The sequence below is a fragment of the Vibrio antiquarius genome, assembly GCF_000024825.1.
GTDB classification, from domain to species: domain Bacteria; phylum Pseudomonadota; class Gammaproteobacteria; order Enterobacterales; family Vibrionaceae; genus Vibrio; species Vibrio diabolicus.
In genome coordinates this window covers 1,324,783-1,440,125 of sequence record NC_013456.1, presented here as the reverse complement: position 1 = coordinate 1,440,125, position 115,343 = coordinate 1,324,783, and the positions used below count along the sequence as shown (strand labels likewise).

Annotated in this window: 109 protein-coding genes (2 of these 109 only partly in view); 27 read left to right on the top strand and 82 right to left on the bottom strand. The window is 45.4% G+C overall.

Annotated elements, in window-relative coordinates; all coding sequences use genetic code 11:
* The 6 genes from VEA_RS06830 to VEA_RS06805 form a co-directional block, all read left to right on the top strand.
* Positions 1-457 carry the 3' portion of a ChaN family lipoprotein gene (locus VEA_RS06830; RefSeq protein ID WP_006741741.1) on the top strand. Its footprint begins 491 nt before the window's first position, so only the last 457 of its 948 coding nucleotides appear in the window; the start codon falls outside the window, past its left edge; it ends in the stop codon at positions 455-457.
* 251 nt (positions 458-708) lie between these two features.
* Positions 709-1,068, top strand: coding sequence for a hypothetical protein (locus VEA_RS06825; protein WP_012841554.1), 360 nt, complete (start codon positions 709-711; stop codon positions 1,066-1,068).
* A gap of 397 nt (positions 1,069-1,465) precedes the next feature.
* Positions 1,466-3,043 carry an alkaline phosphatase gene (locus VEA_RS06820; protein WP_012841553.1) on the top strand — a complete coding sequence of 526 codons (1,578 nt, stop codon included), beginning with the start codon at positions 1,466-1,468 and terminating at the stop codon, positions 3,041-3,043.
* Positions 3,044-3,179: 136 nt separating this feature from the next.
* Complete coding sequence (locus VEA_RS06815; RefSeq protein ID WP_031780613.1) at positions 3,180-3,479, top strand: ribbon-helix-helix domain-containing protein; 300 nt, start codon at positions 3,180-3,182, stop codon at positions 3,477-3,479.
* A gap of 148 nt (positions 3,480-3,627) precedes the next feature.
* A complete protein-coding gene (locus VEA_RS06810; RefSeq protein WP_012841552.1) occupies positions 3,628-4,023 on the top strand; it encodes a VOC family protein in 396 nt (131 codons plus the stop codon).
* Positions 4,024-4,040: 17 nt separating this feature from the next.
* Positions 4,041-4,325, top strand: coding sequence for a putative quinol monooxygenase (locus VEA_RS06805; protein ID WP_012841551.1), 285 nt, complete (start codon positions 4,041-4,043; stop codon positions 4,323-4,325).
* Positions 4,326-4,393: 68 nt separating this feature from the next.
* On the opposite strand, the gene VEA_RS06800 is transcribed toward VEA_RS06805, so the two are convergent.
* Both VEA_RS06800 and VEA_RS06795 read right to left on the bottom strand, forming a co-directional pair.
* On the bottom strand, positions 4,394-5,992 hold the full coding sequence (locus tag VEA_RS06800; RefSeq protein WP_012841550.1) for a mechanosensitive ion channel family protein: 1,599 nt from the start codon (positions 5,990-5,992) through the stop codon (positions 4,394-4,396).
* Positions 5,993-6,263: 271 nt separating this feature from the next.
* Positions 6,264-6,704 carry a YcgN family cysteine cluster protein gene (locus VEA_RS06795; RefSeq protein WP_005384948.1) on the bottom strand — a complete coding sequence of 147 codons (441 nt, stop codon included), beginning with the start codon at positions 6,702-6,704 and terminating at the stop codon, positions 6,264-6,266.
* 187 nt (positions 6,705-6,891) lie between these two features.
* On the opposite strand from VEA_RS06795, the gene VEA_RS06790 reads away from it, so the two are divergent.
* On the top strand, positions 6,892-7,140 hold the full coding sequence (locus VEA_RS06790) for a GlsB/YeaQ/YmgE family stress response membrane protein (RefSeq protein WP_005397239.1): 249 nt from the start codon (positions 6,892-6,894) through the stop codon (positions 7,138-7,140).
* 127 nt (positions 7,141-7,267) lie between these two features.
* On the top strand, positions 7,268-7,516 hold the full coding sequence (locus VEA_RS06785; RefSeq protein ID WP_025574470.1) for a YkgJ family cysteine cluster protein: 249 nt from the start codon (positions 7,268-7,270) through the stop codon (positions 7,514-7,516).
* An 18-nt stretch (positions 7,517-7,534) separates the two neighbouring features.
* On the opposite strand, the gene VEA_RS06780 is transcribed toward VEA_RS06785, so the two are convergent.
* From VEA_RS06780 to VEA_RS06770, 3 genes are read right to left on the bottom strand one after another with little or no spacing between them, the layout of a single operon-like run.
* Entirely contained in the window at positions 7,535-8,194 is a 660-nt protein-coding gene (locus tag VEA_RS06780) for a helix-turn-helix transcriptional regulator (RefSeq protein ID WP_005397228.1), read from the bottom strand.
* A 28-nt stretch (positions 8,195-8,222) separates the two neighbouring features.
* A complete protein-coding gene (locus VEA_RS06775; RefSeq protein WP_006741736.1) occupies positions 8,223-9,500 on the bottom strand; it encodes an L-cysteine desulfidase family protein in 1,278 nt (425 codons plus the stop codon).
* Positions 9,501-9,515: 15 nt separating this feature from the next.
* Positions 9,516-9,896 (bottom strand): RidA family protein, encoded by a 381-nt coding sequence (locus VEA_RS06770; protein WP_005397224.1) that lies wholly within the window; start codon positions 9,894-9,896, stop codon positions 9,516-9,518.
* A 316-nt stretch (positions 9,897-10,212) separates the two neighbouring features.
* Here VEA_RS06770 and VEA_RS06765 point away from each other — a divergent pair, with 316 nt between their 5' ends.
* Both VEA_RS06765 and aqpZ read left to right on the top strand, forming a co-directional pair.
* Complete coding sequence (locus tag VEA_RS06765; protein ID WP_031780611.1) at positions 10,213-11,472, top strand: SLC5/6 family protein; 1,260 nt, start codon at positions 10,213-10,215, stop codon at positions 11,470-11,472.
* A 206-nt stretch (positions 11,473-11,678) separates the two neighbouring features.
* A complete protein-coding gene (aqpZ, locus tag VEA_RS06760; protein WP_006741734.1) occupies positions 11,679-12,377 on the top strand; it encodes an aquaporin Z in 699 nt (232 codons plus the stop codon).
* 58 nt (positions 12,378-12,435) lie between these two features.
* Here aqpZ and VEA_RS06755 read toward each other — a convergent pair whose 3' ends face one another.
* The gene (locus tag VEA_RS06755; RefSeq protein WP_006741733.1) at positions 12,436-19,686 is read right to left on the bottom strand and encodes an RHS repeat-associated core domain-containing protein; all 7,251 of its coding nucleotides are present in this window, start codon (positions 19,684-19,686) and stop codon (positions 12,436-12,438) included.
* A gap of 488 nt (positions 19,687-20,174) precedes the next feature.
* Here VEA_RS06755 and VEA_RS06745 point away from each other — a divergent pair, with 488 nt between their 5' ends.
* Positions 20,175-20,537, top strand: coding sequence for a hypothetical protein (locus tag VEA_RS06745; RefSeq protein ID WP_041852910.1), 363 nt, complete (start codon positions 20,175-20,177; stop codon positions 20,535-20,537).
* Between the two features lie 52 nt (positions 20,538-20,589).
* On the opposite strand, the gene recR is transcribed toward VEA_RS06745, so the two are convergent.
* The 7 genes from recR to VEA_RS06710 all read right to left on the bottom strand — a co-directional run bounded on the left by recR (position 20,590) and on the right by VEA_RS06710 (position 26,331).
* A complete protein-coding gene (recR, locus tag VEA_RS06740) occupies positions 20,590-21,189 on the bottom strand; it encodes a recombination mediator RecR (RefSeq protein ID WP_031780610.1) in 600 nt (199 codons plus the stop codon).
* Positions 21,190-21,219: 30 nt separating this feature from the next.
* Positions 21,220-21,549, bottom strand: a complete 330-nt coding sequence (locus VEA_RS06735) for a YbaB/EbfC family nucleoid-associated protein (RefSeq protein WP_005380618.1) — start codon at positions 21,547-21,549, stop codon at positions 21,220-21,222.
* Between the two features lie 77 nt (positions 21,550-21,626).
* The gene (dnaX, locus tag VEA_RS06730; RefSeq protein WP_006741732.1) at positions 21,627-23,732 is read right to left on the bottom strand and encodes a DNA polymerase III subunit gamma/tau; all 2,106 of its coding nucleotides are present in this window, start codon (positions 23,730-23,732) and stop codon (positions 21,627-21,629) included.
* 8 nt (positions 23,733-23,740) lie between these two features.
* Positions 23,741-24,286: an adenine phosphoribosyltransferase gene (gene apt / locus VEA_RS06725; protein ID WP_005380615.1), complete on the bottom strand. Its 546-nt coding sequence runs from the start codon at positions 24,284-24,286 to the stop codon at positions 23,741-23,743.
* 162 nt (positions 24,287-24,448) lie between these two features.
* Positions 24,449-24,796, bottom strand: a complete 348-nt coding sequence (locus VEA_RS06720; RefSeq protein ID WP_043884580.1) for a YbaN family protein — start codon at positions 24,794-24,796, stop codon at positions 24,449-24,451.
* Between the two features lie 72 nt (positions 24,797-24,868).
* Positions 24,869-25,000, bottom strand: a complete 132-nt coding sequence (locus tag VEA_RS24595) for a hypothetical protein (RefSeq protein ID WP_005380608.1) — start codon at positions 24,998-25,000, stop codon at positions 24,869-24,871.
* 224 nt (positions 25,001-25,224) lie between these two features.
* A complete protein-coding gene (locus tag VEA_RS06710; protein WP_005397213.1) occupies positions 25,225-26,331 on the bottom strand; it encodes a response regulator in 1,107 nt (368 codons plus the stop codon).
* Between the two features lie 288 nt (positions 26,332-26,619).
* Here VEA_RS06710 and VEA_RS06705 point away from each other — a divergent pair, with 288 nt between their 5' ends.
* Positions 26,620-27,495: a LysR family transcriptional regulator gene (locus VEA_RS06705; protein ID WP_005397211.1), complete on the top strand. Its 876-nt coding sequence runs from the start codon at positions 26,620-26,622 to the stop codon at positions 27,493-27,495.
* Between the two features lie 66 nt (positions 27,496-27,561).
* On the opposite strand, the gene purF is transcribed toward VEA_RS06705, so the two are convergent.
* The 10 genes from purF to fabB form a co-directional block, all read right to left on the bottom strand.
* Complete coding sequence (gene purF, locus VEA_RS06700) at positions 27,562-29,076, bottom strand: amidophosphoribosyltransferase (protein ID WP_005397209.1); 1,515 nt, start codon at positions 29,074-29,076, stop codon at positions 27,562-27,564.
* A gap of 36 nt (positions 29,077-29,112) precedes the next feature.
* Positions 29,113-29,604, bottom strand: a complete 492-nt coding sequence (locus VEA_RS06695) for a CvpA family protein (protein WP_005380590.1) — start codon at positions 29,602-29,604, stop codon at positions 29,113-29,115.
* 61 nt (positions 29,605-29,665) lie between these two features.
* A complete protein-coding gene (locus tag VEA_RS06690; RefSeq protein ID WP_012841546.1) occupies positions 29,666-30,259 on the bottom strand; it encodes an SPOR domain-containing protein in 594 nt (197 codons plus the stop codon).
* A gap of 14 nt (positions 30,260-30,273) precedes the next feature.
* Positions 30,274-31,536: a bifunctional tetrahydrofolate synthase/dihydrofolate synthase gene (gene folC, locus VEA_RS06685; protein WP_006741730.1), complete on the bottom strand. Its 1,263-nt coding sequence runs from the start codon at positions 31,534-31,536 to the stop codon at positions 30,274-30,276.
* A 46-nt stretch (positions 31,537-31,582) separates the two neighbouring features.
* The gene (gene accD / locus VEA_RS06680) at positions 31,583-32,509 is read right to left on the bottom strand and encodes an acetyl-CoA carboxylase, carboxyltransferase subunit beta (protein WP_005397203.1); all 927 of its coding nucleotides are present in this window, start codon (positions 32,507-32,509) and stop codon (positions 31,583-31,585) included.
* A gap of 197 nt (positions 32,510-32,706) precedes the next feature.
* Positions 32,707-33,501 (bottom strand): tRNA pseudouridine(38-40) synthase TruA, encoded by a 795-nt coding sequence (gene truA, locus VEA_RS06675; protein WP_005397196.1) that lies wholly within the window; start codon positions 33,499-33,501, stop codon positions 32,707-32,709.
* 138 nt (positions 33,502-33,639) lie between these two features.
* On the bottom strand, positions 33,640-38,004 hold the full coding sequence (locus tag VEA_RS06670; protein WP_006741729.1) for a FimV/HubP family polar landmark protein: 4,365 nt from the start codon (positions 38,002-38,004) through the stop codon (positions 33,640-33,642).
* A 198-nt stretch (positions 38,005-38,202) separates the two neighbouring features.
* Positions 38,203-39,216: an aspartate-semialdehyde dehydrogenase gene (locus tag VEA_RS06665; protein WP_006741728.1), complete on the bottom strand. Its 1,014-nt coding sequence runs from the start codon at positions 39,214-39,216 to the stop codon at positions 38,203-38,205.
* A complete protein-coding gene (locus tag VEA_RS06660; protein ID WP_006741727.1) occupies positions 39,213-40,346 on the bottom strand; it encodes a 4-phosphoerythronate dehydrogenase in 1,134 nt (377 codons plus the stop codon). The genes VEA_RS06665 and VEA_RS06660 overlap by 4 nt, the downstream gene beginning before the upstream one ends.
* 341 nt (positions 40,347-40,687) lie before the next feature.
* Positions 40,688-41,899 (bottom strand): beta-ketoacyl-ACP synthase I, encoded by a 1,212-nt coding sequence (fabB, locus tag VEA_RS06655; RefSeq protein ID WP_006741726.1) that lies wholly within the window; start codon positions 41,897-41,899, stop codon positions 40,688-40,690.
* A 128-nt stretch (positions 41,900-42,027) separates the two neighbouring features.
* Between fabB and mnmC the strand changes: the two genes are divergently transcribed.
* On the top strand, positions 42,028-44,046 hold the full coding sequence (mnmC, locus tag VEA_RS06650; RefSeq protein ID WP_012841545.1) for a bifunctional tRNA (5-methylaminomethyl-2-thiouridine)(34)-methyltransferase MnmC2/FAD-dependent 5-carboxymethylaminomethyl-2-thiouridine(34) oxidoreductase MnmC1: 2,019 nt from the start codon (positions 42,028-42,030) through the stop codon (positions 44,044-44,046).
* Positions 44,047-44,122: 76 nt separating this feature from the next.
* Here mnmC and VEA_RS06645 read toward each other — a convergent pair whose 3' ends face one another.
* The 3 genes from VEA_RS06645 to VEA_RS06635 form a co-directional block, all read right to left on the bottom strand.
* On the bottom strand, positions 44,123-44,647 hold the full coding sequence (locus VEA_RS06645; protein ID WP_012841544.1) for an NADPH-dependent FMN reductase: 525 nt from the start codon (positions 44,645-44,647) through the stop codon (positions 44,123-44,125).
* A gap of 145 nt (positions 44,648-44,792) precedes the next feature.
* Complete coding sequence (locus VEA_RS06640) at positions 44,793-45,056, bottom strand: YfcL family protein (protein WP_005397926.1); 264 nt, start codon at positions 45,054-45,056, stop codon at positions 44,793-44,795.
* A 25-nt stretch (positions 45,057-45,081) separates the two neighbouring features.
* The gene (locus tag VEA_RS06635; RefSeq protein ID WP_012841543.1) at positions 45,082-45,612 is read right to left on the bottom strand and encodes an elongation factor P hydroxylase; all 531 of its coding nucleotides are present in this window, start codon (positions 45,610-45,612) and stop codon (positions 45,082-45,084) included.
* 333 nt (positions 45,613-45,945) lie between these two features.
* On the opposite strand from VEA_RS06635, the gene VEA_RS06630 reads away from it, so the two are divergent.
* Positions 45,946-46,569: a trimeric intracellular cation channel family protein gene (locus VEA_RS06630; RefSeq protein ID WP_012841541.1), complete on the top strand. Its 624-nt coding sequence runs from the start codon at positions 45,946-45,948 to the stop codon at positions 46,567-46,569.
* Between the two features lie 86 nt (positions 46,570-46,655).
* On the opposite strand, the gene aroC is transcribed toward VEA_RS06630, so the two are convergent.
* Together aroC and prmB are read right to left on the bottom strand one after the other, a co-directional pair.
* Positions 46,656-47,741, bottom strand: coding sequence for a chorismate synthase (gene aroC / locus VEA_RS06625; RefSeq protein ID WP_006741722.1), 1,086 nt, complete (start codon positions 47,739-47,741; stop codon positions 46,656-46,658).
* Between the two features lie 178 nt (positions 47,742-47,919).
* Positions 47,920-48,852, bottom strand: coding sequence for a 50S ribosomal protein L3 N(5)-glutamine methyltransferase (prmB, locus tag VEA_RS06620; protein ID WP_005380541.1), 933 nt, complete (start codon positions 48,850-48,852; stop codon positions 47,920-47,922).
* Positions 48,853-48,915: 63 nt separating this feature from the next.
* Between prmB and smrB the strand changes: the two genes are divergently transcribed.
* The gene (gene smrB / locus VEA_RS06615) at positions 48,916-49,446 is read left to right on the top strand and encodes an endonuclease SmrB (RefSeq protein WP_012841540.1); all 531 of its coding nucleotides are present in this window, start codon (positions 48,916-48,918) and stop codon (positions 49,444-49,446) included.
* A 97-nt stretch (positions 49,447-49,543) separates the two neighbouring features.
* Here smrB and sixA read toward each other — a convergent pair whose 3' ends face one another.
* Entirely contained in the window at positions 49,544-50,008 is a 465-nt protein-coding gene (gene sixA, locus VEA_RS06610; RefSeq protein ID WP_005397904.1) for a phosphohistidine phosphatase SixA, read from the bottom strand.
* A gap of 375 nt (positions 50,009-50,383) precedes the next feature.
* On the opposite strand from sixA, the gene VEA_RS06605 reads away from it, so the two are divergent.
* Together VEA_RS06605 and VEA_RS06600 are read left to right on the top strand one after the other, a co-directional pair.
* Positions 50,384-53,161, top strand: coding sequence for an insulinase family protein (locus tag VEA_RS06605; protein ID WP_006741721.1), 2,778 nt, complete (start codon positions 50,384-50,386; stop codon positions 53,159-53,161).
* A 168-nt stretch (positions 53,162-53,329) separates the two neighbouring features.
* Positions 53,330-53,584, top strand: a complete 255-nt coding sequence (locus VEA_RS06600) for a hypothetical protein (protein ID WP_005397900.1) — start codon at positions 53,330-53,332, stop codon at positions 53,582-53,584.
* 62 nt (positions 53,585-53,646) lie between these two features.
* Here the strand turns inward: VEA_RS06600 and fadJ are convergent, their stop codons facing one another.
* Both fadJ and fadI read right to left on the bottom strand, forming a co-directional pair.
* Positions 53,647-55,758, bottom strand: coding sequence for a fatty acid oxidation complex subunit alpha FadJ (gene fadJ, locus VEA_RS06595; protein WP_006741720.1), 2,112 nt, complete (start codon positions 55,756-55,758; stop codon positions 53,647-53,649).
* Positions 55,758-57,065, bottom strand: coding sequence for an acetyl-CoA C-acyltransferase FadI (gene fadI, locus VEA_RS06590; RefSeq protein WP_005394284.1), 1,308 nt, complete (start codon positions 57,063-57,065; stop codon positions 55,758-55,760). Before fadI ends, fadJ begins: the two co-directional genes overlap by 1 nt.
* 718 nt (positions 57,066-57,783) lie before the next feature.
* Between fadI and VEA_RS06585 the strand changes: the two genes are divergently transcribed.
* From VEA_RS06585 to VEA_RS06570, 4 genes are all read left to right on the top strand, one after another.
* Complete coding sequence (locus VEA_RS06585) at positions 57,784-58,359, top strand: sigma-70 family RNA polymerase sigma factor (protein ID WP_029836529.1); 576 nt, start codon at positions 57,784-57,786, stop codon at positions 58,357-58,359.
* Positions 58,352-59,083, top strand: coding sequence for a DUF3379 domain-containing protein (locus tag VEA_RS06580; RefSeq protein ID WP_006741719.1), 732 nt, complete (start codon positions 58,352-58,354; stop codon positions 59,081-59,083). The genes VEA_RS06585 and VEA_RS06580 overlap by 8 nt, the downstream gene beginning before the upstream one ends.
* 297 nt (positions 59,084-59,380) lie before the next feature.
* The gene (locus tag VEA_RS06575) at positions 59,381-60,640 is read left to right on the top strand and encodes an outer membrane protein transport protein (RefSeq protein WP_006741718.1); all 1,260 of its coding nucleotides are present in this window, start codon (positions 59,381-59,383) and stop codon (positions 60,638-60,640) included.
* A gap of 309 nt (positions 60,641-60,949) precedes the next feature.
* Entirely contained in the window at positions 60,950-62,278 is a 1,329-nt protein-coding gene (locus VEA_RS06570) for an outer membrane protein transport protein (protein WP_006741717.1), read from the top strand.
* A gap of 75 nt (positions 62,279-62,353) precedes the next feature.
* Here VEA_RS06570 and VEA_RS06565 read toward each other — a convergent pair whose 3' ends face one another.
* The 49 genes from VEA_RS06565 to VEA_RS06325 form a co-directional block, all read right to left on the bottom strand.
* Positions 62,354-63,127 (bottom strand): MlaA family lipoprotein, encoded by a 774-nt coding sequence (locus tag VEA_RS06565; RefSeq protein ID WP_005394290.1) that lies wholly within the window; start codon positions 63,125-63,127, stop codon positions 62,354-62,356.
* 215 nt (positions 63,128-63,342) lie between these two features.
* Entirely contained in the window at positions 63,343-64,557 is a 1,215-nt protein-coding gene (gene ccmI / locus VEA_RS06560) for a c-type cytochrome biogenesis protein CcmI (protein WP_006741715.1), read from the bottom strand.
* Positions 64,557-65,042, bottom strand: coding sequence for a cytochrome c-type biogenesis protein (locus tag VEA_RS06555; RefSeq protein WP_005380519.1), 486 nt, complete (start codon positions 65,040-65,042; stop codon positions 64,557-64,559). Before VEA_RS06555 ends, ccmI begins: the two co-directional genes overlap by 1 nt.
* Entirely contained in the window at positions 65,039-65,593 is a 555-nt protein-coding gene (locus VEA_RS06550) for a DsbE family thiol:disulfide interchange protein (protein WP_012841537.1), read from the bottom strand. Before VEA_RS06550 ends, VEA_RS06555 begins: the two co-directional genes overlap by 4 nt.
* 1 nt (position 65,594) lies before the next feature.
* On the bottom strand, positions 65,595-67,571 hold the full coding sequence (locus VEA_RS06545; protein ID WP_005394299.1) for a heme lyase CcmF/NrfE family subunit: 1,977 nt from the start codon (positions 67,569-67,571) through the stop codon (positions 65,595-65,597).
* Positions 67,568-68,053, bottom strand: coding sequence for a cytochrome c maturation protein CcmE (gene ccmE / locus VEA_RS06540; RefSeq protein WP_005380516.1), 486 nt, complete (start codon positions 68,051-68,053; stop codon positions 67,568-67,570). The genes VEA_RS06545 and ccmE overlap by 4 nt, the downstream gene beginning before the upstream one ends.
* Positions 68,050-68,256, bottom strand: coding sequence for a heme exporter protein CcmD (gene ccmD / locus VEA_RS06535; RefSeq protein ID WP_005380515.1), 207 nt, complete (start codon positions 68,254-68,256; stop codon positions 68,050-68,052). The genes ccmE and ccmD overlap by 4 nt, the downstream gene beginning before the upstream one ends.
* 11 nt (positions 68,257-68,267) lie before the next feature.
* Positions 68,268-69,011: a heme ABC transporter permease gene (locus tag VEA_RS06530; protein ID WP_005394301.1), complete on the bottom strand. Its 744-nt coding sequence runs from the start codon at positions 69,009-69,011 to the stop codon at positions 68,268-68,270.
* A gap of 109 nt (positions 69,012-69,120) precedes the next feature.
* Positions 69,121-69,789 carry a heme exporter protein CcmB gene (gene ccmB / locus VEA_RS06525; protein ID WP_006741714.1) on the bottom strand — a complete coding sequence of 223 codons (669 nt, stop codon included), beginning with the start codon at positions 69,787-69,789 and terminating at the stop codon, positions 69,121-69,123.
* Position 69,790: 1 nt separating this feature from the next.
* Positions 69,791-70,408 carry a cytochrome c biogenesis heme-transporting ATPase CcmA gene (gene ccmA, locus VEA_RS06520; RefSeq protein WP_012841536.1) on the bottom strand — a complete coding sequence of 206 codons (618 nt, stop codon included), beginning with the start codon at positions 70,406-70,408 and terminating at the stop codon, positions 69,791-69,793.
* A gap of 286 nt (positions 70,409-70,694) precedes the next feature.
* Positions 70,695-71,189 carry a DUF2802 domain-containing protein gene (locus tag VEA_RS06515; RefSeq protein ID WP_041853027.1) on the bottom strand — a complete coding sequence of 165 codons (495 nt, stop codon included), beginning with the start codon at positions 71,187-71,189 and terminating at the stop codon, positions 70,695-70,697.
* A gap of 14 nt (positions 71,190-71,203) precedes the next feature.
* The gene (locus VEA_RS06510; protein WP_005380507.1) at positions 71,204-71,698 is read right to left on the bottom strand and encodes a chemotaxis protein CheW; all 495 of its coding nucleotides are present in this window, start codon (positions 71,696-71,698) and stop codon (positions 71,204-71,206) included.
* 35 nt (positions 71,699-71,733) lie between these two features.
* Complete coding sequence (locus tag VEA_RS06505; protein WP_006741713.1) at positions 71,734-72,813, bottom strand: chemotaxis protein CheW; 1,080 nt, start codon at positions 72,811-72,813, stop codon at positions 71,734-71,736.
* Positions 72,803-73,582: a ParA family protein gene (locus VEA_RS06500; protein ID WP_006741712.1), complete on the bottom strand. Its 780-nt coding sequence runs from the start codon at positions 73,580-73,582 to the stop codon at positions 72,803-72,805. Before VEA_RS06500 ends, VEA_RS06505 begins: the two co-directional genes overlap by 11 nt.
* Before the next feature lie 8 nt (positions 73,583-73,590).
* On the bottom strand, positions 73,591-74,703 hold the full coding sequence (locus tag VEA_RS06495; protein WP_006741711.1) for a protein-glutamate methylesterase/protein-glutamine glutaminase: 1,113 nt from the start codon (positions 74,701-74,703) through the stop codon (positions 73,591-73,593).
* Between the two features lie 29 nt (positions 74,704-74,732).
* A complete protein-coding gene (locus VEA_RS06490; protein WP_012841534.1) occupies positions 74,733-76,967 on the bottom strand; it encodes a chemotaxis protein CheA in 2,235 nt (744 codons plus the stop codon).
* A 9-nt stretch (positions 76,968-76,976) separates the two neighbouring features.
* Positions 76,977-77,717, bottom strand: coding sequence for a protein phosphatase CheZ (locus VEA_RS06485; protein ID WP_006741709.1), 741 nt, complete (start codon positions 77,715-77,717; stop codon positions 76,977-76,979).
* 120 nt (positions 77,718-77,837) lie between these two features.
* A complete protein-coding gene (gene cheY, locus VEA_RS06480) occupies positions 77,838-78,206 on the bottom strand; it encodes a chemotaxis response regulator CheY (RefSeq protein WP_017635949.1) in 369 nt (122 codons plus the stop codon).
* A gap of 45 nt (positions 78,207-78,251) precedes the next feature.
* The gene (locus tag VEA_RS06475) at positions 78,252-78,986 is read right to left on the bottom strand and encodes an RNA polymerase sigma factor FliA (protein WP_006741708.1); all 735 of its coding nucleotides are present in this window, start codon (positions 78,984-78,986) and stop codon (positions 78,252-78,254) included.
* Positions 78,979-79,866, bottom strand: a complete 888-nt coding sequence (locus VEA_RS06470; RefSeq protein ID WP_005380498.1) for a MinD/ParA family protein — start codon at positions 79,864-79,866, stop codon at positions 78,979-78,981. The genes VEA_RS06475 and VEA_RS06470 overlap by 8 nt, the downstream gene beginning before the upstream one ends.
* 14 nt (positions 79,867-79,880) lie before the next feature.
* Positions 79,881-81,398 carry a flagellar biosynthesis GTPase FlhF gene (gene flhF / locus VEA_RS06465; protein ID WP_012841533.1) on the bottom strand — a complete coding sequence of 506 codons (1,518 nt, stop codon included), beginning with the start codon at positions 81,396-81,398 and terminating at the stop codon, positions 79,881-79,883.
* A 28-nt stretch (positions 81,399-81,426) separates the two neighbouring features.
* A complete protein-coding gene (flhA, locus tag VEA_RS06460; protein WP_041853026.1) occupies positions 81,427-83,526 on the bottom strand; it encodes a flagellar biosynthesis protein FlhA in 2,100 nt (699 codons plus the stop codon).
* A gap of 210 nt (positions 83,527-83,736) precedes the next feature.
* The gene (gene flhB / locus VEA_RS06455) at positions 83,737-84,867 is read right to left on the bottom strand and encodes a flagellar biosynthesis protein FlhB (protein ID WP_006741705.1); all 1,131 of its coding nucleotides are present in this window, start codon (positions 84,865-84,867) and stop codon (positions 83,737-83,739) included.
* Between the two features lie 3 nt (positions 84,868-84,870).
* Positions 84,871-85,653 carry a flagellar biosynthetic protein FliR gene (gene fliR, locus VEA_RS06450; protein WP_005384463.1) on the bottom strand — a complete coding sequence of 261 codons (783 nt, stop codon included), beginning with the start codon at positions 85,651-85,653 and terminating at the stop codon, positions 84,871-84,873.
* A gap of 8 nt (positions 85,654-85,661) precedes the next feature.
* Positions 85,662-85,931 carry a flagellar biosynthesis protein FliQ gene (gene fliQ, locus VEA_RS06445; protein ID WP_012841532.1) on the bottom strand — a complete coding sequence of 90 codons (270 nt, stop codon included), beginning with the start codon at positions 85,929-85,931 and terminating at the stop codon, positions 85,662-85,664.
* A 24-nt stretch (positions 85,932-85,955) separates the two neighbouring features.
* Positions 85,956-86,825 carry a flagellar type III secretion system pore protein FliP gene (gene fliP, locus VEA_RS06440; protein WP_006741704.1) on the bottom strand — a complete coding sequence of 290 codons (870 nt, stop codon included), beginning with the start codon at positions 86,823-86,825 and terminating at the stop codon, positions 85,956-85,958.
* Positions 86,812-87,225, bottom strand: a complete 414-nt coding sequence (gene fliO, locus VEA_RS06435) for a flagellar biosynthetic protein FliO (protein ID WP_012841531.1) — start codon at positions 87,223-87,225, stop codon at positions 86,812-86,814. The genes fliP and fliO overlap by 14 nt, the downstream gene beginning before the upstream one ends.
* Before the next feature lies 1 nt (position 87,226).
* Positions 87,227-87,637 (bottom strand): flagellar motor switch protein FliN, encoded by a 411-nt coding sequence (gene fliN / locus VEA_RS06430; RefSeq protein WP_012841530.1) that lies wholly within the window; start codon positions 87,635-87,637, stop codon positions 87,227-87,229.
* Between the two features lie 59 nt (positions 87,638-87,696).
* On the bottom strand, positions 87,697-88,743 hold the full coding sequence (gene fliM / locus VEA_RS06425) for a flagellar motor switch protein FliM (protein WP_006741703.1): 1,047 nt from the start codon (positions 88,741-88,743) through the stop codon (positions 87,697-87,699).
* Between the two features lie 7 nt (positions 88,744-88,750).
* Positions 88,751-89,254, bottom strand: a complete 504-nt coding sequence (fliL, locus tag VEA_RS06420; RefSeq protein WP_012841529.1) for a flagellar basal body-associated protein FliL — start codon at positions 89,252-89,254, stop codon at positions 88,751-88,753.
* 85 nt (positions 89,255-89,339) lie between these two features.
* Positions 89,340-91,211, bottom strand: a complete 1,872-nt coding sequence (locus VEA_RS06415) for a flagellar hook-length control protein FliK (protein ID WP_012841528.1) — start codon at positions 91,209-91,211, stop codon at positions 89,340-89,342.
* A gap of 183 nt (positions 91,212-91,394) precedes the next feature.
* The gene (gene fliJ / locus VEA_RS06410) at positions 91,395-91,838 is read right to left on the bottom strand and encodes a flagellar export protein FliJ (RefSeq protein ID WP_012841527.1); all 444 of its coding nucleotides are present in this window, start codon (positions 91,836-91,838) and stop codon (positions 91,395-91,397) included.
* 6 nt (positions 91,839-91,844) lie between these two features.
* Positions 91,845-93,164, bottom strand: a complete 1,320-nt coding sequence (fliI, locus tag VEA_RS06405) for a flagellar protein export ATPase FliI (RefSeq protein WP_006741701.1) — start codon at positions 93,162-93,164, stop codon at positions 91,845-91,847.
* Positions 93,165-93,167: 3 nt separating this feature from the next.
* Positions 93,168-93,968: a flagellar assembly protein FliH gene (gene fliH / locus VEA_RS06400; RefSeq protein ID WP_006741700.1), complete on the bottom strand. Its 801-nt coding sequence runs from the start codon at positions 93,966-93,968 to the stop codon at positions 93,168-93,170.
* A gap of 71 nt (positions 93,969-94,039) precedes the next feature.
* Complete coding sequence (gene fliG, locus VEA_RS06395) at positions 94,040-95,095, bottom strand: flagellar motor switch protein FliG (RefSeq protein WP_012841526.1); 1,056 nt, start codon at positions 95,093-95,095, stop codon at positions 94,040-94,042.
* Positions 95,088-96,830 (bottom strand): flagellar basal-body MS-ring/collar protein FliF, encoded by a 1,743-nt coding sequence (gene fliF, locus VEA_RS06390; protein ID WP_006741698.1) that lies wholly within the window; start codon positions 96,828-96,830, stop codon positions 95,088-95,090. The genes fliG and fliF overlap by 8 nt, the downstream gene beginning before the upstream one ends.
* Positions 96,831-96,844: 14 nt before the next feature.
* Positions 96,845-97,156 (bottom strand): flagellar hook-basal body complex protein FliE, encoded by a 312-nt coding sequence (fliE, locus tag VEA_RS06385; protein WP_012841525.1) that lies wholly within the window; start codon positions 97,154-97,156, stop codon positions 96,845-96,847.
* Positions 97,157-97,278: 122 nt separating this feature from the next.
* Entirely contained in the window at positions 97,279-98,688 is a 1,410-nt protein-coding gene (locus VEA_RS06380) for a sigma-54-dependent transcriptional regulator (RefSeq protein ID WP_006741697.1), read from the bottom strand.
* A 36-nt stretch (positions 98,689-98,724) separates the two neighbouring features.
* Positions 98,725-99,756 carry a sensor histidine kinase gene (locus tag VEA_RS06375; protein ID WP_006741696.1) on the bottom strand — a complete coding sequence of 344 codons (1,032 nt, stop codon included), beginning with the start codon at positions 99,754-99,756 and terminating at the stop codon, positions 98,725-98,727.
* A 196-nt stretch (positions 99,757-99,952) separates the two neighbouring features.
* Entirely contained in the window at positions 99,953-101,419 is a 1,467-nt protein-coding gene (locus VEA_RS06370) for a sigma-54 dependent transcriptional regulator (protein WP_006741695.1), read from the bottom strand.
* Positions 101,420-101,708: 289 nt separating this feature from the next.
* Positions 101,709-102,119 (bottom strand): flagellar export chaperone FliS, encoded by a 411-nt coding sequence (fliS, locus tag VEA_RS06365; protein WP_012841524.1) that lies wholly within the window; start codon positions 102,117-102,119, stop codon positions 101,709-101,711.
* 12 nt (positions 102,120-102,131) lie between these two features.
* Positions 102,132-102,437, bottom strand: a complete 306-nt coding sequence (locus VEA_RS06360; protein WP_012841523.1) for a flagellar protein FliT — start codon at positions 102,435-102,437, stop codon at positions 102,132-102,134.
* A gap of 3 nt (positions 102,438-102,440) precedes the next feature.
* Entirely contained in the window at positions 102,441-104,432 is a 1,992-nt protein-coding gene (gene fliD / locus VEA_RS06355; RefSeq protein WP_006741694.1) for a flagellar filament capping protein FliD, read from the bottom strand.
* A 21-nt stretch (positions 104,433-104,453) separates the two neighbouring features.
* Positions 104,454-104,888, bottom strand: a complete 435-nt coding sequence (gene flaG / locus VEA_RS06350) for a flagellar protein FlaG (RefSeq protein WP_012841522.1) — start codon at positions 104,886-104,888, stop codon at positions 104,454-104,456.
* Between the two features lie 92 nt (positions 104,889-104,980).
* Entirely contained in the window at positions 104,981-106,111 is a 1,131-nt protein-coding gene (locus VEA_RS06345; protein WP_006741693.1) for a flagellin, read from the bottom strand.
* Between the two features lie 288 nt (positions 106,112-106,399).
* The gene (locus VEA_RS06340; protein ID WP_005393103.1) at positions 106,400-107,533 is read right to left on the bottom strand and encodes a flagellin; all 1,134 of its coding nucleotides are present in this window, start codon (positions 107,531-107,533) and stop codon (positions 106,400-106,402) included.
* A gap of 263 nt (positions 107,534-107,796) precedes the next feature.
* Positions 107,797-108,930: a flagellin gene (locus tag VEA_RS06335; RefSeq protein ID WP_006741692.1), complete on the bottom strand. Its 1,134-nt coding sequence runs from the start codon at positions 108,928-108,930 to the stop codon at positions 107,797-107,799.
* Positions 108,931-109,073: 143 nt separating this feature from the next.
* Positions 109,074-109,976, bottom strand: coding sequence for a Dyp-type peroxidase (locus VEA_RS06330; protein WP_006741691.1), 903 nt, complete (start codon positions 109,974-109,976; stop codon positions 109,074-109,076).
* A gap of 45 nt (positions 109,977-110,021) precedes the next feature.
* Complete coding sequence (locus tag VEA_RS06325; protein WP_012841521.1) at positions 110,022-110,507, bottom strand: DUF2919 domain-containing protein; 486 nt, start codon at positions 110,505-110,507, stop codon at positions 110,022-110,024.
* Between the two features lie 143 nt (positions 110,508-110,650).
* Here VEA_RS06325 and VEA_RS06320 point away from each other — a divergent pair, with 143 nt between their 5' ends.
* Together VEA_RS06320 and VEA_RS06315 are read left to right on the top strand one after the other, a co-directional pair.
* Positions 110,651-111,004: a DUF2956 domain-containing protein gene (locus VEA_RS06320; protein ID WP_041853025.1), complete on the top strand. Its 354-nt coding sequence runs from the start codon at positions 110,651-110,653 to the stop codon at positions 111,002-111,004.
* A gap of 3 nt (positions 111,005-111,007) precedes the next feature.
* Positions 111,008-111,340, top strand: coding sequence for a DUF4156 domain-containing protein (locus VEA_RS06315; RefSeq protein ID WP_081441201.1), 333 nt, complete (start codon positions 111,008-111,010; stop codon positions 111,338-111,340).
* 34 nt (positions 111,341-111,374) lie between these two features.
* Here VEA_RS06315 and VEA_RS06310 read toward each other — a convergent pair whose 3' ends face one another.
* A complete protein-coding gene (locus VEA_RS06310; protein ID WP_005380433.1) occupies positions 111,375-111,662 on the bottom strand; it encodes a winged helix-turn-helix domain-containing protein in 288 nt (95 codons plus the stop codon).
* A 292-nt stretch (positions 111,663-111,954) separates the two neighbouring features.
* Between VEA_RS06310 and VEA_RS23815 the strand changes: the two genes are divergently transcribed.
* The 4 genes from VEA_RS23815 to VEA_RS06290 are packed head-to-tail and all read left to right on the top strand — an operon-like array spanning position 111,955 to position 114,376.
* Positions 111,955-112,308, top strand: coding sequence for an ArsC family reductase (locus VEA_RS23815; RefSeq protein WP_012841518.1), 354 nt, complete (start codon positions 111,955-111,957; stop codon positions 112,306-112,308).
* 18 nt (positions 112,309-112,326) lie between these two features.
* Positions 112,327-113,463 (top strand): succinyl-diaminopimelate desuccinylase, encoded by a 1,137-nt coding sequence (gene dapE, locus VEA_RS06300; protein WP_006741689.1) that lies wholly within the window; start codon positions 112,327-112,329, stop codon positions 113,461-113,463.
* 14 nt (positions 113,464-113,477) lie between these two features.
* Positions 113,478-114,176, top strand: coding sequence for a M15 family metallopeptidase (locus tag VEA_RS06295; RefSeq protein WP_006741688.1), 699 nt, complete (start codon positions 113,478-113,480; stop codon positions 114,174-114,176).
* On the top strand, positions 114,173-114,376 hold the full coding sequence (locus VEA_RS06290; protein ID WP_012841517.1) for a DUF2897 family protein: 204 nt from the start codon (positions 114,173-114,175) through the stop codon (positions 114,374-114,376). The genes VEA_RS06295 and VEA_RS06290 overlap by 4 nt, the downstream gene beginning before the upstream one ends.
* Before the next feature lie 106 nt (positions 114,377-114,482).
* Here the strand turns inward: VEA_RS06290 and bamC are convergent, their stop codons facing one another.
* Positions 114,483-115,343, bottom strand: partial view of an outer membrane protein assembly factor BamC gene (gene bamC / locus VEA_RS06285; RefSeq protein ID WP_006741687.1) — the 3' portion only. 159 nt of this gene lie beyond the right edge of the window; 861 of the gene's 1,020 nt are visible here — the last part of the coding sequence; its start codon lies beyond the right edge, outside the window; its stop codon occupies positions 114,483-114,485.

Below are 115,343 nucleotides of genomic sequence, written 5' to 3'. Positions count from 1 at the left end.
GGGGATAGACTACGTTAACAAGCTCGATGATGAGCAGCGAACGTTTATTGCAGAATCCATCAACACGGCCAGTAGTCCATACAAAGAGAAGTTTATGGCATCCATGCATCATGGGAAGCCAGAACAAACCGAGAAACAGTTTGCAGCTCAAGTAACTTGGGATGAAACCATGGCAGAGTCTATTGTTAACTACCTAAACGCCAAACCAGGTGCTCAGGTTGTTCATGTCGCGGGTAAGTTTCATACCGAGCAAGGATTAGGTACGGCTGCATCCATCTTAAGCCGCAACCCGAGCTTAAAAGTGGTTGTAATTAGCCCAACAGATAATGTGCTTGCTGATCATACTGATTATCAGTTAGAGGTTCTTGCACCACCAGTACGGTATGTACAAGATGCTCACCGCATGGCGGCATATCAACACCTCACTAAGCGCAATAGCGATCTTCAATGTAAGTAGCTGGTCTTCAATTTAAGTTACTGCCTTTTAGTTGCGCTATAGCATCACACTGCTCCGAGTTCATAGAGTGACAACGGTCTGCTTCCTGCTGGTCTATTTTTTGCTAATGATCACGAATAGAAACCAGAATCGGCAAAAGCAGACCTGTTTTTATCCAAATAGCTTCAGAAATAGACTTTGCCGCCGATAGTAATATAACTGCTTTTTACCCGCACTCAGTGACCGAGTGTCGATGTTCCAAGGAGTATTCGATGAATCCAGTAGGAAGCACTTCTGTTAATAGCTATGCCAAACAATCTGTCGCCTCTAAGCAAACAAGTATTGCACAAGAGGAAGGCAACGCTTCGCCGCTAAAAGTCGAACACAATAAGGTGACACTGTCTACGGAGGGCAAAGCGCTCCTTGCCGCTCTGCAGCAAATCGAGCACGACAGTAAGAAAGTAGAAGCAGAAGATAAATCTGTTGGTGAAAAAGTGGAGTCCTTTACACATGGCGCACTTGGCATGGATCACCCTGACAAAATCGAGGAAGAAGAAGACGGCTCATACTCTGCGGGTCAATACCTTTCTGCGGCCCTCACTGTCGGTGGCATCATATTAGCGTTGGTCTAATAATCGTTACGACAATAAATCCTATTTGAATAAATCACTAACTGCAGCCCATAATTTGATACGTCAAAGAACGATATGTCGTAAACGTAGGTTATATACTCCTCAATTCGACCGCTCTTATGACCTTAGAACGCATACTCGTTTATTGCTCCCTAAACTAGGTTTCTTGTGAAGGCACTGAATGGATAACTTTAGTCCATGCTTTCAACTCCTAAGCGTAATCCAAGCCCACGTTTGTGGGCTTTCTTCTTTCTAAATTCACAAACGTTAGAGGTTGATTCACTTTTTCTACAAACCCAAGCAAAGACGACAATTTAGTTAAACTTTTATTACCGACACAAAATCGTCATAAATCATTGTTTTAATGCCAGCGCTTTCAATGAACAAGGAAAATATAATGAAGCGCTTAGTATCTCCAATCGTTACCGCAGTGGCAGCATCAACCCTCTCTTTTAATGCACTCTCGGCCGAAATCAAAAACGTTATTTTGATGATCGGCGATGGCATGGGGCCTCAACAAGTTGGTCTACTAGAGACTTACGCCAAACACGCACCTAACTCGATTTACAAAGGCGAAACTACCGCTTTGTATAAACTCGCTCAAGAAGGTGTGATTGGATCATCACTGACCAATCCAGAAGACGCGATTGTCGTCGACTCTGCGTGCTCCGCAACGATGCTAGCAACAGGAATACCTACCGCTTCTGAAGTCATTGGCATTGATAGCCAAGGCAACCACGTTGAAACCATTTTGGAAAAAGCCAAAAGCAAAGGTAAGGCTACGGGTCTCGTCTCTGATACACGTATGACTCATGCAACGCCAGCCGCATTTGCCGCTCATCAACCACACCGTTCTCTAGAAAACAGTATTGCGGCGGACATGCTAGAAACTGGCGTAGACGTGATGATGTCTGGCGGACTTCGTCATTGGATTCCAAAGTCGACAAACGACAAGGGAGAGACATACGAGCAACTTGAAAAGCTCACTGAAGGTAATGTCTACCTAAAGTCGAAACGTAAAGATGAGCGCAACTTACTTACTGAGGCGCAAGACCAAGGTTACAACCTGGCTTTCAGCCGCGATATGCTCACACAAGCTAAAGGTGACAAATTACTTGGACTTTTTGCTTACTCGGGCATGAACGATGGTATTGCCTACAGTCAAAGCAAAAACGATCCAAAACGTACGCAGCCATCGCTGGAAGAAATGACCACCAAAGCAATCGACATCCTTTCAAAAGACAAAGACGGCTTTTTCTTAATGGTTGAAGGCGGTCAAATTGACTGGGCTGGCCACAGTAACGATGCGGGTACGATGCTGCATGAAATGATCAAATTCGACGAAGCGGTAGACTCGGTTTATGAGTGGGCAAAAGGCCGTGATGACACACTGATCATTGTTACCGCTGACCACGAGACCGGTTCTTTCGGCTTTAGTTACTCATCAGCAAACTTGCCTAAACCGCAAAAACGCGACGGCGAAGCATTCAAAAATCAAGATTACGCGCCAAACTTCAACTTTGGTCAGTTCGAGATCCTTGATGGTTTATACAACCAAAAGAAAAGTTACTACGGCATGATCAGCGAATTCCAAGCGCTTGATAAGAAAGCTCAAACACCAGAGAAGTTTGCGGAAATCGTGAACGCAAATAGCGATTTTTCGATTACACCAGAGCAAGCAGAACGCGTATTAGCAAGTAAACCAAATCCATACCGACTCGCTGGACACAAATACTTAAGCGAAGAGAACGTTCCTACAATCAATGACTTTGATGCGTTCTTTCCTTACAACGACCGTGGCAACTTGCTAGCGCGTGAGCATGCAACAAAGCAAAACACAGTATGGGGAACGGGTACTCATACGCATACCCCAGTCAACGTATTTGCTTGGGGGCCGGCAGAAACTATCCTTCCGGTATCAAAAATCATGCACCACTCTCAGTTAGGCGAGTACTTAAAGCAACAAATCAAATAATCGGCTTGCACTTACTTCACGACTCGTGATGTTCAAACGCTCTCGTAAGGGAGCGTTTTTTTATGCATGAAAATAGTTGACGTTTTAAACAATAAACCTCAATAATTATAGGTCTTTGATTATATGAATGAAGAAAATGTGCGAAATATTTGCTAAGCAGCCCCAAGACAACTATCAGTTCATCACCCGCTCTATCCGTATTGATGGTCACGCCACAAGTGTAAAACTTGAAGCAAGCTTTTGGACAATTCTTGAGGAAATTGCTAACGCTCAAAACATGACTGTTCCTAAGTTTATTAGTACGGTCTATCAAGAAGCGCTCGAATACAATGGTGAAGTAAACAACTTTGCCTCCCTACTCCGCTGCGCCTGTCTCACTTACGCTCGCCAACCTAAAGAGACGATTCGTCAAGCACTGACACAACTAAACACTTAACAATCAACCGCTGACCAGCCTACCAATAACCTTCATAAGCTATGCAACAGAGTTGTAAGCCATTGAGCATGTTCTAATTTGTCGTACTAGAGTACTACCCAAGCTCCTTTTGAACTAGCTAACCTATGCGGACTATCAAGGAGTACCCATGACAAAAATGATTCACACCATGATCCGAGTCAGCGATCTGGACCGTTCTCTACAATTTTACCGCGACATACTAGAGCTAGAAATCAAAGACCAATACATCTTTGATGGTTTTTCTCTGACCTATCTAGCCAACGAAGAAACTGGCTTTGAATTAGAGTTGACACACAATCACGATCAAACTGAGCCTTACACTCACGGCTCAGGCTACGGTCACCTTGCTGTCAGCGTAGAGGACATCGAACAAACTCACAAACGCATTAAATCTCTCGGTATTGAAGCGGGTGACATCAAAGCTTTTGATCACCAACAAAAGCATTTGGCAACGTTCTTTTTTGTGACTGATCCTGATGGTTACAAAATTGAGTTCTTACAACGCCAAGGGCGTTACCTATAACAAAAAGAGTAAACATCATGATTCACTTGACTGCTACCTTTCACGCACAACCGGGAAAAGAACAGGAACTGAAAGCAGTGCTCACCCGGGCACTTGAACCCACTCGCAATGAAGAAGGTTGTGTTCGTTATCAATTATTCCAAGATAAAGACAATGCGTGCCACTTCGTTTTTCAAGAGCAATTTAAAGACCAACAAGCGTTCGATCTTCATGGTGAAACAGAACACTTTGCTCTTTTGATTAGCCAAATCGACAACTTGCTAGAATACGAACCGAAATTGGTGTTCTTTAACGAACTGTAAAAACACCGCTTAATGCAAATAAAAAGGCACTCTTTCTAGAGTGCCTTTTCGTACTGTTTTGGCTGTGATTACGCGTCTTGTTTCTCTACCATGTGCAAATGCACATCTTGTTGTGGGAAAGGAATCGAAATGCCTTCTCGGTCAAAGCGCAGTTTCACTTCTTTTGTCACATCCCAATACACGTCCCAATAATCATCAGTTTTTACCCAAGGACGAACAATAAAGTCTACAGATGATGTGTTTAACGTATGCACTTTGATCATCGGCTCGGGTGTACGAAGTACTGCAGGGTGAGAAGTAATGATATCAGACAGCACTGACTCGGCTTTCAGCAAGTCATCCGCATAGCCAATGCCAAACACCATATCCACACGGCGAATGCGCTCGTGTGTGACGTTCTTAATGACATCTCCCCAAATTTTACTGTTAGGTACAATAATAATTTGGTTATCAAACGTACGGATTGTGGTGTTCACCAAACTCATATGGCTTACCTTACCATCCACGCCACCAGCATACACAAAGTCACCAACATCAAATGGGCGGTAAATAAGCAACATCATACCCGCCGCGAAGTTGGACAAGGTGTCTTGCAAAGCGAAGCCGATAATCACACCAGCAATACCAAAACCGGTTAGGATCGGTGCTAGGTTCAATCCGAGCTGAGATAGGCCCACCATGATACCAATCACCCACACGAACTTGCCGGACATTGAGATAAAGAAATCCTGCATCAAGTGTGAGAGTTTTAAGTTTTTCGATGAAACCGCCTTGCTGACCACTTTGCGCGTTAACTTCGCGAGCCCACGAGCGATCAATAAAATCAACGCAAATACAAACAACTGGAAAATGTGCTGCGGCGCATTTTCGGCAAACCAGTCTAGTGCCGAGTTGGACCAATGGCTCAGTATTGACCACACTACTTTGGTATTCAGCAAGTCATGGGTGATATTCCCTGTCACTTCGAAAATTTGGCGTTTGTATTCGGACGTTTCTAAACCGACTTTATCGCCAATCGAAATTAAATTGCGTAGGCTTTCCGTCGCAATATTCAGTCTTTGTTTAGTAATAAGCTGACTTAGCTGCAGTGACGCTTTTTCCGATTCAGGGCTTGACGAAAGTTGAGAGCCGATGATTTCACTTTGCTGGCTCAAGTACTCAATTGAGGCAGACAGCAAACGCATACGTTTATCAACTTTATCCTTTAGTTCCGCTTCTGCGCGCTCATTTTGAGCCCCTAACTCTTTCAGCCAAGCAAGGTTTTGCCAACTTGAATCGAAGCTGACATCGAGGTAATGCTGTAACTCTCGGTAATCATTAACAAGAGCAAGTTTCTCTTCATCCTTGGCTTTATTTAAATCTTCAACGACTTTCTTTATTTTTTCCGACAGATAGTTCGTGGCGTCCTCAGAGTATTTTTCCTGCTTTTTAACCAAGGAGATCAATTTGTCGTGAGGGATAGTTTCACGTTCAATCGCTGATGCTAACTGACTTCTTAACTCTTCATTTTTTTGGAATAGCTGTAGTTGAAGCGCGTCGCGCTCATCACCACTCGCTTGCGAGAGACCTTGGGATAAATCCACAATTTCTCGATTCAAGTTATCAATAGAAGTTTCGGCAGCAGAGGGCTCTGGCGTATCCTGAATATCTTTCGCATTGATGACCATAGGGGCCATCATACCGAGGATGAGCGCGAATAATGCCACCCAAGATGTCAGGCGTATTTTCTGGGGGAAATGAAACGTCATGTTTACCTCTTAGGGAACAGTTCTGATCAAAACGACCAAGAATAGAAGTGTAAAGCCTTGAAATTATATACCTAAGTTTACAACACTAAATAATAAACTGAGCAGCATTTCGTTAGTTGGGCGTCAAAGTTGAGAAACCCAATAACAAACAAGCCTTTCATTATTAGGTGAAAGGCTTGTTTACATTTAACTACGGGCGATTGGGGTGATTCAGAATGTGGTCTTCCCAATCCACCACATCAATCTCGTATACCACTTTATTGCGGACACTTTCGCCCGCCGCGTGCATCGCAGATTTCGAGCCCGTAATCAACGGATGCCATTCTGGTAAAGGTTGCTTTTCAGCCAACAGGCGGTAAGCGCACGTATGCGGCAGCCAAGTAAAATCGTCGATGTCTTCGCGCGTCAGCTTGGTGCACTCTTCACCCGAAGTAAAACGATTTGGGTAATCCTTACAAGAACACGTTTTGCTATTTAGCCAGCTACAGGCCACATTGGTGTAATAGATTTCATCGGTATCTTCGTCCATTAGCTTATGCAGGCAACATTTACCACAACCATCACAGAGAGATTCCCATTCCTCTTCTGTCATCTGCTCTAACGATTTACTTTGCCAAAATGGAGTGCTCATACTTCAGGTCTCACCAAGGGAATTAGGGGCCGATTTATACTCTTCTCGCCGCAAAAGTTCAAGTTTTGAGAAGATCTCGAATCATTCACACATAACAGTAGAGATATTCAACTACTTTCGCTTTACTGTTCTATCCTTAAACGAGTTTCCATTACTCAATTGATCAAGAAGGCATTAAGGAGTTTTCATGGGTATTATTTCTTGGATTATTTTGGGCTTAATCGCCGGTGCACTCGCAAAATGGCTCATGCCAGGAAAAGATGGGGGTGGCTGGATTGCGACAATGCTACTCGGTATTGCTGGGGCGTTTGTCGGCGGCTTTCTTGGCGGTATTCTGGGTTTCGGCGGGGCAACTGGCGTAAATATCGGTAGCATAATCACCGCAACGCTAGGCGCATTTATTCTGCTGTTTGTTTACAACCGCTTCTTGAGATGATCACAACGGTTTAGAAGCCAAAAGGAGCACTCTATTGAGTGCTCCTTTTTATTTTTTTCTTAGGCGACTCTTCCAATCCACGTCAAAATGACCATAATTGCCCCTCAATTTTTAAGAGGTTTACATTATGGATTGTCGACTAGGATGCGGAGCTTGCTGTATTGCGCCAAGTATCTCTTCACCGATACCTGGAATGCCCAAGGGCAAACCAGCAGGTGTTCGTTGCGTACAACTCAACGATGATAATTTGTGTAAGCTGTTTGGTAAGCCTGAGCGCCCTAACGTTTGTCACGATTTTAAACCGTGTCCGGTTGTGTGTGGCAAAACCAACCAAGAAGCGCTCGACAACATCACTGAGCTAGAGCAACTTACTTAATCTATTCAGAGCCCCCGTTTAGTCGTTACCAAGCTCTCGTAAGTACAAGTAGATGGTATCGCGCGAAATGCCAAGATGGTTTGCAACCATTAAAACAGCATCTTTGTATTTAAAAATGCCTAAGCCGTGCAGTCGCGTCACCAGTTCACGGTTACGTTTAGAAGGCGCAATGGCTTCATTTTCCCACACTTCTGTTTGCACGGTTTCTATCGTACTGATGATGGTTTCATCGATATTACGCGCAAACGTTTCTGGTGATCGAGCGCCACCAACACAACACTCGGTGTGTTGCTGAGGCAGCATTGCCTTTAAAAATGCCTGCATCGGTGCATCCATATCCACGTTGATACACAGCAAACCAATCGGTTTGTTTTTTGGATTTCTGACAATGGTCGTAATGGAGTGCAAGGTCTTTCCGTTCGACGTTTTCGTCAAGTACGAATCAGAAACGTCCTTGCCCTCTCTTAACTTCATTCTCGCTAAGTTGGTAATTGGGGCACCTTCACTGCGTTCCGTCACGTGCCCATTTGCGATTTTGATGATTTCCGGCGCTTCGGCATCTAAGCTGTGGAGAACCACTTCAGTGTGTTCACCATACATACGTGCAATGCCATCCACGACGTTTTTCATAGAGTTCAAAATATCGAGATCACTCTTGGTGAGTTTCTTTAGTAGCAATGTTACTTCCCTTAGCAAAAACTGGAGGTTAGGCCGACATAATATCGATAATAGATTTGTCAGTATACGGCATACCGAAACGAACCATTGAGCCAACATTTCTTATCGTTTGCTCAACTTCTTCGCCTACTATACCTTGATTCTTAACACTGTGGTTACCCATCGCCATCAAATATGAGCGCACCGCCGTTGTCGATGAAGTACACACTTTCATCGCACAAGAGGACTTCGCACCATCGCACACCATACCTGAACTGTCGCTGATGACGTTTTGAATGGCGTAGCATGATTGCTCGAATGTACCACCAGCTAAATACACCAGCGCCATAGAAGCTGCCGCACTGGTAACAGTGTTGCCACAAAATGCGGATAACGGTGGGTAATAAGATTTGATGTAAATAGCCCCTAAATGACTCATGATCAACGCGCGAGCCAGCTGTTCTTCGTCGTTTTGAAATGCTTCTGCGGCAACTACAACTGGCATTGTAGCGGCAATACCTTGGTTCCCACTGCCGAAATTGCTCATGGCTGGCAACGTCGCCCCTCCCATGCGAGCATCAGACGCCGCTGATGTCATCATCTGTATACGACTCATTAAGTCATTGCCCAATAAGCCTTGCTCGATGTTGCCTTTTAGCGTGCGTCCAATTTCTAGGCCGTAACCTCGGTCGATACCCTCTTGAGCCAGCAAGGTATTAAGCTCTGCAGCTTGGAGAATAAATTTGATCTCTTCAAAAGGCGCTTGAGTGGCAAACTCATAGATTTGTTTGATCGAAATATCCACACCTTCACAAACGGAAGCGGTTGCAACGCGTTGCTGTGGTGGAGCATCAAAAATCACGTCGCCATTGCGCGTGATCTGGATAATGTTGGTGTGACCGCCACTGATCGTAACCGAAACAACATCGTCACCAGAAGTGAGCGTTACGCTGCAATAAATGAATTCTTGCGTATCCATGCGCGCTACAGTTACCCGCTCTTCATCTATCAATTGTTGCGCAGCAGCGACATCCTGCTCATTAATCCGAGCCAACACTTCCAGTTCTGCTGTTGGGTCACCGGCTAATGCACCAACTGAGGCGGCAATTTTGAGGCCTATCTTGCCCGTTCCGGGTACGAAAACACCCATCGAGTTTTTAAATAGGTTGTCTGAAACACGCACCTCTATCGCATCAATATCGGATGTGCCTAACTCTTTTCTAGCAACTGCTGCCGCGTACGCAGCAGCAATGGGTTCTGTACATCCTAATGCAGGTTTCACAACTTGCTTAATGATTTGGATATATTGTGTCCATTGCTGGTTCATGCTCTGTTCTCCGTATTACTTTTTATGAGCAATCGCTTCGACTTCAATTAACACGCCAAGAGGCAAATCTTTCACTGCGAAGCAACTGCGTGCCGGACAATCTTGTTGGAAAAACTCTGCGTAGACCTTGTTAAACTCGGCAAAGTCATTAATATTCGATAGGTAACACGTTGTTTTTAAAACAGTATCGATACTGCCACCACCAGCCTCTAAAACGTGCTTCAAGTTAGTAAGAGATTGATGACTTTGTGCACTGATGCCGCCTTCAACTACTTTTCCTGTTGCCTTATCAACGGGTAATTGGCCAGAAGTAAAAATCAAATCACCATAGCTAGTGCCATGTGAATAAGGTCCGATAGCAGCAGGCGCGTGTTCAGATGAAATCAATTTTTTCATTTTTAAATCCTCACATAAATTTTATTTTTTATTAAGAAGTTTCTAATTCAACTTCCGTATTAGCGTTATTTTTTCAATTAAATATGAATCAAACAACTAGATCAGATCACAAAACTCGTTAAAAACTCCAATTTATTTGAACTTCTTCGCCAAGATCTCAAATTTATCTGAATTTTCCACAAAAAAATTGGTGATATGCATTTTCTCAATTAAATTTGAGAAAATTCATACTAACAAGAGAAACAATAAAATGAGCGTGACAGCACCTACACAAACCTTACCTATCGGTAAAGAGCCACCGCACGTAAAAGCAGGCATGGCCCTAGACGAGTGGAAAGCCGCGATCAAGTTTGATAGCACAGACTGGGGATGGGTGATCATGAGTATCGGCATGGCAATCGGTGCCGGTATTGTCTTTTTACCAGTAAAAGTAGGCGTATTGGGCCTTTGGGTATTCTTGGCCTCTGCCGTGATCGGCTACCCAGCGATGTACTTGTTCCAACGCCTTTTCATCAACACTCTCTCAAGTTCACCAAAGTGCCAAGATTACGCTGGCGTCATTTCTGGTTACCTTGGTAACAAATGGGGGGCGTTATTAGGTGTGCTCTACTTCATCATGTTGGTGATTTGGGTCTTTGTTTACTCAACAGCTATCAACAATGACTCGGCATCTTTCCTACATAGTTTTGGCATCACGGAAGGTTTATTGTCTGAAAACCCGCTATATGGTCTGGCTTTAGTGTGCGCGCTGGTCGCTATTGCATCTCGTGGTGAAAAGATTTTATTTAAGGTCAGTACTGGTCTTGTACTGATTAAACTTTGTACCGTTGCATTACTTGGCGTCATGATGATCGAGAAATGGGATGTAGCGAATGTCGGTGCAATTCCAGAAACAGGCGCTGGTTTGAAAGATGCAATTGAGCTACTGCCGTTTACTCTAACGTCTATTCTCTTCATTCAAAGCTTGAGCCCAATGGTGATCTCATACCGCTCAAAAGAAAAATCGATTGAGGTTGCTCGCTTTAAAGCCATGCGCGCAATGAAAATTGCTTTCGGTATCTTGTTTGTGACCGTCTTCTTCTACGCGATTTCCTTTACGCTTGCGATGTCACATGAACAAGCGGTTAAAGCAGCAGAAGAGAACATCTCTGCTCTTGCGATGGTTGCGCAAGGTATGGACGGCACGACGCTAAAACTAATGAGTTTGATGCTGAATATTTTCTCAGTAATGACTGCGTTTTTTGGCGTGTACTTAGGTTTCCGCGATTCTTGCCAAGGTCTAGCGATGCTGGCTCTAAAAAAGGTCATGCCTGAAGATAAGATCAATAAAGACTTAGTCACCAAGGGAATCATTCTCTTTGCGATTCTCATGGCGTGGGGTGCAATTGTATTGAATCTACCAGTTCTGAGCTTCACATCAGTATGTAGCCCTATCTTTGGTTTGATTGGCTGTTTGATTCCAGCTTACCTTGTCTACCAAGTGCCTTCTTTACACAAGTACAAAGGCGCGTCGCTTTACTTGATTATTGCGACTGGTATTTTGTTGTGCGTATCACCTTTCGTCGCATTTAGCTAAAACCTACTTTGCCTTGGCTGTTACTCAGGTAGTGATGGCCAAGGCAAACTTAAAATTCAACCTCTCCTCTCCTTGCTTTTCTCTCATCCTTGAGAACTCTTGCCACATACCGTCCTATTTGCAGTCTTTACGAGACCTCCCTCACACTTTATTGACAATTCTCGACTATGTTCAGCGGGTCATTTAAGTAGAAATTAGGAAATAACATGAACAAGTATTTGGCAGAGGCTTTTGGTACGTTCTGGCTAGTATTAGGCGGCTGCGGTAGCGCAGTGTTGGCTGCAGGTTTCCCAGACGTGGGTATTGGTCTGCTAGGCGTTGCTCTGGCCTTTGGTTTAACCGTTTTAACCATGGCATTTGCAATCGGTCATATTTCAGGTTGCCACTTGAACCCGGCAGTGACGGTTGGTCTTTGGGCTGGCGGTCGTTTTGAGACAAAAGACGTTGCGCCTTACATCATCGCACAAGTGCTCGGTGGGCTTATCGCTGGTGGCATTCTTTATGTCATCGCGACAGGACAAGCTGGATTCGATGTTGTGGGTTCTGGCTTTGCCGCCAACGGTTATGGTGAACACTCGCCGGGTCAGTACTCCATGCTTGCTGCGCTAGTTTCTGAAGTCGTGATGACGATGATGTTCCTTATCGTGATCATGGGGGCGACAGACAAACGTGCACCTCAAGGTTTTGCACCTATAGCGATTGGTTTGTGTCTGACTCTTATTCACCTGATCAGCATTCCTGTGACAAACACCTCAGTAAACCCGGCTCGTAGTACAGCAGTCGCAATGTATGTGGGTGACTGGGCAGTTTCTCAATTATGGCTGTTCTGGATTGCGCCTATTTTGGGTGGTGTACTTGGTGCAGTCATCTACAAAAACCTTCTTGGTAAAGAATCGAACGATTAATCGTTCCCAACTCACAAGGTCAAAAAAGCCGCTGAATTCAGCGGCTTTTGTCTTTTACCTAATCCCCTAACTGCGAATAAGGATAAATAGGATATGGTGCGACTAGTGCACCACCTGTATATATTGCAGCAGGCAGCATCCCAGAGAAACTATAAGCTTGAAACAAGTGGTTATACATTGTCCCTCCTTCTAACCAAAATCCAGTTATCTGGTCATATCCATGGAAGCCAAACAATCTCGAAACATCAGAGTTAAAGTAATCATGAACTTTAGATACTTTGTTAACGAAACGTCCTATGAGCCCATTCTCATTGTAAAGATGTGCGCCAGAAGCCTCTCGCGCCATACCTCCTTCCGTGAACAAAGTTTGCGTCGGTTTCTCGTTCCACATAGGCTTGCTACCACGAGTACCGTCAGTCAATAGCTCACCATCAACATTGTTCTTACAGACTGAGCCTGAGTTAGCAACTTCACAAGACCTAATCTTATAGCGATCTGTAACATTTTTCATGTACTCAAAGCTAAGCACAACAACTTGTGATAATGCGGCAAATTTTGCACCTTTTTCACATGAACCACCCGCGATCTCACCTGTAGCACAACCACCAGCTGCTGCGACACTTACTTTCGTGGCTGCATGTGCAAATCCTCTCGTTGGCTTAAAGCTATTGTAACCTCCGATAGCGCCTGTAATTGCACCAATCGCAGCCCCTTTGCCAACTCCGTTCCAGCTTTCACTAATGATCCCACCGGTTACAGCCCCACCAGTGGCGCCACCAAGTGCACCGGCAGCAATGGCATTAGTAAGAGACCCTGCAGAGAAGAAACTTGCACCAGCATCGGCTAGCAACACACTGTACGTACCACCACTGGCGACAGTGACGACGATCCCCACAACGATACCGACGATTTCTCTCGAGTAACGAGAGGTGAACTCTCGTACGTCGTTCCATTGACGTTTAAGTTCTTTTTTAATTCTCTTAAAGAAATGGCCAGAAGGATCGTTGTATTTAAGAGGATTATTGAGAACGTAGCTGTATCGATTGAATGATTGACTATTATCAGGAGCTTGTATGTAAACGTCAGCGCTGATAAATCGTGCTAATGTTGCATCATATAAACGACCGTTCATATGGATTAAGTCAACTTCATTAAGCATCTCATGCCCTGTAAATGCACGATTCAACAATACAGGTTGAGGCAACAACACATTGTCAGCTTTCCAAGTAAACGCTCTCTCTTTGCCCCAAGGGTCATATAGCTTACGGTCAACAATATTCCCCCACATATCACTTACCATATCAACCGATTTAAGCGCATCTGTATGGCTATAACGAATTTGGCGATCTACAGATGCATAGCTTCCTTGTCCATCAGTCTTCAATGAGTTCACATTTATAGCGACCAGACCATTCCCAGCATAAATGTACTGAGTTTGTTGAATGTCCCCGGATGCTAGCTCTTTTAACTCGTAGGACTTACCGAGGTACCAAGTTCTGCTTCCATCGCTACTACGCTTGCTGACTCGCTGATTCGACTCATCATATTTAAAGTCAACCCAGCCTTGTTCTTGCTGAATACGTGAAGGCTTGTTGAAGCCTGTCCATTCAATTGTTCTCCCTCCGCCAGATAGCATATTTCCGTTTTCATCGTAGCGATATGTATTATCCCCAGCTTGAGTTACCGCATGCTTGTGTAACGGATCTGCGTAGATATAATGACCAACGTCAGACTTATATTTGATATTGCCATTCGCAGCATAAGACATGGAATACTTTTTGTTAAATAACGGATTCTCAGCATGTGCTGCACCAATACCAGACAAATGGTAGTCTGTTAGTCGGTCTTGATCGTCGTAGTAGAAATTTTCTTGTATATCATTAACAAGATCTCGGCGACTCTGCACATTATCCATTCTGTCGTAGGTGTAATGAACGCCACGCAGCAGCTTGGAACCTTGCCTAGTGTATATATTGAGTAGTTGACCATTACTCTCATGATAATCGAAACTATTAACTAAGCCATTTCCTAAAACCTCTGATGTAATTCGACCTTCGGCGTCCATATCGTTGAGCTTCCAGTACGAAATCCGTCCATCAGCTGGGTTATCATCTTTGAGGGAACGTAGTGCATCTGACTCATTTTCAGATTCCACAGCTAGGTTATTGTACTTCTGTGAAACAAGCTTGACTTGCTTAACTAATTTTACTAGTTGTTCTGCAGCTAAAAGATAGCTATTTACACGTAATTCCGTTGTATCTTGCACATATTCAAGCCTATCTACTTCTTTTGAGAGTGAATTGAGTTCATCAAACATTTGACGCATTCTTTGATCATATAGCGGATCGTCCCTTTCCAAATCAAATGTCGCTAAACTTATACTTCCGCCATCAGAATAGTTGCCGTAGTACGCAGTTTGGTTTTGATTGATCAAACCTGCTTCAAAAGCAGCCCATTCATCAAGGCTTACCTCTCTTAGTAAGTTACCTTCAATCTTAAGATGGAAGTTAGGTTGCTGAACTACAGGTATCAAACCATTTCCAGAGACCACCACTGTCCTTGGGGAAACTTTGAAATAACGCTCGCCATATTCATTTGTGTACATATGTAATGGTCTAGTATGTAGCTCCGCCCTCATTTGGCGCGCAAATGCCTCATTTTCAGCCACTCCGTCAAATGAGATAAGCTGATCTTTAAGCTTCTGATACTCTTCCTTGCGTCGCTTGTAGAAGAATTGCTGCTCTTGTAAATCTTTTACTTTAACTAAATAATCTTTCGCTTTATTTAGGGCTTCATTGATTAGAGGCTCAATCACGTTGCGATATTCAGCTGCAGTGTAATTAACTTGAGCTTGAGAAATATCTCCCCAGACTTCCGTATTAATACCCGTTAAAGCATCTCGGGTGTAGTTTAGAGTAAACTTGTTAGGTCTATGTTCTCGAATTAGTTGCCCGTTAGAGTCATACTCTAAATCTCGTGCGAATGTGTGCTCTGGAGTAATCGTCTCTTCGCGTCTCAGTAAACCCAGACCGTTGTAGAAGTAGTTCTTAACCAGTTCTCCATCTACAGTTGCTTTTAGTAGCCCTCCTAACCAGACGCGTCCATCCACTTTGTCGTAAAACCATGCCTTTGTGGTGATGTGTGTTACTTCTTTCTCACTTTGCTTAACTTTGGATTCTACTTTCTCAGCGACTTTGCGACCTAAGTTGTCGTAAGCGAAATGAGTACTTTGACCTTTAGCATCAGTTTGATTAACGAGTTGACCAAAACCGTCATATTCATAAGTCCACAAACCTAGATCTGGATCATCTACTAAAGATTTATTGCCTTGAATATTGTACTCGGTACGAACTGTTTCTCCTTCTGACGCAATAGCAGATTTCAACATTCCATTGGCATAGAAGTCGTAGATAACTTTGCCACCATTCGGCTCCTGTTTCTCAATCTCCCAACCTAATACGTTGGTAAAAGTTTTAGAAACTCGACCTTTGGCGTCCGTTTTGGTTACTGTGAAAGGACCGTAAGAATAAGAAATCCAGCTGTCTTCTTTACCTGCAGGACCAGGTTCTTTTATCGAAATGACTCTTCCTAATTTGTCGTACTGAGTGACAATATACTGAGGAATATCACCTTGGTAATAAGGTTTTGAAGCAGAGACTAAATTGCCAAATGCATCATAGCCAGAATCAACGAAAACCCACTTACCGTTTACCGATAAAGAGGCTCTTCTCACTTCTCTTTCTAAAAAGTCAAAAAAGCTGATCTTCTTGCCTGAGTTTTTCGATTGATTGATAACACAGTAACTCGCATTGTTAACATTGAATAAGCAACGACTGTCTCCCGCAGGAAAGCGACTGATCTCAGATTTTACAGAAGTGTTTACAACAGACACCTCGGCTTCTCTACCAAAACCATCGAGTTTTGTCGAAGTAGAAAGACCGTTTTCATCAACTTTTACAATTAGCCCTGACAATAGATCAACAGTTTGAGACGAGACGTGTCCAGCAGGGTTTGTCACCTCGGTTACAACACTATTCCCTACGTAGGAATGTTTAAAGGAAGTAGAGCGAGTTTCTAATCTCCCCCCGTTAGTCGCAGTAACGCTTTCTTTAGTAACAATACCGTTTCCATCTCGCTCTTTGATGGTAACCATGGAATATGGCGTATTTGGTAGCGTCGTGTGCTCACGCAACAAACCGGTTTCATTGTCATATTTAAAAGTAGCCTCTTGAGAGATCCTGCTACCATCGCTGTGAATGTAAGTTGTTTTAGTCGAATCGAGCAACCCGATTAACCAAGAATCTACCTTATTTACATACGCGTTTTGGGTAATTTCAACAAACGTGTCACTATAACCGGTGACCGGATTAAGTCCGGTTGTTGTCGTTGTAATTTTACCAACATTCAGAAATGTATCGACATCACTCTGCTCTACGGTAACTGTACTAAGAAGTTCACCACTTTCAGAGTATTGGTAGTCCTTTCGTTCTGAGGTATAAAATGCAAAGGTGTTACCGACTGTTGGAGTTTCAACCCATTCGACGATTTCATCGTATTCTGTAGCTGTGATCGCCTTCACGAATCGAGCTTGACCAGATAATGCAGATAGCTCGCGATTCAAATCATCCGATACTGGCGTCATGAGCCACACTGGTATTTGATCTTCTAGTACCGTTGTTCGCTCCTCAACCAAAGAAAACTCTGTGGCAGGAATCATGATTGGCATCAGTGTTGAACCGCCAACAGGAACAAATTTGTCAGCGCTTGCTGCGTATTTTTGATCTTTGTATTCGATAAGCTTATAACCCTTTAAATGCTTATCTGCTGCAGAAGACAGCTGTTGGAAACTTTTAACGATTTGCGTAGCACTGAACTCTTTTTTTAGCGTCTTAAATTCAAATTCAGATTCGGAACTTTTACTAAGCTCTCTAAAGTTCCAAAAGTCATCCGATCTACAATCACCGCAACCATTTAACCACTTTTGTCCATTCGCAAAATAGTCGGTTTGCTTTTTCAATGTGCCTGAGTAAGGAAATTCTGTATTAAATTGAAACTCTTGGTTGAGAGTGTTTTTTTCATTAACAAAGCTTCGCTGTCGAATCCATTCGAAACCATTGTGTTTTAGACCATCTTTAGAGCGCTTTGCAGGACCATATTGGAATAAGTAGTTATTTTTTCCATGTCCGTTGTCGGTCTCAAGACGATAAGCTACAGGGAAAGAGCCTGGTAAGTTAAAAAGACCAGAATCATCAGACTTAAAAGAGTCAGAAGGCGTGTGATTACCGTATGGGCCAAACCATACTGAAGAAATATGTCCTAGACCATTTGTCACTTTTTCAAGCAATAATGGAGAATGGTTGCTCTGAGCAGTGGTTTGACATTCTAGACGGTTAGATCTCTTCTTACAGAGCTCAAACTTACCATCTTGGTTCAAATCAATGAATGAGTTAAAACCAGTCCCCCAATTATCAACATCAAATTCATATTGGTACTTATAAGCGTTGACACATTGGACCTTGTTACCGACGCCACGGCAGAAATCTATAACACCATCCTGATCCAAATCGAGCCACCAACGTTTATCTACGCTCCCGAGCTCGCCTGTCCAATCATCACTTTTAACAAACTCTATATCGTCTTCGAATTTATGCAACGAACCAAGAGAGCCAAGAGAACAAGTTAGATTAACTGTTTTGCTAGCATCGTTATCCGTCATGCGACAAAAGTCGATGGCATTATCGCCATTCACATCCACCCACCAACGGGAATCTGGCTGACCTACAGAACTAATTGGAAAACTAATATTTTTTTGAACTAGATATTTACCCGAAAAAGACGTGCACTTAATCGTTTGCCCTTCGACAGAACAAAGTTCACTACCACCATCGCCATTTATATCGGTCCAATAAGTGTCTTTAATTTGCCCCCATTCTATGCCACGAACGTGTACTGAATCAGACCACTCGCCATCTTCTTTGGGTTCACTGCATAAAAGTTCATCACCTATACGACGACAGTACTCTGGTACGCCATTACCATCCATGTCCCTCCACCAACGGAAGTCCTTCATCCCGGAGTTCAACACAATCCAAGAAAGTTGTGTCGTTGTATTATTTGAATGAAAAGCATCACAAAGTAATTTGCCATCATCTATACGACAAAACTCTGTTTTACTATCACCATTTATATCTAACCACCAATGGCTATGAGCGTCTCCCCACTGACTTATATTGTAGGTGCGAGCGACACTAGATTGAGACACATCCATGTGGCAAGTAAATCCATGGGCATCAGTCTTACAGAAGTCACCTACGCTATTCCCATCAATATCAACCCACCAACTTCTATTAGCATTTCCCCAATCACTAGGGATAGTGTTTTTCCCCCAATGACCTAAGTCAATATTAGCGATTTTCTCATCAAAGAATATCTGGCCTTTCATTGGGCTTTTATGTTCCTTCCAATCAAATTGAGTGGCAGGTAAACAATCATCCTTCGCATCGCAATATGTAATACTATCAATAAAGGAGGCACCAAGACCTTCGATTACCTCCTTATAACCCAGTCGGTAATAATTTTTTATTTTATTGTTTATACTTATATCAATTCTTGTCAGCTTTGATTCATACCTATGAACATTTCCGTCTATCTTATAATGTTTTGTAGGAATACCACTATTGATAGGAAGATAATTAAAGACAACACTGAAAGAATCGTAATGTATCGATGATATCTGGCCTAAATTATCATAGTTATAAGAGATACTCTCTGAACTTGGGTTGCTTTTATAGGAGCTCAACAACCAACTCTTCGAAAGGTTATTATAATGATATTCTTCAACAGCACCGCTTTTATCATGCTTAATGAAGTAACTTGATGCTGCATTTGAATCACCATTCAGAATAATTTTTGACTGGTTATCTACGTGTAAACGGTATTCAGAGCCATCTTTGCCAGTTACACCTTTTTCACCAATTAAACGCGTGCCATTTAAGCAAAAATTATCAGTAAAACTATAAGTCACTGAGCTTACTTGCCCTTCAATCGCTTGATGGTCACCACACCTTTTTATGGCAGACAGGCCGCTAAGCGAGAAGCCGCCCCCTAGTTCAGACCTTACGGGCCCAGAGCTTGAGTAGCTTAGCGCTAGATTAGGAGCTATACCCCCTTTCCCAGCTGGTAGTGTTATCGGTATTTGATAATATGCGACACCCTTGTCGATCGATAGCTCTCCGGGCAAAGTACCGATCGTTTGTGCTATTGCAGGAATAGACAACCCCGCAAAGATTACACCTAGCCAATTTTTCATTTAACTGCCTTTCAATTAGATAGTTCTGATATTTGATTTTCTAAATTAGTAATTCTTTTATTTATATTTTCGGACTGTTCTTCTGAATCACCTTCCAAAATCCGACTCTTTAACAGTTCAGTTCTCAGCATTTTTATAGAGTTATCATACTTTGAAAAGCTAGTTACATTCAAAGTATCCATCTTCTTATTTTCCTTTAGATTTTCATCATTATTCTTATATGAGAAGTTGAGCCTAAAAACGTAGCCAACAGTCGCAATAATTATGACCAACAAAAATGCACACAAGGATAACTTGGTTTTAACAGGCATGTATATGACACTAAATTGACAAAACCAGGCAATATAATAAAAAAAACCAAACTTCATATATCAAAAACAAAAATGCGTGATAGACATCACAAACAAATTAATATCTTAATATTTAAGTTTATTAATAATATTCAGTGAATATTATAGCTAAAATCTAATATCAACATGGCTAGAAAGATGAAAAAAAAACTAATTGGCATACTCACTATTCTATTATCGTTTAGCTCACTTGCTGAAACTAATGCTGGCTCAGGGCAGAAGTGGTATGGACCATTCACGATTGATAAGGTAGCTCGTTACTGGGATGGTGGACACAAGATGTCAGTTCATGTTAATGAAACACCAGAGACTCCCTGTGAAGTGTCGAATAGCGAGAAGAAGTTTACTTATCTACCAGATAGCCAACCGACCTCTATGGACTTATTCTCAGCTGTAGCAACTGCTCAAGCTCAAAACAAAAAGGTTATGCTTCTTATTGATAAAAGTTGTCATAATGTTTTGGGACTGAACGTTCATGGTGTAGAAATACTAAGCAACTAACTTACCCCAAACTCCCAAAATCAAAAAAGCCGCTGAATTCAGCGGCTATTTATTAAATTCTGTGTCGACCTAACAGCGAGTGTGACAACGTCGTGCCATCGACAAGCTCAAGTTCTCCACCGACAGGCACACCATGCGCGATGCGGCTGGCATCAACTTGGTGTTCTTTACATAGCTCTGCGATGTAATGTGCAGTGGCTTCTCCTTCAACCGTCGGGTTTGTTGCTAAAATCACTTCGGCTATATCACCGCGACGTAAGCGGTAATCAAGCACATCCAGTCCAATATCACTTGGACCAATACCGTCTAGTGGTGACAAATGTCCCATAAGAACAAAGTATCGACCAGAATACTGGCCCGTTGCTTCGACTGCAGCAATGTCTGCCGGGCTTTCTACCACACAAATTTGACCATTTTCTTGGCGTTTTGGGTTAGTACAAATATGACAGACTTCTTCTTCGGTGAAGGTTCGACACTCAGTACAATGACCGATTTCTGTCATTGCCTGGCTAAGCGCATCTGCAAGTTGCAAACCGCCTTTTCTATCGCGCTGTAACAAATGAAAGGCCATACGCTGCGCCGACTTGGGGCCAACCCCAGGTAGACAACGTAAGGCCTCCATCAATTGCTCCAGCATATGACTGGTACGCATTAAAAGTCCGCTTAATTAAATATCAGCAGATTAGAATGGCATTTTCATACCTGGTGGTAGTTGCATACCGCCAGTTACAGAAGCCATTTTCTCTTTTTGAGTTTCTTCAACACGACGAGCCGCATCGTTGAACGCCGCAGCGATCAAATCTTCAAGCATTTCTTTGTCGTCTTCCATCAAACTTTCATCGATGTCAACACGACGTACGCTGTGACTACCAGTGATAGTAACTTTAACTAGGCCAGCACCAGACTCGCCAGTTACTTCCATATTCGCGATTTCTTCTTGAAGCTTTTGCATGCGATCTTGCATTTGCTGGGCTTGCTTCATTAGGTTGCCCATACCGCCTTTACCAAACATGTTTATCTCTCTGGTTTAATGAGGTGTTGCATCAATTAATGGGGTTATACCTTTGGGTTTTCAACCCCATTCCATTATTAGATAGGGCGCACACTATCTTTATCAAGCTCTGCAGCAAAACGACGTTCAATAAATTGAACATTTGGATCGTTTTCTAAACTATTCAGAGCTTGCTGTAATTTCTCTTGATAGAGCCTATCTCTAAGTTCAAGTGGTGTTTCTCCACTCTCCCCTATTTCGATGCTCATGTGGCACTCTTCACCTAACACGGTATTAAGTGCTTTAAGCAATTCGGCTTGAGCTCTATCAGTATTCAAATGAGCTTGGCTGCTTCTCAATAGTAACGAAACGGTTGTTCCTTCCTTACTATAATGAGAGTTTAGCGCAAGTTGCTCTACCAGCTTAGGGATCTCCATTAAGCTGATTAGCTTCGCCCATTCATTATGTTCTAACGATTCATCGATGAGCTTTTGTGCCATTTCAGGCGTTTTCTCATGCTCAAGTGCCTGCTTGAGCTGCGTAGGTGTCAGTTTTGTATTCACTTTTGTCTCAACAGGCTTGCTTGGACGCCAGCGATACGCTTCCTCAACTTGTGGCTCCGTCGACTTCGGAGCTGAGTTTGGCGACACCTGCGCGGAATTGCCATGCAATTGCGCTACTCGGTCGATGACCGATTCTGGTTGTGCAGATGCCGCTTTAGGCTTTTTTGAGCCACCATTTTGAGGAGTGTTCTGTTGTAGGCCTTGACGCTGAGAACGTAATTGGTGACGTAAACCGCTTAGACCACCGCGCGCCGGTGTTGAAACGCTCTCTTGCACTTGTTGAGGTGGCGTTTCATGCTGCGGCGCTGGGTTTTCGCTCATCGGCGGCGCCATATCATACTGTGGCGGAACCGTCTCATATCCACTCGCGTGATACTCAGGTTGTGAATTGGATGAAGGTTGAGGCGCCACTTGTGGTGTGCTTTGCGCTGGACTCGGCTGCTGAGTTCGAGGAGCAACTACTGTCTGAGCTGGTGCAGTCTTTGGCTGACTGGCACTTTGAGCTGGGGCTGAAGCTGGTTCGCAGTTACTAGAAACAACATTTGCCCCACTGTTATTTGATGGGCGGAACGCCATCATACGCAGCACAATCATTTCCAAACCGACTCGCCCATTTGGCGAGAGAGTCAAATCTTCACGACCTTTCAATGCAATTTGATAGTAAAGCTGCACATCTTGCGGGCTTAGTGCTTTACTCAATAATTCGATCTTTTCTGCATCTGGCTGCGCTCGGTCTAGCGACGCTGGCAACGCTTGATACATCGCAATTCGATGAAGCTGTGTTGCGACTTGCTGCAACAAGCCATCCCACTCAACACCATTTGCTGCTAATTGCTGGATTTTATCCATGGCTTGTTGAGGTTGCTTGCTGCTGATTGACTCTAGTAAGTGAATCGCTTGGTCGGTATCAATCGTCCCCAACATGTGGCTGACAATATCAGTTTGCACCGCACCGTTACCTAAAGCAATTGCTTGATCGGTCAAGCTGAGAGCATCACGCATACTGCCATCTGCAGCATGTGAAATCATACCCAGTGCTTTTGGTTCTGCCGATACTTGCTCTTGACCCAAAATGTAGTCAAGTTGCTGATGAATATCATCAACGCTGATCGGTTTGAGATGGAACTGTAGACAACGCGACAATATAGTAACTGGCAGCTTTTGTGGATCGGTTGTCGCGAGTAAGAACTTCACATACTCTGGCGGCTCTTCCAGGGTTTTCAACAACGCATTGAAAGAGTGACGCGATAGCATGTGTACCTCATCGATGAGGTACACTTTAAAACGTCCACGAGCAGGTTTGTATTGAACGTTGTCTAACAGTTCGCGAGTGTCTTCAACTTTAGTACGTGATGCCGCATCGATTTCAAGAAGATCGACAAAGCGACCTTCATCAATTTCACGACAAGTATCGCACTTACCACAAGGTGTCGCGGTAATACCGGTTTCGCAGTTCAAGCCTTTGGCAAACAACCTACCGATACTCGTTTTACCCACACCACGAGTCCCGCTGAACAGATAAGCATGGTGTAAACGGTTTTGCGCCAGTGCGTTTTCCAACGCCGTCAGGACATGTTTTTGTCCGACAACTTGGTCAAACTGATTAGGACGCCATTTTCGCGCTAAAGCTAAATAACTCATTGAATGTATTAATGTCCTTCAAAATCGCAAATGCTGTATACGTTTAGACCTAGTGCTTCTAAACGTTTATCACCACCGATTTCTGGTAGGTTGATAACGAACGCAGCGTGCTCAACTTCACCGCCCAGTTGGCGAATCAGCTTAGTCGTCGCTTCAATAGTACCGCCCGTTGCCAATAAATCGTCGACAACCAGTACTTTGTCGCCTTCAACGATGGCATCTGTATGGATTTCTAGTGTATCAACGCCGTATTCAAGCTCATAAGATTGAGCAACAGTAGGACGTGGTAGCTTGCCTGGTTTACGTACTGGTACAAAACCAACACCTAGCTCAAGCGCTAAAGGCGCACCAAATAAAAAGCCACGAGCTTCCGTACCCACAACCTTGGTAAAGCCCATATCTTTGTAACGTTCAACAAGTAAGTTGATCGTCGCTTGGTATGCTTTTGCGTCTTCAAGAAGGCTCGTCACATCACGAAATAGAATGCCTGGCTTTGGGTAGTCTTGGATGCTTTTGATGCTAGATTTGATCAGTGAAATTGTTTCTGTAGTCATAATACCGATTTACTTAGATTGGCTCATCGCCCTCTCTAATCGCAGTATCACGAGGGCAACGAACAATAGGTTTTCACCACTATGTGCTTATTTTCGTAAGAGTCACAGGCGCTGAAAATACAAACGCCCACTCGAAGAGCGGGCACACTATTCTCTACAATCTTAGTGATTTTCTTCTCTGTCAGCAACCAACTCAATCACAGGCAGACGCATAAACCAGCCGAGTAAAACGATTAGCATCACTAAAAGACCAATTTTCACCCAAACAAGGGGAACAACAACGATTGAAACCATGAAACTAAGTGCAATAAAAATGGCGCCACGCTGTTTTACTTTTGAAGTAACAGCCCGGTGCTTATGCCAATTATCGAGAATCGGTCCAAACGTTTTGTGGTTATGTAGCCAATGATGAAATGCGGGGCTACCACGCATAAAACATGCACTAGCAAGTAGAATGAAAGGAGTGGTGGGTAAAAGCGGAAGGGCTATGCCGGCAATGCCGAGCACAATACAGAGTCCACCAACGGTATTGAAAAAGTAACGCTTAATACGAATGGTGAACTCCGGTACAAAATAGCTAGATTAAAAGCCTGCGTAACCATTCATTACACGAAGCCAGGTTAGCGTTGCAGGTAGTGTTGGAATTAAAAGTACTGCAATGAAACCTAAAAAGTAAAAAATATTATAAGGCTCTTTAAAATCTTTGTCTGCCATGATGTATCTTCTCACTAGTTGACTTTGCTTCTCCCAAGGCACAGCGTTAAATTATCGTTGCACAAATGGGTCATTATTGTTTTAGGCGTTGACTATACCTTAAACAGCTAAATCTAAACACCAGCAAAAAGTAAGGTTATTGTTCGGGCATTTGTTGTTTTTTGTGGTTCTAAAAAGACAATAAGCAGCGCCGAGACGCTGCTTATTGTGTTATGAAGTCAGAATTATACCAGTCTTGATTTCCGGGCAATATTTAAGCTAAAACTTGAAGAGCCTAAACAACCGATGGATAACTGACCAGCAACACCTAGCGGTAAATCTCGGGTTATGAAGTTTTTCATACTTCCTGCCCCTAAACAGTTACCTGCCGCGATATGTTGATTAGTATTTCCGTCAGACCAATGGCTATCTAAACCCGCAGGCAGGATAGAAACGGAGGACGAAGCCAGATCAGCGACACCAAATACAGCATTAACCGCACCAGCGCACTCTGAACACTCGATTCCTTTTTCAATGATCCCTACCATATCCTTCAGATCAGCACTGAAACTCTTCAAATTACGCAGGTAATCGTCAAACAAAGCCCTAACAAGCAATGTCGTCGCGACACCATCATTACTCTGGGAAGCAGAGTCAACGAGATAGAACGCAAATTGCCCGTTCATTAACCAACGATAATCAAACACCAGTGGCATAACGTCCGTCGATTGCAATAAACGGTATGAGCAGCGCCAATCACCTTGAGAAGCATCTTTCTCTGGCAATAGAGCATGCAGTAAATCTCTTGCAGCACTCGGGTTCTGCTGCAAATACTCTAGATGCCAGTGAAGCTCTTGCTCATCTGGGATTTCGCCACCGTCATCGACTCGGAACCACTGACTTGAAAAGTCTCGCTGTTCTGAGAAATGGCTATCGGTATCTTCGAGCGTATTGTCTATCGCCTGAGATAGGTGCTCATAATTACCTATCGGTTTAGGAAGAAAATCTTTAATACCAAATCGCAACGCTTTCGCGACATCGGACATTTCATCCGTGCCGGATACCACGATAAGCGGCAAGTATGGATATTCAAGACTGACTTCTTCGACGAATTCAATGCCATCTAATACCGGCATCGATAAATCACACAAGATAAGATCGGGTTGGCATTCCCTGAGTTGTTGAAGCGCCTCTAGGCCGTTTTCAGCTTCTACTACTTTAAAACCCTGACTTTCTAAATAAGCATTGGTTACTTTACGAAATATTGGATCATCATCCACCAACATAATTAGTTTTTGATTAACCACTTCCTGTGCCGAGACCATTGCCGTTTGACTGTGAGTCTTAAACATACCTTTACACCTCACAAAGCTAAGTCAAAAAACAGATTTATTATTAAGTCATTATTTTTGTTGTGTTTACATCCGGCGAAACGTTGCGCAGCAAGACTTGAGGCCGTTCCGCCTTGTTATAAAACGTAGCTTGAAAACGGCGTTTATACAAATATTACGGGGTATAACAGTATTTACTCAAACAGGGTTGCTGTGTTCAAATGATGCAACATGTTGACTTAAAGCAAGCTTTGATCACAAAGTTAATTATAAATTAGCCGTAATCGGTAATTTAATGTGTCTGGAAATATGAAATTAGATGACTTAAACCTGTTTCGACTGGTTGTCGAAAATGGGAGCTACACCGCAACTTCGCGAAAAACCATGATCCCGGTTGCGACCATCACCCGACGCATTCAAGCGCTAGAAGACTCTGTCAATCTTCGACTGTTGAACCGTCACGCTCGCAAACTCTCGCTTACAGAAGCCGGGGAACGTTTTTACCATGAGTGCTCTCCTTTGCTACAAAGGCTAACCACGGCAGCAGAGGAAATCACTGACGACTGCCGAGGAGCATCAGGCAAGATTAAGATATCGGCGCCTTATAACTTAACTAAGCGCATGATGATGCCGATGTTCAACAGCTTTATGAAGCAGTATCCGGACATCAATATCGAACTAACGACAGAAAATAATGCAGACAAGCTTGACCCTACTGAATGGGATGTCATTTTTCGAGTGGGGCCCCAACGTGATTCTAGCCTGATCGCACGCAAGATTGGCGAAGTGAAGGATATTCTTGTCGCAAGTCCTGACTACCTTGCCTCGAATCCAGCACCAAACCACGCAGAAGAGCTCTCTAACCATTCATTACTAAAAGGCTACCCTCTGATCAAGTGGACCTTAATTAATAGCAAAGGCGAGTCTGTCGTAAACGTTGATCGTGGTCGCTTTCAGGCGAATGCACTAAATGTAGTACGCAGTGCTTGTTCCGAAGGTTTAGGCATCACGCTAATGCCAGATGTCATGATCAAAGAATACATCGAAAGCGGCGATTTGGTACGCATACTGCCAGATTGGAGTGCAAACCCGCGCGACATTTATATGCTTTACAACCACAAAGATCACCTGCCAGAGAAAGTTCGTCTCTTTATCGACTTTGTGATCGCTTACAACATTCACTAATTCGATAGCGAATACAAAAAACCAGAGCCGGAGCTCTGGTTTTTTTACGCCTCAAGAAAACGCCTATTATGCGCCTTCGTTATGCAGCTCTAGGTTTGCTAAATCCTGTTGGATTTCAAGTTGTGTTTTCGCATCATCGTTACGAAGACCATCTAAGAAGTCTAGGTATTGTTGGTCAATATCACCCGTTACGTATTCGCCGTTAAACACGGATGTATCGAACTGAGTAATATCTTGGTTTCCAAGGCCGACAGCCTCAACTAAGTCTTCTAGACGTTGATAAATCAATGCATCAGCACCAATCTGCTTACAAATTGTATCGTTGTCGCGGCCATGAGCAATAAGCTCGGTAGCACTTGGCATATCAATGCCGTACACGTTCGGGAATCGAACTTCTGGTGCTGCTGATACCATGTACACTTTCTTCGCACCAGAATCACGTGCCATTTCGATGATTTGTTCTGACGTAGTACCACGAACGATAGAGTCATCCACCAGCAACACATTCTTATCTTTGAACTCCGAACGAATTGCATTCAACTTGCGACGTACAGATTTCTTACGTTGTTGCTGACCAGGCATGATAAACGTACGTCCCACGTAACGGTTTTTCACGAAGCCTTGGCGGTAAGGGATATCGATCGCTTGAGCGATTTGAAGTGCTATGTCGCACGACGTTTCAGGGATAGGAATAACGACATCAATATCAAGATTTGCGTAGTCTTCACGAATACGTTCGCCTAACTTTTTACCCATTTCAACGCGAGCGCTGTATACCGAAATTTTATCGATGAACGAGTCTGGACGAGCAAAGTACACGAACTCGAAAATACAAGGGTTCAGCTTAGGATTATCTGCACACTGCTTCGTGTACAGTTCACCATCAAACGTTGCGTAGATTGCCTCACCAGGTGCAACATCACGGACAAAATCAAAACCGACGGCATCCAATGCTACCGATTCAGACGCAACCATGTACTCCGCTCTGCCATTAACTTCACGCTTACCTAAACACAGCGGGCGAATACCGTGTGGGTCACGAAACGCAATCATACCATGACCAATGATCATGGCAGTCACAGCGTAAGCACCACGAATTGTGCGATGCACATTGGTGACTGCGCGGAATACGTCTTCTGTCGTGACATTTCCTTTTACTGAGTCAATTTCGTGTGCCAGTACATTTAGTAATACTTCGGAGTCTGAAGTGGTATTGATATGACGGCGATCTTTTTCAAACAGCTTTTGACGAACTTCGTTAGCGTTGGTCAAGTTGCCATTGTGGGCAAGTGTAATACCGAAAGGAGAGTTTACGTAGAAAGGTTGAGCTTCTGAAGCGCTTGAGCTGCCTGCTGTTGGGTAACGAACATGACCAATTCCGACCTCGCCTTGCAGGCGCTGCATATGTCTTGCTTCAAATACATCCTTGACTAAACCGTTCGCCTTGCGCAGACGAAAACGATTGCTTTCTATGGTACAAATACCAGCGGCATCTTGGCCACGATGCTGTAACACCGTTAACGCGTCATAAATAGACTGGTTTACAGGCGTTGTGCCCACGATTCCAACAATACCACACATGTCCTAATCCTCGATTTGCGACAGTAGCTGGCACTACTAGATAGTGCCAGACAGAAAACTTGATGTTGCTTGTAAATGCTCGAAGAATGGGGCGATGATACGGCTGAACTCAGGGATCAACTGTGAATCTTTCCACCAATCCGAGCTTGGGAATGCAGTAAACGCATCCATAAAAAACAGCACCGCAGAAACAATTAAGACTCCGCGTAGACCACCAAATACAATCCCAAGAATTCGGTCCGTACCTGATAGCCCTGTTTTTTGTACCAGTTGACCAATGACGTAATTCACCACTGCACCAACTACCAAGGTCGCGACAAATAAAGCCGCAATCGCCGCTCCGTTACGAAACATGTCATCTTCGATGTTGGTGAAGTACACCGCCAATTTGGCGTAGTAGTTGCTGGAGATAAAAAACGCTCCAAACCAAATCACCAAAGACAAAGCTTCTTTAGCAAAACCGCGAACTAAACTGATCAGAGCTGAAAATCCGATCACACCTAAAATGATAAAATCTATCCAATTCATGTTTTCTTCATCTTAAGTTGGCGCGCATTTTAACAGAAAAAATGCTGACGCAAACGTTTTCTTATGGATTTAATGGCTTAAATTTAAGCAATTGACCTTTTGAGCCTGTAATTTTTTGTAATTCCTTGACTTGTCGTTCAAGTTTACTTTTTGACACATCAGGACCAACAATCACTCTCGTAAACTCGTTTTCTTTCTTTGTATGAGCTTGATAGCCACGCTTTTGCAAATCAGCGACAAGCGCGACCGCATTTTCGTGATTCTTAAGCGCCATCAACTGAATGATCCAAGCAGAATCTTCATATTGATTTTTTTCTTGCACAGGACGAGCGGCCACCTCAACTTGCTCTGGCTGTTTGATGACCTCTGGTTTAGGCGTCGGCGTTGGGTCAGGCTCAGAAGCAGCCACTTGGGCGCCCTCTTGCTCCTGCACCACCGCTTCAACTGGAGAGTCCGGTAACGCTATGTCGTCTTCCACTGGCTCTAATATTTCGAAGTTTTCCACATCACTATCAAGTTCAGGTTTGATAGGAATACTGGCAAATTCTTCTTTGTAGTGCAGTTTCTTACCATCTAGCACATCGGGAAGAACAATCACTCCGACTGCGACTAGAATGATGGTGCCGACTAAACGACTTTGGAATTTACTTGCCATCAAAATACCTTTACTTATTTATTATTTGATTGCCAATGTTCCAATACCTCTCCGACGGTATGGAATGAGCCAACCACCAGAATAACGTCTCCTGTCTTTGCGTGGCTTCTCGCACTCTCGAAGGCGTCAACAGGGTTTTCAAAATGAACTTGCCCATCAGGTAAGTATTGGCACAATTCATCAGCTGTCGCCGCTCTCGGTCCGGTTAGCGACGCTGGATACCATTGTGTTGCAATTGGAGTTAGCGCTTCAATGGTTGCTTTAATGTCTTTGTCATGCAGCATCGCGACCACAATATGGATATTCTTACCCAAATATTGGTGCTTCACTCTCTCTACCAAATACTCAGCAGAGTGCGGGTTATGAGCGACATCAAGGACTATTTCAGGTTCGTGATGCAGTACCTGCATACGCCCTGCCAGGCGAGCATTATTCAAGCCATTAACAATGTTTATGTCAGTGATTTGCAATTCCGATGCTCCTAACGCCATCAATGCTGTTGCCGCATTTTGTAGCGGTAACGATGGGACAGGTAAATCCTCTAACGCAAATGCACCACTGCTCCACTTCCAACCATTATTAGTTAGTTGATAATCATACTGAATACCCACTTGAAAGAACTCAGAGCCAATATCGTCAGCATGAGCTGCCACAGTCGCCGGTGGCGTTGGTTGACCACAAATTGCTGGCTTCCCTGGACGGTAAATGCCTGCCTTTTCAAAACCAATGACATTGATGTCATCACCAAGCCAATCCACATGATCGATCGCTAAGCTCGTAATAACAGAAACATCATGGTCAACAACGTTGGTGGCGTCTAGACGGCCGCCAAGTCCTACTTCAAGCAACACAACGTCGACTTTCTCTGCTTGGAAAATACGTAGCGCAGCAAGCGTACCGAATTCAAAGAGGCTAAGGCTGATATCACCACGCTGCTTTTCTACATAGTCGAATGCTTCACAGTGCTTTGCATCTACAACGTCGACGCCATTAATGCGTACACGCTCGTTGTAACGAATCAGGTGCGGAGAGCTGTAAACACCGACTGAATAGCCAGCATCGAGTAAAATGGCTTCCATTAACGCACACGTTGAGCCTTTGCCATTGGTGCCGGCAACAGTGATTACGGTTGGAGCTGGTTTGGTAAGATTGGCTTTGTTTGCTACCGCTTGGACACGGTCTAAGCCTAGATCAATTGCTGAGGAATGAATATTTGCTAAATAATCAAGCCACATCTCTAATGAAGATGTGGCTTGAGGAATTGGGTTTTGGGTCATCTAACTTTAACCATTAAATTCTTTGGTTTTTATGTTAGTTGATACTTTACCCTTTTTCGTCCGCTTCTGGTACAGAATATGGTTCTTCATTTGGAGATTCGTTAACCGAAACCACCAAAGGAGACTTGTGGTTAGTCATCTTAGCGATTAGACCACCCACACGCTGACGCATTTCACGACGGTCAACGATCATATCAATCGCACCGTGATCAAGCAGGAACTCACTACGCTGGAAACCTTCAGGAAGATCTTCACGTACTGTTTGCTCGATAACACGACGACCAGCAAAGCCAATCAGCGCCTTAGGTTCACCGATGTTGATATCACCCAACATAGCCAAACTTGCTGATACACCACCCATTGTAGGGTCAGTTAGAACCGAAATAAACGGCAGACCTTTTTCTGATAGACGCTCAAGCGCAGCACTGGTTTTTGCCATTTGCATAAGAGACATCAATGCCTCTTGCATACGAGCGCCACCACTTGCTGAGAAACAAACAAGTGCACAATTGTTTTCAATTGCTGCATCCACCGCTTTAACGAAGCGAGCACCAACAACTGAACCCATTGAACCGCCCATAAAGGAGAATTCAAACGCACACGCCACAAGGGGTAGACCAAGCAGTTCACCTTGCATCACAACTAGCGCATCTTTCTCTCCGCTGTTTTTTTGTGCTGCAGAGATACGCTCTTTGTATCGCTTAGAATCTTTAAATTTCAGTTTATCCTGTGGCTCAAGTTCGGTACCTAATTCAACTCGATTGCCTTCATCTAAAAACGTTTCCAAACGACGACGCGCTTTCATGCGCATGTGATGGTTACACTTTGGACAAACTTCTAGGTTACGCTCTAGTTCAGCATGGTATAAAACCTGTTCACAAGAGGTACATTTAGTCCACACACCTTCTGGGATAGAAGCTTTGCGTGAACTTACTAGGTTGCTTTTCTCTAAAATCTTTTCAAGCCAACTCATGGAAGACCTTTTCTCTCAACTCTTCCGCTTCATTGCGAAAGATATAAATTCGACATAATACCGACGGATTAAACCATATCTTGCAGCTACTGTAGATAAAAAACTGGTTGTACCTATTTTTGATATCATAAATAGCGTATGTTTTCCGCTCACATTCAATGTAAACACTACCGATATTTTGAAATAAGTTTGTAAAATTAGTTCAAATTATCTGGCAAAAACAGTGGACCTATCGGCACTTCAGGTAACCCAAATTCTTCTGGATAGTCTACATCTACCAGGTACAGACCTTCCGCTTTCGCTGTCGCACCCGCTAGTTTGCGATCTTTAGCCTCTAGCAACCATTTGATCCATTCAGGGCTCTCTTCACCACGTCCAACCTTTATCAAGCTACCCGTGATGTTACGAACCATATGATGCACGAACGCATTAGCTTTAATATCAATAACCACATAGTTCCCATGGCGCGTAACGTTCAGATGCATCAAGTTTCGAAATGGGCTACGAGACTGACAATGCGCCGCACGAAACGACGTAAAATCATTTTCACCAAGCAGATACTGCCCTGCCTCATGCATTTTTTTCTCGTCGAGCTCACCATGATAGTGGCTCACACCAGAGTTTAAGATGCCAGGCCGTAAAGCATGATTGAAAATAATGTAACGATAACGGCGCGCTGTCGCTGAGAATCGTGCATGGAAATCATCTGGGACTTCCTTAGCCCAACGAACCGCTATATCACTCGGCATGTTCGCGTTTGCGCCCATGGTCCAAGCTACCATTTTTCGAGTAACGTTGGTATCAAAGTGCACAACTTGTCCTGTGCCATGCACGCCAGCGTCTGTCCGACCAGCACACTGCACTTCAACTGGGTGATTAGCAATAACGGACAATGCTTTCTCTAGCTCTTCTTGGACACTTTTCACTTCTCTTTGGCGCTGCCAACCAAAGTAGTTTGTACCGTTGTACTCGATACCTAATGCGATTCTCATCTTAACCTTCGAACTCTAAAATGGGGCGGGAAGTATATACTCAAGTCACCTCAAGTTGCCAGTTTCAACAAGGATGACGTAGAGGTAGCATCATACTAGCGAGACACAAAAAGGGTAGCCAACGCTACCCTTTTCGATTTATCGGCCATTAATGGCATCAATCAAGCTCTTTGCTTCGCGGCGAATATCATCTTCACCGTAAACAATCGCCTCTTCTAGTAATTTTATCGCCCCTTGAGAATCGTTCATCTCGAGATAGATTTTAGCAAGGTCCAGTTTTCCAGCAGCTTCAGCGTTGCTATCTACGTCAACATCGCCGATCTCACCGATAACATCTGGAAACTCGTTCAATCCGACATCAAGCTTCAGATCTTCCTCTTCGAACTCACCACCTTCTTTATCGACCTGAGCCATCAATTCATCAATCGTCATAAATTGATTTTTCTTCGGGTCGAAGTCATCCAAGTTGCTTTGCTCTGCCCAGTTTTCTTGCGCGATCTCTGGCTGACTTAGTGCGTCACTCGAATTCCAAACATCACGCTGGTCCTCAGGCACATCTTCCGTAGAACTTACGCTATCGGCAGCTGGTTTAAAGCCATCCCAATCATCTCCAACATCAAGCATGGTTTCAAAATCCATACCTGCGCTTGCGATGGTGTCACTGTCTAACTGACCTTCAAATACCTCTGAACTTGCGTCTTCAGCAAGAAGGTTAGCCATTGAAGATTCATCATCTAAGTCACTTAGCGGCTCACCCTCTGTCGCCGTTGGCTGCACTTCTGGTTCAGTATCAAAACCGTTTTGCTGCGCAAAAACTTCAAACAAAGCATCATGATCGTTATCGGCTTGAAGAGTTGGTCTCGATGTCTCAGCTTCAACATTAGGAGTCTCTGGCGCACTCTCATTCATTGATGCGAGAACATCTTCCTCATTGAACTCAGGAAGGTCTTGGTCGTCAAAACTTAGCTCTTCATCCTCACCGGAGATTGGTTCTATATCTGCGGTTTCAGAACTCGGTAATTCTGGCTCTTCTTCCATAGATGCCAAGGCGTCTTCTTCACTGAATTCTGGCAGTTCGAGTTCATCGAAATCGAACTCTTCTTCTGCTTCAGTCGCCGACTCAGCTTCAGAGCGCTCAGGCTCGATAGATTCTGGTTCATCTAACGTAGGTTCGCCTGCCATGGACGCCAATGCGTCCTCTTCGCTGAACTCTGGCAGTTCGAGTTCGTCGAAATCGAACTCTTCTTCTGCTTCAGTCGCCGACTCAGCTTCAGAGCGCTCAGGTTCGATAGATTCTGGTTCATCTAACGTAGGTTCGCCTGCCATGGACGCCAATGCATCCTCTTCACTAAACTCTAGCAGTTCGAGTTCATCGAAATCGAACTCTTCTTCTGCTTCAGTCGCCGACTCAGCTTCAGAGCGATCTGGGTCATCTAACGCAGGTTCGCCCGCCATAGACGCCAATGCATCCTCTTCACTAAACTCTGGCAGTTCGAGTTCATCGAAATCGAACTCTTCTTCTGCTTCAGTCGCCGACTCAGCTTCAGAGCGCTCAGGCTCGATAGATTCTGGGTCATCTAACGCAGGTTCGCCCGCCATAGACGCCAATGCGTCCTCTTCGCTAAACTCTGGTAGATCGAGTTCATCAAAATTGAATTCATCTTCTGCTTCAGTGGCCGAATCAGCTTCAGAGCGCTCAGGCTCGACAGGCTCTGGTTCATCAAACGCAGGTTCGTCCGCCATGGACGCCAGTGCGTCTTCTTCACTGAACTCTGGTAGATCGAGTTCATCAAAATCGAACTCTTCTTCTGCATTGGTGGCCGAATCAGTTTCTGATGCTAGTTCTGAACTTTCTGGCTCACTTTTGTTACCCGAGTTTTGTTCTTGTTCTGGTTGAGTTTCACTTTCTAGTTCAGGCTCATCCAGTAGCCAATCTTCTTCTTGTGGAACACCAAATTCATTTTCTACTGTATTTGGTGTCGGAGTGAACGCTGGGGCGTCTTCTTCTGTATCAACTTGAGGCGGCACTTTAGCATCAGGCTCTACTGATGCATCTTGCGTTGACTTAGAATTGGCATCCTCTTCTTGTTGTGGCGAAGATTCCTCTATCTCAGCTTGCGGCTCTTCAACTTGTTGTTGCGTTAAATCATCTTCAGTATCAAATAGTGCATCCAGTTCAGCAGAAAAGTCCGCTTTTTCTTGCTCTGTAGGCTGAAGCTCTTCACTGTCTGACTCAAACAAGTCGTCTAGCTCGCTCATTAAAGGATCGTTCTCTGGTGAGAGGTCCTCTAAATCACCAAGAAACTCATCGCTGCTAAATGGCTCTGAAGCAGTTTCTGGCTCGGTTAATGGTTGCTCTGGCGCTGTTTGTTGCAGATCTGGTTGACTGTCACTTAATAAAGCATCGATGTCCAAACCAGACTCAATTTCCGGCTCTTCATGGGTTGGCTCTGACTCAGCTATTGAAGATGGCTTTTCTTCGCCGTCTGGTTCGCCAAAACCAAGTGAAGCGAGTAACTCTTCCTCTTCCGATTTATTCTGTGCAGGGCTTTCGTCCTCTCGAATCAGATCATCAAACGGGTCTAACTCTGTCTCAGTTCCTGTCTCTTCATCCAGTTCGGATGTGACGTCATCAATGAGTTCATCCAGTAAATCTGTGCTATCTGCATCTAACTCTTCAATCGAGTCATCACCTTCAAAACCAGAGAGTGCTTCTAGCTCATTCAGTGGGTCAAACTCGTCGTCTGTTTCATCTTCGTCAAAATCGATCAGTTCATCGAGTAAGTCCGTACTGTTTTCATCTAGAACGGCGTCTTCGCTGACGTCACCTTCAACTTCTGTCGACTCAGTAACAGGCTGCTCGTATTGAGCTAATAGCTTATCGATATCGTCATCAGATGCCTCTCCTGCGCTGAAATCATCATCCGATACGGGCTGTTTTAGTTCAGGTTCATCGGTATCTAGGTCGAAGTCGTCATTGCCAAGTTCCGCAAACAAGTCATCAAGCATATCCTGATCGACAGTGTCACTTGGTAACTCTTCTGACGGCTCATCTGCTGCAAGTAGTTCCGCAAATGCGTCGTCTGAAAGCGAGTCTGCTTTCTCGTTCGTATCATCTGAAAGATCGAAGCCAGCCTCATCGTCATCGAGCACTTCTAGTTCTGGAGCAACCTCATCTAAGGCTCGCTCCATCTCTTCTAAACCAAGCGCTTTTTCTTCGCCGTTAACTTGGATACCATTGTTCGATGACTCAAACTCATCCAGACCAACATCTAGGTCGCCGTCATCACCGATACCCGCAAATGGGTCATCGTCCCCTTCTAGGTTGAAATCCAGTTCTTCATCGTCAAGGTTGGCAAAGACGTCTTCTTCTAAATCTGGCTTCTCTTCTTGTGTAGCCTGAGTATTAATATCTTCATCTGCGAACAACTCATCATCAAGTGTGAGTTCTTCATCCAGCTCGTCCGTCGCCGCTAAACCAATTGGCGCAGCTAATGGATCGGTTTCCTGCGGCGATTGCTCAGCAGACTCTTCCTCTTTGTTTTTAGAACGGCGACCAAGCAACATCACAACCAACAGTGCCAGCAATGCACCTGGAATAAGCGCCGCTAAGCCGACAAGCCAACCATTAGACAAAATCTTGTCAATCGTACTTGGCTGCATGCGTTGTTGCTCAGCAAGGCGCTGGCGCTCTTCAGCAAGCAGTTTCTCGACTTCCGAGCGAATGCGTTCTTCGTCATTCAGCTCATTTTTCAAGGTTTCAACTTCGCTTTGCACTTCTGACAACATTAAGCGAAGACGATGGTTCTTCTCTTCCAATGACTCTAATTCACTTTGTGAGCCTTGAAGTTTGTCTTTTAACGCACTGACCTGCTTTTCACCCTGCGGAGAGGTGTTCACAGGTGGCGCAGGAATAACTGGTATTGTTTTTTGAACCGGTTTTGGTTCCGCAGCTACAGTGGTTTCTGGTTTAGGAGCAACAGGCTTGGGTTCTACTTTTATTTGTGGCTTTGGTTGCTCGGTGACGCGTTGCGCTGGCGTGGCTCTATTTGTCGGCTTCGGCTGTTTTAACTTAGCCTCGTGCGCCTTCATAATCGCAACAGCTTGCTCTGTAGTCGCGCTTTGCACTTGCTCTAGAGACGGTACTCGTAGTCGACTCCCTGGGATCAACTCATGAATGTTTTGGTTCTCAAACGCTTGAGGGTTAATTCGATAAATGGCAAGAAGCGTTTGTTGAACGGTAACACCGCGTGAAGGTCGTAATTCTGAAGCGATCGACCATAGTGTTTGATTTTCACCAGTCGGACCAAAGAAACGTGACGGCTGAGTGTTTGCAGGAGGAGCAGGTAATGCTCGCTCAATATCTTCAGCATAGCTCGGAGATGATTGCACTTCACCAGACGGTCCAACAAGACGAATTCCTTCGGCTTGAACCACTGATGATGTCTGAGTCGCGCTCATCAACACAAGGGCTGCTAACAAACGCTTATAATTTTGACGCATAGAAGGCTCAGTTTTGTGCTAAATACAATTTGAAATGGTGATCGGTTAAATATATCGGATATCACATGCAAAACTATAGCGTTGAGAATAAAAAATGTGTGGCTCTCGCCATATTCGTACTAATCTCACACTATTTTGTTCCGTTCGTACAAAAAAGCCTCGCACAGTGCGAGGCTTTGAAATGAACTGGTAAGTGACTTAGTAGTAATCGCGGATCAGAACTTCAGCGATTTGTACCGCGTTAGTTGCTGCGCCTTTACGCACGTTATCCGCCACAACCCACAAGTTTACACCACTATGGTGGCTGATATCGTTGCGGATTCGACCAACCATAACATGATCTTTACCGCCCGCATCACGCACTTGTGTCGGGAAGTCATCACCGTGGAAGACTTCAATGCCTTCTGTTTGCTCAAGCAAGTTAACAACTTCTTGTGCATCGATTGGAGAGCGAGTCTCAATGTGAAGCGCTTCAGCATGACCATAGAATACCGGCACACGCACACACGTTGGGTTTACTGTGATTGATGGATCGTTAAAGATCTTCTGTGTTTCCCACACCATTTTCATTTCTTCTTTGGTGTAGCCATTTTCCATCATCTGATCGATTTGCGGAATACAGTTAAACGCAATCTGTTGAGAGAATTGCTTCTTATCCGCTGGCAGACCGTTTAGAAGCTTAGCCGTTTGACCTGCTAGTTCGTCAATGCCCGCTTTACCCGCACCAGATACGGATTGGTATGTAGATACGTTAATACGCTCAATACCCACTGCATCGTGAATTGGTTTTAGTGCCACCAGCATTTGAATGGTCGAACAGTTTGGGTTCGCGATGATGTTACGGTTACGAAACTCTGCAATCGCTTCTGGGTTTACTTCTGGCACAACAAGAGGAATGTCGTACTCATAACGGAAGTGTGAAGTGTTGTCGATAACGATAACACCTTCATCTGCCGCGATTGGCGCCCATTTTTCAGATAGCTCACCACCAGCAGAGAACAACGCAATATGAGCTTGAGACCAATCAAACTCTTCAACGTTCTGTACACGAACCGTTTTGCCATTAAAGCGATAAGTCTTGCCTTCGCTACGCTCACTTGCCAATAAGTGAATGTCACCCACTGGGAATTTACGTTCTTGAAGCACTTCTAAAATTGTTTCACCGACCGCACCGGTCGCACCTAAAATGGCAACATTATATTGCTGGCTCATTGACTTACCTCAATCTGAAAACCTAGTTCTGCTAATGGAGCAAGGTTACATGTTTTGTTACCCACTAGCGTGACAGCGCTGTATTCACGGCGATCCCAGTAGTTTTTACGCATCAGGTCAAAAGCACCTGGCTTACTGATCTCACGACGGAAAAGAGCGTCATCTCTACGCACATCATAGATTAACTGCGTGATGTTATGCAGTGTTGCTTCATCCCAAGCTCTGTCCAATACCATAGTAGGAACAGGCGCGGTTGGCAGTAAATCGCTGGCATGCGCACGTAATTCGTTATTTAAGAACTCACAGTAGCTGTTGAAAATCATCGTCGTACCGCGAGCTTTCCCTTCCAAGCCGTAGCCTGCAACGTGAGGGGTTGCGAATGCTAGCAGAGGCAGAAGCTCCATATCAACCTCTGGTTCAAATTCAAATACGTCAAGCGCTGCGGTAAAACCGTCGTTTTTCAAAAGACGTTGCTTCAATGCCTCATTATCAACGATTGGACCTCGCGCGGCGTTAATCAAAATCTGATCACCACGAAGCGAGTTTAAAACCGTTTCATCAATTAAATGATGAGTTGGATATAGGCCATCTTTGGTGATTGGCGTATGTAGTGTAATGATGTCTGAGCTTTCAATCAGTTCTGTCAACGGAGTAAAGCTACGAGGATCACCAGCCTCTTGTTTGAATGGGTCATTGATGAGAACTTTAATCCCCATGCCTTTCAAACATTTCTCTAGGTAGCTACCTACTTGGCCTGCACCAATAATACCTACCGTCTTGTCAAATACCGAGAAGCCTTGTTGCTGAGCGAGCACCATCATCACGCTGAACGCGTATTCCGCCACACCCACTTTGTTACACCCTGGCGCCGCAGTGAAGAAAATGCCTTTCTCTTTTAAGAGTGCTTGGTCAACATGATCCATGCCTGCTGTTGCCGTACCAACAAACTTCAGCTTGTTTGCTTTGCTGATCAGGTCAGCATTCACTTTGGTGACTGAGCGAATCATTAGGGCATCAACATCCACTAAATCATCAGCCGTCAGTGTACGACCTGATTTTAGAATTACGTTACCGAGTTGGCTGAATAGCTCTTCAGCGTACGGCATATTTTCATCAACAATAATTTTCATAGCGCCAGCGTTTTAACATCCATTTGTATGAGTTCGTTTATTCGCAAGATGCGAAACTAAAGCGATTGTGCCCTTTTCCCGAAAAATCTCAAGAAATAACCCTAATAAACCTCAAGGAGATTAGTTCCAAAGAAATCGTTTAACGGGAAGCAATGTAAAAAGCAGAAATTGAGAAAAGAAAAAGCCCGGCTAAATAGCCGGGCAAAGTTCCAGAACAAAAGGATCCTATCCCGCTCTCCATGGGATAGAGTCTGCGTCTGTTCGATCAGTGTGACTGATCAAGCTCTGGAAACTGGATTGTTGACGCTGTTCTCACTCACGTGGCGCGCCAACAAATTCAGTTAACCTTGGTACTTTTTAATAACCAAAGTTGCGTTTGTGCCGCCAAAGCCAAAGCTGTTTGACATTACGGTCGTTAACTCTGCATCACGTGCTTCTGTCACGATGTCCAGACCTTGAGCTGCTTCGTCCAAGTTTTCAATATTGATGCTTGGAGCAATGAAGTTTTTGTCTAGCATAAGTGTTGAGTAAATCGCTTCGTGCACACCAGCGGCGCCTAGTGCGTGACCAGTCATTGCTTTTGTTGCAGAGATTGCTGGGCTGTTCTCACCAAACAATTGTTGGATCGCACCAAGCTCTTTCACGTCACCAACTGGTGTCGACGTGCCGTGCGTGTTGATGTAATCCACACCGTCAACGTCTTGCATCGCCATCTTCATACAACGGATCGCGCCTTCACCTGATGGTGCTACCATGTCGTAGCCATCTGATGTCGCACCGTAACCTACGATCTCACCGTAGATTTTCGCGCCACGTGCTAGAGCGTGCTCAAGTTCTTCGATAACCAGCATGCCGCCACCACCAGAGATAACGAAACCATCACGGTCCGCATCATACGTACGAGATGCTTTGTCTGGAGTGTCGTTGTATTTCGTTGACAGCGCACCCATAGCGTCAAACATCATGGTTTGAGACCAATCAAGCTCTTCACCGCCACCAGCAAAAACAATGTCTTGTTTACCAAGTTGAATAAGCTCCATAGCATGGCCGATACAGTGTGCAGATGTTGCACATGCAGAGCTCATTGAGTAGTTCACACCACGAATCTTAAATGGCGTAGCAAGACAAGCGGAAACCGTAGAAGACATAGTACGAGGAACCATGTAAGGGCCAACTCGTTTTACGCCTTTTGCGCGCATAGTGTCTGTCGCTACCGTTTGGTTATATGCAGAAGCACCGCCAGAACCCGCAACGATACCTGTACGATCGTTTGAAACCTGATCCTCTGTAAGACCAGCGTCTGCGATTGCCTGCTCCATTGATAGGTATGCATAAGCAGCCGCATCACCCATAAAGCGCATCTGCTTACGGTCGATGTGTTCCGCCGGGTTGATTTTTAGGTCACCCCATACTTGCGAACGAAGACCGTGTTCTTTGAACTGCTCAGATGCAGTGATGCCAGATTTGCCCGCTTTAAGAGACGCTAGAACTTCTTCGACGTTGTTACCGATACTTGAAACAATACCCATACCGGTGATTACGACTCGTTTCATTATGACATTCCTATAATTCAAAAATCCGCTAGATGATAACTAAGATAGTCAACAAAAGTGGTCAGCTTTCCCATAAATTCGTACAATCGCCCCATTCTTACCGCGCCAAATCACAAATTTGCACCATTATGACTTCAATAAAAAACGCAGAACTTGGTTGGAACGAAGCTGGTACTCCGGTTTCAGACCAATTTGATGATGTTTACTTCTCTAACGTAAACGGTCTTGAAGAGACACGCTACGTTTTCTTAAAACAAAATCATCTCCCAGAAAGATGGCAGGAATTTGACCAAAGACGTTTTGTCATTGGTGAAACAGGATTTGGCACGGGATTAAACTTCTTAGCAGTATGCCAGTGGTTTAGTGAGTTTCGTCGTCAGCATCCAGACGCAACATTGAAAGAACTGCATTTTATTAGTTTTGAAAAATACCCGCTAAGCCAAGCGGATTTAAAGAAGGCGCATGAAGCTTGGCCTGAGCTAGCTGAGTACGCGGAAAAGTTACAAAAACACTACCCTGCCGCCGTACCTGAGTGTCACCGCATTGTGCTTGAAGATGGCGCAATTACACTCGACCTTTGGTTTGGTGACATCAAAGACTGCATGCCGCAAGTGCCTTATGACGAACAAGGACTGATTGACGCTTGGTTCTTAGATGGATTCGCGCCAAGCAAAAACCCAGAGATGTGGAACCAAAATCTGTTCAACAACATGGCTAAGTTAGCCAAGCAAGACTGTACAGTTGCCACTTTTACCGCAGCGGGCTTTGTGCGTCGAGGATTGAACGAAGCAGGCTTTGCAATGAAAAAAGTCAAAGGCTTTGGCACCAAGCGTGAAATGATCGCCGGTTCGATGGAACAACGCGAAAAACACTCGAACCATCTTCCGTGGTTCAATCGCACGGCGTCCAGCAATCTTGATTCGATTGCCATAATCGGAGGCGGTATTGCCAGCGCGGCGTTAGCGAAAACGTTGGTTCGTCGTGGCCAAAACGTCACGCTTTACTGCAAAGACACTCAACCAGCTGAGGGAGCGTCGGGTAATCGTCAAGGGGCCGTGTATCCATTGTTGAACGGTCCTCATACTGGTGTTTCGCGTGTGTTTGCTCCTGCATTTTTGTTCGCACGTCAGTTTGTTGAACAAGCAGCACAAGAGATCGATTTTGATCATGACTGGTGTGGCGTAACTCAGTTGATGTGGGATGACAAATCCACAGACAAACTGGAGAAAATGCTTGCGGGTAACTTCACTCCAGAGCTCATTCAAAAGCTGTCCGCCGAGGAAACTGCGAACACTATCGGGTTACCTATTGATATGGCGTCTGTGCACTACCCTATGGGAGGATGGTTGTGCCCTGCCGAGCTAACGCGTGGGTTAATCAGACAATTAGAACAGACATCGTTACTCTCAACGAAGTTTGAACATCACGTTGAAGCATTAAATTGGGATGAAAAGCGTCAGCTCTGGCTACTAACGGCGAGTGGTCAAACATTTGAGCACTCAACCGTTGTGGTTGCGAATGGCCATGAGTTCCAAACATTGAGCCAAACCGCTTCCCTGCCGATGGGACAGGTGAAAGGGCAAGTCAGTCATGCTCCGGCAACCGAAACGCTGAGTCAATTGAAAACGGTATTGTGTTACGACGGCTACATGACGCCTGTTAACCCAAACAATCAGCACCTGTGCATAGGCGCAAGCTACGATCGCTGTCACCTAGACTACGAATTTGATGAAAACGCTCAGAAGGATAACGCAGAAAAATTAGTTAAGTGCGTACCGAACCAAGAATGGCCAAAAGAGGTAGATATCAGTGGCAATCGATCTCGCCAAGGTATTCGCAGCGTGAGCCGAGATCACTTACCATTTGTCGGAAATGTGGGTGACTTTGAGACGATAAAAACGCAATACGCCAACTTACAAAATCAAAAAGCAGAAGAGGTAGAAACCGTTCATCAGTTCACTAACCTATTCTGCTTCTTAGGTTTAGGATCTCGTGGGCTGAGCTCTGCACCGTTGTTAGCTGAAGTGTTGGCCTCGCAAATCTGTGGGGACCCGCTGCCATTACCTGTTGATGTATTGACCGAACTTCATCCAAGTCGAATGTGGGTTCGTAAACTAAGAAAAGGCAAAGCCATTACTGAGCTGTAAGAGTATTCTCTCGTTTACATTCCCGACGCAAATATGTGTCGGGAATCACTAACTCATTAAGTCACCCGTGTTGAAATTACTTCAGCTGTGCAATTGCCTGTTTCACTTGTTCTGCCACTTCCGGATTTACCGCCTCACCAGACTCCACGTCAAAGTTCTCGTAGAAGCTCGGCACAGATAGCGATGCTTTCACATCTGCTCCGAAAAATTGCGCGGAACCTGTTGCCGCCGCAAGAACGCTCTGTGCGCCACCCGGGCCAGGAGAAGTTGCTAAGTAAACGACCGGCTTGTTTTGGAATACGTTGCGCTCAATGCGCGTTGCCCAATCAAACAGGTTTTTATACGCTGCTGGGTATGAACCGTTATGCTCTGCAAAGGAAACAACAATAGCGTCAGCCTCAGCCAAATCACGTAAAAATGCGACAGCACCTTCAGCTTGACCAATTTCTTTTTCTTTGTCTTCGCTAAACATCGGTACTTGATAATTGTTTAAGTCTAAAACGTTCACGTGAGCGCCTTCGACTTGGTTTGCTGCGTAAGTAGCAAGTAATTTGTTGATTGAGGTAGAGCTGGTAGATGCACCAAATGCGACAATTTTCATGGTTGTAATCCTTTGTTCACGTTTTATGCTGATCAGAATAAAAGTTGAACAGTTTCGCTACAACCACAAAAATTTTATGGAGAGGTTCGAATTTTTCGAAGTAGTAAATGACTTGGACTAATAAATGGAGAACGACGTTCAGAGATTAAGCCTGAGCCTGCAGTTCTTGCCACAAGTCACTGACGATCGCGCGATCAGCTGGGCTTAATTCGGTACGAGCGTCTTCCAAACTGCTCTCAATGCGTGACTTCAGCTCAGTAATATCGCTAATGCCTTCTTCTTCACAAGATGCCGCAGACAAAGAGATGTGACCACGTAGATAACCACCAGCAAACAATTCATCGTCAGATGCTGTTTCAATTCGAGCATCAATCAGTTCCAGTAGTTTTTCTTCAAATTCAATAATCATGGTGTATCTCTGAGGTTATTTGAGGTTATTTAACGCAAAAGTCTGACGCTTCCAGCGGCTTGGTTTGGTAAAACGCACGCAGAGCATCCGAAAGCATTTTCACTCGCAAAGGCAAGCCAGCTTCCAAAATACCCAACACTTCTTTATGCACTTTCTGCATAAAGCCGAGCCTATCTGGTTCAAAATCGCCGTGTAGATTGTCACAACTCACCGTAAAAGGGAAGCCAGCACTTTGTGCCAGAATCCATTCATAAGCTTGCGGACGCACTTCAACTTTCTCAAACTCCGCTTGAACTTCTGCCGTGCGCCCATCAGGTTCATACCAATAGCCAAAATCTTCCAGCAAACGACGCTCAGGCCCTGCCACACACCAATGCGAGATTTCGTGTAATGCGGAGGCATAAAAACCCCGAGCAAAAATAATCCGATGATGAGGATGCTCATCATCAGCAGGAAGATAAATAGGCTCATCACCACCTAACTCCAATTTCGTATTAAATTGGTCTAAAAAGGTGTCATTGAAAATGGTGATAAGGTCTTGGTATTCGTGGGTCATCGTCGAGTTTGTACTTCAGTTTGACATGCGCTGCGTATTGTCGCTGTTTTTATCTATAAGGTAAAGGTGCTCCCACAGTTTTGGTTATTAGTTGAATTTATCTGAACATCGCTTTCTCCATATAATTTCTCATTCGTCAGCGTACTCATTTGCTACTACACTCTCGCCTTATTTTGATGCTGCTCAAACTGCTGTTTTTTAAGCGGTTTGATTACAGGCATGTTGCTGGTTTTAATCACTTTTTAAGAATGATAAAACCTTTTGTAAGTGTTGTTGCTGCGCCTACGATGATTCACGTAGAACGTAGTGACTTTTTACGTTGAGTGTCTCCCTATGTTGCTAAGTGTGTTGTATATCATTGGTATCACGGCTGAAGCCATGACAGGTGCGTTGAGTGCTGGTAGAAGAAAAATGGACTGGTTTGGTGTTATGTTGGTGGCCAGTGCAACGGCCATTGGTGGTGGCACCGTACGTGACATTTTACTGGGACACTACCCTCTTGGTTGGGTAAAAAACCCAGAGTTCCTAGCAATCACGTGTATTGCGGGTGTACTTACCACAGGCTTAGCGAAATGGGTGATTAAGCTAAAAGGTCTATTCATCCGCCTTGATGCGTTAGGTCTAATCGTATTCAGCATCATCGGAACTAAGATTGCGATGGGCATGGGCTTACACCCTGGGATCTGTATGGTTTCAGCGCTAGTAACGGGTGTATTCGGTGGGCTACTCCGCGACTTAATCTGTCGCCAAACACCGTTGGTACTGCATGAAGAACTTTACGCTTCTGTCGCTCTTATCGCATCAGGAATGTACTTAGCGCTATTAGAATTTAATGTTCCCGATGTAACAGCCACTATCATTACACTGATCACCGGTTATATGCTGCGTATGGCCGCGGTACGTTTTAAGTGGCGTCTCCCTTCTTTCAATTTGGAAACGGAAGGCTCACTCCATTAATTTAAATCTAAACGCGTAATGAAAACACATTAAAAAGGCTGCTCATTGAGCAGCCTTTTGTCTCTTTATCAAGCTTATTTTTAAGCTTAAATCTTCGGTGTTTCAGTTGTTACGCCATGGTTTTGACCACGATGACGCAGCAAATGATCCATCACCACAATCGCTAGCATCGCTTCAGCAATTGGTACGGCACGAATACCCACACAAGGATCATGACGGCCTTTGGTGATCAATTGAGTTGGCTCACCTTCTTTTGTGATGGTCTCACCCGGAACCGTAATGCTTGATGTTGGCTTAAGCGCAATGTTAGCCACAATGTCTTGACCAGTTGAGATACCGCCAAGAATACCGCCCGCGTGATTACTGCCAAAACCTTCAGGAGCAAGCGTATCACGGTGTTGACTGCCTTTTTGGTTTACCACATCAAAGCCATCACCGATCTCAACGCCTTTCACCGCATTAATGCTCATTAGCGCGTGTGCGATGTCTGCATCCAGACGGTCAAATACAGGTTCACCAAGACCAACAGGCACGTTAGTTGCCACAACCTGAATTTTCGCGCCAATTGAGTCGCCTTCTTTTTTCAGGTCACGGATAAGTTTGTCAAACGCTTCTACTTTGTCCACATCTGGGCAAAAAAACGCATTGTTTTCGATTTCGTTCCAATCTACCTTGTCGATAGAAACATCACCCATTTGTGACAAGTACGCGCGAATCTCAACACCAAACTCATCTTTCAAGTATTTCTTCGCGATTGCACCCGCCGCCACACGCATTGCGGTTTCACGAGCAGACGAACGGCCACCACCTCGATAGTCACGGATGCCATACTTTTGGTGGTAAGTATAATCAGCATGACCCGGACGGAATTTATCTTTGATGTCCGAGTAATCTTTTGAGCGCTGATCGGTGTTTTCAATTAGCAAACCGATCGATGTGCCTGTGGTTTGGCCTTCAAAAACACCAGAAAGAATTTTAACTTCATCCGGTTCACGACGTTGTGTGGTGTAACGTGATGTGCCTGGACGACGGCGGTCGAGATCGATTTGCAGATCTGCTTCTGTAATTTCTAACCCCGGAGGACATCCGTCTACGATACATCCCAGTGCGATACCGTGACTTTCCCCGAATGTCGTCACTCGGAAATGTTGTCCGATACTGTTTCCTGCCATTACTTCCTCAAGTTTTTATCGCTACGCCCTCTCAAACCAGAGCGCAACTGCTTTCCAATTCTTCGTGGATTCATAGTGGCTTTATTACGTTTTGATGTAAAGAGTTAATATCGGCGAGTTATGTATAAAAAACACCGAGCATAAAGCTCGGTGTTTTGACGTTTAGTGCAAGACCCTATTAGTCTTTGTACAGTTTAAACTCTTCTGCACACTCAACCAGCTGGTCACGCGTTAGCATGAATACGCCGTGACCGCCGTTCTCGAACTCAATCCAAGTGAAAGGAATCTCTGGGTACTGTTCCATCATATGAATCATTGAGTTGCCGACTTCACAGATAAGAATGCCGTTATCTGTTAGGTAGTCTGGTGCATTTGCAAGAATACGACGCACAAGTTTTAGGCCATCCGTACCTGCTGCTAAACCAAGCTCAGGTTCGTGTGTGAACTCGTCTGGCAGGCTGTTCATGTCTTCTTCATCCACATATGGTGGGTTAGACACGATCAGGTTGTACTTCTCTTTTGGTAGGTCGCGGAACAAGTCAGAGCGAATTGGGAACACTTGCTGCTCCATGCCGTGATCTTGTACGTTTTGCTCCGCGACTTGTAGAGCGTCTGTAGAGATATCAATCGCATCCACTTCAGCTTCAGGGAACGCGTGAGCACATGCAATTGCGATACAACCAGAACCCGTACATAGGTCCATGATGCGCGTAGGCTCTTCCACCAACCAAGGTTGGAATTCAGCTTGAATCAACTCACCAATTGGAGAACGTGGCACGAGTACACGCTCGTCAACGAAGAACTCAAGACCGCAGAACCAAGCTTTGTTGGTTAGGTATGCAGTTGGTGTACGTTCATTGATACGTTTTACTACACGCTCAACAATACGCAGACGCTCGCTGGTCGTTAGGCGAGAGTTTAATACGTGCGGAGGCACATCAATCGGCAAGTATAAGGTTGGCAGGATAAGCTGAACCGCTTCATCCCACGCATTATCAGTACCATGACCGTAAAACAGGTTCGCTGCGTTAAAGCGGCTTACCGTCCAACGAATCATATCTTGAAGGGTATGCAGCTCCGATACCGCCTCTTCTACAAAAATCTTATCCAAAATTGCCTCCGAAAAGCGCTACAATACTGCCAATAAAAGTTTATTAATGAAATTGTTTACCTAATGAGCAAAAAAGACACCGAACACGATGACGATTTCGCCTTGTTTCAGGAAGCAGTACAGGGCGTAAAAAAGTTGCGACAGGATACCATAATCCAGCAACCAAAAAAAAATACTAAGCAAAAAGAAATCAAGCGCTCCAACCGTGAAGCGAGTGATTCTGAGTTTTACTTCTCCGACGAGTTTGTCCCTCTCTTAAATGAAGAGGGCCCAACTCGTTATGCACGTGACGACGTCTCCACTTATGAAGTTAAACGTCTACGTCGCGGCGTGTATGTACCGGACGTATTCCTCGATATGCACGGCATGACACAACAAGAAGCTAAACGCGAACTTGGTGCGATGATCGCCTACTGCGTCAAAAATGAGATTCACTGTGCGTGTGTGCAACATGGCATTGGTAAACACATCCTGAAACAGAAAGCGCCACTTTGGTTAGCACAACACCCAGACGTAATGGCTTTCCACCAAGCGCCACTAGAATTCGGCGGTGATGGTGCGTTGTTAGTTTTGCTCTCGATTCCAGAAAAGTAACTAGCTCACTGTAGAAGCAATTAAACAAAAAGGCAGGAAATTTCCTGCCTTTCTTCATTCTATATCTAATGTTTAAATGCTTATTTGGTTTCGACGCTTATGGCGTAATATGCCACAGCACTTCACCGTTTTGCGTTTGTAGATCGTATTCAATACACACTAGACCTGATGTAGGAAACATCGGTGGTGCCATGTCTTTTACAAACTCTGAAGTGAGATAACCAACCAAAGGCAAGTGAGAGACAAGCAGAAGCGAGTCTAGTTTTTCCACTTCAATCAATGCACTTGCAAAATCAAATACATGCTCAGATTGACCGTAAGGTGTAATATCTTCACAAGTTTCGATGCTTTTTGCAGCAAAATACTCGCTGATCTCTTGCCAAGTTTGTTGAGCTCTAATGTACGGACTCACCAACACTTTATCGAATTGCGCAAAACCTTGTTCTTTACAGGCTCTCGCAACCGCTTCTGATTCGACTCTGCCTCTTGGGGTCAATTGTCGTGCTGCGTCTGAATCTGCAAAATGCTCGGCTTCGCCGTGACGCATGATGAATATTTTCATGTTATTTCCTAGGGATAGCTAACGCTACCAAAAGGTTGACTGCTATCTTTATTAGATAGACGGGGCTAACTTTAATAATGACGAAACAAAAATACTGATATAATTATCTGTTCATTATACCAATTCGCTTGCTAAAGATAGCGACTTTCTTAACAATCTATTAAAAAGAATGTACTCAGTTCATCACAGTATTTAACTGTGCTATGAGTTCAGAGCATTCATTCAAACAGTTCTTCCCCATACGCAAACGCGATGGGCCTGTGCAGAAGTCTACGAATAACAAAAATACGGCAAGCAGTATTTGTCGAAACGCAAACTTTGCGCCCCCTAGCTAGGGGTTCATAATTACTGTAATGCGAAATCTGGAGACGCATCGTGCATCTAAGTCCTAACGATTCAAATCAATACCGCTACATTACCTTGAGCAATGATCTGCGTGTACTGCTGATTCATTCCGAGACAGCTCAACAGTCAGCAGCTGCTCTAGCAGTGAACGTTGGACACTTCGACGACCCAAACGATCGCCAAGGTCTGGCACACTATTTAGAACATATGCTTTTTTTGGGTACGGAAAAATACCCTAAAGTGGGCGAGTTTCAAAGCTATATTAGCCAGCATGGAGGAACAAATAACGCTTGGACGGGTACTGAGCACACTTGTTTCTTTTTTGATGTTACTCCGAATGCCTTTGAAAATGCCTTAGATCGATTTAGCCAATTCTTTACCGCACCATTGTTTAACGAAGAAGCTTTAGACAAAGAACGCCAGGCTGTCGACTCCGAATACAAACTCAAACTTAATGACGATTCTCGCCGCCTGTATCAAGTCAATAAAGAAGTCATCAATCCAGAGCACCCTTTCTCTAAGTTCTCAGTCGGCAACCTAGATACATTAGGTGACCGAGAGGGTAAGTCCATCCGCGACGAAATTGTCGAGTTTCACCTCTCTCAATACTCTGCCGATCTCATGACGTTGACGCTCTTTGGGCCACAGTCGCTCGATGATCAGCAAGCGTGGGTAGAAGCCATGTTTGCCAATATCCCAAATCACCACCTTCGTGGAAAATCGATTGATGTCCCCATTAGCACCAAAGAAAGTACCGGGATTTTAGTTCAAGTTGAACCAATCAAAGAATTTCGAAAACTCATTCTCACCTTCCCAATGCCAGGGATGGATAAGCACTACGGCTTGAAACCACTCTCTTACTTCGCGCATTTACTCGGCTATGAAGGCGAAGGCAGCTTAATGCTCCAGCTAAAAAATGAAGGCTGGATTACGTCGCTTTCTGCGGGAGGCGGCGCAAGTGGTAGCAACTATCGAGATTTTACGGTTAGCTGCACACTCACCCCACAGGGTCTCAACCACGTTGACGACATCATCCAAGCGGTTTTTCAATACCTCTCGATGATCAAACAAGACGGCCTAGATGAATGGCGCTATCTCGAAAAACAAGCGGTGCTTGAGTCGGCGTTTCGTTTCCAGGAACCATCTCGACCAATGGATTTGGTTAGCCATCTTGTTATCAATATGCAGCATTATCAGCCAGACGATACCATTTATGGCGACTACAAAATGGCGGGCTATGATGAACAACTGCAGCGTTCGTTGCTGCAATATTTAACCATCGATAATGTCCGCGTAACCCTGATTGCAAAAGGACTGGAATACAACCGTACTGCCGAATGGTACTTTACTCCGTATTCCGTCACGCCTTTTAGTGATGAACAACGCCGCTTCTATCAACAAATCGATCCAAGCTGGCAGTTCGTCTTACCAGAAAAGAACCCTTATATTTGCTACGATCTCGATCCCATGCCGTTCGAAAATGGTGGTTCACTGCCAGAGTTAATTGAAGATCTCGAAGGCTTCCGACTTTGGCATTTACAAGACGATGAATTTCGCGTGCCAAAAGGCGTTGTATATGTCGCTATCGACAGCTCTCATGCTGTTGCATCACCGAAGAACATTGTCAAAACGCGCCTATGTGTCGAGATGTTCCTCGATTCGCTAGCAAAAGAAACCTATCAAGCGGAAATCGCAGGGATGGGTTACAACATGTATGCTCACCAAGGCGGGGTTACCTTAACCCTCTCAGGGTTCAGCCAAAAACTGCCTCAATTGTTGGAAATGATCCTGCACCGTTTTGCTTCTCGAGATTTCAGCCCTGCACGCTTTGAAACCATCAAGCAGCAACTGTTACGTAACTGGAGAAATGCTTCACAAGATCGTCCTATTTCGCAGCTGTTTAACGCACTTACAGGGCTACTTCAACCCAATAACCCGCCTTTCGCAACCTTAGTCGAAGCGCTAGAAGAAATCGAAGTCGATGAACTCTCAGTATTCGTAGAATCAATTCTTGCAGAGCTGCACGTTGAAATGTTTGTTTACGGAGATTGGCAGCGTCAACAAGCGCATGACATGGCGACAACCTTAAAGGATGCCCTAAGAGTAAAAGAGCAGCGTTATGAAGAGGCGCTCCGCCCACTCATCATGCTGGGAAAAAACGGCAGTTTTCAACGTGAAGTACATTGTAACCAGCAAGATTCGGCGGTCGTTATTTATCACCAGTGTGAGGATATTGAGCCTCGTAGCATTGCTCTATACTCATTGGCGAACCATCTCATGTCGGCAACATTTTTCCACGAGATCCGCACAAAACAGCAATTAGGTTACATGGTGGGCACTGGCAATATGCCACTTAATCGTCATCCGGGTATTGTGCTTTATGTGCAATCACCCAATGCAGCGCCTGCCGAGCTGGTTACCTCAATCGATGAGTTCTTAAATGCCTTTTATATGGTGCTGTTAGAACTGAACGATTACCAGTGGCATAGCAGTAAGCGCGGCTTATGGAATCAAATAGCGACGCCGGACACCACACTGCGAGGTCGTGCTCAGCGTCTTTGGGTTGCAATAGGAAACAAAGACACCGAGTTTAACCAACGTGACAAGGTACTTGCTGAACTGAAGAAATTGACCCGAGCAGACATGATTCGCTTTGTCGTTAATGAGTTGAAACCTCGCACGGCAAACCGATTGGTCATGCACTCTCAAGGACAATCGCATTCGGACGCTCCGCGCATCCACTTAGGGCAAGAAATTGGATCGATTGAAGAGTTCCAACTTAGGCCAAAAGATTGCGGCTTAGGATGATCTAATTGCGCAGTAATAAAATTATCGATTAGTAAGTATATACCTACAAACCAATGAGGTTGTGGGTCTCATAAATAGAATCGACACCATAATTGGCAGAAAATTGAAATTACGCCATTGCGGCTTATGCTCTAATTACCACACTAAAAATAAATTAATGAGGTAATCATGAAAAAAGCACTACTACTTGCGGCTATTTTACTGCCACTGGCATCTGCACACGCTGAAATCTCGGTGAAAGGTGATGGCTTTGAGCTAAGTAACGACTGTGTCCGCCTAAGCGGAGACAATGTTTCTATCAAATCAGATGATTGCTCTTCAAAACAGTGGAAAGATAAAGACAACAAAGGCAACAGCAGCGTTCACGGGGACGACAACCCAGGTAAAGGCCACAATAAAGATAAGAAAGACAAGAAGAAGTAACTATTTCTTATTTATGAAAAAGGCTTGCCACTGGCAAGCCTTTTTCTTTACCGAAGCAACGTTTAATAGAATGTGGTTCCTTCTCCAGCTCGAGTAAGCAAACCATCACACGGTGCGTAACGATCGCCATACTTCGATGCAAACTCATTCATTTTCTCAACCAGTTCTTTAATGCCAAACTGATCCATATAACGGAATGGACCGCCCAAGAAAGGAGGGAAACCAATGCCAAATATTGCACCAATATCACCATCACGTGGCGAGCGAATGATGCCGTCATCCAAACAACGTACCGCTTCATTCAGCATTGGTAGTACACAGCGCAACGCAATATCGTTATCGCTCAGCTTAGATTCAGGATCGAGCTTAAGCAGCTTGTAGATAGATTTATCGACTTCTTTCTTCTTACCTTTGTAAGTGTAGAAACCTTTCCCGCTCTTACGTCCTTTGCGACCGTCATTCAATAAGATATCGAACACGTCAGGGCCTTTGAATCGCTCACCTAACTCGTTGACTAGAATCGGCATGATCTTCGCGCCAATGTCGACACCGACTTCATCCAGTAAGGTAATCGGGCCGACAGGGAAACCAAAATCAAGCAACGCCGTATCAATCTTTTCGATCGGTTCGTTAGCCAGCAGAATATGCGCCGCTTCGTTCATGTATGGCGCAAGAATGCGGTTCACGTAAAAGCCCGCTTTGTCTTTCACTACGATCGGGGTTTTACCTTGCTTTTTAGCAAGTGCAACGACTGTTGAAATGGTTTCATCTGATGTCGTTTCATGCGGAATCACTTCCACCAACGGCATTTTTTCTACCGGGCTGAAGTAATGCAAACCCACTACGTTTTCTGGACGCTCCGCTTTTTCTGCAATTTTGTGGATTGGTAACGAAGAAGTATTGGTCGCAAAGATGGTTTCCGGCTTGGCATTCGCTTCAATATCCGCCACCATTTTTTGTTTAAGATCTAAGTCTTCAAAAACGGCTTCAATTACGACATCAATATGATTAAAGCTGGTAAAGTCGACACCGCCAGACAGTTGCAACATTTTCGCTTGCAGATCGGCTTTTGATAGAATGCGACGTTTACGCTGTTTCTCGAATAACTTGTAGTTATAGTTGAGTGCGTTTAGAACGCCATCGTTGCTGACGTCTTTGATGCGGACAGGCACCTTCGCTTTTGCAACAGACACATGGCTGATTCCTGCGCCCATCAAGCCACCGCCAAGCACGCCAACTTTATGAGCTGGCGCGGGTTTCGCATCCGTACCATTTTCTTTCTTCATTTCCGTTGTCGCAAAGAAGATAGAACGGAGCGCTTTTGATTCAGAGCTCATCACAAGCTCACCGAAGCGTTTCGCTTCAAGCTCTTGTCCTTGGGCGAAACCTTTCTCTAAACCATGCTGAATAACGTCTAAAATCGCGACCGTTGCAGGATAGTTACCACGGGTTTTCTGGTTGGTTTTCTTCGCTGCCTGTTCAAACACAAACTTGCGCCCTAACCCGCTACCCGACATCACTTTTTCTTTCGTGGATAGCTTTTTCGTACCCTTGTTTTTACCTTTGTCGATAAACTGTTTAGCTACATCGAGCAAAATTGTATCAGGTACGCATGCGTCGACCACACCCAGCTTTTTTGCTTTCTTTGCGCGAAGCTGTTTACCCGTTAAGATCAAGTCCAGTGAAGGTAACAGGCCAATCAAACGCGGCAGACGCTGCGTACCGCCGGAACCTGGCAGCAATCCAAGCTGTACTTCTGGCAGGCCTAAACGCGTTTTATCTGAATCCGTACAAACACGATAATCACATGCAAGAGCAAGCTCTAAGCCACCGCCTAAACATGGACCGTGAATAGCGGCAACCACAGGATATGGTAAGTCCGATAGCTGCTGGAATAGCTCTTGACCTTGCCTCGCTAATGCTTCTGCTTCACTTGCGGTCGTGCACGCTTCTAGCATGCGAACATCGGCCCCCGCGACGAAGTTGTCCGGTTTGAGGGAATGAATGATCATCCCTTTGATGCCACTGGCGTCTTTTAGCTGAGCAAAGATTTCTTTCATTTCATCAGCAAAAGCCGCCTGTAGCGTATTCATTTTTTCATTAGCTACGTCAATCGCTAACCAAGCAATATTCTGCTCATCAACTTTTAGACTAAATGCTTTTTGCTCGCTCATTACTCAACCTCCAGAATCATTGCTGCACCAAGACCGCCAGCTGCACATGCGGTATTCAATGCAATACCGCCACCACGGCGTTTCAGTTCACGTAGGGTTTGCGTCATCATACGTGCACCAGTCGCAGCAAATGGGTGACCATAAGCAATTGATCCGCCAAGCACGTTGAACTTATCCATGTCAATTTCACCGATCGCTTTCGAACGACCTAGATTTTCTTGAGCAAACTTATCTGAAGCAAACATCTTCACATTCGCCAATGCTTGCGCAGCAAACGCTTCGTGCATGTCGATCAACGTCAGATCAGACAGTTCCAAGCCTGTATTTTCTAACACTTTCGCTGTAGCATAAGTCGGTCCCATCAGCATGTCCTTTTCCACACCGATCGCTGAAAATGCGTAGCCGCGGATGTAGCCAAGAATCTCCATGCCAAGCTCTTTCGCTTTACCTTCGCGCATCAACATCACTGCCGCACCACCATCAGTCAGTGGCGTACTGTTCGCTGCCGTAACACTGCCATACTGGCGATCAAAGGCAGGTCGAAGTTTCGCGTACCCTTCTACGGTTGAGTCGTGACGGACATTGTTGTCTTCCGAAATCCATTTTTTGTATGGTTCGGGAAAAGCCGTCATCACTTCACCTTGGATCTTGCCTTCTTTCCAAGCTTGGGAAGCCAGCGTATGAGAGCGATGTGCTAGCGCATCCTGCTCTGCACGAGAAATACCATGCGTCTTTGCCATTTGCTCCGCAGTTTGTCCCATGGATAAACCCGTAGAGTACTCGGCTACTGCAGGAGGCACTGGCATAAGGTCTTTAAAGCTCAAGTTTTTGAGGATGCTAAGCTTCTGACCCATTGTTTTTGTCTTACTTAGAGCAAGCAGATTAGCGGCCAGTTTCTTAGATACGCCAATAGGCAGGACGGAAGAAGAGTCTGCACCACCAGCAATACCAATATCGATGGTTCCCGCCATGATGCTTTCTGCGACATTGACCGCCGCTTGAAAACTCGTTGCACACGCACGAGTCACACTGTAAGCATCAGTATGAATGTTCATACCGGTGCCTAACACGATTTCTCGTGCGATGTTTGGCGCTTCAGGCATTTGTACTACTTGTCCAAATACCACTTGTTCGATTAACTTCGGATCAATATCTGTTCGAGCAAGCATTTCGCTTACTACCATTTTCCCTAAATCGACCGCTGGCACTTGGCTAAATTCCGTGCTTTGACGAGCAAAGGGAGTTCGAAGCCCCGCGACAATAGCGACACGCTCACCATTGCGTGTTTTTACTTCCTGCTTGCCCATTGTTTCTCCTTAAATACAAGAGGTCTGACCTGATGCATTGTAATGAATTTGTTAAATTTATCAAACGTGCGTTTAAATAAACGTGAAGCAAGTAGATCAATTACTCTACTTCTTTGATTCTTATGCGATTAATAATGATTAACTATAGAGAGTTAAAACGGTAAGAGGTATATGGAAGGTAAAATCGAAGCAAAAAAAAACCACACATAACTGTGTGGTCGGAATATCTATAAAACAATTAACTTACGCCAATTGAAAATTAATCAGTTTCCTGATTAGGAGAAAGTAAAGTCAGCCTTCAAAAGGAAGTGTCATCTTGCTCAACATGTTAGTCGCAATGACTAACGAGATGACAAGATGTACTATAACCCCTTCACTGCTTGATATTTTGAAATAGATCAATTTTATAGTGATTTTACGAGCTTTAAGCACATCTAAAAGGCTCAGCGATGCAAACCTATTCAAAAATTCACCGCTAGCAGTCTCTTTTTATGTCCCATCGAATGAACTTATCCAAACCATTGATTACTAATGATGATATTGTTAACAATCTTTACCAATTCATGTTCGATGATATTTGGCATTTGCGTATACACTTTTAAGTAACCACATAGCTTATTGTGTCAGAAGTTATCTACGACACACGCTCAACCGAAACCGCGAGGCTATTGAAAAGTAAAGTCATGCTCAGAACAAATAAGAAACTCACAGAGCGAGGATGGAGGCTCCTGTGGCCATATTAAAAATGTTTGGAAAGAAAAATTCCAACAGTCCGGTCAACTCTGATATGGACAAGCAAAGAAAATACGAAGCGCTCGTCCGAGGGTACCATCGTGACTTATATCGCTACGCATACTGGTTGTGCAAAGATAAAGCGATAGCGGAAGATCTAGTTCAGGAAACCTGCCTTAGAGCTTGGAAGTCACTCGATAGTCTCCAGGATGAAAAAGCAGCCAAGTCTTGGCTCATCACCATATTGAGACGAGAAAATGCGCGCCGCTTCGAACGTAAACAATTTGATTTAGTTGATATCGATGATTACGGCAATGATGCTAAAGTCAGCGATGACCCACATCATCAGCAAGAATGGCTGCAAGCGCAGATCATGAAACTCGATGTTGAATACCGCGAGCCTTTATTTCTCCAAGTTGTCGGTGGTTTCAGCGGAGAAGAGATTGGCGACATTCTTGATTTAAATAAAAATACAGTGATGACTCGATTATTTCGCGCTCGTAATCAACTCAAAGAGATGTTGGATTCTCAAGATACTAAGAGAGGACAAAAGAATGGATGATTTAGAATTTCGTCGTCGTATTTTGTCGGATCCAAAACAAAAGGATGAAGAGATTCTGCAAGCTTTAGCTGGTAGCGACACCAACAATAAGTTTGTTGATGACGTTTTGGATCTCGACGTAAAAATTAAACAAGCCATGAATGTGGATGTACCTGAAGATCTCGCTGATAAGATTTTATTTAGTCAGACGTCGAGTGCACTTGATGAAGAGAAGGTCGTCAGACCAAACTTTGTGCGCAAAGCAATGGCACTTGCCGCTTCTATTGCGTTCACCGCAGGATTATTAGTTGGTCAAGTAAACTGGGGAAATGTTTTGGTTTCTCCAGCACAAGCCAGTTTAGCTGATACCGCGATGAAACACGTTATTCATGAAGAACCTTTTGTTCGTTATCTTGATGAGGATGTACCGAGCTCGCAAATTAATGCGAAAATGTCGCCATTTCATTACCAGTTTAGTGAAAGCTTTCCATATCACGTTTACTACCTAAACCACTGCGGTTTTGGCGAATCCAATGCGGTGCATATGGTATTCCAAGGTCCAAAAGGTAAAGTAACGTTATTTATTACTGGTATTCCTAGCGAACAAAGTACCGACTTTAATAAGGATGGCATGACCGGAATCGTTCAGCCCGTCGGGAGTTCAAGCCTGATTTTAGTCGGAGAAGAAGGTGAAAATATTGATGCTATCGCTACGACTCTTGCATCAATGATTAAACCGATGTAATAACTTCGACGATTTCCAGCCTTCAAAAGGTTAAATGCCGCTAAATGATCTCATTTAGCGGCATTTTTGTATAAATAGAACACAAAACATTCACCCTTGCTATAGCATTTAGAGCTTAAACTCTAAATTATGCATTTTAAGTGCAATTTCCCGTCTTTTAGACATCATTTCTGCAATTTTTATTCAATTTTATCCAATGGTCGGATTTGTCCAAGCAACTATTGATACTACTATCTGCGCCACTGAGCAAAAGCTCAATTTATCGTCCAAAGAGACGAATCTAATAAGGAAAAACAAATGACTCAGAACACGCGTCTGTTTAAAAAGACTCTCCTAGCAGTAACGGTAGCTTTTGCCTCAGGTCAATCGATGGCAGCGGGTTTCCAAATCAACGCTCAATCAGCAACTGGCATCGGCCGTGCATTTGCTGGTGATGCAGTAATCGCAGATAACGCCGCAGTAATGGCTCGTAACCCAGCAGCAATGGCTCTATTTGATAAAATGGAGCTTTCGCTAGGTTTCGAAAGCATTACTTCAATGATTGAAGTGAAAGATGCGAAATATAACGTTAATACTCCTTTGGGTTCTAGTACTGTAAATGTTGCTGACACTGATGATGTGGGTGATACGTCAATAGCTCCAAACATTCACCTAATCGTTCCAGTAAATGACAAGTTTGCATGGGGCGTAAACGCATACTCTAATTTCGGCACTAAAACTGAATTTTCAGATAACTATACCGCAACCGAGTACGGTGGTCTTACGGATGTAAAAAGCTTCAACTTTGGCTTTGCGGGTTCTTACCGTTTAAACGAACAATGGAGCTTTGGTGCTGGTTTAGATTTAATCTACGGCCAAGGCACAATGAAGCGTACAACTAGCTCTTCAGTCCCACGGGTTGGCGGTCAAAAAATTCTGGACGTAGATAAAGCTGATGGTTGGGCTGTTGGTTTCAACGTTGGTACTGTGTACGAACTAGATGAAAACAACCGTTTTGGTCTAGCGTATCGTTACAGCCCTGAATTTACAGCAAAAGACGACAAAGGTCAGGAAATCACGCTACCTCTACCAGATATGGCCGAGTTTTCTGGTTTCCACAAAATCCAAGACACTAAGTTTGCTGTACACTACAGCATCCAATACATCGGTTGGAAAGATTTCGACCAAATTGATTTTGAGAACCTAAATCAGGGTTTACTTAAAGGTGGTTACTCGAAAGACTATCAATGGCAAGATGGCTGGCACTACGCAATTGGTGGTACTTACTACCTAAACAACAACTGGACACTTCGTGCTGGTTACATGTACGACACAAGCGCTCAAGATAAAGTAACGTCTATCTCGGTACCAGATTCAGATCGCCAGTGGTTCTCAACAGGTTTCTCTTACCATATTGATAATAGCTCAAACATCGATTTTGGCTTCACATACTTGTTAGGTGAAGATGTAAAAGTTAATGAGAATACTCAATTAGCTCCTGGTCTTTCTACCGGTGTAACAGCAACAACTCATGCTGACGCAATTCTATTCGGCTTACAATACAGCCGTAGCTTCTAAGCGCTTCGCTGTTAGTTAGTAGAAAAATACTTTATATAAAAGGCTGGATTTCCAGCCTTTTTTCATATCTGCGATTTATTGCCCACTCAATTTGAGTGAACACGTGTATCTAAATCTCACAATTAGGACGCACAGCTGTTCGCTGAATTCCATTTACAAGCCCTTCACAGTTAGATTATTAAACCACCCAAGCAACACTTGAAAGCATAATATTCCAAATGACTGCTTGTGCTGGATTTTCATTTCTAAAGTAAAAACTCTACCTTTAAACTTTCGTCCCACGTTATAAACAAATCAGCGAACATTCGAATGAAAACCAACAAGACTCTTCTATCAACAGCAGTGGCATTAAGCCTACTTGGCACAACGGGCATGGCTAACGCAGCAGGTTTCCAACTTGCTGAATATTCTGCAACAGGCCTAGGTCGAGCATATGCTGGTGAAGCAGCAATGGCTGACAACGCAAGTGCACAATGGCGTAACCCAGCAATGCTAACTTATTTGGAAGGCACTCAAGTGTCCGTTGGTGCAATCTATGTGAACCCAAATATTGATATTGAAGGTGATGTAAACTTCCACGGTAGTACTTCTTCTGCATCTTCAGATGATTTCGCACATGATGCAATCATTCCAAACTTCTACCTATCACACCAATACAATGAGAAATTCGCGATTGGTTTGGCATTTGGCACCAACTACGGTATGGAAACCGATTTAGGGAAAGGCTTTGGTGCATCACACTTCGGTAACGAAGCAAGCGTAACGACAATGGAAGCGAACTTAAACGCAGCTTACAAAGTCAATGAATCAATCAGCGTTGGTGGTGGTATCCGTTACATCATCGGCGAAGGCAGCTTTGGCGCAGCAGCTCCTAAGAATAACGTTGTAGGAAAGCACCCTTTAACTGGCGATCCTATCAGTGTTCCTCAAGGTACCGCTCTAAAATACATGGAAGGTGACGATACCGCTTGGGGCTGGCAAGTTGGTACTGCATGGCAGATCAATGAAAATAACCGTATCGGCTTCGCGTACAAATCTGAAGTTGAACTGAAGCTTGAAGGCCATGCTGAAGGTCTAGGTTTTGGCTTCGGTACTTCTGAGCTTCCACAACTACGTGACAACGGCTACATGTACCTAAACCTGCCTGCAACGGCTGAGTTGGCAAGCTTCCACCAAGTAACAGACCAACTTGCGTTACACGCAAGCTTTAACTGGACGGATTGGAGCTCTTTCGATAAATTGGAAGCACGCCTAGATACCGCTGGCACGCATATGGTTAAAGTAGAAAACTGGGAAGATAACTACCGCTTTGCTGTTGGTGCCACTTACCAGCTTGATCCTAAGCTAGCGCTACGTACTGGTATTGCATACGATACTTCAGCGGTAAGCGACAAAAACCGTACGATCACTATTCCAGAAACTGACCGTACTTGGCTAAGTATTGGTGCAACGTACGATTGGACAAAAGACTTCAGCCTAGACGCTGGCTTCACCTATATTTTCGCGAAAGACGCACCAATCGTTGAGTCTCGTGGTTACAAGTCAGACGACGCTGCAGAACAAGTCGGCGGCCAATTCGTAGGCGAAACTACGGGTAATGTTTGGCTAATCGGTGTTCAAGCAAACTACCGTTTCTAACCAAACAGCAAAAATACAAAAAAGGCTTAGCATCAGCTAAGCCTTTTTTTATTTGTATATTGTAAAGAACAGCGCTTAAAAGTCTTCTAGGTATTCGTCTAAATACTCTTCTTCTTCGATGTTAACTTCTTCCACCGTTTCAACTTCTGCTTTAAAGTTTTGACGCTGAATATAAACATCGCGAGTAAGAATATATGGATCCGGCGACGAGTCTAACTGTGCTTCTTGCGGTACTAATAAAGCACGCTTCTCCATGCCTTCAAACGCCCACTTACCCAAACTCGCCCAGAAGTTGAGGTAAGAGAGGGGTAAATACGTACTATCTACGGTATCTGTCACTTCACGTAAGGTATACGGGCCATAACCTGGAATCATGAAGTAAGGGCCATTTCCAACACCATAGTGGCCTACTGCATCACTGAACGCTTTCTCGTCGTATTTCGTAATACCCGCGGCACTTGCAATATCGAATAAACCGAAAATACCAAACGTCGAGTTAATCCAAAAACGGTTAAAGTGGTCCACGGCTTTCGTGCCGTTACCCATGACTAAGTTATTAACCATGCTGGCTGGCTCATCTAAGTTCGACAAGAAGTTAGCGATACCGGAACGAATAGGAACTGGCGTGTATTCCACATACGCAAGCGATACAGGACGAACCAAATACGGATCTAAATATTCGTAGTTGATTTCCCACATGGTTCGGTTAAAGCCTTCCAACGGGTCATACACATCAGAAGTCGTTTGATTTGTTTCTTGTCCTGTTACTGCTTCATCAGGCGCACTTGAACAGCCAACCAGTCCAACTGCAAGCAGTAACAAGAAGGTAGATTTACCCTTGTTATACATTTTATTTTCCATAACGACTATTAATGTACCTAAGTCACCCAATGAACATTTGTACGTATGTTGAGCAGTATACGTAGTAAAGATGACTCAGATATGGGAATAAATAAAGGCCAGCAGTCGCTGGCCTTCGGTATTCTACTCGATCGTTTAGAGTCATACCACTAAAGGCAACAGACTCTACCCCGTTGTCATATTTCAGAGACAGACGCTAACGATTAATATTGCTGGTCAATGGTCACTTCAACCGGCGTGCCAAATTCAACGACGTCACTCTCCCCGTGCCAATCTTGGTCACGCGTTGCTACGTTACCGTCAGAGTCCACACGCACACGGACGATTAACTTTTCGAGTGAAGATAGTTTTTGCCCCTGCATCATGGCATTACCATCATCTAATACGACTGTACGAGGGAAAGTACCCAGCGGATAGCGAGCTGCCGCAACAGGCATTGGTGAGCCATCTGCACGATGTACCGACACAATCAGAACTGCGTTTGGATCCAACTGAGCATTTGGTGCCACATTAATTGTCACAGCGACACTCTTATCCGGTGAAACCGCTTCGCCCATTTGCTTACGAGCACTCTCAATACTGCGTGACAACATCTCGTAGCGGCTATCTTCTGGACCAATCATTTGCTGCATGATTCCCCAGTACTTGATGGCTGCCGGGAAGTCTTGACGCTCAAACGCATCGAACGCTAACAAAGAAAACACACGCAGATCGACATAGTCTTGCTGCATCAGCTTGCCGAGTAATGAGCGAGCCGTCGCTTGATCCATTTCCTCTTGAGACAGCATCAGAGCTTGTGCATAACCCAACATCACATCAGGATCTTTGGGCTCTAGGCGATATGACTTTTCCATCGCATCGATAGCAGTCGTGACATCACGATTTGCTAACGCAATACGACCTAGCAGTAACCAACCTGTCGAGTCTTCCGGCTGGTAATGTAAGCGAGTTCGAAGGGCAAGGGTCAAATCCGCCATTTCATCGTCACTCAACGGATCAGAAGAAGCCGACATCAGCTTTTTCGATAACTCAGGTAGATTTGCAGACACTTCTTGCCATTGAACAATATCGTCTGACGCGCCAAATTTGTAATACAAGCCATAGCTCAACGCCACCGTCAGAATTACCGATGGAACTAAAACCGCGATTGGTGAAACCTTGGTTTCCTTTTGCGCTTTATCACCCGGAATATCGTCAAGGAGAGACTGCTTTAGATCAGAAATCAGTTCGTCTTCGCTCTCCACCAGACCTTCGTCAGTTTCTTCTGCAAGTTCAGATAAACGGTCTTTATAGAAAGCCTTGTTGAGCTCATCGCGTAACACATCATCATTGTTCGCTTTTTGTTTAAGCAACGGCAAAGCCACCAGCGCACAAGCAATAAGCGTAAGAGCAACGGTGGAAATCCAAAATAGTGTCATTACTTCTTATCTCCGTTGTTCTCTTCTTCAAGCAATGCTTTTAAACGAGCCTCTTTTTGCTCATCCCATTGCTCGTCACTGCTCGCTTTTGCCTTAACTTTAGATTTACGGCTACGCAGTACAATCAAACCAAAACCACCCAATACCACAGCTAGAGGCCCTAGCCACAAAATTGCAGTCGCGACCGTAAATGGTGGGTTGTAAGTCACGAAGTTACCGTAACGGGCGATCATGTAATCAACAATCTCATCTTTGGACTTACCTTCTTTGGTCATTTCGTACACCTTATGGCGTAAGTCCTGAGCAAGTTCAGCGTTAGAATCCGAGATCGTGTTGTTCTGACATTTAGGGCAACGGAGCGTATGGCTTAACTCTTTGAACTGCTGTTCTTGTTCCAAGTTATCGAACTCGTATACTTCAATGGCAGCGTGAGCAGCAAGAGATAATGTCATGGCAGCAAAAACTGCAAGGATCAGCTTTCTCATTGCTTCGCCTCCTCAACCAATTTGTTGTAAAGCGGCTCCAGTGTTTCCGACCAATTACGTGGGTTTACATCCCCCACATGGCGATAACGAATCACACCATTTGCATCAATAATGAATGTTTCTGGTGCTCCATAAACGCCAAGGTCAAGACCAAGCATACCACTACCATCAAATAGGCTAATTAAGTACGGGTTGCCGAGATCATTCAACCAGCCTACCGCTTTGTTACGATCATCTTTGTAATTCATACCGATGATCTTAACGCCCTTACCCGCCAATTCGTTTAGGTATTTATGCTCTGCATAACATGTTGGACACCACGTTGCCCAAACGTTCAAGAGCAACGGCTCACCTTTAAAAATTGACTGGTCGTATTGTTTTCCAGGTTCAGCTAAGTCTTCTAAGTGAAACTCAGGAACTGGCTTACCAACCAAAACCGACTCCAATTTCGTTGGATCATCGCCCTCTTGGTTGCGCATTAACTGGGTTGCGAAAATGCCCGCCAAAATCATGAAAGCGACGAGCGGAATAAATAAGATTTTCTTATTCATGTTATGCCTCCTGCTCTTTTGACTTCGCGTTTTTCTTTGAAGATTTACGGAAGCGATAACGCTTATCTGAAATCGCTAGTGCACCGCCTAACGCCATAATCAAAGAGCCAGCCCAAATCCAACGAACGAACGGTTTATAGTAAATACGAACAGCCCAAGATCGGTTGTCGTCTAAACGTTCACCCATTGCAATGTATAAGTCACGACTAATTCCACGGTCAATGGCAGCTTCGGTCATCATAGACTTAGCCGTACGGTAGAAGCGCTTCTCAGCGTGAAGCGTATTCACGTATTTGCCATCATGTGTGATCTCAAAATCCGCGATGTAGCCATCGTAGTTTGGACCATCTTTATCACGCAGGCCTGAGAAGTAGAAATCATAACCTTGAATTTGGAAGTGTTCGCCAGGTGCTAAACGTACATCACGCTCGATGCTGTAGTTCTGTACCATCGCAATACCGATAACAGATACCGCCAGACCAACATGACCCAACATCATCGCCCAATGGCTACGCTGCAGCTTGCGAACGCCTTCACTAAAGCTATGACGGTGCGTTGCACGCTCATATAGTTCAAAGCCATGCATTGCAATAATCCAAATCGCCATTACCCAGCCAATGTAAGCCATAGTTGAGAAGAAGTCGGCAAACAGGTATACGCATACCGCGGCCAAAGCAAAAGCAAGCACACCTGAAACGAGCATTGGTTTCACAAGTTTAGATAAATTGTCTCGCTTCCAACGGATAAGTGGACCAATACCAAGTAGGAAAGCAAATGGCATCATCAACCACGCAAACAGCATGTCGAAGAATGGAGCACCGATAGAAACCGACCCCAAACCAAGCTGCTTATGTACGAGCGGCAATAATGTCCCCACTAACACCACAACAAGTGCTGCGATAAGTAATACGTTATTGGCTAGGAGCGCGTTTTCACGAGAGACTAAGTCGAAGTTACCTCGTACACGCACTGCCGCCCCTTTCACGGCAAACAGCAGTAAAGAACCACCGATAACGAAAACTAAGAAACCTAGAATAAACATACCGCGCGACGGGTCAGACGCGAACGCATGCACCGATACTAAAATACCGGAACGGACTAAGAATGTGCCCAACAAACTCAACGAAAATGCAGAGATTGCCAATAGTACCGTCCACGCTTTAAATGTGCCGCGTTTTTCTGTCACGGCAAGAGAGTGCATCAATGCGGTACCCGCTAACCAAGGCATGAATGATGCGTTTTCTACTGGGTCCCAGAACCACCAGCCACCCCAGCCAAGTTCGTAGTAAGCCCACCAAGAGCCTAGTGCGATACCGAGTGTTAAAAATACCCATGCAGCGGTTGTCCAAGGACGAGACCAACGGGCCCAAGCCGTATCAAGGCGTCCAGTCATTAGGGATGCGATCGCAAAAGAGAAGGCAACCGAGAAACCAACGTAGCCCATGTAAAGCATTGGCGGGTGAACAATCAAACCAGGGTCTTGAAGCAGAGGGTTCAAGTCACGCCCGTCAACCGGGAAGAAAGGCAACGTACGTAAGAATGGGTTTGACGTTAAGATGATAAACAGTAGGAAACCCACTGAGATCATGCCCATTACGGCAAGTACACGTGCAACCGACTCTTGCGGCATACCACGACTGAATGTCGCTACAGCGACAGTCCAAGCAGCTTGGATTAAAACCCATAGCAACAGTGAACCTTCGTGTGCACCCCATACTGCGGTTAAACGGTAGTACCAAGGAAGCTGACTATTCGAGTTGCTCGCTACATACTGTAACGTGAAGTCGTTGGTATAAAATCCCCAACATAAAATGGCGAAAGAGAACAACAGCATCAGGAACATAGACCAAGATAGCGGTCGCGCTGTGTTCATGAGCATGGTGTTATTATTCGATGCTCCCCACAATGGCAATACGCTCAGCAGCACAGCCATTGCAAGCGAAAGAATGAGAGCAAAGTGACCGATTTCAGCAATCATTGGCCGCTTCCTTGTTTCTGTTCGGTGCTGTATTGAAGCGGTTCATGCGTTTTCTTCATCGCTTCTGCAATTTCTGGTGGCATGTATTCTTCATCGTGCTTCGCTAGGACCTCAAATGCCTCAACTGTCGTGGCATCTTTCAGTACACCTTGAGCCACAATACCCTGCCCTTCACGGAACAAGTCAGGAAGAATACCGTCATAAGTAATCGTCACTTTAGGACCGACATCGTGCAGGTCAAAACTCACTTTCAAAGAATTAGGATCTCGACGAACCGAGCCCACAACCACCATACCACCAATACGCAGACGCTGGCCTACTTCTGGCTTGGTGCCATCTGGCTTACCATTAACCAATTCCGTTGGAGTGTAGAAAAGGTCCATATTTTGGTTAAGCGCATAAAGTATCAAACCAATGGTGGCACTAATACCGATAAAGATCGCTAGTACGATACCTAGCCTCTTTTTACGTCTCGGGTTCATAAGGTGTTCTCCATGTTCTTCGCTGCGTCGATACGAGCTTGACGGTCAATTTTTGCTTTCACTTCTTTCAATAATGCATCACCGCGGCGAAGGCTAGTGATCAGAAGAATCAGCATGGATAAGAAAGTAATACCAAACGCACTCCATACGTATGATGCGTAGCCACCCATGGCAAAAAAGTCGCTCAGAGATTCAAAATGCATAATCAATTACCTCACTGAGTTTGTTCTGTTGCGAGTTTGCGCACCCAAGGGCGGTGACTTTCTTTACTGATGATTTCGTTACGAAAACGTACCATCGTCACTGCACCAAAGAAGAACGCAAAGCCAAAGATGTTTAGCAATAACGGCCAAAGCATGTCGGATGAAATAGAAGGTTGTTCAAATTTCGTGATCGTCGCGCCTTGGTGAAGCGTGTTCCACCACTCTACGGAAAAGTGAATGATAGGTAGGTTCACGACGCCTACGATCGCTAAAATACCCGCCGCTTTTGCGGCTGTTTTCTGATCGTCAAACGCGTGATAAAGCGCAATAACACCAAGGTAGAGAAATAGAAGAATCAATTCTGAAGTAAGACGGGCGTCCCATACCCACCAAGTGCCCCACATTGGCTTACCCCAAACGGCACCAGTAAGTAGAGCAATGAAGGTAAATACCGCACCAATCGGCGCCATCGCAAGCGCCGCCATATCAGATAGACGTACTTGCCATACTAAGCCAATAAATGCCGCAATCGCCATCGACATATAAACGCCCATAGACCAAATAGCTGATGGGACATGAATGTAGATGATTCGGAAACTGTCACCTTGTTGGTAATCTGAAGGCGCAAATGCAAGCCCCCAAACCGTACCAACCGATAAGCATACGAGGGCCAATACAGAAAACCAAGGCAGAAACTTACCACTCAAACGGTAAGCGGTTTCTGGCTTGGCATAAGGATGTAGCCATTTCCACATGTTTTGTTCTCACTCTTACTTCAGGGACACTGTCTAAAGGGTTGAGACCGTAGCAGTGCTTTAATAATAATTCTTTGATCAAGCGCCGCTTCATTGGCACTTTATTGAGTTAGTTAACACTAACTCTCAATGCGGCACTAATGGCAAAAGGCGTTAACGTCATCGCTCCCATTAGCATCGCACCTAAAATTGCTAGTTGACCGTTATACGCCATACCAAGCGCGGCGGCATCAATTGCTGATGTTGCGAAAATCAAAATTGGGATGTAGAGCGGAAGAATAAGCAAACTCAAAAGAACGCCCCCCTTTTGCAACCCAACCGTCAAAGCCACACCAATAGCTCCAATAAAACTTAGTGTCGGTGTACCGATCATCAAGGTTAGTACAACAGATAACCAAGTATTGAAATCAAGCGAAAGTAAAACCGCCAATAATGGGCTAATTAGGATCAGAGGTAACCCTGTTAACAACCAATGTGCTATGACCTTTGAAACCACTACAAGTTGCAATGGAATCGGCATTAGCATCATTTGTTCCAATGCACCGTCTTGAAAATCATCACGAAATAGACGCTCTAATGATAATAAGGCGGATAGCAATGCGGCAACCCAAACAATGCCCGCTGCAATACGTGCTAACAAATTTGGTTCAGGCCCGATACTAAGAGGAAACAGAGTAATAACAATAATAAAGAACCAAAGCGGGTTCAGAATGTCTGCCTGACGGCGAAATGCTATCAATAGCTCGCGGCGAATGATGGTGGTCATAGATGGAATCATATCAATCACCCAACTTTATTTTTCTAAGTTTCGGGCTGTCCGAAAACATATCTTGATGCGTCGTCAACACGACAATACCGCCATTATCAGCGTGACTTGCGAACAAAGATTCAAGCACTTTGACGCCTTGCTTATCGATGGCGGTCAACGGTTCATCTAAAATCCATAAAATTTGCTTACTGAGCCATAACCTTGCTAGTGCCACTCGTCGTTGCTGACCTGCGGAAAGCTGTGCTACAGGCACATCTTCTCGACCGGCTAAACCAACTTGAGTTAAAGCAGTGAAGATTTCTTCGTCAGAAGAGCGGTTATTTTGAATAGATTGGTAAAAACGTAAGTTTTCTAGTGCGGTAAGCTCTCGTTTCACTCCAGTTTGATGCCCTAAGAACAGCAGATCTTGATGGAAAACATCACGAGATTTTTCAACCTCTTCTCCTTTCCACTTAATGATGCCTTCTTCTCTATCACCTAAACCTGTCACAATACGTAGTAACGTAGTTTTGCCAGTACCATTGCGCCCTTCTATCTGGACCAATTCACCAGGCTTAATTTCAAACTGCAGGTTTTCAAACAGGACCCTCTCATCACGGATCGCTGTCAGGTTAGATACTTCTAACATAGAGCTTCAACTAAAAAATGAACGAAGCGCTATATTAGCACAGCTTAGTTATGACAAAACAGGATAAGAGGGCTGGGATGTATGTAAGTTCATGTATTTTTGTTAATTAATCGTCACACTTTAATAAAATTAACTATAAGTAGTTATAAGCTCTCATTTTAACTTGGGGAGCGAGTGCTAAGAATGAAAAGAGCTTAAGGTAATCTAGGGCTGTATTGCAAAAAGATAATTAGTAACCGAACACAAAAAAAGAGGCTTATCGCCTCTTTTTATCGCTTTAAAACCTTTAGCGTCGACGACGTCCACGCGCCGGGTATTCTGCATCATCTGATGGCTGACCGCTTAGTGGTGGAATTTTCTCTTTTCCCGCCAGTTTTTTCTGTAGTGAAAGCATCAATTCCGCTTCAGCTTTTGGCAGTTCACACTCTTCAATGAGCTCATTGATATCTGCACCAAGCTGTACCATTTTAGAAGCTCGACTGTACAAGCGACCATCAGTATCAGCGTGTTCGAGTTCACGAATTCTCTCGTTTAGGTGCTGAATAATGTCTTGTTGTTCAGTTACTTTTTGTCCAAGACCAACGACAACCGAACGCACTTCGAGTAACTGCTTACTCAACTTTTGTACTTCTTTATCTACATGTCGAGACTGTGCTCGTTGCTGGTCTACTTGCTTTTGCAACCCCGAGCGAATGCGCAGTTGCAAAACAACCAACACCAACACGATAAAAGCGACGCCACCCGCAAGGAATGGAACAGATAAAAGAGTCTCTTCAGCCATCATCATTCAGCCCATTATAGGTGAGCCATCTCGTCCCATTCGTCATCCGTTAGGAGCTTGTTCAAATCCACAAGGATAAGAAGTTTGCCGTCACGGTTGCTCACACCTTGGATGAACTTCGCGCTTTCATCAGTACCAACAGAAGGCGTCGTGTCAATTTCAGAAGAACGTAGGTAAACCACTTCTGCCACACTATCTACCAAAATACCAATCACTTGACGCTCTGACTCGATCACAATAATACGAGTATTATCTGTAACTTCGCCTTCCATCAGGCCGAAACGCGAACGCGTGTCGATAACAGTAACCACGTTACCACGCAGGTTGATGATACCCAGAACATAATCTGGCGCACCTGGAACGGGTGCAATTTCAGTATAACGAAGTACTTCACGAACTTGCATTACGTTGATGCCGTACGTTTCTTCTTCTAGCTGGAACGTCACCCACTGAAGAACTTCGTCATTCGATGCATCTTTCTTCACTTCTACTTCAAAAGCTTGAGACATAGTTAATCCTCGTTAATGTCGTTCCCGACTTAAATCTAATTCAGTGATTTGACATCTAAACCGGCGTTTAGCATGTCAATGAGCGCCTGGACATGAATTAAGGCGCACATTTTTTCTTTTACCATGCCCGCTAGCCAAGGGCGTTTACCCGCCTGTTCACGCCAGCGAACCTTGTCGATATTGAGCGTTTCCGTCCCCATTAGTTGGTTACTGGCCAGCCCCCACATGCTCTCTCCAAGCATGACAACGTATTGGTAATTATCTTTGTAACTGTCATCGCGAAGCTTATCTGCCATCACCCATTTCGCGGTATCGACGACATCAAACTGTTGCTCACGATTTGTTTGTAGCCCCAAATACCAGGCGGGCTTTCCTATCAAATGGTTAAGCTCGCTGATGCGATGAATACCACCTAACTCATCAAGCGGTACGGCAAACGTGACATCATTCACATCAAAGTAAAGCACTTGAAAATCTTCACTTCGCTTCGTGCTTTCCCAGTCAGTTGGTATTTCGGAACCTGTTTGTGTCTCGAGCTCGGTATCAACGTTCGATTCTATATTGACATCATGCTCAATCACCGATTGAGGTTCAACCAGTTCTGGCTGAGTTTCCTCAAAAACTGGCGCATCAATCACCCAGTCTTGTATCTCTTCAACTGTTTGTAACTCGGGCGCCTCACTAACGGTTTGTACGTCTGGCTCAGCCGCTTTTATTTCTGCTGCAATATCAATCGTATTTTGTTCAAGAATACTATCAATATCTAACTCGGCTACAGGGTTGCTTGCTTCAAGCTGACTTAATAACCTTTGCACATCTTCCAGATTTGGGGCTTCCAATTCTGGCGGGTACGCTTCTTGAAACTGGTAAGTTTCCGGCTCCGAGTATTGAAACTGCAATTCTGGCTCTGGCTCTGGCTCTGGCTCTGGCTCTGGCTCTGGCTCTGGCTCTGGCTCTGGCTCTGGCTCTGGCTCTGGCTCTGGCTCTGCAGATGATATTTCTTGAGCCAGCAAGTCAAGCTCTTCCTCAAGAGTCGTTGCTTCAGCCTCACCCAATAGCGCATTAAAGTAGTCATCAAGCGCTTGTTCACTGGAAAGCACGTCGTTACTGCTCATCGAACGCTAACCTCTCCAGGTAAATCAATAACTGTTTATACGCAAACACACCGCGACTACCAGATGCAAAATGCGATGCTGGCAAATGCTTTAAACTAGCATCACGGAACTTGGTATCAATCGGCACCGCAGAGGTCCATACTTGATTTGGGTAATCTTTCTTCAGTTGCATCAATGTCTGCAAAGACGCTTTGGTGCGCTTGTCATACATCGTTGGAACGATAGTCACTTTGAAACCACCCGGACGAGACTTTTGCATAATGGTTAACGTGCGCATCATGCGTTCCAAGCCTTTCATCGCCAAAAACTCGGTTTGAACGGGAATCAAAATTCGGTCACTGGCGGCCAGTGCGTTGACCATCATCACACCAAGAATTGGCGGGCAGTCAATCAACACATAATCATAGTCTTGTGAGACCGCTTGTAGAGCTCGTTTTAAGATCAATCCCATCCCACTGCGATTCCCCATGACACGATCAAGCGTCGCAAGGGACATATGCGCGGGAATGATATCCATCCCTTCCAGTTTTGTCTCTAGGATTAACGGCCTCACCGTTTCACGAGAGAATGTCTTCAACTGGAATAAATCAAACAGGCTCGAAGTTACTGCGTCAGGATCATAACCAAGATAGGTAGTCAGTGATGCGTGAGGGTCAGTATCGACCATCAGTACGCGATGACCTTTTTGACTCAGCAAACCCGCTAATGTCACTGTTGAGGTGGTTTTACCCACGCCACCTTTCTGGTTAGCTACACTCCAAACAATCATGATGAATCCTACGCTAGGCCAACTTCCACCAACATGCGTTCTGCAATGCGGTCAAGCGGTAAATCTTCTGAAGAAATGCCTGCTTTAGCAACAGCTTGGGGCATACCATAAACAACACAACTTTCTTCATCTTGAGCCCAAATAGTTGAGCCTGCAGACTTCAACATACGAGCGCCTTCACGACCGTCTGCACCCATGCCAGTCAGCACTAAAGAGAGTACTTTGTCACCGTATACTTTGGCTGCAGAACCAAAAGTCACATCCACACATGGTTTGTAGTTCATGCGGTCGCCGCCATCAATGATACGAAGACGAGCAGCCCCCGCTCGACCATCCACCATCATTTGCTTACCACCTGGAGCAAGGTATGCCACACCAGGCTGTAAGACATCGCCGTCTTGGGCTTCTTTCACTTGAATCTTACACAAGGTATTCAAACGGCTGGCAAATGCAGCAGTAAAGGTTGCTGGCATATGTTGGATCAATACGATCGGATGCGGGTAGTTCATCGGTAAACGCGTCAGAATTTTTTGCAAAGCAACCGGACCACCAGTCGACGTGCCAATTGCGGTCAGTTGATACTTCTTACCGGAGGCTCGGAACTTTGCCGCAGCCGGTCGAGCTGGAGCTGGAGTCGCTGGCGAAGCCGTTCTTGAACCTAGTGGACGAGATGCCGCATTGGTACTCGCAGCAACGCGAGTGATTGGTCGACGCATAAAAGCGCGCTTCGAAGCAATCTGAATAACTCGTTGCTGAAGCAGTGACACCGCTTCTTCGCGGTTACGTGCGATGTCTTCAAACTTTTTCGGTAAGAAATCCAATGCGCCCGCATCAAGCGCATCAAGCGTGGCTTTCGCCCCGTCATGAGTCAGGGACGAAAACATTAGGATTGGCGTTGGAGCCGCTGCCATGATTTCACGTACAGCGGTAATGCCATCCATCACTGGCATTTCAATATCCATCGTGATGACGTCCGGTTTAAGAGATTTGGCTTTCTCAACCGCCTCTCTGCCATTTACCGCAACGTCAATCACTTCTAGGCGCGATTCTGAGTTGATGATTTCGCTCACGCGACGTCGAAAAAAACTCGAATCATCAACGACTAGTACTTTAATCGCCATCTTATTCCTTTTAATAACGTCAGCTTTGCTTAAAGGCGTGAAGCCGCAGCATATCGCTTAAGTAAATCAGGCACATCTAGAATTAATGCAATATGGCCATCGCTAGTGATTGTTGCACCAGCCATGCCCGGAGTGCCTTGCAATAGATTATCGAGTGGCTTAATAACCACTTCTTCTTGACCAATAAGCGTATCCACAACAAAACCAACGCGCTGGTTACCGATCTGTACAATAACCACATGACCGTGACCGGTACGCTCTTCGACGTTTTGTGATTTGGATGCTAACCAGTTCTGTAAGTAAAATAGCGGGATAGATTTTTCACGCACAATGATCGTCAACTGACCATCTACCACGTTTGTGCGACTCAGATCCAAGTGGAAAATTTCGCTCACAGATGCCAGTGGCAGCGCAAACGGATGACCGCCAACACCAACCATCAGTGTTGGTAGGATCGCAAGCGTCAGTGGTACTTTGATGGTGATCTTAGTGCCTTTCCCTAGCTCAGAATCGATATCGATTGAACCATTTAAGGTGTTGATCGCCGTCTTAACCACATCCATGCCAACGCCACGGCCAGAGATGTCAGAAATTTTATCTTTACTTGAGAAACCTGGCGCAAAGATAAGGTTGAAGCACTCTTTGTCTGTTAAACGGGCCGCCGCATCTTCGTCCATCATGCCGCGCTTAACCGCGATACCACGCAGTTTGTTCGGGTCCATACCGCCGCCATCATCTACGATGGATAGCTCAATGTGATCCCCTTCTTGTGATGCAGACAAAATCACTTTACCTGTGCGTGATTTACCTGCTTTCGCGCGATCGTCTGGCATTTCAATACCGTGGTCAACCGAGTTACGAACCAAGTGAATCAATGGATCGGCCAATGCTTCTACAAGGTTTTTATCGAGATCGGTTTCTTCACCGCGCATTTCCAGCACGATGTCTTTATTTAAGTTACGCGCCAAGTCACGGACAACGCGTGGGAAACGGCCAAATACTTTCTTGATTGGCTGCATACGCGTTTTCATTACCGCGCCTTGCAGATCCGCCGTTACGACATCAAGGTTGGCGACCGCTTTGGACATTTCTTCATTGTCGCTGTTCAAACCAAGGCTTAATAGACGGTTTCGGACCAATACAAGCTCACCAACCATGTTCATGATGGTATCAAGCGTCGAGGTATCGACACGAACGGTTGCCTCGGCCTGAGGCTTTTTAACCGCTGGCGCTTTCGCCTCTTCTTTCACCGCGACAGGTTTAGATTCTGGTTTTGGTGCTGGAGCCGGAGTTGGAGCTGCTGATGCTGGCTTAACCGCAGGCTCAGGTTTCGCAGGGCTTTCCTCTACGTTTGCTGATGCCGGCTTCGTTGCCATATCCAGCTCTTCCAACGTGGGACCTTTGCCCGCACCATGTAGCTCGTCGAGTAACTTTTCGAACTCTTCGTCCGTCATTAAGTCACTATCTTGATTTGCTGACGATGCAACTGGCGCAACTGGTTCTGCCGCTTTAGGAGGTTCTGCTGGTGCAGATGCTGCAGCCTCTGCCGCTGATGGACTTTTGCCAACGCCGTGAAGTTCGTCAAGTAGACGTTCAAATTCATCGTCAGTGATATCGCCACTTTCAACTGATGGCGCACTTGATTGAGGGGGCTCTGATGGCGCTGTTGGTGTCGCAGGTTCTGAAGCGCCTGGAGCTGAGCCTTTACCATGAAGTTCATCCAGCAGCTTTTCGAATTCGTCTTGGGTAATTTCATCGACAGAGCCGACACTTGACGCTGGTGCGGCAGGTTCTTCAATAACAGGTTCAGGAATGACAGGTTCAGGAGTAACCACTGGTTCTTCAACCACGGTTGCAGCGACTTCATCTTCTGATTCAGGTTTACATAGACGATGAAGTTCTTCAAGAAGGGCAGGATCCGCAGCTTCCAATGGCTCACGATCTTGAACAGCTTGGAACTGGGTATTGACCGTATCCAACGCTTTTAGCATCGTATCCATTAAGTTTTGCGTGACCGTGCGTTGGCCGTTTCGTAAAACGTCGAACACGTTCTCCGCACCATGACAAGTATCGACTAGCTCTGCCAAAGACAGGAAGCCAGCACCGCCTTTTACGGTGTGAAACCCGCGGAAAATTGCATTAAGTAAGTCTTTGTCTTCTGGGTTATTTTCCAATTCAACCAACTGCTCAGAAAGCAGTTCGAGAATTTCCCCAGCCTCAATGAGAAAGTCCTGAAGAATATCTTCGTCTAAATCGTAGCTCATACGTTACCTTTAAAATCCAAGACTGGACAACAAGTCATCGACTTCGTCCTGCGATGAAACCGCATCTTCTCTCAGTTCTGGATGAAGAATCGGGCCTTCGGCTTCGCTTGTTTGTGTATTCTTTTTATCTGCCGGTTCTGACAAAACTTGAATGTGTTCTTCAGGTTTATTTCCAGAGAATACGGTTAGGATTTCCACTAAGCGGCCTTCTACTTCATTTACCAACGTAATTACGCGGCGAATAATCTGGCCAGTTAGGTCTTGGAAGTCTTGCGCCATGAGAATTTCGGTCAATTGACCACGCAACTCAGTGCTGTCACCTTCGACTTGAACTAATAGCTCGTCGATTCGGTGACAAAGTGCTTTGAATTCGCTTAATTCGATGCGCCCGTGCATGAGTTCATTCCATTGAGGACGAACTTTCTGAAGGCAATCATGCAGGTTGTCAGCGATAGGAAGGCAGCAGTCGACTGCATCCATCGTTTTGTTGGCTGCTAGCTCTGTCTTCTCGATCACATAATTAAGACGATCCCTTGCGTTAGGGATTTCGTCTTTCGCAATTTCGGTCATGCGCTGATCGAGACTGAACTGCTTGAGTGATTCGTGAAGGTCTCGAGTTAAGGCTCCAATTTCTTGCAGCATTGGATTCTCGGCACCTTCGTAGATCGAGGCAACAAGCATATTGGCTTGGTCTTGTTCCCCGTTTTCTAGCATTTGAACGAGTGACTTCGCCTGCTCTAGTGAGATCATTCTGAATAGACCCTTTTACGTTTAGTTCTTCTTATCACTTTAAAAACGCTAAACGAGTCATTTAATAGGTATTTAATAATTGGTATGAATGACTCGAATAACAAAGAGAAAAAGAGAGAGTTATAAACGCTCGAAAATTTTATCTAATTTTTCTTTTAATGTTGCAGCAGTAAATGGCTTAACAATGTAGCCGTTTACGCCTGCTTGAGCAGCTTCAATGATCTGCTCACGCTTCGCTTCAGCCGTGATCATTAGAACTGGCAAATGCTTAAGTTCTGCATCCGCGCGGATGTGTTTAAGCAAATCGATGCCTTGCATACCTGGCATGTTCCAGTCAGTTACAACAAAATCGAAGTCACCTTTTTTCAGCATTGGTAATGCGGTTAAACCATCGTCCGCTTCTTGAGTGTTATTGAAACCCAAGTCACGAAGCAGGTTTTTAACAATACGGCGCATTGTTGAGAAATCATCAACAATAAGGATCTTCATGTTTTTATTCAAAATTGCCTCCACTGAATCGTAAAATCAGTGTTTTTAGTCATTTTGTGTCCACGCACTGAGCTTGGTGCGCAAACGTTGCATCGCTTGACTCAGTATTTGACTTACGCGAGATTCGCTTACGCCTAACACATCGCCAATTTCTTTCAAATTGAGTTCTTCATCATAATAAAGCGAAAGAACCAAAGCTTCACGCTCTGGAATCTGTTTTATTGATTCAACCAGTGCTTTTCGAAATGATTCATCGGCAACCCCTTTGAATGGGTTACTGTCATCAGTTTCATCTGCAGGTGAAATCACATCATCAGAAACGCCTAAATCTTCAATACCGACTAATTTTGAGCAGTTGATATCGGTCAGAGCACTATGATATTGATCCAGTGTCATACCGAGATGCGTGGCTACTTCAGAATCAGTAGGATCTCTATTTAATTCGCCTTCCAGTTCCGCAATCGCTTGGTTAATCTCTCGATTATTTTTATGAACAGAACGCGGTACCCAATCGCCTTTGCGCATGTCATCTAACATTGCGCCACGAATACGGATACCTGCATAAGTTTCAAAGCTCGCACCTTTAGAACCATCATAATTCTGCTGAGCTTCGATAAGACCGATCATGCCGGCCTGAATTAAATCCTCTACCTGAACACTCGGCGGTAAACGGCCTAATAGGTGGTGAGCAATGCGCTTAACCAACACTGAGTAGCGCTCTATAAACGCTTGCTGGCTATTAAACTTGCCATGTTGGTCATAGGTTATCGCTTTATTCACCAAAAGGGTCCTCTGCGAATTCGGTACGATTTAGCAACCTTTCCACAAAAAATTCCAAGTGTCCACTTGGTGTTTTAGGTAGTGGCCACGTTAACGCTTTGTTTGCTAGTGAGCTAATAGCTAAAGCGGCAGGTGAGCGAGGGAACGCATCAACGACAATTTTTTGTCTTTTTACAGCCTGTCGTACTTTATCATCTAATGGAATACATGCTACGAGTTCAAGGCTGACATTCAAGAATCGCTCTGTGACTAGCGTCAACTTTGCAAACAATTCTCGCCCTTCACGGTAGCTTCTGACCATATTTGCTACAACTTTAAAGCGTTGGACCTGGTGTTCTTTACTTAACAGCTTAATTAACGCATATGCATCGGTGATTGAAGTTGGTTCATCACACACAACCACAACGACATCTTGAGCTGCTCGCGAAAAACTGATTACCATGTCAGAAATGCCTGCGGCGGTATCTATCAGCAGGACGTCCATTTCGTCTTCAAGACTACCAAATGCTCGAATGAGTCCAGCATGTTGAGCGTGAGAAAGCTCAGTCATGCTCTGTGTGCCAGAAGTTGCAGGGATTATCTTTATACCATAAGGCCCTTCGACAATCGCATCTTTTAGCTCACATTCACCCGCTAAGACATGTCCTAGATTACGTTTTGCACGAATTCCGAGCATCACGTCCACATTGGCCAGACCTAAATCAGCGTCGAGAACCATCACCTTCTTGCCTTGGCGAGCCATACAAATCGCCAGACCCAGTGTTACGTTTGATTTCCCCACACCACCTTTGCCGCCAGTAACTGCAATCACTTTGGTCAACGATGGTTGTGTTAAGCGACGGAGGCCGCTTGCTTGATCGTGTATCATATTCTCAGTCATAGTAGTCCGCCGCCTTAGAGTCCTTCACTGTCACTGTTCCAAAAGTGAGGTTCGTTCTCTGTCGACTTCTCTAACAGTTCATTTGCTTTCGCAAGCATATATTTTGGTTGCGCTATCACAATGTCTTCTGGCACGCGCTGACCATTAGCGATGTAAGCCACTGGCATTGCGTTTTGAATCACTACACTGATGAATTCGCCTAGACTTAATGACTCATCAAGCTTCGTCATAATACAACCCGAAAGTGGTATGCGTCGGAAGTGATCCAGCGTTTCTTGTAGAACGCGACGTTGTGCGGTAGCTGGCAAAACAAGGTAGCTGTGAATCACTTCTCCGCTCTCTTGCATTAGAGTATCGAGCTGCTCAGAAAGCCTGACATCTCGTTGCCCCATCCCTGCCGTATCGACCAAAATCAGTCTTCTGTTTCTTAGCTGATATATAACATCGGCTAACTCGTTAGAATCTTTAGCAACTCTTACGGGACAACCCATGATTCTTCCGTAAATTGAGAGCTGCTCATGTGCACCTATGCGATATGTATCTGTTGTCACAAGGGCCACATTATCGGCACCGTATTCCATGGCGGCACGTGCTGCGAGCTTCGCAACGGTGGTTGTTTTTCCCACCCCCGTCGGACCTAACAGTGCAACCACACCACCACGTTTTAAAATGTCCTGTTTAGGAATATTGATTTGATCCGCCACAAGCGACAACAACGCTTTCCACGCTCGCGCTGGTTTTGTATCTTCCGGGATATAGCACGCCATTTGGTCTGCTAACTCCGGAGAAACGCCCATACGCTCTAAACGCTTAATCAGCATTGCTCTGAGCGGCTCTCGACGTTCCACTTCCTGCCACATCAGGCCAGATACTTGATGCTCTAAAAGACGACGAATTGACGTCATCTCTTCGCGCATACTCTCCAGCTCATCTGCAGACTCTTCTCGCTCATCACTTGGACGGCGGCGATCATAGCGTGTCGGATCCAACTTCGGCGTTGGACGCTCAAATCGATTATCTTGTGCGATTAACTTCGCCAAAGGTGAATCTGGTTGATATGGCGCTGGCTTTTCTTGGTTGTAGCCGTCGCGATGCTTATTCTGGCGTTGCAATAAAGCAGAGAGCGAATCTTCATTTTCCGCTACATGATCGTCAGCATCTGCTGCACCACCACTATATTGCTTAAGCATATTAGCGAATCGCTGCGTCATCGAGCCTGTTTTTTCGTTGTTACTGTTATTACTGTTCAGGCTAATTTTATCTTCATCTAAATGACGATCTTGATAACGATCTGCAGAAGACGATGACATTTGACGATGTTCGTTGTAGCGATTCGATTGAGAAGCACCGCGATTTTGTTGTGACGCTGCGCTTGCTTGAGACGGGTTAGATTCACTATCTATCGCCGCAACAATCGCCACCCCACCAGCCACTTTCTTGTTTGACATGATCACCGCTTCCGCGCCTAACTCCTCTTTCACTTGGAGCAGCGCCGTTCTCATGTCTTTGGCAAAAAATCGCTTTATTTTCAAACTATGAATCCATTAATGATGCGTGAGATCAGTTACCCACGGCTTGCACAATTCTGATCTGTTTTTCATCCGGGATTTCTTGGTAAGACAGTACCCGGAGATTAGGTATTGTGTTCTTCACAAATTTCGCCAACGTCGAGCGTAATACACCGGAAGTAAGCAGAACGGCTGGCTCGCCTTTCAATTCTTGTTCCTGTGTCGCTTGGCTTAGTGAAGACTGCAATCGTTCAGCGAGCCCCGGTTCAATCCCCGCGGATTCGCCTCCTGATGCTTGCATAGTTTGATGCAATATTTGTTCCAGTTCAGGTATCAAAGTAATCACTGGCAGCTCAGGCTCTATACCATTGATTTCTTGAACAATTAGGCGTTTAAGACTAATTCGAACTGCTGCCGTCAATATGTCAGCTTCTTGACTCTTACTTGAGTACTCAGCCAAAGTTTGAACAATCGTGCGAATATCGCGGATTGGAATGGCCTCGTTTAACAAGTTTTGTAGGACTTTCACCACCACACCTAATGGTAATTGGTCAGGAACAAAGTTCTCAACCAACTTAGGCGCGCTGCGTCCTAACATTTCTAATAAATTCTCTACTTCTTCATGACCAATCAACTGCGATGCGTTATTAGTCAATAACTGGCTCAGGTGCGTCGCTAATACTGTCGATGAGTCAACAACCGTATAACCTAACGCCTGAGCATGCTCACGCTGATCTTCGCGAATCCATACGGCTTCCAATCCAAATGCAGGGTCAATGGTTGGCTCGCCATCAATCATGCCATACACCTGACCTGGGTTAATCGCTAGCTCTTGATCCGGACGAATCTCAGCTTCGCCCACCGCAACCCCCATTAATGTGATTCGATAGCTGTTTGGCGTCAGTTCAAGGTTGTCACGTATGTGAACCGCAGGGATTAAAAACCCAAAATCTTGCGATAGCTTTTTACGCACACCTTTTACGCGCTCTAACAGTTCTCCACCTTGGTCTCGGTCCACTAACGGAATCAAGCGGTAACCCACTTCTAGGCCAATAATATCGACTGGCTGGACGTCGTCCCAAGACAGTTCGCGTTGTGATGAAGGCTCTGCACCTTCGTCGGCTTTCGCTGGTAAAGCCGGTTCTTTCGCTTTCTGCTTTTGGCGTTTATCGATGAAATACGCCGCCGCGCCAGCCGCGACCGCCAGACTCAAAAACGCAAAGTGTGGCATGCCCGGTACGATGCCCATCACACCGAGAATAGCTGCGGTAATCATCAGTGCTTTTGGGTTGTCGAACATCTGGAAGACCAGCTGTTCACCCATGTCTTCATCGGTGTTTTGACGCGTCACCATCATCGCCGCTGCAATCGACAGCAATAGCGATGGAATCTGTGCAACTAGGCCGTCACCAATCGTCAGCAAAGTATAGATTTCAATTGCCTCACCGAAACCCAATCCATACTGCGCCATACCGATCGACAGACCGCCGATGATGTTGATAAACAGAATCAAAATACCGGCAATCGCGTCACCTTTTACGAACTTCGAGGCACCATCCATCGAGCCGTAGAAATCCGCTTCTTTGGTCACTTCAAAACGACGAACTCTTGCCTGTTCTTGGTCTATCAATCCAGCATTTAAGTCCGCATCAATCGCCATCTGCTTACCTGGCAACGCATCAAGGGTGAAGCGAGCACTTACCTCAGAGATACGACCCGCACCTTTGGTCACCACCATAAAGTTGATGATCATTAAGATAAGGAAAACCACTAAGCCGACCGCGTAGTTACCACCAATAACGACATTACCAAACGCTTCAATTACGTTACCTGCCGCGTTGCCGCCTTCGTGACCATGCAGTAAGACGACACGTGTCGAAGCAACGTTCAGCGCTAAGCGCAACAAGGTCGCGATCAGCAGTACCGTCGGAAAAGCGGCAAAGTCCAACGGACGACGTGTGTAAACGGTCACTAACAACACCACCATCGACAACGCGATGTTAAAGGTGAAGAACATATCCAGCAAAAAGGCTGGAATAGGCAGCACCACCATCGCTAAGGTGGCCAAAACCATCACCGGCGCGCCAATAGCTGGCATTTCACGCTGAGGGATTCGTGGCAATTTATCTGCAAATGGCAGGCTTAACTTCATACTACGAGAGATCTCAATCGATTGAAGCGTCACGTTAGCTCTTACTATTAATACGCGACCGCTTTGGCCTAAAAGTTTAGGTATGGTTGATAATTAAGGCGTTTTAAGCAAGCTATGTACCATAATTAACGCCAAAATAATGACTAAACACTCAAGTAGAGCTTAATATCTGATTAAATTAGCCTTTTTAGAATTAGGCTTCTTTTAGTATTAGTGCCGGTGTTCTGGCGGGATTGGCAAATCGTAATCCTGAATTTTGGGGCGCTGTCCACCTCGTTTTCGGTATTGTTTCAACTGGAATACAAATGCCAAAACCTGAGCCACCGCAGTAAATAATCCATCGGGGATCTCTTGTTCAAGCTCGGTAGTATGGTACAGCGCACGAGCAAGTGGCGGAGCAGGTACAATTGTGATGTCATGCTCTCGGGCGACTTCTCGAATCTTCATTGCCATGTGATCGGTGCCTTTAGCGATCACTACCGGCGCACGGTCTGTCTTCTGTTTATAACGAAGCGCAACCGAAAAGTGCTCTGGGTTGGTAACAATAACATCAGCCTGAGGAACGTCTGCCATCATACGACGTTGAGCCGCTTCCCTTTGCAGCATACGAATGCGTCCTTTGACCTCTGGCTTACCCTCGGTTTCTTTATATTCGTCTTTGACTTCTTGCTTGGTCATTTTTAACTGATCAGCGTGCTGCCAGATTTGAAATGGAATATCGATGGCAACCACGATCAACAGCGAACAGCTGATCAACAAGATAAAGTTCAGCAGAATATCTAAAGCATGGAAGATGTTTTGCGGATACACATCCATACTTAATTGAATCAGATCCGCCTGCGATGCTTGGATCAAATAGATCGCCACACCAGTAACCAAAACCACTTTGAGTATTGATTTGATCAACTCCACCCAGCTTTGCATTCCGACCATCCGCTTTAAACCGCTAAGCGGATTCATTTTCGACAGCTTTGGCATAGCGGCTTGAGCAGAAAAACTGATTCCTCCCACACCCGCAGCACCAATCATGGCGGCAGTAAACAACGTAGCTAGCACCAAAAATAGAGGGAACAACAAATCGGTCATCGCCCCTAAAGCAATGTCAAATAGCTTTGCCGTATCAAAAATCTCTTCTCGTTGAAGATCAAATAAACGGCTCATGATGGAAAACAATGAACGTGCTAACGCCTCGCCAAACCACATCAGTGAAATGGCGCCAACGATCAGTACAGATGCTGATGCAAGTTCTTTAGACCGAGCAACCTGCCCCTTTTCTCTGGCTTGTTGTAACCGTCGGGGCGTGGCTTCTTCGGTGCGTTCCTGACCGTCTGATTCTGCCAATTCTTAGCACTCCAAGCGAATGAGTCGACAAATCTGCGCCTCACCCACTGTCCAGAACATTTCATAATGACTATAAAGGCCAGCCAGTATGTACCAACAAAGTAATAGGCCCACCATCAACGCAAAAGCAAAACCAAGCGAGAAGATATTCAGCTGTGGTGCGGCACGGGTCATTACACCAAACGACAAGTTAATGGTAAGTAGTGCAATAATGCCAGATAGAGACATACTCAGTGCCGTTTGGAACATAATACCAAGCCAGCCTGCCATTTCACGGAAATCAACCGCGTTGAGCGAGCCGGAGCCAATCGGCAAGGTTTTAAAGCTGAACACCACCAATTGCAGCATTTTCAAGTGCCCATCGGTGGCAAGGAAAAACATTGTCGTCAAAAACATGAATAACTGACCAAGCAATGGCGTGTTCTGACCATTTGCGGGATCAACCATAGAAGCGAAACCCAAACTTGATTGCATACCCAATATTTGTCCCAACAAGACAAAGGTTTGAATCATAAATTGAGTGACCATACCCATCGCAATACCGATGATCATTTGCTCGGCAATGGTCATAAAACCCCGAAACGAGAGCAACTCAATGTCTTGAGGCACTGCAGGGATCGCCGGCATGACGGCAAAAGTGATGGCTAACCCGAGGTAAAGGCGGATTCGTGGTGAGACAAATCGAGCCCCAGTTACCGTCATCACCATCAGCATGGAAGAGATACGAACGTAGGGCCAGAAATAGTTTGCGATCCAATCTAAGACAACGCTAGTGGGGTACTCCATAGGCGCCTCTAATAAAGCACCTGAGGTAAGCGCTCAATCAAGCCATAGAAATATTCCATCAACATTTGCGTCATCCAGTGACCAAATAGCATTAGAGCCAAAAGCGTGACAATCAAACGCGGCAAGAAGCTCAATGTTTGTTCGTTGATGGAAGTCGCAGCTTGGAAAATCGCAACAATAAGGCCAATAAGCAAACTTGGGATGATAATGGCGCAGACCATGATAAGCACCATCCAAAGTGCTTCACGGAAAAGCTCGACAAACATTTCTGGTGTCATGTCTTATCCTCTATCTGCGCTTATCTAAAGGGCAAAACTGCCCGCGAGTGTCGAAAGTATCAAGTTCCAGCCATCGACCAATACAAACAGCATCAACTTGAACGGCAACGAAACAATCATTGGTGACAACATCATCATACCCATTGCCATCAGTACCGACGCTACCACGAGGTCAATAATCAAAAACGGCAAGAAGAGCATAAAGCCAATCTGGAATGCAGTTTTTAGCTCCGAGGTGATGAAAGCCGGAATCAACACCGCCATCGACACATCTTCTGGGTTCTCAACTTGCTCTCCTGACATGGTTACAAACGTCTCCAAGTCTTTGATTCGGGTCTGTTTAAGCATGAACGCTTTCATTGGCGCTTGTGCAGCATCAAATGCTTCTCGAGCCGTGACTTGCTCGTTCAAATAAGGCTGAACGGCTTTATCGTTGATTTCGTTCAGGACGGGAGACATAACAAAGAAGGTCAAAAACAGCGCTATACCAATGATGACCTGATTAGACGGCGTTTGTTGCAAACCCATTGCCTGACGCAATATCGACATCACCACAACAATTCGAGTAAACGACGTCATTAGAATCACCATGGCAGGCAAGAAGCCAAGCATGGTCATTAACGCTAGGATTTGTAGCGTAACCGAGTAATCTTCACTGCCATCTGGGTTCGTGGTCATGGTGAATGCTGGAATACCACCGCCACTAGAAACGGACATAGCACGACTGGCGCCAGTATCACTTTGCATCGCCTGAACAGTGACGCTACTTCCATCAGCCAAGTTGTCAGGCAGAGCAGACTCCTCTGCCTCAGCAAACGAAAATGAAGAAAACAGCACGCCGACGAAAAGCAACAACGTGCTCAGGAGCAAACGAATCGGGTTACCCTTTGTCATGTTTTTTGATCAGTTGGCTAAATTGAGTCGCAAAAGCATTGGTCGCCAACTCTTCCTCTTTCAGTGGCTTATCTAACTTGGCTAACGTTTGGATTGATTGGCTAGTAATTCCAACCAAAAACTGCTCTTCACCCACTTGAACTACGGCGATTCTTTCTTTGGTGCCCACTGGCAACTGACTCACAATACGCAAGCCTTTTTGTTGTCCCATCGCAGGCACTTGCATACGTTTAAGTAGCCAAGCCAACAAAAGAATCACACCGATCACAAGCACAAGCGAGCCCAGTGTCGTCGCAAGATCCAGATTATTTGGTGCGGCAGCAAATGCATAAGGAGCACTCAGCATTAAGCTCAGTGCTCCAGTGATTTGCTTCAATCGCGTTTTGATTGAGCGGCTCATCTTAACGTAGCTTCTTAATTCGTTCAGTTTGGCTGATCACATCCGTCAAACGGATACCAAACTTATCGTTCACGACCACGACTTCGCCATGCGCAATCAGTGTACCGTTGACTAATACGTCCAATGACTCGCCCGCTAGACGATCCAACTCAACAACCGAACCTTGGTTCAACTGCAATAAGTTCCGAATGCTGATTTGTGAACGACCGACTTCCATCGAAATCGTCACCGGAATATCCATGATGGTGTCGAGTTTACGACGCTCATCTTCGGTAATTGGGCTTGAAGTGTCTTTTAGCTCTTCCAGTGGCGCGGCCAATACTTCATCTACATCAACAGAAGGTGCAGACGGGTCTTCGCCAAGAGCGGCTGCCCATTCATCTGCTAGCTTTTGATCGTCACTTGGTTCCATTTTTCTATCCTGTGTTAAGCCTTATTTAATGCCAAAGCATGTCTGTTCAATAAGGTATCTTAATCGTCTATATCGTCTTCATTCTCAAGCTCAGACATGATGTCTTTGCCCAAGAAAGCTAAATCTGTTTTGACTACATGTGGGCGCTCAATTTCCTCAGAAATTTGCACCGCTAATTTGTCTTCCGAACGGCCCATTTTTACGCGATAGGTCGGCAGGTCTTCCACAAACATTGTCGCATGTTCTGGCATTTCAATCGGGATGATGTCACCCGGTTGCAATTCCATGAGGTCACGCAAAGAGATGTCTTTTTCAAGCAAGTTAACGCGGAAGTTAACCGGACAATCCATAATCTCTTCACGCAATGCTGAGCTCCAACGGACGTCAGTCTCCATCTTGTCGGACTGAACACCTGCATCCAACAGTTCACGGATAGGTTCAACCATGGAGTAAGGCATAACGACATGAAAATCGCCGCCACCGCCGTCAACTTCTATATGGAATGAACTCACGACAATCACTTCTGTCGGGCTGACAATGTTAGCCATACTTGGGTTTACTTCAGAGTCGAGATATTCGAACTCCACCCCCATCACTGGCGACCACGCTTCTTTGTAGTCTTCAAATACAATCTTCAGCAGCAGCTGAATGATGCGGCGTTCCGTTGGGGTAAATTCGCGCCCTTCGATTTTGGCATGGAATCGACCATCCCCACCAAAGAAGTTTTCTACCAGAATAAAGACTAAGCGAGCCTCCATGGTGATCAACGCTGTACCTTTTAACGGACGAAAACGCACCATGTTCAAACTGGTTGGCACGTACAATGTGTTTTGGTATTCGCCAAACTTCATCATCTGCACGCCATTGATCGACACTTCTGCCGTTTTACGCAGCATATTAAACAGACTAATACGCATGTGTCGTGCAAAGCGCTCGTTGATAAGTTCGAGCGTCGGCATTCGACCACGTACAATCCTGTCTTGCGACGAGAAATCAAAATTGACGGCACCTTCGTTGTCGTTTTCTATCGGTTCATCGACGTCATCAACATCGTCAACCCCGTGCAATAGCGCATCAATTTCGTCTTGGCTTAATAGATCGGTCACGTTTTACCTATTGAATAACAAAATCTGTAAACAGTACTTTTTCAATCACTGGCTTACCGACCGCAGCGTTTAGCGCTGCTTTGATATCTTCGGAAGCACGATCGCGCAATTCCACTCGTCCCGTTGGAGAACGCAACTGATCAACCGTCGCCGAAGCAAACGTTGATAACAAAGAGCTCTCAATCAGTGGCGAATGGTACCGCGCCAACTCTTCATTCTCTGCGCCGCGAACCATTAACTGCGCTTTAATTTGTACCAGTCTGTCGCGACGGTCCCCAGTAACGTTAAATACAAATGCCTGAGGAAGATTCACGTAGGCAATGGGCGAGGCATCTGATGCCTTCGCTTGAACCTGTTGAGACGCTTCAGCCTGAGCTGGTTCATCAGAGCCCATGAGAAAGAACGCTGCTGCACCACCGCCAAGTAGCAATACCACAACAGCGATTATGATGATAAGTAACTTACCTTTTCCTTTCGGCGCATCGGCCCCTTGTAACTGTTCTTCTGCCATTGTTGTCTCTTATTATTCTTTTAGGTTACCGAGATGCTTAAGGAAGTCGTTTGGTAACCTTGTATTATTGCCTTTAAACGGCCTGTTATGCGTAAAAGCTAATTCCATCACGCTTTGAAGCCACATTCAAATCCAGATTGACGTCAGCATCAAAGCTCTCTTCTGGTTGTCCAGAAAAACCGCTGCCTTGAGCGCTTTGACCATGTTGCTCAGCAGTATACCTACCTTGCTGCTGCCCGCTGTTTTGTTGCTGAACAGAAGAATCAGCCAGTTGCATGCCCTGCTGCGCCAACATCTCTCTCAAGCGAGGAAGTGTCTGTTCAATGATGTCACGCGCTTGCGGGTTGTTCACCGTAAAATGCACATTAGCCACATCGTTGTTCATCGTCATACGAATTTGCATACGACCTAATTCTGGTGGATCAAGACGAATATCGAGGTTTTTTAGGTTCTTCGACATCATCATTTGCACTTTTTCCGCCACTTGCTCATTGGCCAACTCTTTGGTCAGTTGCAACGGAAGCTGAGCTTGCTGCGCGGCATCAATACGCGCTTGTTGCTGCACGTTTGTTCCTTGTTGACCCGCCATCGCCTGAAGCTGCCCAGCTAAACCATGTTGAAGTTCTGGTTTATCTTGCTTATCCGCTGTCGCTTTAAGTGCACCAGCAGCCAATGCGGCATTCACAACTTTCTGGTTAACCTCTCCGTCCTTTACGCCTTGAAGCGCCGTCGGAAAATGAGCTGCGGCCAACGCATCTGTCATCGGAGATAATGCGACTTTATCTGTACTCTGAACAGCTTGTGGCTGAGCTGATTGAGGCGCAAAATTAAGGGCTTGCTGAGACATCCCCATAGGCGCAGCCTGGCGAGCCAAATGATGTTGTACTTGCTGCTCGGCGAGAACCTGTTTAACGTCAGTAGGAAGCGCAACAAACTGGGCAAGATCTTGCTCAGGAATATCGGCAATGACCGTCCCTTTTTTCAACCCTTCTATGATCTCTGTTTCTTGCTGAGTCAGTGGTTTTCCCTGCGCCAGTTTGGTATCTATGAGTTCGAGTTCATCCAAAGAAACACGCTGAAGCCCATCAATTTTAGAGCCATCCAAACCCATCTCCAGTGGCGATAGTTCATTGGCAACGTCACCACTGACCATGCCCTTCTCGGTTGGGTGACTGACTTGTTTAGCCAGACCTTGCCAAGTAGCAAACTCAGACGAGAGCTTATCGACATCGATAGGTTGACCATTCTTATCTAAAATTGGCTCTAAGCCTTGCCCAGCCATTGCCTGCACTTGTTCAAGCGATTGAGCTAATGGCATGTCATTCAAAGCAAGTTCATCAATGTCTGTTGCTTGCCCGTTGAACGAGTGTTCTAAACCCGCTCGTTGAGGCAAAACTTTGCCACTATCGATGGATGCATTATTCGCTTTCAAGGTTTGATTCGCTTGTTCAATACGACCAAGCAGCTGTTGTCCTTCACCCATCGCGCTTTTTGCGCCATTAGCAACTGAAGGGGTGTTAGAGAGTGAACCTACTTTCTCAGAGACATCAGCATCATTTTGCGAGTGCGCGCCTTGTTTGGCTTCCAGTAGGCTTGCTTCATCACTTTGAATGGTGTTCGCATGCTCTGTCAGCATGTCGCCAGAGCGGCTTTGCTCTTGAATAGCAGTATCCGCCAGCAACTCTTTGGCGTCGTTACTGCTCGCTTGAGCCACATCTGTGACCGCTTCTTGACTATCAGCTTTGCCAGACGAAAGCTTGTTAACCTCGGCACTGTTTTGTTCTTCACCGTTTTGTGATTTCGTTGCTACTTTTTCTGACTTTTGTGAACCTGAAAATGCATCCGTCAAGGTTTCCAAAAATCCCTTGTTCTCCGCGTTTTCTGTAGGTGCTTGTGCGGCAGAGTCAGAAACTGACGTCTTGCTCGTCGCAGAAACATTGGACAAATTCACATTCATATAGAAATTCTCATTATCAGCAGCTTCGAGCGCTAGGCCGCTGCTAAATTGCACACGGTGGCAAATTTAGGTTATTGGGATGATCATCTACAAAGTTATCTGCAAAAATTACGCCAATAACAAGCTCATTGCCGCAGTGACAAATCGAGCGCTATAAGTGGAAGCAACATCAACTTTTAAACATTAAAAAGGCTTCGCTCGACGGCTGTAAAGCAACGTTGAAAACTCATCCATTTGCTTTTGTTCCCGTTTGGCTTCCGCAAGCTGCTTCTCTTTCTCTCGCTTTTCGATCATCCACTCATAGGATTTGCGTTCTTTGCGTACTGTTAACCAGTATTCTTGACAGTTTTCTACCTGTTCTTTGAAATGACTTTCCGCTTGTTTCTGCTTAGATAACGTTTCGTCTAGCTGGGTGAGAAAGCGATTTAAATGCCCATATTCGCTTGCCGTTAAGCCCGCCTGCCCACGGTCGATAAGCTGTTGGCAATAATCAAGGCGATACTTTTCGATTTGCTCAACCTGACGGTAATAATCTTCAAGTTCAGAGCGCGCTTTGTTCAGCGCAAGTACGGCTTGATCTTCACGCTCTTTAGTCTGCTCAAGTAGGAACTCCATCGCATTGTTCATGCGCTATCACCCGCCCAAAATGTTTCTAAGCATGTTGACGCACATATCGTATGGCACCGATTCTTTCATGCTCTGCTGTAAGTATTCGTCTAACTTCGGCTTCAATGTAAACGCACCATCGATAGCAGGATCGGTGCCCGGCTTGTACGCCCCAATCGAGACCAAATCTTGGTTCTTGCGGCAAATCGACAAGACCTGACGTACGGCTTTCGACATCAGAACATGTTCTTCAGTGGTGATTTGCGGCATAACACGGCTCACCGACTTTTCGACGTCAATCGCAGGATAATGACCTGCATCCGCCATTTCACGGGACAGCACAATGTGACCATCAAGAATTGCCCGCGATGCATCCGCAATCGGGTCTTGTAAATCATCGCCCTCGGTCAACACGGTAAAGAACGCCGTAATTGAGCCTTGTTCGGCGCTTCCGTTACCCGCACGCTCAACCAAAGCAGGTAGCTTGGCGAACACAGATGGCGGATAGCCTTTTGTCGCTGGCGGCTCACCAACAGAAAGGGCGATTTCACGCTGTGCTTGCGCAAAACGCGTCAAGGAATCCATCAATAACAGAACGTCCAAACCTTGATCGCGAAAGTACTCGGCAATGGTTAAGGCGGTTTGACAGCCTTTCAAACGCATCAATGGTGAAGCATCGGCAGGCGCAGCCACAACGACAGAGCGACGTCGTCCATCCTCACCTAAAATCTCTTCGATAAACTCTTTAACTTCGCGTCCACGCTCACCTATCAGACCGACCACAACAACTTGTGCGGTTGTACCTCGCGTCATCATGCCAAGCGTGACCGATTTACCCACACCAGAGCCGGCAAACAGACCGATACGCTGACCTTTACCAACCGTCAATAATCCGTTAATCGCTTTCAAGCCCACATCAAGTGGCTCTGAAATTGGCTTTCGAGCCAGCGGGTTGATTGGCTCAGCATTAAAAGAGGCGCGATGATCGGTATACAGCGGGCCAAGTCCATCAAGCGGATTACCAACCCCGTCAATCACTCGACCAAGTAACTCCATGCCAACAGGCAAGCCAGCGTCACTGGTTAATGGCGTCACTCTAGCGCCAGGCAAAATGCCCGTAATTTGCTCGCTTGGCATCAAAAATAGGTTATCACCTGAAAAACCGACGACCTCGGCTTCCATCTGACCGGACATAGTTTCCACTAAGCATAAACTGCCAATTGGCGCGCGACAGCCTGTCGCTTCCAACGTTAACCCAACCACTCGAACCAGTTTGCCAGAGGCAACTGGGCGCGTCGTTAAGCCTTCAACTTTGTAGTTTCTTAAACGGTCAGCCAATGCTTGCATGGATTACTCACCCTCTTGATGACGGTTTGCACCACAAAAACTGTGCAACACGCTTTTGACGCGCTCTTCCATACGGTAGTTAATGCTTGATTCACCCGCTTCAATTTGGACGTCGCCTCGATTGAGTGATGGCTCAGCAACCAACGTCCAGTTGCGGCAATCAAGGTCTTCTTCGCCGTAGGCTGAACGAATAATCGCAACGTCTTCTGGATTCAGGTGCAAGGTAATGGGGTGACCTGATATTGGCAGCGCTTCAACCGACTGCTTAACCGTGTCTAAAATAATTTGAGGGTTGGTTTGCACTTCGACATGCACGACTTCTTTAACTAAACAGAGCACCATGTCCACCAGCTGCTTTTCAACCTGAGCATTCATTAGCTCTAACGGCTGAGCAAACTGGTTCGCTAAGTTCATAAAGGTTTCGACTTGCTGCTGAATATATTCTTGGCCTGCGGTCACGCCTTCGGCTTTTCCAAGCTCCAGCCCTTCAGCATGGCCCGCTTGCAGGCCTTCTTCTTTGCCTTTGTCGTAACCTTGCTTAAAGCCGGCTTCTTGACCTTGATACAAACCTTCCTGATAAGCGCCTTGCTTGATCAGCTCTATCTGCTCTTCGGTTAGCTCAAGTGCTTGCTCTTCTTCTGGCTCTTCAAGATTCGGTACCCAACCCGGGTCATAGTTAAACGCGGTTTGTTTTGCTTGCTTGGCTTTGGGCTCGCCGTAATCAGGCAACCCCCAACGTTGTGGTTCGATCATCGAATCATCTTCATCAGGACGGATAAATCCACGTTTTCTTTCGCCAGCCATGGGTTACCTATTATGTATTCGATTAAGAAGTGAGGGCGCTCCGCAATAGGATAATCACGGAGCAATAGAGATTATAAGAATTCGTCCGCACCGCCAGACAACATGAGTTCGCCTGCATCGGCCATGCGACGAGCGATCGCCAGGATTTCTTTCTGTGCTGCTTCGACATCCGCCACGCGAACTGGCGGCATCGCTTCGATGTCATCACGCATCATCTCAGCCGCTCGTTTCGACATGTTCTTAAATACCTTCTCACGCAGAGAATCGTCGGCACCTTTAAGTGCTTTTTGCAACACGTCTTGTGGTACATCACGCAGCAATTTCTGAATACCTTGATCGTCCACTTCGACTAAGTTTTCGAAGACAAACATCAAGTCTTGAATTTGCGTCGCCATGTCTTCGTCTTGATCGCGAATCTGTTCCATCAATAAACCTTCGACGTTGTTGTCTAGATAGTTCATGATCTCCGCTGCCGCTTTCAGGCCGCCAATCTTGGCTGCTTGAGCGCCAGCTTGACCCGCGAACTGTTTCTCCATGATTTCGTTCAGCTCTGCCAGTGCCGATGGCTGAACTTCTTCAAGGTTGGCAATACGCATCATCAGATCCAAACGCACGCGCTCAGGGAACTGAGACAAAATCTCCGCGGATTGGTCTGCTTCTAAATAAGACAATACGATGGTTTGGATCTGCGGGTGTTCGTTGACAATGATGCTCGCCACTTGTCGTGGGTCCATCCATTTCAGCGAATCCAAGCCTTTTGAACCCGTACCAAGCAGGATCTGGTCAACCAAGTTGTTGGCTTTGTCTTCACCAAGAGCTGCCACCAGCGCATTACGCATGAAGTCTTCGCTGCCCATGCCGATGTTGGTGTATTTCTGGATGTCCTCCAAAAACGCACGGTGAACGGCCGAAACCTTGTCTTGGCTGAGGTCTTTCGCCTTAGCCATCGCACTACCCACACGCTGGACCTGTTTTGGCTCTAGGTGACGAATAATGCCAGCGGCATCTTGTTCATTGAGACTCAGTAGCAAAATTGCTGCTTTTTCTTCGCCAGTAATGGTTGAGACATCCAGCTCAACTGGCATTCCCGCGGCGTTGTCATCTTGAGGTACGATATCGTTAGCCATTGTCATTCATCCAGTTTTTCACTACTTGAGCAGCAAGTTCAGGTTCATTCGCAACCAGAGCGCGAACCGCTTTCAATACATCTTCATCTTTATGAAGGTTTGGCAAATCAATACTTGAACCAAACTCAAACAGTTCGCTGCTTTCAATGTCGCTGCCAATCAGGCTAGTTTCACCATCTGCACCAATCGGCAAGCCGTCTGGTCCGTACATTTCGTCTTCGTCATCACTGGTAGGGTTAAGCAATTTCTTCATTGCTGGGCGAACCAGAACCAACACAACAACGATGATCACTAATGCACTTGCGAACCAACGAACCCAGTCACTGAAGTTAGGGTGCTCCCAAATTGGTGGTTCTTCCAGCTGTTCAGCCTCAGGCTCTGCAAACTTCACACTCAGTACATTCAACAAATCACCACGGCCTTGGTCAAAACCGACCGTACCAATTAAGACTTGGCGAATAGCATTAATTTCCGATTCGGACATCGGGGTATAGGTCACTTCTCCCGTATCTGGGTTGACCTGACGACGGTCCTTAATCGCAACAGAAACCGTCTGACGAGCAACCGTCCCCGTCTGCTTACGCTCATGGCTGATGGTGGTATCAAGCTCAAAGTTACGCGTGGATTCTTTACGCACCGAACCCTGTCCCATGACAGAACCGTCTTTCATCTGAGCCACATCTTGCGGAATAGAGGCATCCGCTGGAGGCTGATTACTTAACGCCCCCGGAATACCCGCTACCATATTGCCGTTATTGTAATCTTCTAATGCGTACTCACTGCGGGTTGCAGGGGTATTGGGATCAAAGCGTTTGCGAGTTTGTTCAACCGCGCTGAAATCCATTTGGATATCGACCTGCGCCGTGTAGTTGCCATAACCTAAAATAGGTAATAGCACTGAATCAATTTTTTCACGCAGCGCTTGTTCCTGGCTACGCTCTAATTCTTGCTCTTTGCGTCGCGCAGCAGAAGCAGGGTCTTGAGAGCCTGAACTGAGCAAACGACCATGCTGATCTGTGACGGTAATGCGGGAAGTTTTCATTCCCGGAACGGCACTCGCCACCATGTCGACGATAGAATCAACTTCTTGCTGTTTGAGGTTCGTACCAGTCGACAGTGTCAAAAATACGGACGCTGATGCTTCTTGGTTATGACGCACAAAAACACTGTGCTTTGGTAGCGCCAATAAGACTCGCGCTTTACGAACTTGCTTCATTTCCTCAATCGCTTGAGCCAACTGACGTTCTCGACTGAGTTTAAGGCGCTCTTGCTCTAAACGTTGTGATACGCCAAAGCCCATATCTTGCAGCAAAATATCATCGCCCGCCTCTGTGGCTTGGTTTACGCCCGAGCGAACCATGCCAAGTTTGATCGAGTTGTATTCGCTCGATTCAACAGAAATGGTATTACCATCAAGCTTGTAATTGATTTTTTGCTGGTCCAGATAATCCAAAACGGGGATCAACTCTTCGGTCTCATACGCTCCAAGCGGGCGCATCTCCGGCTCTTTGACCCAAAAGAACAGCATCACGATCAATGCAACACAGATGGAGATTGACAGCACAAGTACAACTTGACGAAGTAAATCAAGGTCACCCACTGCCATATCAAATTTTGACGCACTGCGCTCCTCTAGATCTGGATTTTGACTCTCCACATCTACGTCGGAACTTGCTACCAGTGCACCATCTGAGCCGCCTTCAGTGACGGTTAAATCTGTAGACTTGTCTGCCACACTTATTACCTAAATTACACTGGCATGTTCATGAGGTCTTTATACGCCTCAACGAGTTTATTGCGAATTTGAACCGTCGCATCAAAAGCGACACTAGACTTGTTACGAGCAATCATAACGTCAGAAAGGGAAACATCGGCATCACCACGATCAAAACGGGTTTGTAAGTCACCGGATGCTTTTTGAAGTGTGTTCACGTTATTGATGGCTTTAGTTAGGAGATCATTAAAATCTGCTCCAACTTTCGCCCCACTTGCAGTAGGAGCAGTATTGGTTGCTTCTACCATCATGGCGCGCATTTCTGCCTGAATACCATCAACTTTCATTAGCACCTCTAAGCCAAAAGATTGACTATTAACAAAACTGATTATTAACACAGCAATTAACGTGCCATAAGACATTAGTTAGCGGTTTGCTTACACTTTTTGTCTTATGGCGATTGCACATGTTAATTTGGGATATCTATACCAGCATCACGCATTTTGGCAAGTTTGTAGCGCAAGGTTCGTGGGCTTATGCCCAGTTTCTCCGCCATTTCTTTGCGTCGGCCGTTACACTCCACCAAGGTTTCCAAAATAATGGCGTATTCTTGGTCACGCAGCTCGCTGCCCAAGCCTTCCCCGCCAGATACCGGACGGTTCACACTCTCAGGTTGAGCGACTGGCTTAACATTAGGTACCACCATCTCTGCATTTTGCACCACATGTTGCAAGCTGTTGGCATCTTGCCAATCCACCCCTTCTAGTAAGATGTGCTCAGCGTCGATATCACCATTCTCACTTAAGATAAGAGCTCGTTGCACCACGTTATCCAGCTCACGAACGTTACCTGGCCAAGGGTATTGCAGCAGCTTTTCTACCGCAACGGCTGAAAATTGAGGCAATGGCATCCCCATCTTGCTGCAATGACGCTCAGCAAGATGCTTGGCGAGTGGCGCAATATCGCCTTTGCGTTCGTTCAGTGCTGGCCACGCAATTGGGAACACATTCAGGCGGTAGTATAAATCTTCACGGAAGTTGCCTTCTGAGACATACTGCTTGAGATCACGGTTACTGGTAGCGAGCACGCGTACATCCAGCTTGATACTCTTACGACTGCCAAGGCGCTCCACTTCACGCTCTTGCAAAACACGTAATAGTTTCGCTTGCAGGTTTAAGTCCATTTCGCTGATTTCATCTAGCAAAATGGTGCCGCCTTGCGCTTGTTCAAACTTACCCGGACACGCTTGAACCGCACCAGTGAACGCGCCTTTCTCGTAACCAAATAGCGTCGCTTCCAGCATGTTGTCTGGAATCGCCGCACAGTTGATCGCAACGAATGGACCATCTTTACGGTTTGATGCGTTGTGAATATAACGCGACATCACTTCTTTACCTGAGCCACTCGGACCTAGCACCATAACATTCGCATCTGTACGTGCCACTTTATCGGCCAATGCAAGTAGGCGCAGACTTTTTTCATCTGCAACGACCGCGTCACCATTGTCATCGCTTTTGATCGGTGCATATCGACTGACCATGTTCAGCAATACTTCTGGTGCAAATGGTTTCGCCATGTAGTCAATCGCGCCGTCTTTCATTGCCGACACGGCATCTTCAATGTTGGCGTACGCCGTCATTAACAGTACTGGTAAGTTAGGCCAATTCTGCTTGATGTTTTTGAGCAGAGCCAATCCGCCCATACCTGCCATTTGCACGTCAGAAACGACGATATCGACAGTATTCGATTTGAGTTTTAGTAGTGCGTCTTCCGCACAGTCAGCTTCTAACCACTCATACCCTGCCAGAGCCAGAGTATCCACTAGGGCTTCACGAAGACCTTCATCGTCTTCTACGATCAGCACTTTGCTTTGCGCCATTCTGATTCTCCAGTAATTGTTATTACCAGAAGCTGCTTACTGCGCTTCTGGTTGCACTCGCTCTAGCGGAATGCACATGGTAAAGCAGGCTCCATCACCCTGCTCTGAAATAAGTTCCAATCGACCGTCATGGGCACGGCAAACCATCTGAACAACAGCCAGCCCTAACCCGGTTCCTTGAGAACGCGTGGTAAAAAATGGCTCCATAATTTTGGCTTGTAGTTCTTCAGGTACACCCGGTCCACTGTCTTGCACTGAAATGCGCAACTCGCCATTTACCGGGCGGAAAAAAATATCGACTTGCGACTCTTTACCAGACATCTGAATCGCATTCATGACAAGGTTGCTCAACGCGGATGCAATCGCATTCGCATTGCCTAGCAACTCAGTTTGTTCTTCTTCCACTTCTAGGCAGTAATCAATACCGTTATTTTTTAGCGCGGTTTCGACCATCGGCTGATATTCCGCCACCAACTGAGCAATCGTAAATGGCTTAATGACTTTATTATCACCACCTTTAGCAAAAAGCAGCATATCATTAACCTGCTTTTCCAAATCGTGCAGTCGATCCATTAATTTGGTTTGAAAGCGATCCCTTGTCGCTGGTGGAAGGTTTGGCGCTCCCAAATTGGATGCATATAGCATGGCGCTCGATAGCGGCGTTCTTACTTGATGAGCAAGTGACGCTACCATACGCCCTAACGACGACAAGCGTTGTAAATCACTCACACGAGCTTGAAGTAAGCGAGTTTCGGTTAAATCGGTAATCAGGATCAATTGACCTGTCGTAGAAGCCGAAATGGCTAATCGAACTTTACGACCATTCCGCAGGGAAACTTCGTGACCATCATCCTCACGAGGATCAAACACCGCCTGAATAATGTTGAACCATTTTTCATTAACCAGTGGAATCTCAAGAATTCGGTGCGCCTCTGGGTTTGCTTCACGCACTATGCCGAACGTGTCGAGCAGAATCACTCCGGCAGGCATCACATCAAGCACCTGCTTATAGCGCTCAACCTGATTTTCTACGGAATCTAAATGGGATTGGTTGGTGTTGTTATCCATTACTGCCTGTCGAAATATCGCCGCTAAAACTAAAATAGCTTGGTAAGCAATTAGCGTACCAAGCTATTTTTTATATTTATCATGACGTTAAGTCATCGACAATAAGTTGACACCCTCAGATAACGGTTTTTGGTGTCAGAAAAACGATGCTAAATAGCCCAAATGATTTAGATATCGTCTTAAATCTCAACGTTGCCTAGCGTTGTAAGTTGTACTTACGCATTTTTTCCACCAACGTTGTGCGTCGCATACCCAGCATATCAGCGGCTCGTGCCACGACTCCACCTTGTGCTTCTAACGCTTGGCTGATCATATTAACTTCTAAATCAGCCAACAGCTCTTTCAGATTTACACCTTCAGGCGGCAGCGCTTGCGGAGCGTTCATGCTGTGGTCAAGATCGTCTTGATCATCAAAGCTAAAGTCTTCTGAGAAGATGTCTTGGAACACATCACGCTCTTGTTCTTCAACCGAAATAAACGGATTACTTTCTGGTTGGAACTCCGGGATATCACTGTAGCGATATTTGGTTGGTAAGTGGTTTACATCGACCAAGCTATTTGGGTACAGAATGATCATTCGCTCAACAAGGTTCGCTAACTCACGCACGTTACCCGGCCAGTTGTGCTCCATCAATGAATTGATCGCACGAGGGGTAAAACAGATAGGCTGGCCACCCTCCGCTTCCAGACGCGTCATCAACTCTTGCAGCAGCAATGGAATATCTTGTTTGCGCTCTTTCAGCGCAGGCATCTCGATTGGAAACACGTTCAAACGATAGAACAAGTCTTCTCGGAACGTGCCTTCTTCAATCATACTTTCTAGATTACGGTGTGTTGCCGCGACAACTCGAACATTGACCTTGATGGTGCTATTGCCACCCACACGTTCGAAACAGCGCTCTTGTAATACGCGAAGTAGCTTCACTTGCATCGACATCGGCATATCGCCAATCTCATCAAGAAAGATCGTGCCACCGTCTGCGAGCTCAAATCGACCTTTACGTGCCGTTAACGCACCAGTAAACGCGCCTTTTTCGTGGCCAAACAATTCACTTTCTAGAAGCTCCGGTGGAATGGCACCACAGTTAATGGGCACAAAGGCACCACTGCTGTACGACGAATGATAGTGAATGTTACGCGCAACGACTTCTTTACCAGTACCAGATTCACCCAAGATCAACACGTTTGCCTCAGTGTCTGAGACTTGCTCGATCAGGTGACGAACTTCTTGAATACCTCTGCTTTGACCAACTAAGCTGCGAAAAAGCGTGTTTTTTCGTGCACTGGCAACGACATTGACCCCTTTTCGACCCAGAAAGTCTTTGCAGTGGCGTAACGCCTCACTAAGCTGTGGGTAATTAAGAGGTAGTTCTAGCTCACCTACAAAATTTGGAAGATCATCCACGGGCAACGGAAATCGGCCCATGACTAAAAGTGGGATGTGGTAGGCGCTGTTTAAATGAGAGATAACCGTATTCGCCGCTTGACCTGCTGGAATGTTACCAACAATACAGCACGACCATACGCTAGACCAATCAACATCGCTGAGCTGATCAGAACTGACCGCTTCGCAATTTTCTCCAACAAATTCCAATATATTGCTTAAATTTAAACGACTTGATGCGTCATCATCAATTACAAGCAGCTTTGCCAAACCTTGCATAAGTAAGAATGATTGCCTTTATTTTAGGTGCGTTGCGGCCAAACCTTGATTTGCGCAATTGGGTGCTAAAAGAAGGCAGAACCACCACACTCAATTTACGATAGACAAAATAGGAAAATCAGCAACAAAAAAAGCCATTAGGGCTACTAATGGCTTCTATTTTATTTGAATATAAAAATAAGGCAACCAAGCAATAAAGAGGTGTGAGCTTGATAGAAACTTTGCTACACAACTCGTTGCGCAATTGACAAATATATTCCTCTGATATCTTAACGCGTTGTTTTGGTTATTAAATACCGACTTCAGCTGCTGTAAGATTATGAAACTCTGTAGGGATTTGGTCCCAAGCGGATTTGATCTCACGGATAATGTCGATAACGTCGTCGATCAGTTGAGGATCATTTTGATGGTTAGCAGCTGAAATTTGCGTGATCATAAACTCATAGAGTGAATCTAAGTTTGAAGCAATATCACCACCGTCATCCATCGATAGACAGCTACGTAGCGCAATAATGATGTCTAGCGCTTTACCTAAACGCTCACCTTTTGCTGGAATGTTGCCTGCTTGCATGGCCGCTTTACCTTGAATAAGACGCTCAATCGCACCAGCCATAAGCATTTGAATGACTTTGTGCGGAGAAGCCGCGCTTAGCTGGCTGTCGACTGATACCTTTTTGTATGCTTGCAAAGAACCGCGCATAGTAATCCTCTTTTAAATAAACTTTTTGTACTGCTGAAGCGAACGCTGGCCATAACGAAACTTATGAAGTTCTTTTCCGACCTTTGACGTTTCCGATTGCATCAGCTCGACAATTCTTTTGGTACGAGTAAGCAACGCTTGCCACTCTGCATCCTGCTTAACCAAAGGATTTTGATGAATAATTGGTAACAGGTTTTGCAATAACCGTTCCCTGATATCGACCAAGCGAAGAATTTCTTCAGTACTAAAGTCGACTTTTTCCAATTCTTGCGTAATTAGTTGATCTATATCACTAATATCTATGAGTTCTTTTTGCATTTATTAACCCAACGCACTCATTAAGGCACCTAACTGACCTTGCATTTTGCCAGTCGCATCTTGCATGGCGGTAAACTTCGCGTGAGTGCGCTTTTCTAGGCTTTCCATGCGGCGATCTAATGCCGCTTGATCATCACTCAAACGATAATTTTGTTCTGTGAGACTTTTTTCTCGAGTACGAATGCTGCCTGTAATGCCTGTAATACCATGAATCGCGTCTTCGACTCGTTTAGCAAAACCTGTGTTGCCACCGAAGAACTTTTCTAGCTCGTTGAAGTTGTTGTTCAACTGACGATCCAACATGTCATAGTTGATTTCTAGGGTGCCTTGACGCGTGGTAGTAATGCCAAATTCAGTTAATGACTTTAGGTTTTCAGGCGCTTTATCAATTTGAGTGGAAAATACCGATTTTAATCGTGAGTCTGCGCTGCGTACGGTACTGTCACCCGACAACGGGCCTTTTTGACCAGTAACCGGATCCACACTCGCCAACGCTTGAGACGTTTGATAAAACGAGTTGTACGCCGCAACAAAGTTTTCGATGTCGTTACGCACACTCTGACGGTCGTATTCGACGCCAATTTCAGCAGGTGGCTTGTTCGGTTCTGATTTGCCTTTAAGTGTTAAATCAACACCTTCTATGGCATCTTCAATCACATTGTTGTGACTAGAAAGCTTTGCTACTCCATCAAGCAGAACTTCTGAATCTTGCCCTGCTTGTACCTCTGTCATACCAAGGTATTCTTCAAAAGCAGATTGCGCTTTTGCGATTTTCGCTTCTGCTTCATCAATTTTTTCTAAACGTTCGCGTTCTTGAGGATCCAGCTTAGCGCGATGAATTTGTTTCGCTTGCTCTTCGGTCAATTCACCACGTTCAACTTTTGCGTCTAGCGCTTGTTTTTCACTCGCAATTTTTTGCTCAATTTCAGCTTTTTCTTGCTCAAGAAGCTGCTTGGCCTCTTTCGTCGTAACGTAAGAGTCGGTTAATGTACCTGATGCGGCATTACTCCAACCCGGTACATCTGGTGCCTTCTCTATTGCTTTCTCGTCGAGTTCGAGCTCTGGTTCTTCATAAGAATCCAGCAAAGTGCCTGACGCAGTTTCTGTCCACCCTGGAATTCGGTCTTCAGGGCGCAAACTCGCACGTCGGTTGGCTTCATCAATCGCTTCCTGCCCAGCTTTAGCAGCTTCCGCACCCGCAGCAGAGATTGGCTCTTGGGAGCCATCATCTTGTCCATTTTCTGCCGCTTTTTGCTCTTCTGGAGGTAGAGGATTGCCGTTTGCATCCAGTTCCACTGGTTGCTCGGGGAATTGAAGAGGACCTAACACTTCTTCCGCCGCTGAACGAGCTTCTTCAAGCGCGTTAACACGGTCTTCAAGTGTTTGATATTCGAAATATTTTAGAGGGTTGCCTTTGTCGGCCTCCACACTGACTCTGATTTGATGATCCTTACCAGAGAGATTTGAGGCAAGGATAAGGCGTGGTCCTTCAACGTCGTTAATGAGAGATGCTCGAACACCGGGGTTGTCTTTTGAGCCGTTGATGCCGCGTACGACGTCTGCGAGCTTGGAGCTCGAACGAACGTTCACGTTGAAGGTGTCATCACCAAGCGAAATCTGCAGCTTACCAGGGCCAAACTTTGCGTCTTCTGGCAGTACGTCAGAAGCGACTTTGTGGCTCTGGGCAAGCTGCAACACATCGATAGCATATTTGCCAGCGATAGCATCTGTGGTTGCCGTAGCAGATACGATATTGTCGTCTGTCGTTTCAACAGTACGAACGGCAAACGCTTTCTCTTGACGAAAGTTCGCCATAAGATTTTTCATCGTATCCAGTGATTCTCTGAGTCGCCCATAGGCACTGATACTGGCATTAATTGTCGTGCGCTCGTTGTCAATGCGTTGCTGCTTTGGTACGCGTTCGGCATCCACAATTTTGCTGACCATGGAATTGATATCCATGCCGCCAGACATCCCCAAAGGGCCTAAACTCATCAAATCACCTCTAAAAACGACTTACACTTTTTCAGTCAACAACCCGCTGTTGGCTGTGTGCTCAGCTAGGCGACGCAATACCACTAGCATCTCTTCATCAGGAATTTGACGAATCACGTCGCCCGTTTTGGCTTCGTAAATCGTCACCACATCTCTCCCGGATTCCTCATCCACTCGAAACGCGACTCCTTTGTTTATGGACGTCACAAACTCATTCATTTGCGCGACCAATTTTTCACGTTCTTCTTTGTTCAGCTCTTGACGGCTTTCCGCCATCTCGATCGCAGCTTGAACAGAGAAGTCGTATTCGGTGTCGTTCGCTTTTTGCGGCGAAACCTCACCATTTGAATTTGCTGGGCTAGACGTGCCTATATCATTGCCATTTTTATTTGCAAACTTTGTGCCACTTGGCGTGCCGTAAGGCTGGATGTTCGATGCGTAGGAGGATATATCCATTACAATCTCCCTTCCACCTTATGGGCTAACGATAGAACCTATCGCTTTGGTGCCCCAGCACTAAGGTAATTACCTCAGGCTGGGTCAACCACTTAGCCCAACAAGCTTAGCGCTGCAGATGGAGACTGCTTCGCTTGAGCCAGGATTGAAGTACTTGCTTGCTGAAGAATTTGCGACTTAGTCATCGCAGTGGTTTCTTTCGCGTAATCAGTATCTTTAATACGGCTGTTAGACGCATTAACGTTCTCGTTAATGTTGTCTAGGTTGCTGATTGCGTGGTTGAAGCGGTTTTGGAAAGCACCAAGTGACGCACGTTGGCTGTCTACTGACTTAAGCGCACCGTCGATAACAGCCACGGCTTCTTGAGAGCCTGCTACTGTTGTTACGTCGATGTCTTTCACTGTTACGTCTTTCGGGCCACCAAAGCCGATCTCGTCCGCTAGGTTGCCAGAGAACTCAACATCACCTTGAACTTTTTGAGAAGAAGCAAATACTTGTAGTTTACCATCTTCACCAACAGACGCTTTTACATCATCGTTTTGACCGTTGATGTACGTTGCTAGCTGCTCAATGTCGTCGCCTTGTTTTGCGCTGATCGATAGCTCTTTCTCTTCACCTTGTTTGTTGGTGTAGCTCATTTTGAACTCAGTTTTCTCACCAACAGTCCAAGATGCATCTTTACCCTCTTCTGCTGCGTAGCTCTTGCCACCCATTGCAGAAGTGTCTGAGCGCAAGCTACCCATAGAAAGCATCACTGCTTCACCTGAGTCTGCACCGATTTGGAAAGATTGCGTACCGTATGTACCGTTTAGCAACTTGTTACCACCGAAAGAGGTAGTTTCAGCAATACGGTTTAGCTCGTCATTTAGCGCTGTTACTTCTTCTTGGATCGCAACACGTTCTGCTTTTGAGTTAGAACCGTTCGCAGATTGAAGCGATAGGTCACGCATACGTTGTAGGATGTTGGTAGATTCATTCATTGCACCTTCAGCAACCTGTGCAATAGAAATACCGTCGTTTGCGTTTTTCACCGCCATGTCTAGGCCACGGCTTTGTGCATTCAAGCGGTTTGAAATCTGTAGACCTGCAGCATCGTCTTTCGCGCTATTGATTTTATAACCCGAAGACAAACGCTCCATTGATTTTTGTTGACCGTCAGCTGCCTGGTTTAGGTAACGCTGTGCAGTCATCGCAGAAACGTTAGTATTAACGTTAATCGCCATAATTGATCTCCTTAAGGCTTTAGTGAATGTACCGTCGTGTCTCTCACCTCACTTAGGTACATCTCATTTCTCTCAGTCCCTTTAACGGCGACCGATGAATATCCTTTAGAAGAAATTTTCAATTTTTTGCGATTATTTTCTTTGGCTTACTGAAATGTGATGAAGCTCTAATGTCGTGATTCGCAGAAATCCTGAGTCCCCAAAAGACAGAAAAAAACCCAGCCGAAGCTGGGTTTACTCGCTCATCTCTCACCACGAGCCAATGAGGTTCTCGTCTTAGGTTTGAAATTAACCTAGCAGACTTAGCGCTGAGTTTGGCGCTTGTTTCGCTTGCGCAAGGATTGAGCTTGACGCTTGCGATAGAATTTGTGACTTGGTCATTTGAGTCGTTTCTTTCGCGAAGTCAGTATCTTTGATACGGCTCTTCGACGCGTTCACATTCTCGTTAATGTTGTCCAAGTTGCTGATTGCATGGTTGAAACGGTTTTGGAAAGCACCCAGCTCTGCGCGGTGGCTGTCTACGTATTTCAGTGCCGCATCGATGATAGCAACAGATTCCTGTGCGCCACCAACTGAGGTTACGTCGATAGTATCTACCGTTACTTTTTTACCTTCGCCCAAACCCAGCTCGCCAGATAGGCCGCCTGAAAACTCGACTTCGCCTTCGACTTTGTTGTTGCCAGCAAAGATTTGCAGTTTACCGTCTTGATCTACTGAGGCTTTCACTAGGTCAGTTTGACCGTTAATGTAAGTCGCAAGCTCTTCGATATCGTCACCTGCTTTTGCGCTGATGTTGATTTCTTGCTCTTGACCGTAGCTGTCCGTTAGGTTGATTTTTAGGTCGTTCTTACCTTCAGCAACGTTCCAGTCTTTACCTTTACCACTTTCAGCTTGGTAGCTCACACCGCCCATCATTTTGTTGTCTGAACGCATGTCTTTTAGCTCAAGCATCACTGCTTCACCGTTATCCGCACCGATTTGGAACGATTTCGCACCGTGTGTGCCGTTTAGTAGCTTGTTACCACCGAAAGACGTGGTTTCTGCGATACGGTTTAGTTCGTCATTTAGCGCGGTCACTTCTTCTTGAATCGCCACACGCTCTGATTTCGAGTTTGAGCCGTTTGCTGATTGTAGAGACAAATCACGCATACGTTGAAGAATGTTAGTGGTCTCGTTCATTGCACCTTCAGCGGTTTGTGCAATTGAGATACCGTCGTTCGCGTTGCGAACCGCCACATCCAAACCACGGCTTTGTACGTTCAAACGGTTCGAAATTTGAAGACCCGCAGCGTCATCTTTTGCGCTGTTGATTTTGAAACCCGAAGACAAACGCTCCATAGAAGTTTGTTGAGCTGAGTTTGCGTTGTTTAGGTAACGCTGAGCGGTCATCGCTGATACGTTAGTGTTTACATTCACTGCCATGGTGATTTCTCCAATTGATTTTCCGGTATAGCGGTTTCCGACGTCTCGGAAAACCAAGTAGTTCTCTCAAAGTTACTTTTATTAACGGCGCTCAAACTGATTTCTTTAGGGAATTCTTTGGATTTTTTTGAAAAAAGTTCATTTGGAGAAGGAATCGTGATGAAGCAGATAAAAAAGCGAAAAAACGTCAAATTTTCGCTAAAGCTTCTTTTCGAGCTGTCGATAAAGGCAGGTTTTACGTTAAATTCGAGCGAGGTCGATCATTAGCCAAGTAAGGTTAATGCTAGGTTGGGCGCTTGTTTTGCTTGTGCAAGAATAGAAGTACTGACCTGCTGCAAGATCTGCTGCTTCACCATTTGCGTGGTTTCTTTCGCGTAGTCAGTGTCTTGGATACGACTGTTGGAAGCGGCTAAGTTTTCGTGGATGTTATCGAGATTATTGATCGCGTGATTAAAGCGGGTTTGATACGCGCCTAACTCAGCACGATGGCTATCAACGTACTTCATCGCAGTATCTAGGACGGCCACGGCTTGTTGCGCACCACCAACAGACGTAATGTCGATGTTATCAACCGCATCGTAACCTTTTAGCTGTAACCCCAGTTCACTCGCTAAGTCACCTGAAAACGATAAAGTGCCTGAAGTTTCTTCTCCAGCCATAAATAGCTGTAACTGACCTTCTTCATTCACCGATGCCGTGACTTTGTCAGTTTGACCATTGATATAAGTCGCAAGCTCTTCGATATCATCGCCAGCTTTGGCATTAATTTGAATGGTTTCCGTCTCACCAAAACGATTCGTAAATGACATACTAAGATCATTCGCACCGTCTTTTACTTTCCAATCAGAGCTTGCACGTCCGTTTGCAATGTAACTAAAGCCGCCCATATCAATGCCATCACTGCGCATCGACTTTAATTCAACTTGCACAGCTTCACCTGACGCTGCACCGATTTGAAATGCCGACTTACCAAAGCTGCCATTGAGCAGTTTACGCCCACCAAAGGAGGTCGTTTCGGCAATGCGGTTTAGCTCATCGTTAAGTGCCGTCACTTCTTCTTGCAGTGCAGTGCGTTCCGCTTTGCTGTTTGAACCGTTAGCAGATTGAAGCGACAAATCACGCATACGTTGCATGATATTGGTCACCTCATTCATCGCCCCTTCGGCGGTTTGCATGATGGAAATACCGTCATTCGCGTTACGTACCGCGACATCCAAACCGCGCATTTGCGATTGCAGACGGTTGGAGATTTGCAGACCTGCCGCGTCATCTTTTGCGCTGTTAATACGCTTCCCTGAAGACAAACGCTCCATGGATTGGTTCAGCATGTCAGTTGCACTGGTCAAATGACGTTGTGCAACAAGTGCTGCAACATTGGTATTAACGGTGATCGCCACGAATAAAGAGTCCTAAAATTAAGGCTTTGAGTACTTATCGACCAAGTAACAGAAAAGTTTAGTGTTTTTTGAAAAGAGATTGGAATAGAAATAGAAAACAAAAGCCCTCCAATTGGAGGGCTTAAGAAATAAAGTCTGAGAACTTACTTGATGGCTAGCTCTGCGAGCATTTCTTGTGAAGGAGCGAAGAAGTACGCACCAGTTACCGCTTTTGTGAAACGAAGCATTTGGTCTGTTTTACCATCTGTCACGCCGTACATACTTTCTAGCATCACTTTAATGTTATGAAGTGTATTACAGTAAGAGATAAACAGCAGGCCATGAGGCCCTGTTACCGTCCCGTATGGCAAGCTATGACGAACAATCTTGAGACCTTTTCCTTCTTCTTTAATATCAACGCGACCAACGTGTGATGCAGCAGGAACGTCTTCTAGCTCGATAGAGTCTGGTTTGGTACGACCAATCACTTTTTCTTGCGCTTTGACATTCAAGCGATTCCAAGCGGCAAGGTTATGTTCGAAGCGTTGAGCCATGACATAACTACCTCCAGCAAATGGGCCCTCTTTTACTAGAGCCACATCAGTGCGAGCCTCCCCTTTCGGGTTTTCTGTCCCATCAATAAAGTCTGTCATATCGCGAGCATCAAGGTAACGGTACCCATACGTTTCGTCCACAATGGTGACATCTTCTGCCGTCTCTTCTAGGAACTTACGCAGAACATAAAAGTGCAAGTCGTGACGAGTAGAGTGACAGTGAATCAGCACATCAACATCCGTTGCAGGCGCTACGATGTCCCCTTCGCCAAGTTGAGTAAAATCAATAAGCTCTTCTGGCGCGTCTACATTGAGGTGTTGCCAAAACGATTTTGTGAATGCGATAGAAAGGGTCAGCGCCGCGCCTGGCTGGGTAATATTTAACTCTTCCACTAACTTTGGTAGTGCTTTCAGCTTATCCAATACGTTTTCACGGTTTTGGTTCACTTTAAGTTGAGTGTACAGTGCAAATGGCCCTGCTTCTGGCACGATCGCCGTTTGAGCTTGTGACATTGAGGTTTCCTCTATACTTTGCCCCGGTGTGGGAAGTTATTGTTTTTAATTCTTCGAAGGCTGCTCTTCATTGCGCTCCAATTGTGGCACATGAAAACAGTCTTTTACCCATCTTCCATTTAGAAGATAGATCATAAACCAAGCTAATAAGGTAATGGTAAGGGCGTTTGCCCAGTTGAATACACCATGTTCCAGATACACATGATACATGGTCTGAGCCAGTTGGATACCGCACAAGATCAAAGTGATCTCTCGACCATAGCGAGTAATTCTGTTTACCCATCCTCTATCGGGGTGACGGAGCCCCATCAACCACATGAGAAGCAGGCTTGGAATGCCCATAGCCAACCCCAAATACAGCGTACTTGAGTCTGGGTAAACAATAGCGAGTAGCTTACTGCCACTATCACGACTTACGCCTGCCATCGCAAATACAACCCATGAACGCACAAGAAACATCCATCCAAACCATAAAATAATCGGCGCTTTTAAAAATCCATGGGCGTCATATTGGTCAAACGAGTAGCGCACAACATCTTCTTCTTAATGTGATAAAACGCCACTTTAACCTATCATTTCAGAGTTGCAAGCCAGCAAAGATGAGAACTAAAGTTCATTTCATCATCTTACACAGGTAAACTAAACAAAGATTTACAATGACGTTGATGAGAAACATGAAAAAAAGAACTCCAGCTACCCCAGCGCCTTCTCAAGAAACTCAAGCCGAAGCGATGAGAATTGCCAAATCCACGCAGAAACCGGGGCAAACCAAAGAGCAAACCAAGCTTATCGCTCAAGGTATCGAAAAAGGCATCGCTCAATATAAGAAGCAGCAGAAAGAGCGCAATCGTCAAGCCGATAAAGCAAAGAAAAAACAGCAACGTGAAAAGCAACGTCAGCATGAAGAGACTATCGAACAAGACAACATCACCGACGATGCGCCAAACCATGCATCAAGCAAACTGCCTTGGATACTGCTCGCTCTGAGCTGGATTGGCTTTGCTGCTTACATAGTATTGGGGAAATAGCTGATGAGACGCCTGTTACTTGGACTTTTTGTCGTACTTCTCTCTGGTTGCACGATGCCTTCTCACCTTACTCATGCTCAAAGCCAAGATGTTCATATTCGCATTGACGCTCAGTTCAACCCTGATCGATGCGAATACAAAGGCGAAGTCACCGGAAGCGAGGGTCATTGGTATAACTACATTTTTATGACTAATGACGCGATGATGCAAGGTGCGATGAATGATTTAAAAAACAATGCAGCGGCTATCGATGCGGATACCGTTTTTATGGTCTCCCCACAAGATTTTATCACCTCATTTAGCGTACTGGGCTCCGCTTACCGCTGTAATGGGTGACGCCTGAATATGAAAAAAGCCAGCAATTGCTGGCTTATGCACGAAATCCAAGACTGCTAGCGATATCTCTCTCCCGCTCTAGAACCCATTGGCTATCAAAAGGCCCCCAATCTGAAAGTTGATAATAGCCGTCATTATGACGTCGGCCATCTTGAACGAATATGAGTTCAATGCCGATCCCAGGTAACGCCTTGAGTACATCTTGAATTGTACGACGAGGCCACCCCGTTTTTTCGATCAACTTTGGCACATTCGGCCTTTCTAGGTTTTCCACCAACAAGGCCAAATATAGCCGCCTTGCAAAAACAGGACTCAATTCCATTGACACCTCCTAAAATTGTGCTGATTCATTATTTCGTTTTTGCTCAGCGAGATGTTGCGTTTGATCAATAACTCGACTTTTCCATTTGATTTAGACGATTTTTTATTCGATTTATAGTGCATTCATCGTAAATAAGTTACGTAACATCAGTTATCTCAATCTATCTGAAAATATTTTCCACCGCATTTTGTCAGTTTGATTGCTTCTTGATAGGATGCTATAGCAGCCCAAATCACTTAAGTGCGTCTTAACCGCGCCAGTGAAAAATAGAACAAAGAAAAAAGGAAACACTATGTCGATTACCATGTTTGGTATTCCCAACTGCGATACGATCAAAAAAGCCAAAAAATGGTTAGAAGCTGAGGATATTGCTTACGACTTCCATGACTACCGTAGTAAGCAAGGCGTTGATGTAGCTATGGTAAGCGAATTTTGTCGCGCTTTAGGTTGGGAACAGGTGCTCAACAAACGTGGCACGACCTACCGCCAACTGACACAAGAACAGAAAGACACGCTTAACGAAGAAAACGCGATCGCTCTTTTGGTAGAAAATCCGGCGATGATCAAGCGCCCAATTTTAAAAGTGAATGATCAACTTCATATCGGTTTTAAAGCTGATCAATACGCTACCATTTTCAACTCTTAAATAAAGGAATACTCAAGGATGACAGACAGTCCAGTATTGGCACTTGCTAAAGATCTGATCAGTAGACAATCTGTAACGCCGGAAGACGCAGGTTGTCAGGATTTGATGATCGAGCGCTTAAAAGCACTCGGGTTTGAAATTGAAGTGATGGTATTTGAAGACACCACGAACTTCTGGGCTCGCCGTGGTTCAGAAGCGCCACTATTTGCGTTCGCTGGCCACACCGATGTGGTACCTGCTGGCAAACTGGAGCACTGGGATACACATCCGTTTGAACCAACTATTATTGATGGTTACCTACACGGTCGCGGTGCAGCGGACATGAAAGGGTCGCTAGCTGCTATGGTCGTTGCTGTCGAACGCTTCATTGCAGAAAACCCAGACCACAAAGGCTCAATCGGCTTTCTAATTACGTCGGATGAAGAAGGACCATTTATCAATGGTACCGTTCGTGTTGTAGAAACGTTGATGGCACGTGGCGAAAATATCGACATGTGTATCGTCGGTGAACCATCCAGCACCGAAGTGGTTGGCGATGTGGTGAAAAATGGACGTCGCGGTTCTATCACGGGCGATTTAACGGTAAAAGGAACACAAGGCCACGTGGCATATCCTCACCTAGCCAATAACCCTGTGCACGAGTCTCTACTCGCGATTCATGAACTCGCAACAACAGAGTGGGACAAAGGAAATGATTATTTCCCACCAACCAGCTTCCAGATCCCGAACGTATCGGCTGGCACTGGTGCGTCTAACGTCATTCCTGGCGAGTTCCATGTTCAGTTCAACCTACGTTTTAGTACTGAGCTTAACAATGACGCAATTGTTCAGCGTGTTACCGAAACATTGGACAAGCATGAGCTGGACTACGATCTAAAATGGACATTCAACGGCGACCCATTCCTGACCGATACAGGCGCGCTGCTAGACGCGGTTGTAGCTGCTGTGGCCGAAGTCAATGATACGAAGCCAGCACTACTTACAACTGGCGGTACGTCTGATGGTCGCTTTATCGCTCGAATGGGTGGTCAAGTCGTAGAGTTAGGCCCTGTTAACGCTACGATTCATAAAGTGAACGAATGCGTGAAAGTGGACGATCTAGAAAAGTTGACTGACATGTACGAGAACACGTTGAAACACCTGTTAGCGAAGTAATCAGCGAGAACACCATGACACCAGAGCAACTCACCGGCACCACAGATTCTCATCTACAATCCACTTTAGTGGGTCAAAAAGCGTTTCTACTCCACCCTGAAGTAGCTGACGATCTGCTAAAGATGATTGAAGCGGCAACAGAAGCAGGTTTTAAAATGGAAATCGCCAGTGGTTTTCGTGACTTCAACCGCCAAAAAGCGATCTGGAACGGGAAGTTTTCTGGTGAGTTGCCAATTCTCGACGTCAACTCCCACCCTTTAAACAAAGCAGAGTTAAATGACGAAGAGAAGTTGATGGCCATTTTGCGCTGGTCGGCACTGCCTGGAGGAAGTCGTCATCATTGGGGTTGTGATTTTGATGTCTATGCGCGCAATTTATTGCCTACTGACACCAAACTCAAGCTGGAGCCTTGGGAGTATCTTGAAGGCCACCAGCAAGCGTTCTACCAATGGTTAAAAGCCAACCTTGGTCGATTCGGCTTCTTCTTCCCTTATCAGCAAGATTTAGGTGGCGTTTCGATTGAGCCTTGGCACATTAGCCACCGCACTGTCGGGCAACAGTGCCTCGCGCAATTGACACCTGATGTGCTCAGAAACCAGCTGATTCAGCAAAATCAGACCGACAACATTGCAGGGATTGACGTCATACTGAATAATTTGGATAACGTCGTTGCCAAATTTATTCACAATATCACGCCGCCGGAGGCTCTATGATAGAAATACTCACCAATCCTTGGGTCATTATCATTGTAGTGTTGAGCGTGGTCATTGGTAACATTGCCGCACTCAAATACACCGCAAAAATGAAGTTTGGTCAGATGGATAAAAGCCGTAAGAACGATTTAGATAAGCTGAACACGTTGGATAAACAGCGCTCCGCTGACGAGGAGAGCAACAAAGACGAGCCTCGTTAGTTACACACCGACTTTATCTCGACACGCCGAATATAAGCATCAAAAAAGGGACCACTGGGTCCCTTTTTAATTATTGTGTAAACGTATCGCGTTAAGTTCGCTTTGGTTACTGCTTCACCGTCGCAGCCAATACAGGCGCTAGTGATTTCAAAAACTCTTCTTCTACTGGCTTACCAGAGGAGTCCGTAATATTGATAGACGTACGGTTGCCTAAATCACCAAGTAAGAATGTGTACTTACCAGCGTCTAACTCCACTGGTTTAACACCGATATCGTTCCAGAATTCATCATCCGGAGACGCATATTTCGCAGTGATTGTGCCCTGAGACTGGCTACGCTCTTCAATCTTAAAGCCCATCTTAGGTAGAATATTAGGCAGACGTTGCCAAAGCATGTTGTATTGCGCACGCGCGACAATCACAGGAAGCCCGCTGCGGTCTTTACCCATTGTAATTGGGATCTGTTTAACCAACTCTTGCGCTTTACGTTGTGCTTCTTCACGTACTTCTTGATCGTAGCGAGCGGTTACCAAGTTCGTCATGAACACATTGTAGCGCTCACGGTTGGTCGCCGTTACTTCTTTCACTTGATTGCCTTCACGCCAGTCAATAAGACTCACTTTAAAGCCGTGTCGACCATTTGCTTCAGCACGTACGATCTCATATCGGCTGCCAATTTCTAGCTCTTCATCTGGCGAATCCCACGTCACCCAACCTGTCTCGATACGAGAATCTGTTTGGCTTTCAACTGGAATCTCGTTGGCCGCGACCATGTTTTGTACCGTTTGCCAAACTTTATCTAGTTCATCTTTACGAAGTAGCCAAAGTGTCACTTCACCATCACTACTGCGGTCCAGACGTGCACCAGGAATAAGCTCTAGGACTTGTTGAGGTGGACGAATGTCGACATCTTTACCTACACCACCAGCATAGTTACCCTGAGGGATCTCATAGTTCGGATAAAACTG

Bases quoted from the DNA above. Each gene is read 5' to 3' on its own strand.
- VEA_RS06330 (WP_006741691.1), bottom strand. From the start codon at position 109,976: ATGTCACAAGCTCAAACGGCGATCGTGCCAGAAGCAGGGCCATTTGCA.
- VEA_RS06570 (WP_006741717.1), top strand. From the start codon at position 60,950: ATGAAAACCAACAAGACTCTTCTATCAACAGCAGTGGCATTAAGCCTA.
- fliQ (WP_012841532.1), bottom strand. From the start codon at position 85,931: ATGACACCAGAAATGTTTGTCGAGCTTTTCCGTGAAGCACTTTGGATG.
- VEA_RS06665 (WP_006741728.1), bottom strand. From the start codon at position 39,216: ATGAGCCAGCAATATAATGTTGCCATTTTAGGTGCGACCGGTGCGGTC.
- VEA_RS06470 (WP_005380498.1), bottom strand. From the start codon at position 79,866: ATGACTGAGAATATGATACACGATCAAGCAAGCGGCCTCCGTCGCTTA.
- fliD (WP_006741694.1), bottom strand. From the start codon at position 104,432: ATGAGTTTAGGCCCTTTGGGGATGTCTGGCGGCATGGATATCAATTCC.
- VEA_RS06490 (WP_012841534.1), bottom strand. From the start codon at position 76,967: ATGAGCTACGATTTAGACGAAGATATTCTTCAGGACTTTCTCATTGAG.
- VEA_RS06630 (WP_012841541.1), top strand. From the start codon at position 45,946: ATGTTGCTAAGTGTGTTGTATATCATTGGTATCACGGCTGAAGCCATG.
- fadJ (WP_006741720.1), bottom strand. From the start codon at position 55,758: ATGAGCGAGCAAAAAGCATTTAGTCTAAAAGTTGATGAGCAGAATATT.
- fabB (WP_006741726.1), bottom strand. From the start codon at position 41,899: ATGAAACGAGTCGTAATCACCGGTATGGGTATTGTTTCAAGTATCGGT.
- recR (WP_031780610.1), bottom strand. From the start codon at position 21,189: ATGCGTACCAGTCATATGCTGGAGCAATTGATGGAGGCCTTACGTTGT.
- truA (WP_005397196.1), bottom strand. From the start codon at position 33,501: ATGAGAATCGCATTAGGTATCGAGTACAACGGTACAAACTACTTTGGT.
- dnaX (WP_006741732.1), bottom strand. From the start codon at position 23,732: ATGAGTTATTTAGCTTTAGCGCGAAAATGGCGTCCTAATCAGTTTGAC.
- fliJ (WP_012841527.1), bottom strand. From the start codon at position 91,838: ATGAACAATGCGATGGAGTTCCTACTTGAGCAGACTAAAGAGCGTGAA.
- VEA_RS06815 (WP_031780613.1), top strand. From the start codon at position 3,180: ATGTGCGAAATATTTGCTAAGCAGCCCCAAGACAACTATCAGTTCATC.
- dapE (WP_006741689.1), top strand. From the start codon at position 112,327: ATGACAGACAGTCCAGTATTGGCACTTGCTAAAGATCTGATCAGTAGA.
- VEA_RS06495 (WP_006741711.1), bottom strand. From the start codon at position 74,703: ATGGCGATTAAAGTACTAGTCGTTGATGATTCGAGTTTTTTTCGACGT.
- VEA_RS06345 (WP_006741693.1), bottom strand. From the start codon at position 106,111: ATGGCGATTAACGTTAATACTAACGTTTCTGCGATGACTGCACAGCGT.
- folC (WP_006741730.1), bottom strand. From the start codon at position 31,536: ATGACCCAAAACCCAATTCCTCAAGCCACATCTTCATTAGAGATGTGG.
- ccmA (WP_012841536.1), bottom strand. From the start codon at position 70,408: ATGTTAGAAGTATCTAACCTGACAGCGATCCGTGATGAGAGGGTCCTG.
- sixA (WP_005397904.1), bottom strand. From the start codon at position 50,008: ATGAAAATATTCATCATGCGTCACGGCGAAGCCGAGCATTTTGCAGAT.
- VEA_RS06380 (WP_006741697.1), bottom strand. From the start codon at position 98,688: ATGGCGCAAAGCAAAGTGCTGATCGTAGAAGACGATGAAGGTCTTCGT.
- smrB (WP_012841540.1), top strand. From the start codon at position 48,916: ATGAGCAAAAAAGACACCGAACACGATGACGATTTCGCCTTGTTTCAG.
- fliO (WP_012841531.1), bottom strand. From the start codon at position 87,225: ATGAGCCGCTCAATCAAAACGCGATTGAAGCAAATCACTGGAGCACTG.
- fliI (WP_006741701.1), bottom strand. From the start codon at position 93,164: ATGCAAGCATTGGCTGACCGTTTAAGAAACTACAAAGTTGAAGGCTTA.
- VEA_RS06770 (WP_005397224.1), bottom strand. From the start codon at position 9,896: ATGAAAAAATTGATTTCATCTGAACACGCGCCTGCTGCTATCGGACCT.
- ccmD (WP_005380515.1), bottom strand. From the start codon at position 68,256: ATGCATTTTGAATCTCTGAGCGACTTTTTTGCCATGGGTGGCTACGCA.
- VEA_RS06360 (WP_012841523.1), bottom strand. From the start codon at position 102,437: ATGCAAAAAGAACTCATAGATATTAGTGATATAGATCAACTAATTACG.
- flhA (WP_041853026.1), bottom strand. From the start codon at position 83,526: ATGAAGTTAAGCCTGCCATTTGCAGATAAATTGCCACGAATCCCTCAG.
- VEA_RS06565 (WP_005394290.1), bottom strand. From the start codon at position 63,127: ATGTATAACAAGGGTAAATCTACCTTCTTGTTACTGCTTGCAGTTGGA.
- VEA_RS06795 (WP_005384948.1), bottom strand. From the start codon at position 6,704: ATGAGCACTCCATTTTGGCAAAGTAAATCGTTAGAGCAGATGACAGAA.
- fliP (WP_006741704.1), bottom strand. From the start codon at position 86,825: ATGACAAAGGGTAACCCGATTCGTTTGCTCCTGAGCACGTTGTTGCTT.
- fliL (WP_012841529.1), bottom strand. From the start codon at position 89,254: ATGGCAGAAGAACAGTTACAAGGGGCCGATGCGCCGAAAGGAAAAGGT.
- VEA_RS24595 (WP_005380608.1), bottom strand. From the start codon at position 25,000: ATGGCAGACAAAGATTTTAAAGAGCCTTATAATATTTTTTACTTTTTA.
- fliE (WP_012841525.1), bottom strand. From the start codon at position 97,156: ATGAAAGTTGATGGTATTCAGGCAGAAATGCGCGCCATGATGGTAGAA.
- VEA_RS06640 (WP_005397926.1), bottom strand. From the start codon at position 45,056: ATGATTATTGAATTTGAAGAAAAACTACTGGAACTGATTGATGCTCGA.
- VEA_RS06580 (WP_006741719.1), top strand. From the start codon at position 58,352: ATGGATGATTTAGAATTTCGTCGTCGTATTTTGTCGGATCCAAAACAA.
- VEA_RS06710 (WP_005397213.1), bottom strand. From the start codon at position 26,331: ATGTTTAAGACTCACAGTCAAACGGCAATGGTCTCGGCACAGGAAGTG.
- VEA_RS06295 (WP_006741688.1), top strand. From the start codon at position 113,478: ATGACACCAGAGCAACTCACCGGCACCACAGATTCTCATCTACAATCC.
- VEA_RS06500 (WP_006741712.1), bottom strand. From the start codon at position 73,582: ATGATTGTTTGGAGTGTAGCTAACCAGAAAGGTGGCGTGGGTAAAACC.
- ccmE (WP_005380516.1), bottom strand. From the start codon at position 68,053: ATGAACCCGAGACGTAAAAAGAGGCTAGGTATCGTACTAGCGATCTTT.
- VEA_RS23815 (WP_012841518.1), top strand. From the start codon at position 111,955: ATGTCGATTACCATGTTTGGTATTCCCAACTGCGATACGATCAAAAAA.
- VEA_RS06745 (WP_041852910.1), top strand. From the start codon at position 20,175: ATGAAAAAAAAACTAATTGGCATACTCACTATTCTATTATCGTTTAGC.
- VEA_RS06290 (WP_012841517.1), top strand. From the start codon at position 114,173: ATGATAGAAATACTCACCAATCCTTGGGTCATTATCATTGTAGTGTTG.
- fliS (WP_012841524.1), bottom strand. From the start codon at position 102,119: ATGCGCGGTTCTTTGCAAGCATACAAAAAGGTATCAGTCGACAGCCAG.
- VEA_RS06705 (WP_005397211.1), top strand. From the start codon at position 26,620: ATGAAATTAGATGACTTAAACCTGTTTCGACTGGTTGTCGAAAATGGG.
- VEA_RS06600 (WP_005397900.1), top strand. From the start codon at position 53,330: ATGAAAAAAGCACTACTACTTGCGGCTATTTTACTGCCACTGGCATCT.
- aqpZ (WP_006741734.1), top strand. From the start codon at position 11,679: ATGAACAAGTATTTGGCAGAGGCTTTTGGTACGTTCTGGCTAGTATTA.
- VEA_RS06585 (WP_029836529.1), top strand. From the start codon at position 57,784: ATGGAGGCTCCTGTGGCCATATTAAAAATGTTTGGAAAGAAAAATTCC.
- VEA_RS06805 (WP_012841551.1), top strand. From the start codon at position 4,041: ATGATTCACTTGACTGCTACCTTTCACGCACAACCGGGAAAAGAACAG.
- VEA_RS06785 (WP_025574470.1), top strand. From the start codon at position 7,268: ATGGATTGTCGACTAGGATGCGGAGCTTGCTGTATTGCGCCAAGTATC.
- VEA_RS06545 (WP_005394299.1), bottom strand. From the start codon at position 67,571: ATGATTGCTGAAATCGGTCACTTTGCTCTCATTCTTTCGCTTGCAATG.
- VEA_RS06810 (WP_012841552.1), top strand. From the start codon at position 3,628: ATGACAAAAATGATTCACACCATGATCCGAGTCAGCGATCTGGACCGT.
- VEA_RS06695 (WP_005380590.1), bottom strand. From the start codon at position 29,604: ATGAATTGGATAGATTTTATCATTTTAGGTGTGATCGGATTTTCAGCT.
- VEA_RS06530 (WP_005394301.1), bottom strand. From the start codon at position 69,011: ATGTGGAAATGGCTACATCCTTATGCCAAGCCAGAAACCGCTTACCGT.
- VEA_RS06775 (WP_006741736.1), bottom strand. From the start codon at position 9,500: ATGAACCAGCAATGGACACAATATATCCAAATCATTAAGCAAGTTGTG.
- VEA_RS06635 (WP_012841543.1), bottom strand. From the start codon at position 45,612: ATGACCCACGAATACCAAGACCTTATCACCATTTTCAATGACACCTTT.
- VEA_RS06320 (WP_041853025.1), top strand. From the start codon at position 110,651: ATGAAAAAAAGAACTCCAGCTACCCCAGCGCCTTCTCAAGAAACTCAA.
- VEA_RS06550 (WP_012841537.1), bottom strand. From the start codon at position 65,593: ATGAATAAGAAAATCTTATTTATTCCGCTCGTCGCTTTCATGATTTTG.
- VEA_RS06555 (WP_005380519.1), bottom strand. From the start codon at position 65,042: ATGAGAAAGCTGATCCTTGCAGTTTTTGCTGCCATGACATTATCTCTT.
- VEA_RS06765 (WP_031780611.1), top strand. From the start codon at position 10,213: ATGGCCCTAGACGAGTGGAAAGCCGCGATCAAGTTTGATAGCACAGAC.
- VEA_RS06790 (WP_005397239.1), top strand. From the start codon at position 6,892: ATGGGTATTATTTCTTGGATTATTTTGGGCTTAATCGCCGGTGCACTC.
- accD (WP_005397203.1), bottom strand. From the start codon at position 32,509: ATGAGTTGGCTTGAAAAGATTTTAGAGAAAAGCAACCTAGTAAGTTCA.
- VEA_RS06485 (WP_006741709.1), bottom strand. From the start codon at position 77,717: ATGATCTCACTAGAGCAGGCGAAGTCACTCGTTCAAATGCTAGAAAAC.
- VEA_RS06515 (WP_041853027.1), bottom strand. From the start codon at position 71,189: ATGGCTGAAGAGACTCTTTTATCTGTTCCATTCCTTGCGGGTGGCGTC.
- VEA_RS06660 (WP_006741727.1), bottom strand. From the start codon at position 40,346: ATGAAAATTATTGTTGATGAAAATATGCCGTACGCTGAAGAGCTATTC.
- purF (WP_005397209.1), bottom strand. From the start codon at position 29,076: ATGTGTGGTATTGTTGGAATCGTGGGCACAACGCCTGTAAACCAGTCT.
- VEA_RS06510 (WP_005380507.1), bottom strand. From the start codon at position 71,698: ATGTCTCAAGCTTTTGAAGTAGAAGTGAAGAAAGATGCATCGAATGAC.
- fliR (WP_005384463.1), bottom strand. From the start codon at position 85,653: ATGGAGTACCCCACTAGCGTTGTCTTAGATTGGATCGCAAACTATTTC.
- fadI (WP_005394284.1), bottom strand. From the start codon at position 57,065: ATGGGCAAGCAGGAAGTAAAAACACGCAATGGTGAGCGTGTCGCTATT.
- fliH (WP_006741700.1), bottom strand. From the start codon at position 93,968: ATGGCTGGCGAAAGAAAACGTGGATTTATCCGTCCTGATGAAGATGAT.
- VEA_RS06310 (WP_005380433.1), bottom strand. From the start codon at position 111,662: ATGGAATTGAGTCCTGTTTTTGCAAGGCGGCTATATTTGGCCTTGTTG.
- VEA_RS06735 (WP_005380618.1), bottom strand. From the start codon at position 21,549: ATGTTTGGTAAAGGCGGTATGGGCAACCTAATGAAGCAAGCCCAGCAA.
- VEA_RS06825 (WP_012841554.1), top strand. From the start codon at position 709: ATGAATCCAGTAGGAAGCACTTCTGTTAATAGCTATGCCAAACAATCT.
- VEA_RS06340 (WP_005393103.1), bottom strand. From the start codon at position 107,533: ATGGCAGTGAATGTAAACACTAACGTATCAGCGATGACCGCTCAGCGT.
- VEA_RS06645 (WP_012841544.1), bottom strand. From the start codon at position 44,647: ATGAAAATTGTCGCATTTGGTGCATCTACCAGCTCTACCTCAATCAAC.
- VEA_RS06800 (WP_012841550.1), bottom strand. From the start codon at position 5,992: ATGGTCATCAATGCGAAAGATATTCAGGATACGCCAGAGCCCTCTGCT.
- aroC (WP_006741722.1), bottom strand. From the start codon at position 47,741: ATGGCAGGAAACAGTATCGGACAACATTTCCGAGTGACGACATTCGGG.
- VEA_RS06505 (WP_006741713.1), bottom strand. From the start codon at position 72,813: ATGAGCAGTAACGACGTGCTTTCCAGTGAACAAGCGCTTGATGACTAC.
- VEA_RS06670 (WP_006741729.1), bottom strand. From the start codon at position 38,004: ATGCGTCAAAATTATAAGCGTTTGTTAGCAGCCCTTGTGTTGATGAGC.
- VEA_RS06690 (WP_012841546.1), bottom strand. From the start codon at position 30,259: ATGGCAAGTAAATTCCAAAGTCGTTTAGTCGGCACCATCATTCTAGTC.
- VEA_RS06820 (WP_012841553.1), top strand. From the start codon at position 1,466: ATGAAGCGCTTAGTATCTCCAATCGTTACCGCAGTGGCAGCATCAACC.
- flaG (WP_012841522.1), bottom strand. From the start codon at position 104,888: ATGGATATATCCTCCTACGCATCGAACATCCAGCCTTACGGCACGCCA.
- ccmI (WP_006741715.1), bottom strand. From the start codon at position 64,557: ATGACACTATTTTGGATTTCCACCGTTGCTCTTACGCTTATTGCTTGT.
- fliN (WP_012841530.1), bottom strand. From the start codon at position 87,637: ATGGAACCAAGTGACGATCAAAAGCTAGCAGATGAATGGGCAGCCGCT.
- VEA_RS06375 (WP_006741696.1), bottom strand. From the start codon at position 99,756: ATGGATAACAACACCAACCAATCCCATTTAGATTCCGTAGAAAATCAG.
- VEA_RS06575 (WP_006741718.1), top strand. From the start codon at position 59,381: ATGACTCAGAACACGCGTCTGTTTAAAAAGACTCTCCTAGCAGTAACG.
- VEA_RS06315 (WP_081441201.1), top strand. From the start codon at position 111,008: ATGAGACGCCTGTTACTTGGACTTTTTGTCGTACTTCTCTCTGGTTGC.
- mnmC (WP_012841545.1), top strand. From the start codon at position 42,028: ATGACTTCAATAAAAAACGCAGAACTTGGTTGGAACGAAGCTGGTACT.
- VEA_RS06755 (WP_006741733.1), bottom strand. From the start codon at position 19,686: ATGAAAAATTGGCTAGGTGTAATCTTTGCGGGGTTGTCTATTCCTGCA.
- apt (WP_005380615.1), bottom strand. From the start codon at position 24,286: ATGACTACAGAAACAATTTCACTGATCAAATCTAGCATCAAAAGCATC.
- VEA_RS06415 (WP_012841528.1), bottom strand. From the start codon at position 91,211: ATGAATGTGAATTTGTCCAATGTTTCTGCGACGAGCAAGACGTCAGTT.
- fliG (WP_012841526.1), bottom strand. From the start codon at position 95,095: ATGGCTAACGATATCGTACCTCAAGATGACAACGCCGCGGGAATGCCA.
- ccmB (WP_006741714.1), bottom strand. From the start codon at position 69,789: ATGATTCCATCTATGACCACCATCATTCGCCGCGAGCTATTGATAGCA.
- cheY (WP_017635949.1), bottom strand. From the start codon at position 78,206: ATGAAGATCCTTATTGTTGATGATTTCTCAACAATGCGCCGTATTGTT.
- VEA_RS06370 (WP_006741695.1), bottom strand. From the start codon at position 101,419: ATGCAAGGTTTGGCAAAGCTGCTTGTAATTGATGATGACGCATCAAGT.